Origin of the sequence: Metaplanococcus flavidus (assembly GCF_042675885.1) — a bacterium.
Classification (GTDB): Bacteria; Bacillota; Bacilli; order Bacillales_A; family Planococcaceae; genus Planococcus; species Planococcus flavidus.
Window position 1 is genome coordinate 57,672 of sequence record NZ_JBHTKI010000020.1, and the last position, 88,982, is coordinate 146,653.

92 protein-coding genes and 1 pseudogene (1 of these 93 only partly in view) are annotated in these 88,982 nt (G+C 45.6%); 43 read left to right on the forward strand and 50 right to left on the reverse strand.

The features are described from left to right. Nucleotides 1–270 carry the 5' portion of an ABC transporter permease gene (locus tag ACFQ1X_RS12810; RefSeq protein ID WP_379082847.1) on the reverse strand. Its footprint begins 705 nt before the window's first position, so only the first 270 of its 975 coding nucleotides appear in the window; it begins with the start codon at nucleotides 268–270; its stop codon lies off the left edge, out of view. Next, the gene (locus ACFQ1X_RS12815; RefSeq protein WP_379082850.1) at nucleotides 263–1,588 is read right to left on the reverse strand and encodes a sugar ABC transporter ATP-binding protein; all 1,326 of its coding nucleotides are present in this window, start codon (nucleotides 1,586–1,588) and stop codon (nucleotides 263–265) included. The genes ACFQ1X_RS12810 and ACFQ1X_RS12815 overlap by 8 nt, the downstream gene beginning before the upstream one ends. Between ACFQ1X_RS12815 and ACFQ1X_RS12820 the strand changes: the two are divergent. Next, a pseudogene (locus ACFQ1X_RS12820) lies at nucleotides 1,521–2,327 on the forward strand (sugar phosphate isomerase/epimerase family protein); the annotation flags it as partial. The gene ACFQ1X_RS12815 and the pseudogene ACFQ1X_RS12820 sit on opposite strands and share 68 nt — an antisense overlap. Nucleotides 2,328–2,425: 98 nt before the next feature. Here the strand turns inward: ACFQ1X_RS12820 and ACFQ1X_RS12825 are convergent. The 3 genes from ACFQ1X_RS12825 to ACFQ1X_RS12835 all read right to left on the reverse strand — a co-directional run bounded on the left by ACFQ1X_RS12825 (nucleotide 2,426) and on the right by ACFQ1X_RS12835 (nucleotide 4,199). Further along, on the reverse strand, nucleotides 2,426–3,223 hold the full coding sequence (locus ACFQ1X_RS12825) for an SDR family NAD(P)-dependent oxidoreductase (RefSeq protein WP_144840707.1): 798 nt from the start codon (nucleotides 3,221–3,223) through the stop codon (nucleotides 2,426–2,428). A 196-nt stretch (nucleotides 3,224–3,419) separates the two neighbouring features. Next, nucleotides 3,420–3,911: a hypothetical protein gene (locus ACFQ1X_RS12830; RefSeq protein WP_144840708.1), complete on the reverse strand. Its 492-nt coding sequence runs from the start codon at nucleotides 3,909–3,911 to the stop codon at nucleotides 3,420–3,422. A gap of 99 nt (nucleotides 3,912–4,010) precedes the next feature. Then, a complete protein-coding gene (locus ACFQ1X_RS12835; protein WP_144840709.1) occupies nucleotides 4,011–4,199 on the reverse strand; it encodes a hypothetical protein in 189 nt (62 codons plus the stop codon). A 150-nt stretch (nucleotides 4,200–4,349) separates the two neighbouring features. On the opposite strand from ACFQ1X_RS12835, the gene ACFQ1X_RS12840 reads away from it, so the two are divergent. The 4 genes from ACFQ1X_RS12840 (at nucleotide 4,350) to msrB (ending at nucleotide 7,597) form a co-directional block, all read left to right on the forward strand. Then, nucleotides 4,350–5,087 (forward strand): hypothetical protein, encoded by a 738-nt coding sequence (locus tag ACFQ1X_RS12840; RefSeq protein ID WP_144840710.1) that lies wholly within the window; start codon nucleotides 4,350–4,352, stop codon nucleotides 5,085–5,087. A gap of 89 nt (nucleotides 5,088–5,176) precedes the next feature. Beyond that, nucleotides 5,177–5,689, forward strand: a complete 513-nt coding sequence (locus ACFQ1X_RS12845) for an NUDIX hydrolase (RefSeq protein WP_379082855.1) — start codon at nucleotides 5,177–5,179, stop codon at nucleotides 5,687–5,689. Between the two features lie 205 nt (nucleotides 5,690–5,894). Next, nucleotides 5,895–6,419: a TlpA family protein disulfide reductase gene (locus ACFQ1X_RS12850; RefSeq protein WP_144840712.1), complete on the forward strand. Its 525-nt coding sequence runs from the start codon at nucleotides 5,895–5,897 to the stop codon at nucleotides 6,417–6,419. A gap of 20 nt (nucleotides 6,420–6,439) precedes the next feature. After that, entirely contained in the window at nucleotides 6,440–7,597 is a 1,158-nt protein-coding gene (gene msrB, locus ACFQ1X_RS12855) for a peptide-methionine (R)-S-oxide reductase MsrB (protein ID WP_144840713.1), read from the forward strand. Between the two features lie 77 nt (nucleotides 7,598–7,674). Here the strand turns inward: msrB and ACFQ1X_RS12860 are convergent, their stop codons facing one another. Continuing rightward, entirely contained in the window at nucleotides 7,675–8,178 is a 504-nt protein-coding gene (locus ACFQ1X_RS12860) for a VOC family protein (RefSeq protein WP_144840714.1), read from the reverse strand. 259 nt (nucleotides 8,179–8,437) lie between these two features. On the opposite strand from ACFQ1X_RS12860, the gene ACFQ1X_RS12865 reads away from it, so the two are divergent. Continuing rightward, the gene (locus tag ACFQ1X_RS12865; RefSeq protein ID WP_144840715.1) at nucleotides 8,438–9,448 is read left to right on the forward strand and encodes an STAS domain-containing protein; all 1,011 of its coding nucleotides are present in this window, start codon (nucleotides 8,438–8,440) and stop codon (nucleotides 9,446–9,448) included. Nucleotides 9,449–9,534: 86 nt separating this feature from the next. Here the strand turns inward: ACFQ1X_RS12865 and ACFQ1X_RS12870 are convergent, their stop codons facing one another. Together ACFQ1X_RS12870 and ACFQ1X_RS12875 are read right to left on the reverse strand one after the other, a co-directional pair. Next, on the reverse strand, nucleotides 9,535–9,993 hold the full coding sequence (locus tag ACFQ1X_RS12870; protein WP_144840716.1) for a hypothetical protein: 459 nt from the start codon (nucleotides 9,991–9,993) through the stop codon (nucleotides 9,535–9,537). Between the two features lie 19 nt (nucleotides 9,994–10,012). Further along, nucleotides 10,013–10,570, reverse strand: a complete 558-nt coding sequence (locus ACFQ1X_RS12875; protein WP_144840717.1) for a methyltransferase family protein — start codon at nucleotides 10,568–10,570, stop codon at nucleotides 10,013–10,015. A 209-nt stretch (nucleotides 10,571–10,779) separates the two neighbouring features. Between ACFQ1X_RS12875 and ACFQ1X_RS12880 the strand changes: the two genes are divergently transcribed. Then, a complete protein-coding gene (locus tag ACFQ1X_RS12880; protein WP_144840718.1) occupies nucleotides 10,780–12,603 on the forward strand; it encodes an LTA synthase family protein in 1,824 nt (607 codons plus the stop codon). Between the two features lie 140 nt (nucleotides 12,604–12,743). Here ACFQ1X_RS12880 and ACFQ1X_RS12885 read toward each other — a convergent pair whose 3' ends face one another. Continuing rightward, complete coding sequence (locus ACFQ1X_RS12885; protein WP_144840719.1) at nucleotides 12,744–13,643, reverse strand: 3-hydroxyacyl-CoA dehydrogenase; 900 nt, start codon at nucleotides 13,641–13,643, stop codon at nucleotides 12,744–12,746. A gap of 324 nt (nucleotides 13,644–13,967) precedes the next feature. Between ACFQ1X_RS12885 and ACFQ1X_RS12890 the strand changes: the two genes are divergently transcribed. Beyond that, nucleotides 13,968–14,867 carry an oxidoreductase gene (locus tag ACFQ1X_RS12890; RefSeq protein WP_144840720.1) on the forward strand — a complete coding sequence of 300 codons (900 nt, stop codon included), beginning with the start codon at nucleotides 13,968–13,970 and terminating at the stop codon, nucleotides 14,865–14,867. Between the two features lie 243 nt (nucleotides 14,868–15,110). Further along, complete coding sequence (locus tag ACFQ1X_RS12895; protein ID WP_144840721.1) at nucleotides 15,111–16,589, forward strand: protein adenylyltransferase SelO; 1,479 nt, start codon at nucleotides 15,111–15,113, stop codon at nucleotides 16,587–16,589. 73 nt (nucleotides 16,590–16,662) lie between these two features. Here ACFQ1X_RS12895 and ACFQ1X_RS12900 read toward each other — a convergent pair whose 3' ends face one another. Continuing rightward, on the reverse strand, nucleotides 16,663–17,082 hold the full coding sequence (locus ACFQ1X_RS12900; RefSeq protein ID WP_144840722.1) for a hypothetical protein: 420 nt from the start codon (nucleotides 17,080–17,082) through the stop codon (nucleotides 16,663–16,665). A gap of 222 nt (nucleotides 17,083–17,304) precedes the next feature. Here ACFQ1X_RS12900 and ACFQ1X_RS12905 point away from each other — a divergent pair, with 222 nt between their 5' ends. From ACFQ1X_RS12905 to ACFQ1X_RS12915, 3 genes are all read left to right on the forward strand, one after another. Next, a complete protein-coding gene (locus ACFQ1X_RS12905; protein ID WP_144840723.1) occupies nucleotides 17,305–18,192 on the forward strand; it encodes a fructose bisphosphate aldolase in 888 nt (295 codons plus the stop codon). A 167-nt stretch (nucleotides 18,193–18,359) separates the two neighbouring features. Beyond that, entirely contained in the window at nucleotides 18,360–18,824 is a 465-nt protein-coding gene (locus tag ACFQ1X_RS12910) for a BsuPI-related putative proteinase inhibitor (RefSeq protein ID WP_144840724.1), read from the forward strand. A 159-nt stretch (nucleotides 18,825–18,983) separates the two neighbouring features. Then, nucleotides 18,984–19,889 (forward strand): DMT family transporter, encoded by a 906-nt coding sequence (locus ACFQ1X_RS12915; protein ID WP_144840725.1) that lies wholly within the window; start codon nucleotides 18,984–18,986, stop codon nucleotides 19,887–19,889. Between the two features lie 147 nt (nucleotides 19,890–20,036). Here the strand turns inward: ACFQ1X_RS12915 and ACFQ1X_RS12920 are convergent, their stop codons facing one another. The 4 genes from ACFQ1X_RS12920 to ACFQ1X_RS12935 form a co-directional block, all read right to left on the reverse strand. Then, nucleotides 20,037–20,450 carry an RDD family protein gene (locus ACFQ1X_RS12920; RefSeq protein ID WP_144840726.1) on the reverse strand — a complete coding sequence of 138 codons (414 nt, stop codon included), beginning with the start codon at nucleotides 20,448–20,450 and terminating at the stop codon, nucleotides 20,037–20,039. After that, nucleotides 20,447–21,583, reverse strand: coding sequence for a GGDEF domain-containing protein (locus ACFQ1X_RS12925; RefSeq protein WP_144840727.1), 1,137 nt, complete (start codon nucleotides 21,581–21,583; stop codon nucleotides 20,447–20,449). Before ACFQ1X_RS12925 ends, ACFQ1X_RS12920 begins: the two co-directional genes overlap by 4 nt. A gap of 273 nt (nucleotides 21,584–21,856) precedes the next feature. After that, nucleotides 21,857–22,474, reverse strand: a complete 618-nt coding sequence (locus ACFQ1X_RS12930; RefSeq protein WP_144840728.1) for a type 1 glutamine amidotransferase family protein — start codon at nucleotides 22,472–22,474, stop codon at nucleotides 21,857–21,859. Between the two features lie 158 nt (nucleotides 22,475–22,632). After that, nucleotides 22,633–23,310: a protein kinase family protein gene (locus ACFQ1X_RS12935; RefSeq protein WP_144840729.1), complete on the reverse strand. Its 678-nt coding sequence runs from the start codon at nucleotides 23,308–23,310 to the stop codon at nucleotides 22,633–22,635. Nucleotides 23,311–23,420: 110 nt separating this feature from the next. On the opposite strand from ACFQ1X_RS12935, the gene ACFQ1X_RS12940 reads away from it, so the two are divergent. Next, entirely contained in the window at nucleotides 23,421–23,621 is a 201-nt protein-coding gene (locus tag ACFQ1X_RS12940; RefSeq protein WP_144840730.1) for a hypothetical protein, read from the forward strand. A gap of 10 nt (nucleotides 23,622–23,631) precedes the next feature. Here ACFQ1X_RS12940 and ACFQ1X_RS12945 read toward each other — a convergent pair whose 3' ends face one another. The 4 genes from ACFQ1X_RS12945 to ACFQ1X_RS12960 all read right to left on the reverse strand — a co-directional run bounded on the left by ACFQ1X_RS12945 (nucleotide 23,632) and on the right by ACFQ1X_RS12960 (nucleotide 28,191). Next, nucleotides 23,632–25,614: an FtsX-like permease family protein gene (locus ACFQ1X_RS12945; RefSeq protein ID WP_144840731.1), complete on the reverse strand. Its 1,983-nt coding sequence runs from the start codon at nucleotides 25,612–25,614 to the stop codon at nucleotides 23,632–23,634. After that, nucleotides 25,607–26,374: an ABC transporter ATP-binding protein gene (locus ACFQ1X_RS12950; protein ID WP_144840732.1), complete on the reverse strand. Its 768-nt coding sequence runs from the start codon at nucleotides 26,372–26,374 to the stop codon at nucleotides 25,607–25,609. The genes ACFQ1X_RS12945 and ACFQ1X_RS12950 overlap by 8 nt, the downstream gene beginning before the upstream one ends. A 118-nt stretch (nucleotides 26,375–26,492) precedes the next feature. After that, complete coding sequence (locus tag ACFQ1X_RS12955) at nucleotides 26,493–27,509, reverse strand: sensor histidine kinase (RefSeq protein ID WP_379082869.1); 1,017 nt, start codon at nucleotides 27,507–27,509, stop codon at nucleotides 26,493–26,495. Continuing rightward, nucleotides 27,502–28,191: a response regulator transcription factor gene (locus ACFQ1X_RS12960; protein WP_144840733.1), complete on the reverse strand. Its 690-nt coding sequence runs from the start codon at nucleotides 28,189–28,191 to the stop codon at nucleotides 27,502–27,504. The genes ACFQ1X_RS12955 and ACFQ1X_RS12960 overlap by 8 nt, the downstream gene beginning before the upstream one ends. 295 nt (nucleotides 28,192–28,486) lie before the next feature. Here ACFQ1X_RS12960 and ACFQ1X_RS12965 point away from each other — a divergent pair, with 295 nt between their 5' ends. The 6 genes from ACFQ1X_RS12965 (at nucleotide 28,487) to ACFQ1X_RS12990 (ending at nucleotide 33,113) form a co-directional block, all read left to right on the forward strand. After that, nucleotides 28,487–28,696, forward strand: coding sequence for a TM2 domain-containing protein (locus ACFQ1X_RS12965; protein ID WP_144840734.1), 210 nt, complete (start codon nucleotides 28,487–28,489; stop codon nucleotides 28,694–28,696). Nucleotides 28,697–28,936: 240 nt separating this feature from the next. After that, nucleotides 28,937–29,449: an SRPBCC family protein gene (locus tag ACFQ1X_RS12970; protein ID WP_144840735.1), complete on the forward strand. Its 513-nt coding sequence runs from the start codon at nucleotides 28,937–28,939 to the stop codon at nucleotides 29,447–29,449. Between the two features lie 2 nt (nucleotides 29,450–29,451). After that, entirely contained in the window at nucleotides 29,452–29,889 is a 438-nt protein-coding gene (locus ACFQ1X_RS12975) for a VOC family protein (RefSeq protein ID WP_144840736.1), read from the forward strand. A 184-nt stretch (nucleotides 29,890–30,073) separates the two neighbouring features. Continuing rightward, nucleotides 30,074–30,574, forward strand: coding sequence for a G/U mismatch-specific DNA glycosylase (gene mug, locus ACFQ1X_RS12980; RefSeq protein ID WP_379082924.1), 501 nt, complete (start codon nucleotides 30,074–30,076; stop codon nucleotides 30,572–30,574). 116 nt (nucleotides 30,575–30,690) lie between these two features. After that, nucleotides 30,691–31,173: a DUF2975 domain-containing protein gene (locus ACFQ1X_RS12985; protein WP_144840738.1), complete on the forward strand. Its 483-nt coding sequence runs from the start codon at nucleotides 30,691–30,693 to the stop codon at nucleotides 31,171–31,173. A 395-nt stretch (nucleotides 31,174–31,568) separates the two neighbouring features. Continuing rightward, entirely contained in the window at nucleotides 31,569–33,113 is a 1,545-nt protein-coding gene (locus ACFQ1X_RS12990; protein WP_144840739.1) for a gluzincin family metallopeptidase, read from the forward strand. Between the two features lie 352 nt (nucleotides 33,114–33,465). Here the strand turns inward: ACFQ1X_RS12990 and ACFQ1X_RS12995 are convergent, their stop codons facing one another. Both ACFQ1X_RS12995 and ACFQ1X_RS13000 read right to left on the reverse strand, forming a co-directional pair. Continuing rightward, nucleotides 33,466–34,419 (reverse strand): Abi family protein, encoded by a 954-nt coding sequence (locus ACFQ1X_RS12995; RefSeq protein WP_144840740.1) that lies wholly within the window; start codon nucleotides 34,417–34,419, stop codon nucleotides 33,466–33,468. A gap of 325 nt (nucleotides 34,420–34,744) precedes the next feature. Beyond that, nucleotides 34,745–35,884 (reverse strand): NADH-dependent flavin oxidoreductase, encoded by a 1,140-nt coding sequence (locus ACFQ1X_RS13000; RefSeq protein WP_144840741.1) that lies wholly within the window; start codon nucleotides 35,882–35,884, stop codon nucleotides 34,745–34,747. A gap of 152 nt (nucleotides 35,885–36,036) precedes the next feature. Between ACFQ1X_RS13000 and ACFQ1X_RS13005 the strand changes: the two genes are divergently transcribed. Together ACFQ1X_RS13005 and ACFQ1X_RS13010 are read left to right on the forward strand one after the other, a co-directional pair. Continuing rightward, entirely contained in the window at nucleotides 36,037–37,065 is a 1,029-nt protein-coding gene (locus ACFQ1X_RS13005) for an NADP-dependent oxidoreductase (protein WP_144840742.1), read from the forward strand. Between the two features lie 256 nt (nucleotides 37,066–37,321). Continuing rightward, complete coding sequence (locus ACFQ1X_RS13010) at nucleotides 37,322–37,501, forward strand: hypothetical protein (RefSeq protein WP_144840743.1); 180 nt, start codon at nucleotides 37,322–37,324, stop codon at nucleotides 37,499–37,501. 128 nt (nucleotides 37,502–37,629) lie between these two features. On the opposite strand, the gene ACFQ1X_RS13015 is transcribed toward ACFQ1X_RS13010, so the two are convergent. The 3 genes from ACFQ1X_RS13015 to ACFQ1X_RS13025 are packed head-to-tail and all read right to left on the reverse strand — an operon-like array spanning nucleotide 37,630 to nucleotide 39,647. Further along, nucleotides 37,630–38,181 (reverse strand): DUF1697 domain-containing protein, encoded by a 552-nt coding sequence (locus ACFQ1X_RS13015; protein WP_144840797.1) that lies wholly within the window; start codon nucleotides 38,179–38,181, stop codon nucleotides 37,630–37,632. Between the two features lie 23 nt (nucleotides 38,182–38,204). Continuing rightward, on the reverse strand, nucleotides 38,205–38,993 hold the full coding sequence (locus ACFQ1X_RS13020) for a class I SAM-dependent methyltransferase (RefSeq protein ID WP_144840744.1): 789 nt from the start codon (nucleotides 38,991–38,993) through the stop codon (nucleotides 38,205–38,207). A gap of 57 nt (nucleotides 38,994–39,050) precedes the next feature. After that, complete coding sequence (locus ACFQ1X_RS13025; protein WP_144840745.1) at nucleotides 39,051–39,647, reverse strand: TetR/AcrR family transcriptional regulator; 597 nt, start codon at nucleotides 39,645–39,647, stop codon at nucleotides 39,051–39,053. A 161-nt stretch (nucleotides 39,648–39,808) separates the two neighbouring features. On the opposite strand from ACFQ1X_RS13025, the gene ACFQ1X_RS13030 reads away from it, so the two are divergent. Beyond that, nucleotides 39,809–40,591 (forward strand): SDR family oxidoreductase, encoded by a 783-nt coding sequence (locus ACFQ1X_RS13030; RefSeq protein ID WP_144840746.1) that lies wholly within the window; start codon nucleotides 39,809–39,811, stop codon nucleotides 40,589–40,591. 63 nt (nucleotides 40,592–40,654) lie between these two features. On the opposite strand, the gene ACFQ1X_RS13035 is transcribed toward ACFQ1X_RS13030, so the two are convergent. The 5 genes from ACFQ1X_RS13035 to ACFQ1X_RS13055 form a co-directional block, all read right to left on the reverse strand. Continuing rightward, nucleotides 40,655–40,876, reverse strand: a complete 222-nt coding sequence (locus tag ACFQ1X_RS13035) for a hypothetical protein (RefSeq protein ID WP_144840747.1) — start codon at nucleotides 40,874–40,876, stop codon at nucleotides 40,655–40,657. Between the two features lie 80 nt (nucleotides 40,877–40,956). After that, nucleotides 40,957–41,967, reverse strand: coding sequence for an SPFH domain-containing protein (locus tag ACFQ1X_RS13040; protein ID WP_144840748.1), 1,011 nt, complete (start codon nucleotides 41,965–41,967; stop codon nucleotides 40,957–40,959). A 33-nt stretch (nucleotides 41,968–42,000) separates the two neighbouring features. After that, entirely contained in the window at nucleotides 42,001–42,780 is a 780-nt protein-coding gene (locus ACFQ1X_RS13045) for a TPM domain-containing protein (RefSeq protein ID WP_144840749.1), read from the reverse strand. Then, complete coding sequence (locus ACFQ1X_RS13050; protein ID WP_144840750.1) at nucleotides 42,777–43,805, reverse strand: TFIIB-type zinc ribbon-containing protein; 1,029 nt, start codon at nucleotides 43,803–43,805, stop codon at nucleotides 42,777–42,779. The genes ACFQ1X_RS13045 and ACFQ1X_RS13050 overlap by 4 nt, the downstream gene beginning before the upstream one ends. A gap of 48 nt (nucleotides 43,806–43,853) precedes the next feature. Further along, entirely contained in the window at nucleotides 43,854–44,570 is a 717-nt protein-coding gene (locus ACFQ1X_RS13055; protein WP_144840751.1) for a PspA/IM30 family protein, read from the reverse strand. Nucleotides 44,571–44,994: 424 nt separating this feature from the next. Between ACFQ1X_RS13055 and ACFQ1X_RS13060 the strand changes: the two genes are divergently transcribed. From ACFQ1X_RS13060 to ACFQ1X_RS13070, 3 genes are all read left to right on the forward strand, one after another. Continuing rightward, the gene (locus ACFQ1X_RS13060) at nucleotides 44,995–45,573 is read left to right on the forward strand and encodes a DUF4256 domain-containing protein (RefSeq protein ID WP_144840752.1); all 579 of its coding nucleotides are present in this window, start codon (nucleotides 44,995–44,997) and stop codon (nucleotides 45,571–45,573) included. Between the two features lie 269 nt (nucleotides 45,574–45,842). Further along, nucleotides 45,843–47,015 carry a DUF2157 domain-containing protein gene (locus ACFQ1X_RS13065; RefSeq protein WP_144840753.1) on the forward strand — a complete coding sequence of 391 codons (1,173 nt, stop codon included), beginning with the start codon at nucleotides 45,843–45,845 and terminating at the stop codon, nucleotides 47,013–47,015. Then, the gene (locus ACFQ1X_RS13070; RefSeq protein ID WP_144840754.1) at nucleotides 47,012–47,464 is read left to right on the forward strand and encodes a GDYXXLXY domain-containing protein; all 453 of its coding nucleotides are present in this window, start codon (nucleotides 47,012–47,014) and stop codon (nucleotides 47,462–47,464) included. Before ACFQ1X_RS13065 ends, ACFQ1X_RS13070 begins: the two co-directional genes overlap by 4 nt. A gap of 84 nt (nucleotides 47,465–47,548) precedes the next feature. Here ACFQ1X_RS13070 and ACFQ1X_RS13075 read toward each other — a convergent pair whose 3' ends face one another. The 4 genes from ACFQ1X_RS13075 to ACFQ1X_RS13090 all read right to left on the reverse strand — a co-directional run bounded on the left by ACFQ1X_RS13075 (nucleotide 47,549) and on the right by ACFQ1X_RS13090 (nucleotide 49,199). Beyond that, complete coding sequence (locus ACFQ1X_RS13075; protein ID WP_144840755.1) at nucleotides 47,549–47,920, reverse strand: iron chaperone; 372 nt, start codon at nucleotides 47,918–47,920, stop codon at nucleotides 47,549–47,551. A gap of 166 nt (nucleotides 47,921–48,086) precedes the next feature. After that, the gene (locus ACFQ1X_RS13080) at nucleotides 48,087–48,602 is read right to left on the reverse strand and encodes a hypothetical protein (protein ID WP_144840756.1); all 516 of its coding nucleotides are present in this window, start codon (nucleotides 48,600–48,602) and stop codon (nucleotides 48,087–48,089) included. Nucleotides 48,603–48,630: 28 nt separating this feature from the next. Further along, complete coding sequence (locus ACFQ1X_RS13085) at nucleotides 48,631–48,828, reverse strand: hypothetical protein (RefSeq protein ID WP_144840757.1); 198 nt, start codon at nucleotides 48,826–48,828, stop codon at nucleotides 48,631–48,633. Between the two features lie 212 nt (nucleotides 48,829–49,040). Then, a complete protein-coding gene (locus ACFQ1X_RS13090; protein ID WP_379082884.1) occupies nucleotides 49,041–49,199 on the reverse strand; it encodes a hypothetical protein in 159 nt (52 codons plus the stop codon). A 247-nt stretch (nucleotides 49,200–49,446) separates the two neighbouring features. Here ACFQ1X_RS13090 and ACFQ1X_RS13095 point away from each other — a divergent pair, with 247 nt between their 5' ends. The 4 genes from ACFQ1X_RS13095 (at nucleotide 49,447) to ACFQ1X_RS13110 (ending at nucleotide 52,110) form a co-directional block, all read left to right on the forward strand. Further along, nucleotides 49,447–49,836, forward strand: a complete 390-nt coding sequence (locus tag ACFQ1X_RS13095; RefSeq protein ID WP_144840758.1) for a hypothetical protein — start codon at nucleotides 49,447–49,449, stop codon at nucleotides 49,834–49,836. A 160-nt stretch (nucleotides 49,837–49,996) separates the two neighbouring features. Further along, the gene (locus ACFQ1X_RS13100) at nucleotides 49,997–50,320 is read left to right on the forward strand and encodes a PadR family transcriptional regulator (RefSeq protein ID WP_144840759.1); all 324 of its coding nucleotides are present in this window, start codon (nucleotides 49,997–49,999) and stop codon (nucleotides 50,318–50,320) included. Further along, a complete protein-coding gene (locus ACFQ1X_RS13105; RefSeq protein ID WP_144840760.1) occupies nucleotides 50,313–51,341 on the forward strand; it encodes a DUF4097 family beta strand repeat-containing protein in 1,029 nt (342 codons plus the stop codon). Before ACFQ1X_RS13100 ends, ACFQ1X_RS13105 begins: the two co-directional genes overlap by 8 nt. Nucleotides 51,342–51,894: 553 nt before the next feature. Then, nucleotides 51,895–52,110 (forward strand): hypothetical protein, encoded by a 216-nt coding sequence (locus ACFQ1X_RS13110; RefSeq protein WP_144840761.1) that lies wholly within the window; start codon nucleotides 51,895–51,897, stop codon nucleotides 52,108–52,110. Nucleotides 52,111–52,268: 158 nt separating this feature from the next. Here ACFQ1X_RS13110 and ACFQ1X_RS13115 read toward each other — a convergent pair whose 3' ends face one another. The 4 genes from ACFQ1X_RS13115 to ACFQ1X_RS13130 all read right to left on the reverse strand — a co-directional run bounded on the left by ACFQ1X_RS13115 (nucleotide 52,269) and on the right by ACFQ1X_RS13130 (nucleotide 56,082). Then, entirely contained in the window at nucleotides 52,269–52,829 is a 561-nt protein-coding gene (locus ACFQ1X_RS13115) for a hypothetical protein (RefSeq protein WP_144840762.1), read from the reverse strand. Nucleotides 52,830–53,186: 357 nt separating this feature from the next. After that, nucleotides 53,187–53,873 (reverse strand): FusB/FusC family EF-G-binding protein, encoded by a 687-nt coding sequence (locus tag ACFQ1X_RS13120; RefSeq protein ID WP_144840763.1) that lies wholly within the window; start codon nucleotides 53,871–53,873, stop codon nucleotides 53,187–53,189. A gap of 347 nt (nucleotides 53,874–54,220) precedes the next feature. Then, nucleotides 54,221–55,240, reverse strand: a complete 1,020-nt coding sequence (locus ACFQ1X_RS13125; RefSeq protein WP_144840764.1) for an SDR family oxidoreductase — start codon at nucleotides 55,238–55,240, stop codon at nucleotides 54,221–54,223. Between the two features lie 146 nt (nucleotides 55,241–55,386). Continuing rightward, nucleotides 55,387–56,082: an MgtC/SapB family protein gene (locus ACFQ1X_RS13130; protein WP_379082889.1), complete on the reverse strand. Its 696-nt coding sequence runs from the start codon at nucleotides 56,080–56,082 to the stop codon at nucleotides 55,387–55,389. Between the two features lie 147 nt (nucleotides 56,083–56,229). Between ACFQ1X_RS13130 and ACFQ1X_RS13135 the strand changes: the two genes are divergently transcribed. Continuing rightward, the gene (locus ACFQ1X_RS13135) at nucleotides 56,230–57,171 is read left to right on the forward strand and encodes an ABC transporter permease subunit (RefSeq protein WP_144840766.1); all 942 of its coding nucleotides are present in this window, start codon (nucleotides 56,230–56,232) and stop codon (nucleotides 57,169–57,171) included. After that, a complete protein-coding gene (locus ACFQ1X_RS13140) occupies nucleotides 57,168–58,064 on the forward strand; it encodes an ABC transporter permease subunit (protein WP_144840767.1) in 897 nt (298 codons plus the stop codon). The genes ACFQ1X_RS13135 and ACFQ1X_RS13140 overlap by 4 nt, the downstream gene beginning before the upstream one ends. 56 nt (nucleotides 58,065–58,120) lie before the next feature. Here the strand turns inward: ACFQ1X_RS13140 and ACFQ1X_RS13145 are convergent, their stop codons facing one another. Then, a complete protein-coding gene (locus ACFQ1X_RS13145; protein ID WP_144840768.1) occupies nucleotides 58,121–60,877 on the reverse strand; it encodes a YfhO family protein in 2,757 nt (918 codons plus the stop codon). Between the two features lie 290 nt (nucleotides 60,878–61,167). Between ACFQ1X_RS13145 and ACFQ1X_RS13150 the strand changes: the two genes are divergently transcribed. Continuing rightward, nucleotides 61,168–61,677, forward strand: a complete 510-nt coding sequence (locus ACFQ1X_RS13150; RefSeq protein WP_379082893.1) for a glycine/sarcosine/betaine reductase selenoprotein B family protein — start codon at nucleotides 61,168–61,170, stop codon at nucleotides 61,675–61,677. 342 nt (nucleotides 61,678–62,019) lie between these two features. Here ACFQ1X_RS13150 and ACFQ1X_RS13155 read toward each other — a convergent pair whose 3' ends face one another. Continuing rightward, nucleotides 62,020–62,715, reverse strand: a complete 696-nt coding sequence (locus tag ACFQ1X_RS13155; protein ID WP_144840770.1) for a class I SAM-dependent methyltransferase — start codon at nucleotides 62,713–62,715, stop codon at nucleotides 62,020–62,022. A gap of 186 nt (nucleotides 62,716–62,901) precedes the next feature. On the opposite strand from ACFQ1X_RS13155, the gene ACFQ1X_RS13160 reads away from it, so the two are divergent. Both ACFQ1X_RS13160 and ACFQ1X_RS13165 read left to right on the forward strand, forming a co-directional pair. Continuing rightward, nucleotides 62,902–63,342, forward strand: a complete 441-nt coding sequence (locus tag ACFQ1X_RS13160) for an OsmC family protein (protein ID WP_144840771.1) — start codon at nucleotides 62,902–62,904, stop codon at nucleotides 63,340–63,342. Between the two features lie 28 nt (nucleotides 63,343–63,370). Further along, complete coding sequence (locus ACFQ1X_RS13165; protein ID WP_379082898.1) at nucleotides 63,371–63,922, forward strand: alpha/beta fold hydrolase; 552 nt, start codon at nucleotides 63,371–63,373, stop codon at nucleotides 63,920–63,922. A gap of 110 nt (nucleotides 63,923–64,032) precedes the next feature. On the opposite strand, the gene ACFQ1X_RS13170 is transcribed toward ACFQ1X_RS13165, so the two are convergent. After that, nucleotides 64,033–65,412, reverse strand: coding sequence for an MFS transporter (locus ACFQ1X_RS13170; protein ID WP_379082901.1), 1,380 nt, complete (start codon nucleotides 65,410–65,412; stop codon nucleotides 64,033–64,035). Nucleotides 65,413–65,625: 213 nt separating this feature from the next. Between ACFQ1X_RS13170 and ACFQ1X_RS13175 the strand changes: the two genes are divergently transcribed. The 3 genes from ACFQ1X_RS13175 to aldA all read left to right on the forward strand — a co-directional run bounded on the left by ACFQ1X_RS13175 (nucleotide 65,626) and on the right by aldA (nucleotide 69,217). Then, a complete protein-coding gene (locus tag ACFQ1X_RS13175) occupies nucleotides 65,626–66,624 on the forward strand; it encodes a TRM11 family SAM-dependent methyltransferase (protein WP_144840773.1) in 999 nt (332 codons plus the stop codon). A 107-nt stretch (nucleotides 66,625–66,731) separates the two neighbouring features. Beyond that, nucleotides 66,732–67,604, forward strand: coding sequence for a sulfurtransferase (locus tag ACFQ1X_RS13180; protein ID WP_144840774.1), 873 nt, complete (start codon nucleotides 66,732–66,734; stop codon nucleotides 67,602–67,604). Nucleotides 67,605–67,765: 161 nt separating this feature from the next. After that, nucleotides 67,766–69,217, forward strand: coding sequence for an aldehyde dehydrogenase (gene aldA / locus ACFQ1X_RS13185; RefSeq protein ID WP_144840775.1), 1,452 nt, complete (start codon nucleotides 67,766–67,768; stop codon nucleotides 69,215–69,217). 95 nt (nucleotides 69,218–69,312) lie between these two features. Here aldA and ACFQ1X_RS13190 read toward each other — a convergent pair whose 3' ends face one another. Both ACFQ1X_RS13190 and ACFQ1X_RS13195 read right to left on the reverse strand, forming a co-directional pair. After that, nucleotides 69,313–70,074 carry a hypothetical protein gene (locus ACFQ1X_RS13190; protein WP_144840776.1) on the reverse strand — a complete coding sequence of 254 codons (762 nt, stop codon included), beginning with the start codon at nucleotides 70,072–70,074 and terminating at the stop codon, nucleotides 69,313–69,315. A 4-nt stretch (nucleotides 70,075–70,078) separates the two neighbouring features. Then, complete coding sequence (locus ACFQ1X_RS13195; RefSeq protein ID WP_144840777.1) at nucleotides 70,079–73,843, reverse strand: DEAD/DEAH box helicase; 3,765 nt, start codon at nucleotides 73,841–73,843, stop codon at nucleotides 70,079–70,081. 343 nt (nucleotides 73,844–74,186) lie between these two features. On the opposite strand from ACFQ1X_RS13195, the gene ACFQ1X_RS13200 reads away from it, so the two are divergent. Then, on the forward strand, nucleotides 74,187–75,029 hold the full coding sequence (locus ACFQ1X_RS13200; RefSeq protein ID WP_144840778.1) for an aldo/keto reductase: 843 nt from the start codon (nucleotides 74,187–74,189) through the stop codon (nucleotides 75,027–75,029). A 45-nt stretch (nucleotides 75,030–75,074) separates the two neighbouring features. On the opposite strand, the gene ACFQ1X_RS13205 is transcribed toward ACFQ1X_RS13200, so the two are convergent. After that, nucleotides 75,075–75,404 carry a hypothetical protein gene (locus ACFQ1X_RS13205; protein WP_144840779.1) on the reverse strand — a complete coding sequence of 110 codons (330 nt, stop codon included), beginning with the start codon at nucleotides 75,402–75,404 and terminating at the stop codon, nucleotides 75,075–75,077. 160 nt (nucleotides 75,405–75,564) lie between these two features. Further along, nucleotides 75,565–75,747 carry a hypothetical protein gene (locus ACFQ1X_RS13210; RefSeq protein WP_144840780.1) on the reverse strand — a complete coding sequence of 61 codons (183 nt, stop codon included), beginning with the start codon at nucleotides 75,745–75,747 and terminating at the stop codon, nucleotides 75,565–75,567. Between the two features lie 222 nt (nucleotides 75,748–75,969). Here ACFQ1X_RS13210 and ACFQ1X_RS13215 point away from each other — a divergent pair, with 222 nt between their 5' ends. After that, nucleotides 75,970–77,169: an MFS transporter gene (locus ACFQ1X_RS13215; protein WP_144840781.1), complete on the forward strand. Its 1,200-nt coding sequence runs from the start codon at nucleotides 75,970–75,972 to the stop codon at nucleotides 77,167–77,169. Nucleotides 77,170–77,542: 373 nt separating this feature from the next. On the opposite strand, the gene ACFQ1X_RS13220 is transcribed toward ACFQ1X_RS13215, so the two are convergent. After that, entirely contained in the window at nucleotides 77,543–78,295 is a 753-nt protein-coding gene (locus ACFQ1X_RS13220) for a DUF6920 family protein (RefSeq protein WP_144840782.1), read from the reverse strand. A gap of 175 nt (nucleotides 78,296–78,470) precedes the next feature. On the opposite strand from ACFQ1X_RS13220, the gene ACFQ1X_RS13225 reads away from it, so the two are divergent. The 3 genes from ACFQ1X_RS13225 to ACFQ1X_RS13235 are packed head-to-tail and all read left to right on the forward strand — an operon-like array spanning nucleotide 78,471 to nucleotide 79,848. After that, on the forward strand, nucleotides 78,471–78,830 hold the full coding sequence (locus tag ACFQ1X_RS13225) for a flavodoxin family protein (protein ID WP_144840783.1): 360 nt from the start codon (nucleotides 78,471–78,473) through the stop codon (nucleotides 78,828–78,830). Beyond that, nucleotides 78,814–78,951: a hypothetical protein gene (locus ACFQ1X_RS13230; RefSeq protein ID WP_379082910.1), complete on the forward strand. Its 138-nt coding sequence runs from the start codon at nucleotides 78,814–78,816 to the stop codon at nucleotides 78,949–78,951. The genes ACFQ1X_RS13225 and ACFQ1X_RS13230 overlap by 17 nt, the downstream gene beginning before the upstream one ends. Before the next feature lie 24 nt (nucleotides 78,952–78,975). Further along, entirely contained in the window at nucleotides 78,976–79,848 is an 873-nt protein-coding gene (locus tag ACFQ1X_RS13235; protein ID WP_144840784.1) for a hypothetical protein, read from the forward strand. A 159-nt stretch (nucleotides 79,849–80,007) separates the two neighbouring features. Here ACFQ1X_RS13235 and ACFQ1X_RS13240 read toward each other — a convergent pair whose 3' ends face one another. Then, the gene (locus ACFQ1X_RS13240; protein ID WP_144840785.1) at nucleotides 80,008–80,736 is read right to left on the reverse strand and encodes an SDR family NAD(P)-dependent oxidoreductase; all 729 of its coding nucleotides are present in this window, start codon (nucleotides 80,734–80,736) and stop codon (nucleotides 80,008–80,010) included. Nucleotides 80,737–80,976: 240 nt separating this feature from the next. Here ACFQ1X_RS13240 and ACFQ1X_RS13245 point away from each other — a divergent pair, with 240 nt between their 5' ends. Beyond that, nucleotides 80,977–82,059 carry an AI-2E family transporter gene (locus ACFQ1X_RS13245; protein WP_144840786.1) on the forward strand — a complete coding sequence of 361 codons (1,083 nt, stop codon included), beginning with the start codon at nucleotides 80,977–80,979 and terminating at the stop codon, nucleotides 82,057–82,059. A gap of 145 nt (nucleotides 82,060–82,204) precedes the next feature. On the opposite strand, the gene ACFQ1X_RS13250 is transcribed toward ACFQ1X_RS13245, so the two are convergent. From ACFQ1X_RS13250 to ACFQ1X_RS13270, 5 genes are all read right to left on the reverse strand, one after another. Then, a complete protein-coding gene (locus ACFQ1X_RS13250; protein ID WP_144840787.1) occupies nucleotides 82,205–83,074 on the reverse strand; it encodes a peptidylprolyl isomerase in 870 nt (289 codons plus the stop codon). A gap of 162 nt (nucleotides 83,075–83,236) precedes the next feature. After that, nucleotides 83,237–84,745, reverse strand: a complete 1,509-nt coding sequence (locus tag ACFQ1X_RS13255) for a phytoene desaturase family protein (RefSeq protein WP_144840788.1) — start codon at nucleotides 84,743–84,745, stop codon at nucleotides 83,237–83,239. 231 nt (nucleotides 84,746–84,976) lie between these two features. Continuing rightward, nucleotides 84,977–86,362 carry a Na+/H+ antiporter NhaC gene (gene nhaC / locus ACFQ1X_RS13260; protein ID WP_144840789.1) on the reverse strand — a complete coding sequence of 462 codons (1,386 nt, stop codon included), beginning with the start codon at nucleotides 86,360–86,362 and terminating at the stop codon, nucleotides 84,977–84,979. Nucleotides 86,363–87,208: 846 nt separating this feature from the next. After that, on the reverse strand, nucleotides 87,209–88,024 hold the full coding sequence (locus ACFQ1X_RS13265; protein WP_144840799.1) for an STAS domain-containing protein: 816 nt from the start codon (nucleotides 88,022–88,024) through the stop codon (nucleotides 87,209–87,211). 220 nt (nucleotides 88,025–88,244) lie between these two features. Further along, nucleotides 88,245–88,811: an MEDS domain-containing protein gene (locus ACFQ1X_RS13270; RefSeq protein ID WP_144840800.1), complete on the reverse strand. Its 567-nt coding sequence runs from the start codon at nucleotides 88,809–88,811 to the stop codon at nucleotides 88,245–88,247. Nucleotides 88,812–88,982: the final 171 nt, after the last annotated feature.

An 88,982-nucleotide genomic window follows, 5' to 3' on the forward strand; every position in this document is an offset into this window, starting at 1 on the left:
TGCAAGGGCAAGGACAGAACCGACAGATAAATCGATGCCACCTGATAGCATAACGACCGTCATTCCCATTGCAATGATGCCGATTATTGAAACTTGCATCAGGATATTCAACTGGTTATTCATATCCAAAAAGCGGGGACTTAAAATTGCAGATGCGATGAAAATGATCACAAACGCAATTATCACACTGTATTCAGACCATAGCCATGAGAGGCGTGTTTTTGTGGATGAAGTTTTTTCCTTATATTCTTTTGCATCGATATTAGCCAACTTTTTCCGCCTCCCTTTTCGAGCCAGTTGCATATTGCATGATCTCTTCCTCAGTTGCTTTTTTTCCATCAAAGCGGGCGGTAATTTCGCCATGATACATGACATTGATGGAATGGCAGATTTTGATTACTTCAGGTGCTTCTGAAGAGAGCACGATGACGGCTTTCCCCTCTTCAGACAGCGCTACAATTTCCTGGTAGATTTCCTGTTTGGCTCCAACGTCTATTCCCTGGGTTGGATTATCAAAGATCAGGATTTCCGTATTTGCTTCAAGCCATTTGGCAATCACCACTTTTTGCTGGTTGCCGCCGCTCAATTTATCAATCGTAATCTGTGGATTATGGACTTTAATATTCAGCACTTTTTTATAATGCTTGAATCTGTCCCTTTCCATACTGTCCCGGAGAAAACCCGTGGTTTCGAAATTCCCCATTGAGGCTAAACTCATATTTTGAATAACACTGAGATCTTTGATGATGGCATTTTCCTTGCGATTTTTTGGCACAAAACCGATACCAGCCTTTACAGCTTGTCGGGGATGATCTATTTTTATGGGCCGTCCATCTATCCTGATTTCTCCAGTGTATTTTTTTCGATAGCCAAAAATACTTTCAAAAAGTTCTGTTCGTCCATCACCCGCCAGACCTGTAAAGCCCAGGATTTCTCCTTTTCTCAAAGAAAAACTGATGTTTTTGAATAAGCCTTCACTCGACAGGTTTGTGACTTCCATTATTGCCGGTCCAAATGGATTGTCATGTACATAACGTTCCTGGGAAACGGCTTTGCCGACCATCATTTTTGTAATCGTTTCCGGGCTTTCCTGTTCCATACTGCCCGTTCCGACAACCACCCCATCCCGTAAAACCGTATAACTGTCACATACCGCCTTGATTTCTTTCAGTTTATGCGAAATGTAAATGATTGATACGCCGGAGTTCTTTAAACTTTTCATCAGTTCAAACAAGCGGTTCACTTCATGCTCCGCCAATGAGGTTGTAGGTTCGTCCATAATTATCAGACGGGATTTACGGAGTAATGCCTTTGCAATCTCAATTAATTGTTTATAGGAAGTGTCCAGCTTTCTGACATATTCTTTCGGGTCGACATCCACACCAAGTGTTGCGAGCACGTCATGTGTTTGTCTGCACATTTCTTCGACTTTCAGGAAACCGATTTTATTGCGGAGCTCCGATCCCAGGAACATATTCTCATAGACCGTTAAATCTGCAACGACATTCAGCTCCTGATGGATAAAGCGCTTTAAACAAAAGATCAGTGATTTCGGATTGACCATCAGTGCCTTAAGCTGCCACGCCAATCCGCTTCATCCACAAAAAAAGATTGCCGAAGAGGCGGATGAAATTTTTGATAAAACTCTCCGGCTGGCCTCTGAACTTGGGGTGCCGGTCGTCAATACTTTTTCCGGTTGCCCGGGGGACCATGAAAATGCCCTATATCCCAACTGGCCTGTGGCAGCGTGGCCGAATGACTTTCAGGAAATTCTGAAATGGCAATGGGAAGAAAAATTGATTCCTTATTGGAAGGAAAAAAATCATTTGGCTGAATCGTTGAATGTAAAGATCGGGCTTGAGCTGCACGGCGGTTTTTCTGTACATACGCCTGCCACCTTATTGAAGCTTAGACAAGCTTGCGGCAATGCGATTGGCGCCAATCTGGATCCGAGCCATATGTGGTGGCAGGGAATCGATCCCGTGGAAGCGATAAAAATACTCGGACGCGAAGATGCCATCCACCACTTCCATGCAAAAGATACGATTATTGATCCCGAAAATATGAATCGCAACGGTCTGACAGATATGACGGATTATTCCCAGATGCGCGACCGCGCCTGGTATTTCCGGACGGTCGGCTTTGGCCATGACCAGAAAACATGGGCAGACATTATCAGTACGCTGCGTTTATACGGCTATGATTATGTCGTCAGCATCGAGCACGAAGACGGATTGATGTCTGTTGATGAAGGATTTACAAAAGCCGTGGAAAACTTGAAGCCGGTTATGGTGAAGGAATCGGTCGGCGAAATGTGGTGGACTTAACCTAATAAATGAAAACAAGCTGCAAGCCCCCAAATTATAGGGCTTGCAGCTTGTTTCTATTAATCAAAATTTATTTCCAATGCCTTCAATACCAGCATTTACATCACGCTGCCTCCCGAAATCTTCACCGATTCCCCAACGATATTTCTTGCCGCATCAGTCAGTAGAAATGCGATCGTATTCGCTACTTCTTCCGGTGTCGAAATTCGGCCGGACGGAATAGTGGCCGCAGCTTCCTTCATACCTTCATCAAAAGAAATGCCATTTCGCTCCGCTTTTCTGCGAATGCTGCCCCTTGCCATTTCTGTATCAACATAGCCCGGGCATACCGCGTTGACACGAATGCCGTATTCAATCGCCTCGAGCGCCATCGATTGTGTCCAGCCCACCACCGCAAATTTACTCGCTGCGTAAGCTGTGTTGCCATGTGTCCCACGTAATCCTGACAGGCTCGCCAGGTTAACGATGTCACCTTCCCTCCGCTCCATCATTTTTCGGTAAATTTCCTGAGTCAGAAGAAAAGTGCTTTTATAGTTCAGGTTCATCAGCTTTTCAATAAATTCCTCGTCCAGTTCTTCCACTGTCCGCCCGCCTGCCACACCGGCTGAATTGACGAGGCCATTTATGAAACCATGTGCTTTCTCTGCATTGGTTATAAGCTTCAGCCTGTCTTCGTTGTTTGTCAGATTTGCAGGCTGGACCGAAATATTCTCCTCATCCGTTATTCTTCCCAACTCATCAGCCAGTGCGTTCAGTTTTTCTTCATTCCGCCCGGTAATCGTCACTTTCGCTCCCATGCCGGCCACCACTTTCGCCGTTTCAAAGCCGATGCCTCCCGTAGCACCTGTAATCAGTATGTGCTTATGCGCCAAAGCGTCTGTTGCGAATAAAGCCATTTTCCATTCTCCTCCCGCATATTTTTTATGCTTCTTTTCCCTTCTGAAAATGGACCAAACATGGAGTACGGCCATTTGTGCAAAAGCTCAAAGTAATCTTTCACATAAAAATCAGCAGCAAGATAAAAGGGATGCTCCTATGGAACATCCCCTTTTGTTTTATTGAAAACAGCAAAAAAGCTTAAAATGCTTTAACTTATTCCACCAGATTCCTCAATTCAGGGTTTTTCCTCAATTGTGCTTCTGACAGCACCTCCAACTCCCAATTATTCAAATCGACCACATCCTTCCGTCCATCATGGTGGACGATTGCATAGCCGTCATACGGTGTAGCTTCAATATCATCCACCACCATATTTTTCTTAGTATAATAATCCATGATCTTATTGCGGTTCTCAATCGACACGCTGCTGTCAGACGAGATTCGTAAAGCCTGGCGCCGTGCCATTTCGGGATCCTCGACAGGCCGCTCCGGTTCCCGCTGGTTGAACAGGCCCTGCATCAGTTTGATCACTTCGCCAAAACCGATCAATAACATGCCGAAAATGACTCCCTGCAATAAAATCTCGAATGCCGGACCGCCACCGAATTCATCGATTGCCATCAATGCTCTGAGAGCAAAGGCTGCAATCATTACTCCGCCCAATATTTGCAGCGACATAGCAATTGCATTGTCTTTTTTGGTCATTTCTCTTCCCCCTTCCTATTATTTTATTCGACAGAGTCCAGATCTAAAACTTCCAAATTTAAACAATAAAACCAGCTCCTGTAAGGGCCGGCTAGTGGATCAATTTTTTGTTTTTTTCTTTCTTTCCACTTCAGTGCGATAGACTAAATAAGCAACAGCCAACAAGCCGATGACGCCGAAAGTCATGGAAGCAGCATCATATTGCCCACTAAAAAAACTCCCCACCAGACTTGTAAACACCAATATTAATAATATCCAATGGCTGTACACACCAAGAAATTTCATCAATCGAAAACAACTGCCTTTCAATCGTTCTTCTATTCATCCAGTATATCCAATAAATTCTGGAAAGACCGTATTTTCTTTAAAATTCCTGCTAATATTTTCAGTTAAAAAGGGTATGCAAGATAAAGTGCATCAAAAAAGGGGGAATACCATATGTTCTGGGTGAGTCTGGCAGTCATTGTCGGTTTTGCAATTATCCACGTTTTTACAAACTATATTAAATTTCTCAGCAGGGAACCAAAAAACCGGCTTATGTCGCTGGTTTCCGGCGGATCCATCGCATATGTTTTCATGCATCTGGTGCCGGAGCTGACACATTACCAGGAAGTTGCTGAAAATGCCGATCTGCCACGCTGGATGGAAAATCTTGATTATGTAACCTATCTTGCCACTTTAGGGGGAATTGCATTCTTTTATGGCATCAACCAATTGAGCGAGAAATCTGAAGAACACAATAAAAGGAATAGAAATATGACACGTCCTAGCAAACATATTTTCACCCTCGAAATTTCAGCTTTTGCCATGTACAACATCCTGATCGGCTATCTGCTGGTCGAGCTGAGCGGTGAATCGGTCTTTGACTATATTATCTATTTCATCGTATTCTCATTTCATTTTATCGCCAATAACCGGATCCTTCATCTTACCCACGAAGATCTGTACACAAGAGCAGGCCGCTGGGTTTTAGCTGTTTCAGTTTTTATTGGCTGGCTGATTTATCAAATAACACCGACCAGCGACTTGGTTATTGCATTTTTCTCTGCTTTCCTTACCGGCGGTGTCATACTCAATATCATGAATGATGAATTGCCGGATGAAAAAAACAGCAGCTTTCCCACATTTCTGGCGGGACTGATCTTTATCGCTGTGCTGATGCAATTGATGCTTTGATCCATTTTGTGATTTTTCGAAATAAAAATCCCTTGCAGCTTTCCATTCAGTTTCCATTTTTATATAATCATCTAATGGGAGTGAAGCAGATGGAAATTTGGGATCTTTTTGATGGAAACAGGAATACGCTCGGTAAAACTCACCTTCGAGGCGTCGAATTGACTAAAGGTGAATATCATGTGGTGGTAGAGATATTCACGATTAATGCGGATGGCCGCATTTTATTAACCCAGCGTGATCCGGCAAAAACCTATCCACTTCTTTGGGAAATTACAGGTGGATCAGTCACTGCCAGCGAATCAAGCCTCCAAGGTGCTGCTCGTGAGCTCGAGGAAGAAACAGGACTGGTTGCGGCGCCGGAGCAATTAAAAAAAATCGGTGAAATAAAATACGGGCATTATTTCCGGGACAGCTATATTTGGAAATCACCGGAATTGATTGAAACTTCAACAATGAACCTGCAGCCGGGAGAAGTCTGCGGAGCGAAGCTGGTTACCTTCGAAGAGTTGCAGGAAATGGATGGCTTGGGTTTGACAGTGCCCAGTGTGCTGGAGCGATGCCAGCTGTATCATCAGGACCTGCAACAAATGATCCTTTTATGATATTATCTGCGCTTCCTTCCGGGGGGCGCTTTTTCAATGTTGAACTAACCGTTTCGAATTGCCCATTTACTCTTACACTGAGACAATTCAGTATGTTTCTCCACCTTTTCGCTATATGATATACGTACAGGCAGTAGGTTCTCTGTGTACTGTCAGCCCTAATTGTAAAACGCTTACACTTTCAAGTCGAAAAGGATGATTCCTAATGAAACGATACTTGGCTTTGCCGATTTTTATAACTCTTATACTGGTTCTCGCTGCCTGCTCAGGCGGCCAGACAGCTTCAACTGCCGAACAGTTGAATGATGGCAAAACTGCTCCTGAATTCAGTATGACAGATCTGCAGGGAGAGACTCACGCGCTTTCTGAATATGCCGGAGAAAAAGTCTACATTAAATTTTGGGCGTCGTGGTGTTCCATTTGTCTTTCCGGCATGAACGAATTGAACACACTTGCCGGTGAGGATCCGGAGTTTAACGTGTTGACCATCGTCTCACCGGGTTCGAATGCCGAAAAGAGCACCGAATCTTTCTCTAAATGGTTTGAAGGCGTCGACAACACATCAAATATTCAGGTTTTATTGGATGAAGGCGGCCCTGCCTTCGACGACTACGGTATCATCGGCTATCCGACATCCGTCTTTATCGGTACTGACGGCGTGCTGGTGAAAAGCCAGACCGGCCATATGAGCAATGAACAGATTTATGAAACTTTTGATACTATCCAATAATGGAAGGCGGTCGACTTGAAATGAAGTTCAAATTTCCAATGCTGCTGTTATTTCTACTGCTGCTGTTAGCTGCCTGTTCCTTGCCCGGAGCTTTAGAAAATTCGGATTCTGCATCACCTGCCGGATCTACTACCACCGGGATGACCGATGCACCGGATGCGCCAAACAAGTTCCCGGACAATCCGAATGACGATTTGGTGTTCGACACGGAAAACCTGGAAAGCATCTGGTTTGCCGGTGGTTGTTTCTGGGGAGTCGAAGCCTATATGGACCGCGTTTACGGCGTATATGACGTGACTTCCGGTTATGCGAACGGCAACACTGAAAACCCTGCCTACGAGGACGTTCTTTATAAAAACACAGGACACGCCGAAACGGTGCATGTCCAGTATGATCCGGAGCGCATCGACCTTGAAAGTCTCGTTTCACAATTCTTCATGATCATCGATCCGACTTTGCTGAATCAGCAGGGCAATGACAAAGGAACGATGTACCGTACTGCCGTCTTTTATGAAGATGAAGCAGAACGGGCAATCATCGATGGGATTGTGGCAGCTGAAGCTGAGCGTTACGACAAGCCGATCGTGACAGAAGTCGAACCTTTGGAACATTATTACCTGGCAGAGGAATACCACCAGGATTATCTAGAAAAAAATCCGGATGGCTATTGCCACATCGAATTTGATTCCCTTGAAGACCAGGAGATTCCTGCACTGATCGACCCCGCGGATTATCCGAAACCAAGTGATGAAGAGTTGAAAGCGAAATTGACGGAAGCACAATATAATGTCACACAAAAAGATGACACCGAAACCGCTTATTCCAATGAATACTGGGACAATTACGAACCCGGAATCTATGTGGATGTCGCAACAGGTGAACCGCTGTTTTCTTCTGCTGATAAATACGATTCAAAATGTGGCTGGCCGAGCTTCACGAAGCCTATCGAACCCGGTGTCGTGACCGAACACCTTGATACCACCTTCAATATGATGCGCACTGAAGTCCGCAGCCGCTCCGGTGACAGCCACCTCGGCCATGTTTTCGAAGACGGCCCAAAAGACAGAGGCGGCCTGCGCTATTGCATTAACAGCGCCTCGATCCTGTTCATTCCGGCTGAAGAAATGGAAGCACAGGGATATGATTATCTCAGCAACTTGGTGGAACAGGAAAGTTAATCGGATAGAGACAATGAAAGCGGCACCTTCCCCATCGGAAGATGCCGCTTTTTACTGTTCACCATCAATTCTCTAGTCTATTCCCCGACATAAGCTCTCCTTAATTCGTTGAGGTCCAGCTTTTTCATCTGCAACAGGGAGTTCATCACACGGCTGACTTTTTCCTTGTCGCCGTCCTGCATCATATCATCAAGTTCGATTGGCACCACTTGCCAGGATATACCGAATTTATCTTTCAGCCAGCCGCAAACTTGCGCTGATTCATCCCCGCCTTCGCTCAATTTCTCCCAATAATAATCTACTTCCTCCTGTGAGTCGCAATTAACGATAAAAGAAATGGCTTCGTTGAATTTGAAATCGCCCCCTCCATTCAAAGCGAGATATTGCTGGTCTTCGAGCTGGAATTCAATTGTCATTACAGCTCCTTCTTCCATTCCATGAAACTCCTTGCCGTCGCCGGTATAACGGGTAGTTCGTCCAATACGAGCATCTTTGAATATTGAAAAATAATGATTTACCGCTTCTTCCGCATTTCCGTTGAACCAAAAGTTTGGCGTAATCCTTTGAATCTTCCTTTCCATATTCCTGTGCCTCCTCCGTTTTGTCATGCTGATGAACAACTTGCGACAGTTTCATTCCTACAGTTTATTCGACGCTCAAGATTTAAGTACCTTTATTCAATTAAACAGAGATCTTTTTCATAAGAAGATTTTTCTCATACAGTGTGCATACTTCCAGATCTTTTTGGGAATAAGATACAGTATTAATATATTTGTGTAATATACTTGCTCTTAATGCCGTATAAATGGGAAATATCAGCATATCGGAGGATCAAAAATTATGAAAAAGCAGATTACTGTTGGTGATGTGGAATTAAAATGGGATTTGGAAACCGGTGAAGTATTGTTTGAAGATGGAGACGTTGTGCTGTTTTGGATTTCGGCAATGGAAACGTTTTTTGATTCGATTCGGGAAATTTCAGGTACTGAAGCCACTAAACTCGTTTTGGAGACTACCGGTTTCCGGCAGGGAGTCATAGTCGGGGAAGGGTTTCTCGACAGAAAAAAAATCAACACTTCAAACGTGGTGGAATGGCTGTCCAATACATATGCGCCCGCTGGCTGGGGCAAAGTGAAAATTGTCGAGATGGATGAAGAAGCCAAGAATTTCACCCTCCACATCCAGGATGATTGGGAATACAAAATGAACCTTCGTAAACAAAAGGGCCTGGAAGGAATTTTCGTACCCTCCCATTATGCCGGCGTATTGACGGGCCTCTTTGGCACCAACTTCTGGTACACAGTCATTCAGTATCAAAATGACGAGACTCCTTACAGCATAGTTGAATATTATCCGTCTGATGTTACAGTGCAATCCAATATCCACGAAATGTCCAGAAAGCAGGAAGCGATGCAGATCAAAGAGCTTGAACGCAGGGTGGATGAAAAGACAAAAATGCTGCAAAGCCTTGTGAAAGAGCTTTCTTCTCCAATTATTCCGGTATTGGAAAAAATTGTTGTGGTGCCGATGATCGGCAGTTATGACGAAGACCGCTCGGAAGATTTGATTTACAATACATTGAGCGAATTACCGAAACTCCAGGCTCAATATCTCCTCCTCGACCTAACGGGACTGCATAAACACATTTCTGAACATACGGCCATGCTTATCGACAAACTGGGAGCTGCCGCCCGCCTCCTCGGCATCGAAACCATACTCGTCGGCGTATCGCCGGAGCTTGCGATGGTGATCATCCAATCGAAAAGCAATCTTCGAAAATTCGAATGTCTTCAAAGCCTCCAGCACGGAGTCTATTATGCACTCGGCAAGAGTGGCAGGGAAATCACATAATTATTTTCATACTTGTTTTTTCAAACAAAACAAACACCACCCCAGTAAAACTCGGGGTGGTGTTTGTTCGTTCAGTCATTTGTGCCTCAATCCCAGAAATTGAAAATAATTTGTCCCACCGTATCCGGTTTCCAGTACTTTATCTGTTCAATTTCGCCTTTATTCAAATTACTTTCTGGCAAGTCGTTTGGATCCTCTGGAACAGGTGCCTCCAGAATCTCTGCAGACAGTACTGTAAATTCTTCCGGGACCACATCGGTTCCTGTAGAATAATCAATAAATTTAATTTTTAAATCCTCTACTGCAGTAGCAAAGGCAACAATCGGATAATGTTTATTCATGACCAGGCAAATATTCATGTCCGGCAACCTGAAATCAGCTTTAAAGAAATTTGCAGGGTAAAGCGTATCTGAAAACTCCAGCAGATCTCCTTCAAGATTTCTTGCGATTCCGTAACACAGTTCTTTGTACTTACCAACGTCTATTTCCGGCGGCTTTTGTTCATCAGATTTGTAAAAACCGCTTACCCCAGCAGGAAGTTTCACACAGACCACTCACTTTCCATTAATAGATGAATGGTATGAGCCTCGAACGACGCTTCATCCATTCCCGGTATTCTTCGCCAAATTCCTCTGTCAACATAGCTTCTTCTCCATCCATTCTTTTCGTTAATGCCCATCCTACCAAAACGCCACCGAAAATTGCGGCAACGATGCTTTGGAAAAAAAGGGCCATACCGATGGCAATGAATAATAATCCTGTATACAGCGGATGGCGCAGTTTCCGGTAAGGTCCCGTGCTGACGATTCCATCTCCCTGCTGCACAGTCACATGCCTGGTGAACTGAGCCTTTAAATGAAGAATTCCCCAATATCGGAGAAATACACCTGCCGCAAACAACAAAATCCCCATCATTTTCAGCCAAGGCATTGCTGTTTCAAAAAGACGCATTTCACCAATAATTGCGGCAGCGGTTATGGTACCCGCCAGAGCACCAAAAATCAACAGGAAAGAACGTTTTTCCACCTTATCTTCCTGAGTTGTTCCGCGGTTACGGAACAGGATAAATTCAAAAATCCATAAGATGGCTATTGCTGTAAAAATCCAATCCAATGCTGTCATCCATAACCTCTGCCTTTCCTGTTTATCCACTTAATTTTACAGATAATTTTGACACAAGACAATTTTCAAGCACGTGTGCTCGGGTTTCTCCTCCGTTTTGTGTCCATAATATGAAGTCCAGGCCTGCATGTTTTCGGCAAAGCAAAAAGAGGTATTAAGATATAAATAAGCAGTATTAAGCCCCTGGCTCCATTGGAGGTGCACCACGAATGATATTTCTCGATTATGCCGTTTATTTGGCTATTTCCATGAGTAAGCTGATCCTTTTCAGCGTTTATACTGATACCGATTTTTCGTTCAGTCTTTTCATCTTGAATCTCGCTTCCGTATTGGTGCTCTCAAGCTGGACTTTATTGCTGAAAGCCCGAACCAGACGCTGGATTCTTTTGTCCCTATTGTTTCTCCACAGCACATTGATCGTTTCAGATATCTGGTATTATCGTTATTTCGAAGATCTCCTTAGTATCATACTGATAGCTGATGTTCCTCAGATGAGCAGCGTCGGCGGAGGCTTTCTGACACTCGTTGCATGGAAAGACCTTGTTTTTTTTGCAGACCTTCTATTTTTCTCTTCCGCATTCCTATATTTCAGGAATAAAACCGGAACCCCTCCACGCAGCAGCAGAACAAAATTTGCAGGGACGCTTCTGGGCATCGGCCTAATAATTTTCACTGCTCCGCTTGCCTGGAGTTTCCTTCAGAAGGAAGAATGGCTTGTGGACAATCCGATATCCAATATGAGGGAATATTATGAATTGGGGTTCTGGGGATATCATGGCGCTGACTTGTTAAGGGGGGCATCCAGTCTGGTCAGCCACAATGAACTTTCTTCAAATCAAGTGGATTTGCTGACTGAAACGATACCTGAAATTAAAGCGGCTTCGATACCGGAAGATTTGCCGAATGTCATCGTTGTGCAATTGGAATCCTTCCAATCTTCGGTAATTGATCAGACAATCAATGGCCAGGAATTGACGCCAAACCTGAATAAATTGAAGGATGAAACAATGTACTTCCCTAACTTTTACCATCAAACGCATGAAGGAAGAACTTCTGATGCAGAGTTTGTTACACTGACTTCCCTTCAACCGGTTAAATCCGGGTCGGTTTACACACAATATGAAGAACATGATTTCGACGGTTTGCCTGCCCATTTGCAGGACTATGGCTATGATACTGCAGCGATGCACGCTTTCGAGCGAAGCTTTTGGAACCGTGACAAAATATATCAGAATATCGGCTTTGACAGATTCTACAGCAAAGAGGATTTTTCGGAAAACAAAAAGATCGGATTGGCTTTAAATGATAAAGATTTCCTTTCCCAATCACTTTCTTATACCTCAGAATTGAACAGGCCATTTTTCGCCTTCATGGTTGCCTTGACCAGCCACACCCCTTATGAATTTCCTGAAGAGCATAAGAAATTGGATCTCAGCGGATATGAAGACGATCTGGTCAAAGGTTATTATCACACCATTCACTACGTCGATGAAGCGGTCGGCCAGATGAAAAATGAAATGGAGGAAAATGGTTTGTGGGAGGATTCACTCGTCATTTTCTACGGAGACCATGACAGTGGACTGTCAAAAAGAGGGACTGAATTGGCGAAAGATGCTGGTGCAGACAATATAGTCGCACTCTTTGAATTGGACCATGGCGTTCCACTCTTCATAAAGCCACCAGGTACAAAAGCCGGAGAAATCAACGAAAATGTCGGTGGCCAGATTGATATCGCTTCGACAATTCTGGATATTCTGGACATTGAACCGCCATTTATGCTTGGCGATTCGCTGCTCGATGAGCACGATAATATGAGTGTCTTTCGTGATGGATCGTTTCGATTTGATGATTTTTATTACAAGCCTGATCTTACTGAACCGATAGGCAGTGGAACTTGCTATTCCACTCAGACCTACATGAAAGTCGCTTTCGAAAACTGCGAGGAAAAAATTGACGAAGCTTCGGAACAACTGCGTGTTTCAGATTTAATCATCCATGAAAATGCACTGGAAAAGATCCGGCATGAACAGTGAAGAACTTAAGCGACAGGGTGACGTGAGCCCTTACTATGCGACACCGTTTTAAGCTGAACTGTGTTGCGGAATCTTTTTCAATAAGAAAAGGCAGCGAAGATTTACACTTCGCTGCCTTTTTATCGTGCCGGAATTTTTAATCAGTTTTTCAGGAAATCAGAATCGGCGAAAGCCGGGTTCGGGTATTTATAGAAGCCTTCACCGGATTCACGTCCAATTTTCCCTTTGTCAATATAGTCGTTCTGCAGCATTTCAGCAAGCTTCACGAAATCCTCTCTGCCTGTCGCAGCAGCTTTCGCCTTGACGATGTTATGCGCTGTTCGAATGCCGACGACATCCAGAATCGCGAATGGGCCAAGCGGAGCTCCCGTGGCAATCATCCATGTCTTGTCGACGGTCTGTACATCCGCCACTTCTTTCACAAGCAATAATTCTGCAGCTTCAAGGAATGGCACGAGCAAGGAATTCAGGATATATCCAGGCTGTTCTTTATATAATGGCAGCGCCACCATCCCGATCGCTTTTGCAAAATCGATGACTTCATCGAAAATTCCCATATCCGTCCCCGGATGCTTCATGACCTCGGCTGTATTGTTGACCCAGATAGTATTGGCAAAGTGCAATGCCAGGAATTTTTCCGGACGACCCGTAGCTTCTGCAAACTGGCTAGGCAACAAAGTAGAAGAATTGGTCACGAAAACCGTTTTCGCGGGTGCTGCTTCAGCCAGTTTCTGATAGAACTCCGTCTTGATGGCAACCACTTCGGGAATTGCTTCAATGACGAGATCTGCCTTCGACGCGGCTTCTGCCAGATCCGTATGGAACGACAACCGTTCATAGGCCGCATCCACATCAGCGTCTGTAGCTTTCAAGTCATTCTTATAATTTTCCTTCAGTTTCATCATACGTTCTTTCGATTGACCGATAGCCTCCTCGTTAATATCATAAACGGCGACTTCAAATCCTTTATATGCCGTTTGAAAAGCAATTTGGCTCCCGAGAACTCCGCTCCCGGCGACTGTAATATTTTTATAATCCATAAATGGCAAATCTCCCTTTTCGTTTTATATAATTGTTTTCCCTTTTTAAACTTTGCAAAACATCTCCATAAACTGGAGTTTAAAACGTGAATATTCTTTAAAACACATTATACTCGATTGTTGCTGTAAATTCCTTTCCAGCCGATCGTCATTTTATAAAATTCCTTTTTTTCCATAAAAAAATATTTTACCTTGCCTAAATGGCTGCCTGAAACTACCCTGACGCCTACCAATTGCATTCCCTTTCAAATCCATTAGAATTGATTTGTATACACGTGGATTAGCCTTGTTGATAAATGGAGCTCTGGAAAGGACGTTATACATATGAAACAAGATTTAGCCGGTAACACTGCAATCATCACAGGCGCCAATAGCGGCATCGGATTGGAAGCCGCCAAAGTGCTGGCCGGCAAAGGGATGCTGGTCATTTTGGCTGTGCGCAATACTTCCAAAGGCACCATCGCCCGCAAAGAAATACTCACAATTCATCCAGAGGCAAACATTGAAATCCGTCTGCTCGATGTTGCAGATTTGGCCAGTGTCCGATCATTTGCCTCGGGGGTTCTGCGTGACTTTGGCTCGCTGGATTTACTGGTCAATAATGCCGGTGTCATGATGCCGCCATTTTCCAAAACGACAGACGGATTTGAAATGCAGTTCGGCAGCAATCACCTCGGCCATTTTGCGCTGACTGCTTTGCTTTTGCCGCTGCTCAATAGAACGCCGGACTCACGTGTCGTGACGATCGGCAGCCTTGCGCATAGCCGGGGAGCAATCGATTTTGATAACCTGGACGGCTCCAAAGGCTACAAGGCGAAAAAATTCTACAATCAAAGCAAGCTTGCCAATATGCTTTTCGCACTCGAACTCGACCGCCGACTGAAACGGCATGGCTACCAGACGATCAGCGTTGCCTGCCACCCGGGCGTATCAGCCACGAACATCTTCAAGCTCGGCAACAGGGACGCCCCCCTGCTGCTCCGCAAGCTTGCCAATAGATATTATCTGCAGCCACCAGCCATCGGAGCGTTGGCCACTGTTTACGCCGCACTTGATCCAAAATTGCAAGGCGGTGAATACATCGGCCCCGATGGCCCTGGCCGACGGAAAGGCTACCCGGTTCTTGAGACGCCGAATTCCTCGGCACTTGATGAAGAAGTGGCGAAACGGTTATGGCAGGTATCGGAGGAATTGACTGGCATAAAATTTAATTTTGGAGGATGAGTGGAGTTTGTTGCGATTCAATTTCAACAGTATTTTATTTTCCAAGATTTTCTTTTAATTTATTTTTAGTTGCGCGAAATCGTGGATTAGTTGCGAAGTTTTACTATTTAGTTGCGGTTATCGCACAATTAGTTGCGGTTCCGATGAGTTTAGTTGCGGTCGCCACATTCTGATTGCACTCTCCTCCAATCGGGTACTGAATGAATAGAGAGTCTTAACTATTTTTAAAGAAGAGGTGATCTTATGAAAAACACAAGCAATATTCCGGCAATCGGCTGGAATTTCGATAACAGCTACTTAAAGCTGCCGGAAAAATTCTACACACGCACAATCCCGGAGCCGTCTCGTGCGCCGGAGCTCGTAATCCTTAACGAAGATTTGGCCGAAACGCTTGGACTTGACGTGACGCTATTAAAATCTGAAATTGGCGTCAATATCCTGTCCGGCACGGAAATTCCGGAAGGCGCAGAACCTCTTGCCCAGGCATATGCCGGCCATCAATTCGGGAATTTCACAATGCTCGGAGATGGCCGTGCTGTCTTGCTCGGTGAACAAGTCGCTCCCGGCGGACAGCGCTTTGACATCCAGTTGAAGGGTTCAGGAAAGACAGCTTATTCCAGAGGAGGCGACGGCCGCGCAACAGTCGGGCCGATGCTGCGGGAATATATCATCAGTGAAGCGATGCACGGACTTGGAATTCCGACAAGTCGAAGCCTTGCTGTTGCGTTGACAGGCATTCCGGTTGTCCGCGAAACTTTCCTTCCCGGTGCGGTATTGACTCGAATTGCCTCGAGCCATCTGCGTTTCGGCACATTCCAGTATGCCGCCCAGTGGGGAACATTCGAGGAACTCAAAGCACTTGCGGATTATGCAATCGACCACCATTATCCGAACGCGAAGAATCAGGAGAATCCGTACCTGGCTTTATTAAGAAATGTGATCGCCCGACATGCACAACTCGTTTCGAAATGGCAGCTCACCGGTTTTATCCACGGCGTCATGAACACCGACAATATGACCATCAGCGGGGAGACGATTGATTATGGCCCGTGCGCCTTTCTTGATACGTATGAGCCGGGCCGCGTCTTCAGCTCGATTGACCAGTACGGCCGCTATTCGTTCAGCAATCAGCCGAAAATCACCGGCTGGAATCTCGCCAGATTTGCAGAGACGCTGTTGCCGCTGATTGATAAAGAACAGGAAAAAGCGGTTGAACTCGCACAGGAAGTGCTGGGTGATTTCGGCAATCAATTCCAGGAGGTCTGGACGGCCGGCATGAAAGCAAAACTTGGTTTATTCGGACATGAAGCAGGAGACGAAGAACTGATTGATGATTTACTGAAATTGATGCACGACCATCATGCGGATTATACGAATACGTTCCGCGCACTGACAATGGATAAAATGGAGGATTCACCGCTCAACGGCAAAGAAGGATTCGGGGAATGGCTTACGGCCTGGAGATCGCGACAGGCTGAGCAGACAGAAGACGAAGAAACTGCCCGGCAACTGATGCGCAGCAGCAACCCGGCTATCATCCCCCGCAATCATCTGGTCGAGAAGGCTTTGGAAGCGGCAGTAAGCAGACAGGATTACAGCCTGACAGAAAAATTGGTGAAGGCAGTGAAGAATCCCTATGCCTATGAGGATGCACAACTCGAATTTACTCAAGAACCTCCGGAAGACGAAGAGCGTACGTTTAAAACTTATTGCGGCACCTGATAGCCGAACAGAGAAAAGCCATCGAAGGCGAATCTTCGATGGCTTTCGTTTTGTGCCTGGAATTCCCCGCCCATTAATCTGTCATTTCCCGAAAGTGCAGTTCCTCGTCACCAGACAGCTCAAACTGATAGCTCTCGCCCGGTACGAGTTCCATCGGTTCCGTTTGCCCCGCCGATTCTTCGACGCCGTTGATCATAGCCACCGCTTCAATGGTGACAGGCTCGTCAAAATCAATGTCCTGTTGAAGGATGTCGAATTCAACAGCATCTTCCATTACAATCAGCGATTCATCTGCATTCATGGCGGTCGGGGATGCCTGGACCTTTTCATTCTGATACAGTTTCAATTCGATTGACGTGATTTGGCGGGCTGAATTATTTATCACCTGGATAAAAGTTTCGGACGCCTCTGGTTGTTCCGGTTCAGATTCACCACAAGCCGCCCCTACTAACGCAATCAGAAATATGAGTAAATACAGGTGAATTTTTCGCATGACTGCCTCCTGTGTCCTTTATTGAAAAAACGGAATTCTTTTTCGTGACATTGCTTCCATTCATATACTATACCCTCCTTTCATCATGGCCATACCTGCAGCTTCAGAACGCCTGAGGTCTATCTCATTTTTGATGAAAGTCTGAATTATTGATACAATACAGAATGTAGAGTGTTACGTTTCACTTTTGTTTCTCTCAAACTAATCAAAGGAGCTGGGAAAATGAATCAAGAACAATTTGAACTCGTGAAAAATGGAAAAGGGTTTATTGCAGCGCTCGACCAGAGTGGCGGCAGCACGCCAAAAGCCTTGGCACAATACGGTGTCTCGGAAGATTCTTATTCGAACGAAGATGAAATGTATGATCTGATCCATGAAATGCGCACACGTGTCATGACAGCACCCGCCTTCAATTCCGAGTCGATTCTCGGCGCCATCCTGTTTGAACAGACGATGGACCGGAAAGTCGAAGGGCAATACACTCCGGATTATCTTTGGGAACAAAAAGGCGTCGTGCCATTCCTGAAAGTCGACAAAGGCCTGGCCGATGAAGAAGATGGCGTTCAACTGATGAGGCCGAACCCCGGTTTGGATGAGCTGCTGAAACGCGCAAACGAACGCAACGTTTTTGGCACAAAAATGCGTTCAGTAGTTAATAAAGCCAATGCTGACGGCATTAAAAAAGTAGTCGAACAGCAATTTGAAGTCGCCGATCAAATTTTGGCGGCTGGCCTTGTACCGATCATCGAACCGGAAGTCAATATCCACAGTGAGGATAAAGCTGAATCCGAAGAGATCCTCAAAAAGGAACTTCTGGATCATCTGAATAAATTGAGCGACGACAAAAATGTCATGCTCAAGCTGTCGATTCCAACAGTAGATAATTTTTATAAAGAATTAATTGAACATCCGCGCGTCGTCCGGGTTGTAGCCCTTTCCGGCGGTTATTCCCGCGATGAAGCCAATTTGAAACTGACTGCCAATGAAGGCCTGATCGCCAGCTTCTCGAGAGGCTTGTCCGAAGGCTTGAGCGCCAGCCAGTCGGATGAGGAATTCAATAAGATGATACAGGAATCCGTGAAAACGATTTATCTTGCGTCAATTACTTGAGGATGAAAAAGAGCCTTCCAATGGGGGCTCTTTTTCTTTATACAATTTGTCATCGTGACGAGAAACAATAATCTTTATTATTGGCCCTCCTGTAACTTTTCTGCCGGTCATTCCGTCAAATAGGAAAGAACAGTAAAAAGACTTTATCAGACTGGGGAGGAATCACTATGAAAGCAAACAAAATTTTGAACACATTCTTCGTACTGGCTTTGGCAATGTTTTTGGCAGCATGCGGAACTACGGATTCAGTGAATCCTGATATGGGCAACGGCTCGTCCGATGGAGTCGTAGAAGATGAGGTGACAGCAGTGCTCGAACAAATGGATGATGACTTGTATCGGTACACAGTCAACAATCAGACAGAAGAATCGGTGACTTTCAATTTCACCAGCGGCCAGCGCTTCGATTACACGATTTCCAATGCAGACGGTGAAGAGGTTTATCGCTTGTCCTCAGTAAGCAGTTATATTCAGGCGCTCGGGGAGGAAACACTGGAGCCCGGTGACAAGCTTGAATATGAATTTGAAATCCCGCCATTGGATTTGGAATCCGGCGTCTATACGATCACCGCCTGGTTGACCCCTGAGGAAGGCCCGAAATACGAAGTCGAAATTGAACATACTATAGAATAAAACACGAAACAGCCTTCCAAAGGCTGTTTTTTCTTTTCTTCAATTTCTCCTGGCTGCTGACATTATTTCACTAAAAGAATATAATAGAAGCTGTCTGTTTGTTTCTGCAGATGGAGCAGCTGTTCTGCAAGTGATTGAATGGCTGATGGAGGAGAATTCATGAACGCAAAAGCATTTTCTTTAGCATTATTTTCAGTAGTGATCTGGGGCTCATCTTTCGCGGCAATCCGTGTAGGCCTGCAGGGCGGCTATGATACGGGGCAAAATGTCCTTGTCCGCTTTCTGATCGCATCATTACTATTTATCATTATTGCCCTTTGGCCAGGGGTGAAATTCCAATTGCCGCATAAAGGAGATATCCTGCGCCTGCTGGTGCTTGGATGGATCGGTATCAGTGTTTACCATATATTCGTGACTTTCGGAATGGAAACCATTTCAGCCGGAACTGCCGGCATGCTTGTCGGATCCGGTCCAATCTTCACGGCGTTAATCGCAGCGGTGGTTTTAAAAGAACGCTTGACCCGAATCGGCTGGTTGGGGATGGCTATCGGCTTTATCGGCATCCTGTTTATCGCATACGGTTCGAACGATGGAGCACTGACTTTGACGAATGGGGCACTGCTTGTATTGATTGCCGCATTCGCTTCCGCTGCTTTCTTTGTTTTCCAGAAACCGTTGCTGAAAAAATACTCGGCGATTGAGTTGACCGCTTACTTCACATGGGCAGGCACCTTACCCTTCCTGATCTTTTCACCTGGTCTGGTGACCACCTTGCAGAATGCAACAATGGAAGCGCATCTCGCGACTCTGTACGTCGGCATTTTTCCCGCCGCCATCGCGTATGTGACCTGGGCAACCGCACTGTCACTCGCGAATGCCAGCTCGGTGTCCAGCCTGATTTATCTGGAACCGGCAGTGGCCATTGTAGTTTCCTGGATGTGGCTTCATGAATTGCCGACCGGACTTTCGCTGATCGGCGGTGTCATTGCGATTGCCGGCGTCATGCTAGTCAATGCGCTTGGCAGGAAACAGCGCGTATTGTCCGGCAAGATTGTAGAGGTTTGAATATATCGAATCATCAACTGCGCACTCATTTTCAATGAAATTCTGCTGAACGCACGCAAGTTCGATATAGGATGGAATAAAACAGGCTATCCAGGGATCGACAAACTAAAAAGGAAGCGATTTCGCACAGCGAATCGCTTCCTTTTATCATTTTGGCTTCATAGTTTCTTTTATATATTCCTTAACCACCGTATCTGCATACAAATCGTGCGGTAATTTGGTTCCTTCGTAGAAATCATATTTTTCCCGGTCTTTCAAATACGCCAGCGTGCTGACCGAGTCACGGTGCATAAGCCGTTTCAAGATCTGGTCGGAGCTCAGTGCGCTGCCGTCGGTTGTGTCGATGACGATGCCCGCCACTTTATGTCCGATTGTCTGTCCGCTCATACGCAGCTGCGCATATTCCAGCCCCCAAAATATAAGAGTTGGCGCTAACGCGTCATAAGCCACTTTGTTTTTCAGTTTGTTTCGTACAAGCGGTTCCAGTGCAACGGAGACGCCAATAGAAATGGCTGTGTCAATCACCATTGCTTTCAGGCGTTTCTTCATTAACTTATTCATGATCGGCCTCCTTCAATTAATACCTTTTCATTGGATTCTACCATGATTCCCGGAAAAACGGTTGTCCGGTTGCGTCCCTGCCGTTTTGACTCATACAATGACTGATCGGCTTCTTCAATCATTTCTTCAAGCCCTGTTTCACCAGCTGCATAACTGACTCCGACGGATACTGTCAGAACGCCTTCCGGCTGTTGCTCTTCGCCTTCGAAATGAAAATCCTGGATGTTCTTCCGGATTCGATCCGCCATTTCCGCCGCTTCTTCCGGGTTCAGAGGCGCAACGAAACAACAGATAAATTCCTCACCGCCATAGCGAGCCACAAAATCCTCTTTTTGAATGGAATCCAGTAAAATCTGCGCAACAGAACGCAATACGGCATCACCTTTCTGATGGCCATGTGTATCATTATAAACTTTAAAATAATCGACATCGAGCATGATGATTGCCATCGCCTGCTCCTTATCAACCAGTTTGCCAACACTGTTTTTAAAAAATCTGATATTCGGCAAATGCGTCATCGGATCCCGGTTCGAATAAAACTCCAATTCTTTTCGAAGCAGCCGGCTGCGATTTTCACTGTTAAGGATTAATGCCATTGAGAATACCGCCACTGCTGCAAAAAGGAACAAGGCAACAACAATCAGCAAACTGACCGGCGTCGAAAAAAGCATCCACAACGATTTAACCGCTTCATAAATGACAAATGCAACCATCATTTTCCTGATATTCATTATGCTCGAAAAATGGTCTTTGCGCTTCTGGTCATGGAATAAACACCCGACGATTATTGGAAGAAGTATGGATTGAAGTATCCCGACAACCATCGTCGGACCACCAAGATAAGCACGGAATCCAATCGGCATTATCGCGGACAGCACTCCGTATTGCCAACCACCCACATAAGAAATGAAAAATATCGGGACTTCCCGCAAATCCACCCGCATTCCTTCATACATGAAAGGGTTATACATAATTGAAAGTGTCAAAAAACCGAAAAAAGATGAAATGATGATGCGTTGTTTCAGCGGATTTGTCCAATCCACCGCAACCGCTTCCTTTGTTTTGATAGCCAAATACATCAAAGCTATAATTAATGCCATATTTTCCAAAAAGAAAAAAAGTAAATCCCCCATAGTACAACTCCTAATTATTAGTTCTTGAACAGTTTACCAGTACTGATGGAAATAATACATCGGAATTTTCCTTTTAGATGTGATTTTAAACCTGCTGAAACTACATATTATGTAATTTATTTTCTTACAGAAATTATCTTTGTGCACCTGTTCTTGCTGAAATCAAACTGATTGTGGTGGATGGGGAATAATAAATTCAGGACTGGCAGCTGCCTAGTAAAATTGAAAAGGTCACCGGAATTTGATTCCGGTGACCTTTTCAATAAATGGATTTCAATTCTCGCTTTTGCCCTTCACAAATTCATGGTAACCAAGCTTGAAAAACCTGTACCATTCTTCGATTTCTTCATCAGGTGCAGCGTTTAACGCGTACAAAACTTCCTTGCCGAATTCCAGATACGCCGAACCATTCGCCGTGATCAATTTGCCTTCTCTCACTGCCTGCTGCTCCAGATAGGATTTTTCCCCTGTGTAATTGCCCGCTGCCACTTCTTTTAATTCGTGAAGATGATTGCTTGTATGCGGTGCGTTGTCCAGCATTCCGTTCATCCCCAAAAATACTGTCGCGTCACAGATGGCTCCAATTACAACATCTTTCTCCCTGGCTTTCTCCACCAATTCCATCACTTTTCGGCTTTCGTTTTTTCTCCAGGAATTACCGCCGATTAAGACCAGTCCGGCAAAATCGCCGGGAGCCGTGTCCACTGAATAATCCGGCAATACGGTAAAACCGCCGATTGAAGTCACCGGCTCCCCGTCCACCGAGACAGTTTTAACGCTGAATTTCTTTTCTCCCTGCTCCGGATCTTCGTTCAGTGCAGCTGCGATTGCTGCCGCTTCCCAGTCAGCATATTGATCCAGCACTACAAATAATACTTCCTGCAATTCCATTCTATTTCCTCCATTCATTTTAAACACAATAGATAAACAAACTATTCTTGTTTTGTCCTCTTCATTCCTGCAAATGCATGAAACAAATCGGAAATGCAGAGTGAAAGTTTTATGCAGAACTTTTTTGAGCTGTCATTGATTTGTGCTGGCCACGTTTTTTATTTCCTGTAATTTATCTGATTGGAGACAATTCGCATGAATTCATCAAATGACGACGAATAACGATTCCAGTGATGGTACCATTTCCTGATTGTATCGAGTACCCAGAAAGGCACCGGCTTACCGTCGATGACAGGATAATACTCCTCGTAAGTTTTTTTCAAATGTTCCCACCGGAAATCATTGCCGGGTTTAATATATTCCGAGACATCCAATAACTTGGCCCGCCCATTTTGCAATAAAATATTCTTCAAGTGGATATCGCGCGGATTTAAACCTTTTTGCCGAATATACTCTCTTGCGTCTTCGACATCCCGGATAGCCTGTTTCGGAACAGGGATTCCCTGTAACAGGCAGTCGAACAAAGTCGGGCCTTCTTCATATTTCAAAACGAGAAGGCGGTCCACCAATCCATAACAATATGAAAAATACGGAGAGGCGCCGATGCGGCCATACACTTCTGCTTCCGCAATAAGTTTGTCCCGCTTGCCCTCTGCATAAATTTTAAAAGCATATTCAGGAATTTTCAAAGACTGGAACACAGCTGCATCTGTTCCAACACCTATGCAGCGGAATCCTTCAGCAGTCCCTTCAATTCTTACGGGAGCGTTATCAGAACTGGCTGTTACTGTAATTTTCGCAAGCGCTTTCGCCGCTTCTTGCCATATTTGATCCATATGATTTCTCCTTATATCTGTTAAGTATTTAATCACTGAAAAATTGTACAGATGCTGTTAATCTCATTTTCTTACTTTTTTTATCTAAGTCAATAAGCAAGAGTCCTATCATGACGGAATTGAATGCGAAAATGTTCCCTGGCTTGAGAATAATAACGGTGGCATCAGCTGTCCGATTCCAATTATGGAACTGTTCTGATACAGAAGAGACCATAGAACAGAAAAGCTTTACTTTAAAAGCAAAAAAAGCCAACCAAAGAAAAAGCAATGCTTCTCTTTTGGTTGGCTTTCATTATTATATGCCCCATTGATGGATCCATCTTATTTTACAATACCGTAATAGACACGTGAGGTTACACGGTAAATCATCCAGTAAATCGCTGCAAACGTAATCACCACTGCGATGAAGGTCATCAGCCAGGTCATATCATTCGTTACGCCGAAGATCATCAATAATTTGCGGACAATCGGATAAGCGAAGCTGACATGAATTGTGGCAATTACAATCGGCAGAAGGAACATCCAGACAAGCTGAGATCGTGTCGAATCTTTGATCATCTCTTCATCCAGGCCGACTTTCTGCATGATCTGGAATTTGCCGCGGTCGTCAAAGCCTTCAGAAACTTGCTTGAAATACGTGATCAGCAAGGTTCCGATTGTGAACAGCAATCCGAGGAATATCCCCAGGAAAAGGAAACCGCCGTTGATGCTGTACCATTCTTCCCGCTGGTTTTCCCGGGATTGGTATAGGCTGAAACTGCCTGAATCCCCGTTATATTCACTGTTCAAACGGTTCACTAACGATTCTTTCTGGTCTGCTTCCCCTTCAGCGTCCCAGCCGATTTCGGCATCGATTGTGATATAATCCGACTCAGGAAATTCTTCCATGAAATCATCGCGGATGTCGAGCAGATGCGAAACATCCGGCACTACCATAGCGATAGATTCAGATAAGGCCATGTCTGCACTGAACTCATTTTCGATTTCAGTCAATTTGTAGCTTTTGTTTCCAACCGCCAATTCACCTTTTGTGTACGTATTTGTCGAATGATAGAATAACGCTTCATCGTCTTCCAATGTATAATTTTCCCCGGTCATCCCATTAAAATCTTCAAGCGGAATAGCCATCATTAAAACAGGAAAATCAGCGCCAACCGAACTCTGTTCAAAGACGAAGCGGCCATCTGCAAGATTACCGAACAAGCTTTCAGAACGGTAGCTTTCCATTTCCGCAACGTCCAGTCCGCTCTCTTCAGTTAAGGCAATAACCTCATCCTGCACTTCAAAAAATCGGGTATTCATTTCTTCAATATTATCCATGTCCCCGAACAGGTTCACATTATGCTCATAAGGAAATTGGTTTTCCAGGGTTTCTTCTGATCCCAGATAAATCGTGACCGTCGTGGATACCGCAATGATGACCATCGAAGCCAGGATGCAGATATTCGCCAGCCCGACCGCGTTCTGTTTCATCCGGTAGAGCATGCCCGAAATGGAAATAAAAGCACCGGGACGGTAGTAAATGCGCTTATTATTCTTCAATGCTTTCAAGATGAATATCGATCCTGAAATAAAGAGCAAATAGGTCCCGATAATCACCAGCAGTACAGCCAGGAAGAACTGTTCAATGGCAGCGAGCGGATCGGGAATCGTCAGTGAAATCCAATAGCCCCAGCCCAGAAAAAACAGTGCCAGAATGAAAAGTATAAGTGAACCTTTCGGCTCTTTTTCCCCTTCCTGTTTGCCTTTCAATAATTTGATCGGATTGGCAAACGTAAACTGGCTGACATTATAGAGGTATGTTATTCCAAAGATCAGCACAAACAGAGCTGCCGTTGCCCCCGAACTCAGAAGAGACGTCGAATATGCAATGTCATTCGGCATCCGCAGCATGAAATTCAGCAGCATAAATACAAGACGGCCAAATAAAAGGCCTGCCAGCAAGCCGGCAACGATACTTAACAGGCTGGAGAAAAGAGTTTCAAAAAACAAGATTTTTGCAACATGCTTTTTCTCCAGGCCGAGAATTCCGTAAAGCCCGATTTCCTTTTTCCGTCTTTTGATCAGAAAACTGTTCGTATAAAGAACGAAGATTACCGAGAAGAGGCCAATGACGACGACGCCTATCATGAACAGGTATGGCAGCGTAGCCGAGCGCTCCTGCACGAATTTATTGGTCATGAGCGAAACCATCAGGAAAAACATGGTGATAATCGATGTCGACGACAACAGGTAAGGAATGTACAATTGCTTGTTCGACTTAATGTTGCGCAGTGCCATTGATGAGAAAAAGCGGTTATTCATCCCCCTCACCCCGGCTTGACAGGACTTTCAGCGAATCTGAAATGCGTTCCATGAATTCATCCGCCGATCTTTCACCCCGGTAGATCTCGTGGTAAACCGCTCCGTCCCGTATGAACAAAACTCTTTTGGAAAAGCTTGCGGCTCTCGTACTGTGCGTCACCATTAAAATCGTCTGGTCCGTTTCGTTGATGCCGCGCAGGATTTCCATCAGGTTTTGGGAAGCTTTTGAGTCCAGTGCACCCGTCGGCTCATCCGCCAGAATAATTTTCGGCTGCGTAATCAAAGCCCGTGCCACTGCCACTCGCTGCTTCTGTCCACCCGAAATTTCATATGGGAATTTATCGATGTGGGCTTCGATTCCGAGCTTGCGTACAATCGGCATCAACCGGTTCTCCATTTCCTTTATCGGCGTTTTCGATAGAACAAGCGGCAGCAGGATATTGTCTTTGATTGTGAAATTATCGAGCAAGTTAAAATCCTGGAAGACGAACCCGAGCGTGTTGCGGCGAAATGCTGAAATCTCTTTGTTTTTGATTTTTGAAAGCGGGGTGCCATCCAGGTAGACTTCGCCGGATGTGGCATCGTCCAATGTCGAGATGATATTCAGGAGCGTCGTTTTCCCGGATCCCGACTCGCCCATGATCGACACGAATTCCCCTTCTTCCACGGAGAAATTCACCGCCGCAAGCGCTTCGGTCTGCTGATTCGAAAAACGCGCCGTATATATTTTCTTTAAATTTTTGATTTCCAATAAGGTCATTGCTAACCCCTCCTTGCAATTAATGATACGGCCTTGCGCAAATTACTGCCTGTACCTATCCTTACAAACAGAAAGGCAATCTTACGGTTTCGTAAGATTGCTTCTTTTTTCGTCTATTTCAGTCAAACACAGACAAATGCTCCCTCTCGAGATCAATTTTCACACGGGTTCCTTTTCCGAGCTCCGATTCAATCGAGAGTTTATGGCCAAGGCGCTTGCCGATTTTTCTGCTGAGGAACAGGCCGAGGCCGGTGGATTTTTCGTTCAGCCGGCCGTTAAGCCCGGAATAACCTTTATTGAAAATCTTCGGCAAATCCTCGGAACGAATTCCTGCGCCGGTATCTTCTATGATTAAAGTCTGTTCTTTTTCAGAGTCCATATAAATGGAAATCGTGCCGGCAGAGGTATATTTCAGGCTGTTTGACAAGATTTGTTCGAGTAGCGTCTGCAGCCATTGCCCGTCCGACAGGACTTTCACGTCAAGTGTTTCGTAATCGAGTTTAATCCCTTTGTAAATAAAGAGAATCGAATATTTCTTTACGGCTTTCTTGATGATGCCATCGAGATCGACTTCAGACAAGTCCATATCAGAACTGATTTCTTCGAGCTTCACATAGTTCAACACCATATGGGTGTAGTCTTCCAGGCGCAATATTTCCTGGGAAATCTTTTTGGATTCAGGTGAAGCACTGCTTTGGTTCAATAAACTGATTGCCGAAATCGGTGTTTTGATCTGATGCAGCCAAAGTGTAAAATAATCGATCTGGTCAGCCTGCCGTTCGGCGTGCTCACTTTCCATATTTCTTATGTCCTGCTGCAGCTGTACGATTTTTTCCAAATAGACTCGGTCTGCCGGATCAGTTCCATGCGCGACATCTTCAATTCTGGTCGATTGGCCAGCGCCAACTTGCTGAATTGCCTTATACCGGCTGCTGTAACGGATAAATTGGATGATCAGATAAATTACGAAAAAGAACAGCGTCAATTGAATGCTGTATAGATAGAGGGTGATAGGCAAATTGCCGAGTATGAAAATGCTCGCGAAAACGAGCGCCATGCCGATAAATAAGTACAGCTGCTGACGCACTGAAACGAGGAACAATTTGAAGATTTGTGTTTTAGTTGTCTCAGCCATTTGCAGATTCCTTATTTAAGGCGTAGCCAATCCCTTTTTTCGTCAGGATGAAATCCGGCAACCCGACACCCGTCAGCTTTTTGCGGAGCCTCGCCATATTGACGGCTAAAGTATTGTCATCGATGAATGATTCATCTTCCCACAGCTTGATCATCATGTCTTCCCGCATGACGTATTCGCCTTTTTGAATAAACAATTGCTCCAGGATTTTCAATTCCGTACGGGTAAGATCCACTTCCTGCTCTGCATAATACAGCTTAGATTCGCCCGGCTTTAAGACCGTACGGTTAAAGTTCTGGTAATTATCGGATTCGTTGAAGTCATAGGTCCGTCTCAGCAACGCCTGAATTTTTGCAACCGCAACCGTCAAATCGAACGGCTTGGGGATAAAATCATCTGCGCCCATTTGGATGCCCATGACAATATCCATGTTTTCACTGCGCGAAGAGATGAAGATAATCGGCACCTGTGAAACTTTGCGGATCTCCTGACACCAATAATAACCGTTAAAAGCTGGCAGTGAAATATCCAGCAGCACCAGCTGCGGTTCTAATTCTGTGAAGGTTTCCATCACGCGATTGAAATCCTCCACCACCGCTGCTTCCAGATTCCACTTCTTCAGTTCTGACTGCAGCACTTCTGCAATCGTCAAATCATCTTCCACTATTAAAACCTTAACCATATTGCCACCCCGTTTATATGTATCTGTCCAGTACTTCCGTCTCTTATGCTTCAGTCTATCGGAAATTGGTGATTCAAACCAGTTGGATTCTATTTGACGCCTATAGACTCCAAATAGAAATAAGGCGCCCCAATTCATTACCTGTGAAAAATCATCTTCAAAGCCTGATTCTTCTTTTAAAAACGGAATTCACTTTCAGCCCCCTGAGTAAAAATCGGTTCGGATTATTTTTTAATTACAGCTTAGAATTCGCCAATTCGGGAAAACAATCCTATAAGCAGAAAGGATGATCGAAATGAAAAGTAAACTGGCGGCAGCTTTGCTGGCTATCTTTCTCGGAGACTTTGGCGCCCATAAATTTTATTTGGGCAAACCTGGCCTTGGCCTGATTTATCTGCTGTTTTTCTGGACAGGCATTCCAGCCGTGATCGGAATTATCGAAGGAATATTGTATCTGCTGTCTTCAGAAGAAGATTTCCAGAGAAAACATGGCAAGAGATATTAAGATAAAATCTGTATGAGCATGCGTCCAGTGTCTGTACGCATGCTTTTTTTGTAAAAAAATTATGCCATAGCATCTGAATTGAATCTCCATATATATTAAAGACCGTCCTAAATTTTATTGTCAGAATTGTTGTTTAATTATATTCATAATATCGCTATACTGTAGATGACAAACCGGTCAATCTGAAGAGAGGAGCCTGCTGAAACGATCGGTCATTTGAGCAAGAAGGAGGTCTATCTAATGTCGACAAAGGATGACCGGACCAGAATTGAGGGACGGGAACTGATTATGGAACGCAGTTTTGATGCACCAAAAAAACTGGTTTATGAAGCGCATGTCAGCCCTGATCACATAGCACGCTGGTGGGGACCGACCGGATGGTACACTCATAGTTACGAAATGGAAGTTGAACCGGGAGGCATCTGGCATTATTGCATGCGCTCTTCGGAAGACGGACAGGAATCCTGGGGGAAAGCCGTTTATCAAGATGTCACGCCTTATGAACAACTGATTTATGAAGACGCGTTTGCTGATCAATTTGGCAATGAATTGACCGATATGCCAAAAATGCTGGTGCACCTTAAATTTTCGGAAGACGAAAACCGGTCGACCATTACCTCACGGACCCGGTTTGAGTCTGAAGCACAATTGCAGCGTCTTCTGGATATGCAGGCAGTTGAAGGAATGTCCGAAACTTATGACAGACTCGCCGAATACCTGAGCGACCAACAAAAATTGGAGAAAGAAGGTTAATCATGATTACGAAAATCTTTCCCTATTTGAATTTCGATGGACAAGGCCAGGAAGCCTCCCATTTTTACTCGGATGTGTTGGGCGCGGAATTGGTCGGACTTGTGACTTACGGCGAAGCGAATGCAGAAGACATGGAAGGAATTCCTGATGAAGCGAAAGATATGGTGATGAATTCCCAAATTCTTTTAAAAAACGGAGACTATCTGATGATTTCCGATGTTCCTCCTGGTATGGGAATGTCTTTCCAGCAAGGGAATAATGTCAGCATCACAATCACATTTGATGATCAGGAAGAAGCGAAAACGATTTTTGGCAAGCTGGCTGAAGGCGGAAAAGTTTCCATGGAACTTCAGGAAACTTTTTGGAGTCCGTTATATGGCAGTGTTTCCGACCGCTTTGGCATTGAGTGGCAAATTTCAGTGGACTCGGAAAACGAATAGTAAATAATCGATCCCGTCTTCCTGAATTTTCCCGGCAGACGGGATTCCTCTTAGTTGATGAAGCCGTTTTAAATTTAATTTGCAATAGATTATTTTCATTCTTGTCGTCACCGTCTGTTCCCTCTTCCCATAATCGGATAAGATAATAACATAGAAACTGCACAGAAAGGCTGAACAATTTATGTTGGAACCAATTCCTGACCATTTGGAGAAAAATCTTAAAATCCTGTTTATCGGCTTCAATCCGAGTATCCGCTCCTCTGAAACCGGTTATCATTACGCCAACCCGAATAACCGCTTCTGGAAAATCCTCCATGAAGCCGGATTGACTCCAAGGAAATTCCGTCCTGAAGAAAATAACCGGCTGCTTGAGCTCGGCTTCGGATTGACGAATATTGTTGTCCGCCCGACAAAAGAAGCGGCGGAAATCACAAAGGATGAATATAGACTCGGCGCAGAGAAACTGAAGAAAAAAATTAGGAGATATCAGCCGCAAGCGGTATGCTTCGTCGGTAAAGGCGTTTATCAGCAATACAGCAATAAGCGTGCAGTGCCATGGGGCGAGCAGCCTGAGCCGGTTATTTCAGGAATCGTTGAATTTGTCGCCCCTTCATCGAGTGGACTCGTTCGGATGAAGATGGATGAAATTGTAGAAATCTACCGTGGCTTGCAAAAATATCTTTAATATCAGCTGACATAAATATCGATATTTAAATATTAATTATAGATAATTATTTATTGATGTTCAATAAATAATGGTGTATTATCTCATTAACAATATATTCTAATGAGGTGCTTGCAATGAAACGAAGTTCAACCATTGTTTTAAAAACCGCCATCTTTTTTATTGGTTTGCCGGTACTGGCAGGCTGCCTTTACGGTTTGTCCAGATTCGATTCCAATTCCCCGTATTGGGCACTTCCTGAGCTTGAGAAATTGCAGTATCCATTGCTCATCGGCATGTATATCGGAATGATCCCATTCTTCATCGCACTCTACCAATCGTTGAAGCTATTGAGCTATGTGGACCGCAATGAGGCGTTTTCGGCCCTGTCCGTGAAAGCGATAAAGAACATCAAATTTTGTGCCGTTGCCATCGTTATCGTCTATATTCTCGAGATGCCGTTCCTGTATCTTCTGACATTGGCGGATGACGCGCCCGGCATCATAATCGGAATGTTCGTCATTTTCGTGTCGCTCGTGGTGGCAGTTTTTGCAGCTGTTCTCCAGAAATTATTGCAGGAAGCCATACGAATAAAATCCGACAACGATTTAATCGTTTGACTTGGGTGATCACCGTTGCTGGTGATCTTTTTTTGTTGAATCTTCTGGTTCCAGTCGGCATATTACAAAATATTCCGCAACAAAAAGGCCTCAGCGTCAGCGAAGGCCTTTTTGTTTTATAACTTAAAAATTCATCTTCCAATTCCTTGCGCTGTGACTTGTAGCCTTTCATATAATTGATGCGGCGCTGAATACATATAAAAAAGATATAATCCAAGACCATAAAATGTTAATATATAGAAAACTTTAAGACATTTTATCCAAAAGAATAATATGATGCCACACTATATAAGATAAAGTCAGAGTAAATCCCCGTTAAATCCTTCGGGCAATCTCCTTTTTGTCAGTGGGCATACTTTTCTTCAAAACAGTTGAAATGGAAAGTGGATGACGCCATGAAAGTTCTATTGAAGATTTTAGTTTTAGCGGCTTTATTTTTCGGACTCACCATTGGAAGCTTTTGGCTCATATTCAGCCAGGACATTATACTGGGGATTTTGATTTCCTTGCTTCTGCTCGTGACATGTGTCGGCATACTGGCTTTCAGCCTTTATGGGATTCAAGTCGGCCAGCTTGCTCGCATCGGGCTTAAGACGCGTATGCAAGTCGCCACGCTGCTTATCTTGACTGTTTATCTCAGTTCAGCGCTCGGCCTGTTCGCTGTCGTCAATACTTTCCTTGAATTCAGAAACCTTTCGGAGATCTACACAGTTGGCGAGAAGACCGAAATGCTTATACCCCCCCTTTGGAATAGTGGAACGAAGCCAGATGTTGCCGGAAGCACCGAGAAAAATGGAGTTATTTATTCGTACACTGATTCCACAAAAGATGAGATTGATAAAATCGATGCATTTTTGGAAGCAGAAAAGGGCCGGATCGACGAATTCTTTGGCAATGAAGAAGCCGGTGACCTTACAATCGTATTTCATGACAATTTTGATACCTTGTCAGACGCGTCCGGCTACGAAGAGGCGATGGGTTATTATGAATACCGGAGCCAGGAGATCCACCTTGTTCCGGACGATTACTCCTGGAACCTCATCCTGCTGCACGAATATAGCCATCACCAGAGCCATTTGTATGCACAGGAAAACAGACTATCCGCAAATCGGCTGCCGCTTTGGTTTGAAGAAGGTGTTGCAGATTATCTGGCTGGAGAAACCAGTGGCTGGTACGAGCTGGAGGGTGTTGAAATAATCGACTTTACATCGCTGAACCATGACTACTCGTTCCATAACTCGTATACACAGACGTTCGATCCTTATATCCAAAGCTTTTTGGCTGTGGAATCTCTGGCCGATAAATATGGTGAAGATCAATTGAAGAGATTTTTTTCTGCGGAGCTTCCTGCCGAATTTTATGGGCTTCTGGAAGAAACCACAGGCATGGAGCTTGCTGACTTCCAGGAAACCTTCCTTGACGACATGATCAAAGAAAGTAACGACAAGATTGCACAATTCGATGCCGCCTATGAAGCAATGGATATGGGTCTCTACACAGCAGCTGCCACCATCATTGATCAGCTGAAGCCAAGCGCTTCTAAGGAGGATCTCCGCCATCTTTCCTGGATGCAGACGAATCTTTTCCTCATGCAGGAGCAATTCGAAGAAGCCATTCTGTTCATGGAGAACCGGCTTGAAACCGGTGATCCCGCATATCGCATTGACGACCTGACCAATCTCGCTGAATTATATTTGCTGGTCGATTCTGAGAAATCATTGGAGTTAATACAGGAAGTTGAAATCTTGTTGGATGAAAATCTTAGTATGGATTTTGCTTATTATGACTTGGAAGTATATCTTGAAGCGTACGAACTGGTTAATTCGGATTCACCCCTTGAGGGCTATACGATTCTGCTTGATGAAAACTTACTGTATAATGAGCCGATTATCGAAAGAGTCAAAGAGAAAATAGAGAGCGGCTTTTCGGAAGCCCGTTGAGGAAGGTTTAAAGGCTTCGCGCATGGGCATGCGCGAAGCCTTTTTTAATTTTCTGCAGGCGAAATCGCTTGGCGATCATAAACTTCGTTTTACCGATCATAAAAATCAGTTTGCCGATCATAAAACTTTCAAATTCCAGTAAAGCTGGCCCATCCCCTTTTAATTTTCCTATACCCCTCTCCTTGCCCTCTCTCTTTTCATAAAAATCATTAGAAAGGTTGACGAAACCGAATAAAAAGGAGAATAAAAGGCAGAAAATGAAAAGTTTCCGCATCTGCGAAAGCTCCCTTAAAAAACTGGATTTTTGAGAATCATGGAAGAAAGGGAGTTGTATTTCCTCTGCATACCACTTCTAATTCTCCCTAAACCCGGTTTCCCGCATAACCACTCCATATGCACGGCCCGGCAGTGCAGCCTTCAATTCCTGCATCAGCCGCTCCAGCTCTGCCGCAAACACTTCATATTCTTCTTTCGCCAGCAACAGCCGCAACAAACTCACCATTGAGTAAACCTTTCCTTTGCCCAAACTTCCTGCCGGCAAACGAAGCATCGCATCAACCGCTTTAAGATTTTCCGGATGCGGCAACCGGTAACGATACAACACTTCTTCATGCGCCGATTTGTTGCGGTACGGAAAAGCAATGCGCAATATCGCATCCAGCTCTTGCGGTTCCAATTGCACCGGCTCATATTCTTCACTGAACTCCTCGGCAAAATCTTTGGCAATCCGGGCCCGCAAATCATCGTCAATTACAGAATAGAAATTGGTGATCTGGCCGAGCGACAGAAAATTGACTAGCACCCACAGCGGTACATTGCGGTGCTTATCGAAAAACTCACGGATTGCGGGATACTTAACGCGGTCCCGTTTCTTATGGCTCTTGATCAAATTATAAAGCGTCGAAATGATTCGATCGCGCTCATGATAACGCTCCGCATCGGTGCTGTAATTTCCTGGTTCCAAAAAGCTGTCCATACCGCGGAACTTCTCTGAGAAACGATAGGCCACTTTCGACTTGATATTTTTTTCGAACTTCAGCAATTCATTGAGCATCAGCATGCGCAGTTCACGGTCGAAACGGTACAGCGCGTAAATATGCCCGAACTCGGTACCCGCCTGATACTGTTCCAGCCCATACGGATTCAGCCGCTCATCACGCTCCAAAAACGGCTCTTTATATCCGTCGATCAGTGCATAATAATTCTCACGTGACAGAACCCGCCGCGCCGCTGCCTTGTCCGGCACGAGCAGCCCACGGTTTTGCAGTATCGTAATCTGTTCATCATGGGAAGCAAAAACTTTCATCGGTTTCACCCTCTGCAACTGTTTCTTTCTTTTACTGTAAGCGAATTACGGATTTTAATAAACCCCAATGCATCCGAAGTAATACTTGAAAACCTTAAGAAAAACCCGCAGACATCCAATTTGTCTGCGGGCATAGCCAGTCTTGCCGCTAACTAACGTTTAATCAGTTTCTTCCGGATACTGCGGATGACTTGGTTGGCATCTTCAATTTTCATCATCGATACCAACACAAAATGTAGGCAACTTGCAATAGGCACTTTAGGTGAATAAAAAACGCCCTGACCAGCTTTGGTCGGGGCGTTTTCGGTTTGAGTAAGTCTCAGCTTTAGACCTCAACCTCTTCTTCTTCTTTCGATTCCACCATCTTATATGCACCGATTCGTTCCCACATCAAAGATGGCATATCCATCTTGCCGACCATTTCCTTCGGTATCATTTCATTGATGTCGGCTTCTTTGCCCTGCTTCACTTTTTCGGTCCATTCCGGATCGATCAGCACCTGCCGGCCCATGACAACAATATCAGCGCCTTCTTCAAGTGCCGCAACTGCCTCTTCCGGTTTTTTCACGTTGCCGACAGCGACAAATGCTACTCGACCAGCTATCGCTTCCGATAAGATTTGAACGATGCTGCCTTCGGCTTTGTCTTCATGCGGCAGTTTTTGGAAATCCATCAATGATACGTGCAGGTAATGGATGCCGCCCGCGATTAATTTCTCAGTCAAAATTTTAGTTTCTTCAATTGTATAACCGATTTTGTCCTGTGCGTATTCTTCCGGTGATAACCGGTAGCCGACGATGAATTGCTCATCTGCAAATTCTGCAGCCACCCGTTTCACTTCAGCAAGCACCGCCACCGGGAATTTCAGGCGATTTTCAAGGCTGCCGCCCCATTCATCATCGCGGCGATTCGTGATTTCCGACACGAATTGCTGAATCAGATACGTATTGGCGCCGTGAATTTCCACGCCGTCAAAACCCGCTTCGATTGCACGACGTGTGGTTTCGCCGAAGTCACGGATAATGGCGGTGATTTCGTCCCTTGTCAATGCACGCGGTGTCGGTTTGCCTGCTGGACCTTCAACAGCGCTCGGTGCCACGGTTTCATTCGCTTTGATCAAATCCGGCTGGCACTGGCGTCCGCCGTGCTGAATTTGAAGAATGGCTTTATTGCCCTGTGATTTCATCTCTGTTGCCAATTGTTTCAGCTGTGGCATCACATCATCAGTGAAGCCGATAAATTGGTTCGGGAAAGCGATGCCGTTTTCGGAAACGGCGATACATGCTGAAATATACAGGCTGCCGATATTGGCACGGCGACGATAATAGACCAGTTCCTCGTCCGATACGGTTCCGTCCGGATTTCCTGAATACGTGGTCATCGGCGCCACGCCTAAACGGTCTTTCAGCACCACACCATTGGGCAAAGTGATTTCTTTGAATAAGGATTGATATTTCGGATTCATGTACTGTTCCTCTTTTCTGTTGGGGTTAATTATTTCAAAATAGCATACGCTTCATTCCACTACAAGAATTCGAACTCGCGGGCTGTTATTTTTGATTCCATTCTTTTACAATGGTACGCTTTTTTCGAATATAACTTTGAGGAGGAATTTACATGATACCGAAAACATATAAAGAGATCCATTTGGCGAATCGTCCGGAAGGTACGCCGGCCAACGAAGATTTCGCTTTTGTCGAAAAGGAGATAGCGTCACCCGGAGAAGGCGAAGTGCTTCTGAAAACCTTGTACCTGTCGGTCGATCCCTATATGCGCGGCCGCATGAGAGATGTGAAATCCTACGTTGCACCGTTCGAATTGAATAAAGCGATTTCCGGTGGCGTACTGGCGGAAGTGGTTGAATCGAACTCCGAACTGCTCCAAAAAGGCGACATCGTCAACGGCACGCTGAAATGGGCGGAATACACGATTGCAAAAGCAGACAAAGTACAAAAGGTCGATCCGACGATTGCGCCAATCACAACACGACTCGGCATTCTCGGCTTGACCGGTCTCACCGCCTATTTTGGGTTACTGGATATCGGTAAGCCTCAACCGGGTGAAACCGTCGTCGTTTCCGGTGCAGCTGGAGCAGTTGGTTCCGTCGTCGGACAGATCGCCAAACTGAAAGGGGCGCGCGCAGTCGGCATCGCCGGTTCACAGGAGAAAATCGACTACCTGATCAATGAACTTGGCTTCGATGCCGCCGTGAATTATAAATCAGACAGCTTTAAAGAAGATTTAAAGAATGCGTTGCCGGATGGCGTCGATGTCTATTTTGACAATGTCGGCGGTGAAGTGTCGGACGAGGTGATTTTTCAGTTGAACAATAGTGCACGCGTTGTCCTGTGCGGCACAATTTCTTCCTATAACAAACCAGGTGGCGACATCGGCCCGCGCATCCAGTGGAAATTCATCACGACAAGCTCGATGATGAAAGGCTTCACTCTCGGCGATTACGCTTCTGACTTTAAAACAGGAGCAGCTGATCTTGGCAAATGGCTGCAGGAAGGAAAATTGAAATACGAAGAAACGATTGTCGAAGGCTTCGAAAACACACCGAAAGCATTTTTCGGGTTATTCGAAGGCTCAAATCTCGGCAAACAATTGGTAAAAGTCGCTGACCCTGAGTTCGCGAAACTGTAACTTCAATTTCTTAGGAGCCCCCGCAATAGCGGGGGCTCCTTCCTTTATGCCCCAACTTTCTTCGCAAAAAGATTTAATTTTGTAAGACAATAACTCCTTTATTTTCCATCAAATGATTAAAGAAGAAAGACAAGGCAGGTAAATTCGTTAAGTATTAGGTATGATTTCGATGTTTGGAGAAGTAAAATTGTTTCACATCCTTTCCGCCCGGGTATTTTAACAATGTACAAAAAACCATTGAAAGGATGATTAACCAATGGCTTTTAAAGACAAGTTCAACAAGGTAAAAGATAAAGTGACGAAAAAAGGCGAAACTCATCTTGACGAACATGGCAATGAGTACAAAGAAAAAGGCACAGATTATGTCAATGAAAATAAAGGCGACTGGAAAGACCGCGTGACAGGTTCAGGTGATGAAACAAAAGAAAACAAATAATTGCAGCCCAATGCCATTGAAGCAATAACATTTCGCTGTAAAATAAAAATTAAACCCGCACCCTGTTCGACAGGTTGCGGGTTTTCTGATCTTTGACATGAAGGCAGTCCTTCAAGGTTATGTTTCTTTTATTGTCCGTCTTCCATCTCCCCCATCAAACCGAGCAGCTTCCTCACCGTGTTGACATTGCGGATCGTCACCAGCTTGTATATCGGCGTTCCCACCACTTTCGACATGCCGCTCCTAGTGACTTGGTCTTTATCAACTGACCACAGAATTGCACCCTGAACATATTTCACCCGGTCGATTTCCGCCTTGATCACCAGCCGATCCAGTACAGTGTCGTCGTCCGCTTCCGCCCACAAAAACCATACGTCGCTTTTCATATCGCTGTCATTTGACCAGTTGGAGGGAATGTTTCCGGCAATACGCCGGAAATCATCGAAGCTGTATACGAGGACTTTTATGCTCAGATCGAAATGGCCGGTGATCGCCCGTTCCAAAATGGCAGGCAGTTCTTCTTTTCTTCGGTGGCTGTCCGCAAAAATGATATTCCCGGAATTGATGTATGTTTTGACTAAAGACATTCCTGCCTCTTCAAAAACACCTTTCAACTCTTTCATATCCACTTTATTTTTCCCGCCTACATTGATTCGGCGCAAGAGCGCAATATAAATCAGAACGACCACTCCCCACTGGGTTTTTATTCCGCCACCAGCACTACACTGTCCAAACTTTCGACCTCATCTCCATCAAGGAGTGCATAAAGACTATTCGCCAGCGACTGAATCCGCGGCGGAGTGCTGGTGAATTCAGGACGGACACTTTCTGCGTAATCCACTTCCCATGCACCGTCCTGCAAATAACCGGCATCTACGACGGCTGTTCGCTTCACCCTCCACCCCGCTTCCTCAAGCATTGATTTGAGTTGAAGCGAATCGTATACATGCTGGATATTGCCGGTATTGTCAACAAATTCGCTGTACAGCGCAAGAATTGCTGTGGCCGCAAAATGTTGCCGCTGCCCCATTCGGGTAAAATTGAAATCCCATTCCGCAATGCAAATTCGCTGTGCCATGCCGCGCAACTTTTTCAAATAACTCAATAATTCCTCGGGGTTGCGGAAATACCAGGAGCAGTGGGAAAGAATCGCCACATCAAATTTTTCTTCCTGTAAATCGAGCAGATCAGTCTCAAGTTTAAATGTAACCCGTTTGCCGAGAGGCGAAGCGGCAATTGTTTCAGTAGCTTCCCCGAGTGTAATCGGTGCGCCGTAAGACGGATCTGCGATATCCACCGCCAACACATGTCCGTTTTCACCGACAGCATCCGCCAGTGCGACAGTTGTATCTCCCTGGCCACAGCCCACTTCAAGAATGCGCATGCCTGGTTCCAGTTGAAACGCCTTCACGAGAGACAGCCGGTGCTTCAGCTGCGTACGCTGAATGGTGTCTTCACCGATAATTTTCATACTTTCCAATAAATGATCCATGTTATCCCTCTATTCGTTTTAAAATAAACCCTGGACATCCTGACAGCAATCCTTGTTTCATTCAACTTGAAAACCGACAGCAAACACTTGCAGAATAGAAATCAGTTGAGCTGTAATTTCCCGTGGCGACTCGCAATAGCCGTTTCTTGCCCAGTCAAGGATCAGTCCTGCCGTTCCATGGGCCATGTACAGCTTGAACTTCTTGGAATTGAGGTCACGGCCCCCTTGTGCCATCAGGGTGAATTGCTCATCCAGTAATTCGAAAACTGCCTGCGGCAAATCCTGATACAATCCGGGAATTGTATCTTCCATCAAATACAGATTGAAAAAGGACCGATTGTCGTAGATGAATGAAATCAACTCGAATGAATTTGTATCCAGCGACTTTGTTTCGATGATTTTCCCGGACTCATACCGCTCCATACTTTTTCTTTTGATCTGTTCGAACATTTCCTGTTTCAGTTCATCGGTAAGATGCGGTTTGTCTAAATAATGGAGGTAGAACGTTGCGCGGTTATACTGGGCACGCTGAACGATATCCGTCACTGACACATGGCTGTATCCTTTTTCATTGATCAGCTCGGTGAATGCCTGCTTGAAATGCTGTTTGGTCCTCCAGGCTTGCGGGGAAAGCTTTTCTTTATTTTGCTCCATATTTTTCTCCTCCAAAATCGACACATTCCCAAAAGCTGTCGATTAACTCGACAAAACTGGTTTTTCTACTGATTGAGGCATTTTCTGCCTGGGTATACACTGGAATAGAAGCTTTTATTTCAGTTTAGCATAACCATAGAAGAGGAGAGGAGAGATGATCAATGATTAATTACACAGACAAAGTCGTCATCATTACAGGTGGAGGATCAGGGCTCGGACGTGCAGCTGCATTTTCCATCGCCAAACAGGGCGGCAAGCTCGTTCTTGTCGACATGAACAAAGAGGGTCTGGAAGAAAGCAAAAACGAAATCCTGGCTTCAGTGCCGGATGCCCAAATCGAAACTGTCGAAGCCAATGTAACGAATGAAGAAGAAGTGAAAAACTACATCGACTTCACAGTCGAAAAATTCGGCAAAATTGACGGGTTCTTCAATAACGCGGGCATTGAAGGAAAACAGAACCTGACAGAGGAATACGGCTCCAATGAATTCGAAAAAGTTATCAATGTTAACTTGAACGGCGTTTTCTACGGGATGAAATACGCCCTGAAAGTCATGAAAGAACAAGGATATGGCTCCATCGTCAACACGGCATCAGTCGGCGGCATCCGTGGCGTCGGCAACCAGTCCGGCTACGCAGCAAGCAAGCACGGCGTTGTCGGATTGACCCGCAACTCAGGAGTTGAGTACGGCGAGTTTGGCATCAGCATCAACGCCATTGCACCAGGCGCAATCATGACGCCGATGGTCGAAGGCTCGCTGCGCCAAATCGGCGGCGAAGACTGGGAATCAGTTGGCAAGGAATTTGTCAGCGTCAACCCGATGAAACGCTTCGGTAAACCGGAAGAAGTCGGCAACCTTGTCGCATTCCTGCTGTCGGATGCTGCGAAATTCATCAATGCATCTGTCATTCCAATCGACGGCGGCCAATCGTATAAATATTGAGCACAAAAAAAAGGCGATGCCTCCACCCAAAATGGGTTGGAGGCATCGCCTTTTATAATGTTCCTATTCATTTTCACGGGCATTATTCGGTCGTTCATCAGCTACTTTTTTAGAATACTCTTTTGCCTCTTCCTGTTGATCCCTGCCTTTTTCTTCACCATAGGCAGTGGCTTCGTTATCACCGTCAAAAGCATCTTTCGCTTTGTTGATGGCTTTATCAATCCCGGATTCCCGTGCACCTACCTGCTTTTCGGGTGTTCGACCCGCTGTACCTTTTCTGGCCATTATAAATCCCTCCTGGTAAAAATCATTTACTCACAGTTTACCCGGTGATACGGATTCTACACCTGTTCTCATATCTCAGCTTACGCCAGTTTCTGTCCGCAGTTCGGACAGAATTTGGCGCCGGCGACTTTCTCACCGCAATTCGGACAGAAATTCGGGGCTTTGCCACCACTGGATTGGGGCTGATTGCCTGATCCAGCAGCTGACTTGGAATCTGCAGTTTCCTTCCCAGCCTTCTCCTCGCCGCCACTTGAATCTTTCTGGTCCTCCATCATCTCTTTCGCGATGTTCATGCCCATCATCATGCCGGCCATGTCGGATGCGGTATTCGATCCGGATGATTTGCCCATCGCATCGGCAACGGACATTTGCTGGTATTTCGAAATATCGCCAACCATGCCGTGAGATGCATTTTTATTGATCATCTCCTGGATTTCATTCGGATAATTAAAGCTCATGATCTGGAAGCCGGTGATTTTCATGCCGTCGTCCATGATCTGCATGTCAAGATCATCCTGGATGCCTTTTCCGATGTCGTGGGCGTTGGCCTGAAGATTGAACATATCCTTGCCTTCTTTAGGAATCCATTTCATCAGCAATTGATCCAGCACAGCGGTGATGCGGATTTTCACATCGTCGACGGTATAGCTCGTACGCACTCCGGCAATTTTGTCGATGAGGTTGATGTAGTCATTGACCTTGAATTGGAAAGTCCCATTCGCCCGGATCGGCATGCCGCCGGGAAGCCCCGGAGCAGGGATATTGATCGGATTTTGGGTACCCCAGCGGACGACGAATTCCTTCGTGTTGACGAACAGCACTTCGACCCGCATGCCGCTGTTGAAGCCGAAGCGGAATCCTTTCAATGTCGAAAGGAATGGGACGATTTCGGATGCGATGTCGTATTCACCGTCTTCTTCAAAAATGCCTTCAATTTTGCCGTTATTGAGGAAAATCGCATCCTGTCCGGGGCGAATGATCAGGCGACTGCCTTTTTTGACTTCCTTATTGGCCCATTTGTAAAAAATCATATCATCGCGGAATTCTTCCCATTCCACAACATCTGCAAATTGATTGCCGAAAAACACCATTTTGTTCAGTCCTTCCTTTATATCAATAAACCCTTAAAATCCTCTGCCGCCTCCACTGAAGGAACGGCCACCACCGGTCATGCCGCCGCCTCCGAAACCACCGCCGCTATTATTGTTTTTGGGGATTTTGCGTCTGGTGACGGTTTTATTGCGGAAGCGATCGGAATCTCTCGTAACTCGTGTATGGTCACGGTCGATGTAAGTTGCCGGCGTCGTTGTGTTACGGCCGCCGGAATTATAGAGCATCGATCCGACAACAACACCGCCAAGCAGCAGTGCCGCCGCTATATGAAACCAAGTCTGGAGAAAAATACTCTCGGGATTGACGCCCGGACGATATTCCATATAACGGACAGCGTTAGATGCCATTTCCCGAAATGCATCTCCGTACTCCCCTGCCGCCATATAGGGCGCTGACTGGTCGATTACCAGTTCGGCACGTTCATTGTCGAGGCGGGTTTCCGCCGTTCCAAACCCGGCCACGTAAAATTCGCGGCTGCCCATATCAATCGTCATCACAACTGCGTTCTCCTGACCGCTTGTGTCTGCTATCTCGTCAAAAAAATCACCCATATACGTTTCAATGGGCCGGCCACCCGTGCTGTCTGTCGTCAGCAACAAAAAATCCGCTCCCTGTTCCCGGCTTTTTTCTGCCGCATATGTTTCTAAATCACTGATTTCTCCCTCACTCAGCAACCCCGCCTCGTCGTAGATACGCTGTTCGATTTGGGCAAAAGCTGTGCTTCCAGTCACCAGCAGGAATATGAATATCAATAAAGCTGCAAAGACTGATTTTAAATTGTTTACCCTCACCAAAGAACACCTCCCACCATATAGGAGATGGCTTTTAAGACCGCGAATGTTGAAACAGCGATGCCGGTGAACCAGGCGGCCACCTTGCCGCCGCTGATCGGCGGCTTGCCGACCACTTTGCCGGTCTGTCCGTTCATCGCAAAAGTATGTTCTTTATTTTCAAAATCGTAATAAACCATCCATACCGGAAATAAGGTGTAATACACTTTTTTCTTATTGGCATTAATTTGTTTATTCGTGTAGCTGACTGTGGAATAACCGGTCACCGTGCTGCCGATGTAGGAATCGATATAGGGTACGATTTTCGATTGCACACGGGAAAACAGTTCATCATCATCGTAATCGTACTTCTCGGCCAGGAAGCCGGCAAGATAAGGCATGCGAAAATCCTTTAAATCGCTGTAATCATATGGTTCAAGCTTATCCATCAGCGCATCGTCCATTTTTTCGGAAGCATCCGCCGGTACTTTGAGATAGCTCAAATCGATTTCACGGTAGACATCGTAGAAATCGGTTTCGGTAATCACGGTGTCACCTTGCTGGTAGGTGCGCACACGTGTGCCGATTGCCGCCACCTCGGCATTTCCGTCAATGTCATAGAGCCAAAAAGGCACGTACATACCCGTCATTTTCTTGATGCGGTCGCCGTTCATAAAACCTCGCGGCGTCAACCGTCCATTTTTCGTCCATTTCCGGAAAGCCGCAACTGCTTCCTCTTTGCTGATCGTGAACGGTATGACTTTCGCCGGCGCGAGGTCACCCGTCAACCGATCTGAAAGCAGCACCGGCGCACCGCAAAAACTGCAATGGGTTGCGGTCGTTTCAGCTTCTGTCAATAACACGGCTCCGCAATTTTCACAATGATATTCCCTTGCTTCTTCAGGAGCGAATTTCTGCAGGATATTCTCCTCGGGAAACGTTTCAATATCATCCTGTCGCCCGCAGTTCGGACAGCTTAAGTGACCGGAAGTGGCATCGAACGCCATATCCGATCCACAATTCGGGCATTTATAATGAATGACCAACCCGTCCGCCTCCCTTCAGCGCAAAATTTCTCGTCCTGTTGTCAGACATTATTCGCCTTTATTGACCTGGGATTTCAGCGCTGCCAGTTCTTCATCGACATTGGTACCAGATTGCATCGATTCCAGCTCGTCCTCCACATTCGAATCGCTATCGTATTTTTTCGCCAGATCCTGGACAGAGTCTCTTGAACTTCTGTTCAGCTCGGACATGGCATTCGCTTCATCCAGTTGCTGGTTGATTTTCTGTTCCATTGCATCAAACGCCGAAATCCGTTCACCGGCTCCACCCATCGAAGAATTGAAATCGTTCATGCGGCTCTGCGTTTTCGCGACAGAAGCCTTCCCTTTCAGCTCAGCGCGGCGAGATTCAAGTTCACCGATATCTTCTTCCAGCTTATCGTGCATCTGGCGCATCTGTTGTGTATTGGCCGCTGCCATATCAACCGTAGTATAAAGGCCCTGTTCGCGCTCCGTGAGTTCCGCTTTTCGCTGCAGGAATTTACGGGCATCGTCTTCGTTACCGGATTCAAGTGCCTTGACTGCATATCGCTGCATATCGTCTATTTCTTTTTGCACATCCGCCAGTTCGCGGCGTTCGCGCTTTTCAGCTGCCATGATGGCTGCTGTTTCCGATTTCACTTTTCCGAGATCGCTATTCAAATCACGCAAATATTGATCGATCATTTTCTCCGGATCTTCTGCCTGGTCCAGCATCGCGTGAATATTGCTTGTCATAATATCTCTGAAGCGTTTTAAGATTTCCATCATCATTCTCCTCATCGATTTTATTCCCGCTGGGCGGGGATTCATTAGTAAAGACCAAGTACCCTTTCCCGCCAGGCACTAACCCTGACAATCTTTTCAGCGGATGAATGCGGCAATCTCCTTCTATATAAAGAACTTCTTCATGTCGCAGGAATTTCCTGCATTCGATGAACTGCTCATTTTACGGATTCTATGCTTTACGTCTCAGAAGATATCTTTAATAATCCGAAACACCCTTTGGGAATAAAAAGCAGCAACTCGCCAGCTTCCACTAAAAGGTCGATTACCCACCAGCGATCTCTTTTCTTTCGGATTTCCTTCGCCATCCTACTCACCAGCCTTAGTCATTTTTCAACTTTACGTTTTGTTAATACAAAAGGTTTCTTTATTTCAAATATATGCATAAACTAAGAATAAATCATTTATTGAGGAGGAAAACAAGATGCCGAAAAAGGAAATGTCTTCTGAGCAGAGAGAGGAATTGCTCGGCAAACTGAAAGTGCGTTTCAATAAGAATATGAATCGCCACGAAAGTGTTGAATGGGAGAAAGTCCTGGAAAAACTGGAAGCGAATCCAGCCCAACTATGGTCACTGTTTCAAATGGAAGAAACGGGTGGCGAGCCCGATGTTGTGGTTTTGGAGCCGCATATTGGCCAGGTTGTTTTTTATGATTGTTCGCCTGAAACGCCAAAAGGCCGCCGCAGCCTTTGCTATGACCGGGCAGCCTGGGAAGCGCGAAAAAAATTCAAACCGGATAACACCGTCTTGGACATGGCAGCTGAGATGGGCATCGAAGTCATTTCAGAAGATGAATATCGTGCACTCCACACGTTTGGTGAGTTTGACCGCAAAACATCGACTTGGGTGCTGACACCTGAAAACATCCGCGAACACGGCGGCGCGATTTTCTGCGATTACCGTTATGGACAGGTTTTCACCTACCATAACGGGGCAGATTCCTATTATGCGAGCAGAGGGTTCCGGGGGAATCTGCGGGTCTGATATATAAAGAAATACCGAAGACAGACTGATGGTTCATGCTGTAATTATTCTTTAAAACAAGATTTGCTAAGCCAATTGACTCAAAATCAATTGGTTTTTCGATTGCAAAAAAGATGATTTTCTCCTGTCCCAATCCCTTTCACATCACAAAAACAAGTCCATTTCCTCTGTATCCACAGTATAAGAACTTCCGCCATTTGCCCTATCTAAAATCTATCTATTCAGTCAACAGAGGATTATAATGAAGGTAATATTGAGGAGGTGCCATGATGGATCTGGAACGGAAATTAAATCAATGGCGCAAGGAAGGGGTGCTCGATCAGACGGCTATCGAGCGCATTAAAGCGTTTGAGAAAGGCCAACCCCAAAAGAGAAAAATTCCGTTACTATTGCTCATTGGACTGATTTTCTTCTCGTTGGCGGTGTTCAGCTTTATCGCCGCCAACTGGCAGGCCATACCCGATTTATTGAAAATCGCTTTGGTTGTTGGACTCATGTGGATTTTCTATGTGCTCGCCTATTTTTCCGAAAAGAAATATTTCGGACATCCGGTCATCTTCAGGCTTCTCGGTCTGGCGATGTTCGGCGCAAGCATCCTGGTAACAGCGCAGACTTTCCATTTCACCCTCTCTAATTCAGTGCTTCCCTGGGCTATTTTTATCGCTGCCATTGCACATTATTTCATGTGGCGCCATCTTGCCTATACAATCATTGCTTTCTTCTTTGGTGCCAATACGCTCACGTCATTTCTGCCGTTTACGGGTTGGATCGAGTGGAGCATATTCGTTGCGGTAGCGCTTGCCTGGTTCTATTTCAGCAAAGACAATGCGCCAAAAGTCTTGAGCTGGATCCTGCTGTTCTTCTCTGGCCTGCTGCTGTGGGATCTCGTCACATACGACAGCCCGTTTTGGCCGATTTGGACACTCTTTGTCCTAATTCTCCTGCTGTTTATCGTCCCTGCTGATAAACAGCGTCTGCTGTCGCCGCTTTATCTGATCTTTGGCGCTGTCATGCTCATCGTCTATCTGGCACTTCGCGGTGAGACGGAGCTGTCGCTTGTCGACTTGAACTGGCCGGAGTCAATCGCCCTCGCCGTTGCCGGTCTTGCAGTGCTGGCACTGACTTTCCTGAAATTCAGGAACATTATGTGGATTTCCGTTCTCGGTGCGATGGGCTTTCTGCTGTTTGATGAGACAGCCATTGCACTGGCGATTATCGCGGAACTCAGCGCTTTGGCGTACCTGGTTCTTGCACAGCGGAAAAATAAACCACTGGCTCCCGGTTTCGTCTACTTTGTGATTGTCCAATTTGTTATTTATGTCATCTACGCCTGGCAACGTCTTGATATGTCGCTGTTCTTCCTCATTGGCGCACTTCTATTATTTGCTTTATCGGGTTCCGGCTGGTGGCTGAACCGCAGGAAAGAAGGTGCAGCAACATGAAATGGAAAGCCTGGTTATTGCCGATTTTTTTAACCCTATTCATCGTGGTCCTGGTCGCAGCTTTTTATGCCGCATCCTGGTTCGGGGAACAATACACGTTGCGGGCAGAACCTTTTGATCCGTTCGATCCTTTTTACGGAGAATACGTCATGCTGCAATATCCGGATTTGGATTCGCATAGCAGTTCTTTTGAAGGGCCTATTTATTTCACCTTGAAAGATGGTCCAGATGGTTTTGCCGTTATTGATCGGATTAATGACGAACCGTTCTTCGGCGCAATCAGCGGGTCTTCATTTGGAAACCGGGTCACTGCACCGCAGCTCGAACAATTCTATGTCGAACAGGGGCAGGGACCTGAATTGGAACAAGCCGTTGACCTTCAGGTGACTGTCGATGTTGCCCCATGGGGATTTATTCGTCCCATCAGTCTTGAAGAGCGAGAAGAATAAAATATAGGTGGAAATGTAGACAACCCAAAACAGAACCGCCGGCTTCTCTTCAGAGAGCCGGCGGTTCTGTTTTTACATTTATTCTTATTCACGCCAAAACGTCGTGCAGTCTGCCTTGTCCGAAATATTGAAGTCAATCATTTTTTCAAGCAGATTATAATCCAACTGCTTTTTCCATGGTATGCGGAATAATTCCTTCGTGTGATTGTAACCGGCCTGCTCAATATCGGTTTCAAAACGGGTCATCGCCGCCTGTTCCGGGGCTACTGACATATGTTCCTTCGCGACACTGAAACCGATGATATATGTGCCATGATCTGTGAACATCGGCTGATTCCATTTGATGGCCGGTTCAAGATGCGGGTAAGTTTTTGCTGTCCACGCCAAAACTTCTTCTGTGCGGTCACGCTGGCTCGGATCGTCAATTCCCTGCAGAAATTCCTCGAAAATTTTCATGGTTTCCCTCCTGCTGTCAGATTTTATGCACCTTCAAATCTTTCATTCTTTATACAAGCCTGCCATTCACGATTGAATGATTACAGCCGACGCATCACGTTGCCGGACAATGAAATACGCAGAGTGCGCACTGAGCTTTTCAGCAGTTTAACGAGACTAAAATCATCTACCTGTTTCTTCCCTGTTTAATGGCCTTGAATAATACAGCTGCTCCTGCAAGAAACGCCAGCACTGTAAACAGCACAACCATACCTACCGTGTTATCCGATTCGCTATCAACAGACTCAACTTCCTGTAAAGTGAGTTCTTCTTTGTCAGCAAAATATTCGTCTGCCAAATACGTGTTGTGGATGGTTGGTGAACACAGAGGATGAATCCATTTCTCGCCTTCTTTGTCCAGGAAGAACAGATACGTCGCGTTTTCCCGGCTTTCTCCCCATGTAACATCTTCGGCAACGGCAATCTTTGTTTCGTTTACACCTTTAAAACTTTTTTCGACGTCGATGGTCAGTTTTCTATTCGTATCATTGCTTTCAACTTTTTCCACTGAACCGATCAGGACTGCATCATATTCTTCAAAGGCCGCATCCATCGTGGGAGGTTCAGCGCAGGATAAGGCAAAACTTCGGCTGGGAATCAGGAGGTTAGAACAAATGAATACCAGAACCAGTATTTTTTTCATGAAATGACTCCCCTTTATTCATTGGACGTTACGGCTTTTCCAAAGTTACATCCGCTTGCTCAAGCGGCAGGCTTTCCACGCAAACGGAACATGCTGAAAACAAAAATGCGATAGTCACACTTGCCAGGATAATAATCAAACCGGTGCCGTTGCTTTCCGAGTGTTTCCATCTCTTTAAAAATAACTCAAACAAACCTAGCGTCAGCAAACTAAATAGCCACTCCAAACCAGCGTTCTCCCATATTAATCAGCAAGCCGCAGCAAAACAAAGTAGCAGCGTAAAGCAAGATCCGGTTCATCCCAATTTCCTCTTTTCCAGCAAATTATGTATATATTCGATTCTACTTTTTTTCTGACGTTCTGTATTAAAAGGTAAATAAATATTAATAACCCGCACCCCGGATGTCCGGGATACGGGTGAACTTCGAAACTATTTTATTATTCTTCTTTTTCCTTATTTTCTTTAGCATCTTCATCCATGCCATGGAGTCGCTGTTCGGGAAGATTAATTTCTTCTTTATAGTCCTGCGCTTGCTCTCTCAATTCCATATCGCGCTGATGTGTCTGCAGTTCTTCTTTGTTCTTGTCTCGTGCCAATTCAATCCCTCCTCTTTCATGTTAGTCCTCCTATTCCCGATAAGTTCCGGTTGAAACAGGAGGAAGGTGTTTTCTTTTTTTAAATTTTACAGCCGGCATAAGTTTCGAAATCACAAACCCGTCACTGAATTCATTGCTGAGCCGTGATAAAATTGAAGGCAAAAGCGCAACCGGCATCGGGAGTGAGTTCATCCTTACTTTGCCGCATCCCGATGTGAAATAAACACAATTTTGGAGGGTTTTATTCATGGAAAAAATTTGGAGTCTGCGGTTAATCCGCTTCTCAGCAATCTTCGGTTTTATCGGTACATACATGGGTTCCCAGATGGCGGGTGTCATGGATTATTCCTTGCGGCCGGTCCACGCACATATCTTGCTGGTCGGGTGGCTGTCCGTGTTTGCCTGGGGCATTTTCTATCATGCCTACACCATCAAATACAAGAAACTGGTCACTGCCCATGGCATACTCGCAATGGTCGGCGCTGTCGGCCTGACCAGCGGCATGTGGCTGTATAACCTGAACCCGTTCAATTGGAACGAAACGCTCGTCATGGTATTGTTCATTGTCGGTGGCTCGCTGTTGTTATTGGCGTTCCTGCTGTTTGCGGTGATTACATTCCTGACTGAAAAAGAATAACACAAGAAAATCCTTCCTTTTTAAGGGAGGCTTTTTTGTGTTCTTAAGTTTACATTTAAATAAATCCCTACAATACCTTGCAATGATCAGTACTGAATGATATATTGTTCATTAACTACTACTGTTTATAAAACACTAGTTGGCAAAGGAGGCTTTTCTGGTGAATATTCAATTTAAAAAAGGTGCCCTGAATTTATGTGTCCTCGTTCTTTTGGATAAGCAGGATCGTTATGGTTACGAATTGGTACAGAAAATCTCTGACCGTATCGCCATTTCGGAAGGCGCAGTTTATCCGCTGCTCCGCCGTTTAACCAAAGAAGGCTATTTCTCCACCTATTTGCAGGAGTCGACCGAAGGCCCGCCGCGCAAATACTATTCTCTTACCGATGCCGGCAGAACATATCTTCATGAACAACTGGAGGAATGGAAAAGCTTCACGGACGGGGTCAATAAATTAATCGAAGAGGGTGTGCAAAATGACTGAGAAACAATTTCTGAATGAACTTGAATATGCACTGAATCGGCTGCCTGCTGAAGAACAAAACGACATTCTGCAGGATATCCGTGAATATTTTTCGAATGGCCGCGCTGATGGCAAATCGGACAGCGATATTGCAGCGGAGCTTGGGGAACCGGGTGCCATCGCCAAAGAACTGGTCGATAGCTTTGATTTTAATAAGACAGAAGTTCCAGCTCTAAAGATTGACATGGCTAAAGATAAATTCGATAAAGTGGATATCGCAATTGAAAATGGCATATTGCGCATCCATCCATCAAAGGATGGCCAAATGCATGCTGATATCGTGGACAAAAATTACCGCCAGCATTTTTCGGTTGATATCCTGGACCGCACACTCGTGATCACATTAAAAGAAGAAACCAAAAAATGGGGGATTTTCAGCATTAGAGGCGGTTTTAAATCACCAATAATCACTGTTCAGCTGCCGGACAAGTTATACGAAAAAATCCAGATCCTCTCCGACCATGGAAGTATTACCGGAGAAAATTTGGCCGGTTCCGAATTTCTTGTCGAGACGGATAATGGCAGCATCGAACTGGCGCGTATAAGCGCGGGTGATTTAACCGCAACATCTGATAACGGTGCTATCAAACTGACTTCCATCCAGGCTAAAAAACTGGAAATCGAAACAGATAATGGTCAATTGAACCTGAAAGACATTCACGCCGGCAAAGTGGAAGCCACTTCAGATAATGGCGGCATTACACTGAAAGATGTCGAAGGCAGTGTCTATGCCCAGACCGACAATGGGCGCATCCATCTTTTGGCCGCCCATCTTGAGCAGTCAATAAACCTGGAAACAGACAACGGCTCCATCTTGCTCGAAACAAAGATGCAGCCGGAAAATGCCACCATCGAGGCTGACGTGGATTGGGGCACAGTCTCTATCTTCGGTTCGAAAAAAAGAAGAACTGTTTTCGGAAACGGGCAACATCCAATCGATCTCCAATCGGATAATGGCAGCATCACAGTAAAAATGGTTTGATTGAAGAAGGCTGTCGAGAAACCGACAACTTCTCCAATCATTGCGCTCTAGGCAGAACGGAAATATCCATTTCCCCATATAAAATAGACATAAACTTGTATTCCTTGGTAGAAAGTGATCTGAGATATGAAGCAAAACAGCGAAGACGCCCAGGGGAGCAGGCGAATGCCGACGAAGTGCAAGATCCACTCGGGCGAAGTGGAACGAGACCGAGTTAGCTCAGCGCGAGCCAAGAGTTGGCCGAAGGTGGTTCGGCCGAGTCTTTGCGACGAAGCTAGCGCAGCGATGCAGGAGCACGGGTTTTGGCAAGCAAGCTGTTTTGCGTAATATCGGTTTATATTTTCTCTTTCTCAACAAGCTAAAGAAGGCTTCGCGTCCGCGAAGCCTTCTTTTAATGGATTGGAGTTTTTCGCTCGATGAAAAACATCAAATGTAGATTTGGTTTTTTTACCTGCAAAACACTATAGTGAAATCCAGCATTTCGTGCTATCTTAGAATGAAAGAGTTAGAAAACTCCACCAATAAAAAATCATAACCGAAGAGAGGCAACCTAATGGATAGAAGCCAAATCGTTTTTGGAGTTTCATTCGCCGTTTTATTTTTCTTTTTGTATATTTTCTTTAACATTGTGTGGAATATTCTACATGCGCTCACAGCTCCTATACCGGCTTTCATGTTTTTCCTGCTGGTCTTCTTCATTCTGTTGCCAGTGTCGCTCGTCATTGCCCAAAAATTCACCAGGCATTTCTTTCCGGACACCAGCGTTTAATCACAATCACAAAACCCCTTGGAGCGGATTCGCTACAAGGGGTTTTCAAGTGGTTTTATTTACATGGACATTGACGCGCATATAAGAAGGAAGTTGACGATTATGCCGCTGTCCGATTAGTCTCGTTCTGCAGCTTTGAACTTAGAGGCGTTCGCGGCTCATTCCTCTCCAGTCAAATCCGAATATTTTATTTCCACCAATTCATCAGACGCAATATTTTTAAAGGTTTCTTTGCCGCTCAATTTATAGAGGTGGCGTTTCGAATTCGATACATAATAGACTTTACCGTCTGCAGGGTGGGTCACTTTTTTCAAAAACAATAAATAGTCCCCCGTTTTCATCGGCTTCATCCCTTTTTCGGATGAATACCCATCATCCACCGATTCCTTTAGACCGATAACCTGATTGACTACAATTTCGGAATCTTCATCAAAATCGTTGCCTGTACGATCAATGAAAACTTCATCGATTGCCACTTCATAAAATGCCTGCTTGGTGGTAAGTTCCTCTTTGTTAATTTCCCGGATATCATAATACAGAGGAACATGGGCCCGTACCACCAGATCGGACTCGTCTGTGATCTCTTCAAGGCTTTCGTAGGACTTACTCAAGCCCCATACCCCGCCTTTTGTTTCCGCTTCCCCCAAATATTCATATCCCAGCACGCCAAGCACGATCAGTACAATGATGATAAACGCCGATATTAATTTCCTCTTCATAGCTTCCATCTCCAATAAAAAGCATCCCATTTTTCCATTTGCTTCCGCTATAACTGGTTTTGGCTTCTGTTCAACACTTTCCTTATCTTTGATGGTAAACTGCCAAAATTTTCAAATCAATACCCACACCTATTTCCCAACCTGTTTTTTAAAAAACAAGTTATATAGACCCGTTAAAAATCCCCAAACACCTCTTATTTATCATTAAAATGATATAAAAAAAATAAAAGGAGTCAATTTCCATTTTTACTCCAAGAATTATTCTCACAAAACCCCCAAAATTTTCCCAACCTCTTTTGTTCACGTATTACTGGACAAAAAAGACTTTCCAGATTCCCGGAAAGTCCCTCTCTCACTTCACTTTTGCAGCAGTTCGACAAATCTGTGCAGCCGCTCCAATGTCTCAATATTGTTGTTGCAGACTTCATTGTCCTGACAGATATAATTGCCGCGTTTAACGAAATTGTCCTGTCCTGAACCCTTTGTCTTAGCGGTGAACAGGCCTACCTGGCTGTGACGATTACAGATGGAACAGATTCCATTTTTCGCACTGCGGTTGAAACTGCCATGGATACCTTCGAGCCGGCCATCCCTTTCGACCACCAGATACATGAGCGTCGAACTCTCAATCCAGCCGAGATAGGACAGCTTTTTAAAATCAAGCGAATCGAGCTTCGGCCCTTTCAGCTTTTTAGCTTTCGGAAACAGTTTCTTCAATCCCTGGTCCGTCGTATTCTTAAACGGTACTACATATGCAAAAAGCTGCTCCAGAAAAGCTTCAGCGTCCGCCGTTTCTTTTACAGCCGTCAACGGTGCAAGCACGGATTTCTGTTCTTCATTCAATGAAGGAAACAGTTCGAACACTTTTTCCTGCGAGAGATGCCGCAGCACGCTCAACACTTCCCCGTCGCTGCTTGTCGCCTTGCCATTGACCAGGATTTTGGCCTGGCTTTTGATAAAGTTAAACTGGTCATTTCGGATAAACGCGTCCGGCCGGTCTCCCGTATTCCTCTGTTTATTACTTGTCTCTTTTACATGTATCATTTTGAAACACTCCTTATTGTTTGATTGGATAATTATAAGGACGCCATGTTCGAATGACACATTTACGGGCGATCTCAAGGAGTTGATCTAATAGTTTTTATTCAGTGCAATCGCATCAATTTTTCTGTATGAAGCGACCGGCAAAAAGAATTTATCATCTCAACTTTAAGAGAGAATAATAGCCCCACACAAAGTGTCGCCATTCTGTATCACATGCTTTGCAAGAGGGTTTCGTAACGCTGACAACCGGGTTCTGCTTGTCACCTGATATCACCCCTTTCAAAGGTGCCGTTGACTCTTATATTATACCAATCCACAAGAATTTTGGAGTGTATTGTCTTCCATCTTTATAAACCCTTTTGGGTCCAATCAATGAGCACCGCTTTTTCCTTCTCAGGATCCAGCCCTGCTTTTTGCTCCGTTACATTGCGAGTGGATTCCCAGGCAAATGTATCGCTGATTGTCTCTTCGAGCGGGCGAAATTTTAAGCCGGCGTCCAACGCTTTCCGGATATCCACCGTCAAAAAACCCTTCATATTGAAACTGTCCGGAATCCACAGGGGCATGTCGGTCCAGCCGTTCACTTCGTGGCCGACCAGGAATTTCTCATCAACCCAGATGAGATCAGCTTCATGTCCAACCGTTTCTTTGCATCGATTCAAAAATTCCTGCATTGTCAATTCAGTTTCCGGTCCGGTGGCGTTGTATGTTCCGATTGTTTTCGACTCGACCATCCGAAGAACCCATTCGGCGAGATCGCGTACATCGATAAACTGAACGGACTTGTCCCTGCGTCCGGGCGCCAACACGTCGCCGCCTTTTGCGATGCGGTTTACCCAATAGCTGAAGCGGTCCGTAAAATCGTATGGACCAACAATCAGCCCAGGTCGGACGATTAAACTGCGGTCGGGAAACGCGCGCTCCACTTCCTTTTCACACAAAAATTTCAGTTCCCCGTACTGTGCCTTGATCGCCTCTGCCGTTTCCATGCCCTTCAGTTCGTCCAATCGCTCCGGTGACAATTGTCCGACTGAATGATCCTCATCAATTCCCAGCTCTTCCAGCTCATCGTATACGGATACACTCGAAATGAACGTATAATGCCCAGCCGCATCCATCAGTATTTCAGCTGACTCACGGACTGTCCACGGCAAATAACCGCTCGTGTCAATTACAGCGTCCCAGTTCCGCCCTTTCAGCGAATCTAAATCCCCACCTCTGTCGCCGACCAGTTTTTCCACTTCCGGAAACAACTCTGTATCTGTTTTGCCTCTATTGAATAATGTTACTTCATGGCCGCTCTGGAGTGCCGCTTCGGTTAGAGCACGCCCTAAAAACCGCGTACCTCCAAGGATTAATAGTTTCAAGTTCATTCCCCTTTCTGTGTGCTTAACTTTAATAAATCACTGCATTACAAAATGTTGTTAAATATTTTATTCTGCAAAATGGATGGACAATCCTTGTTCGTCCGATGAAAACCGGCAGATTGATATGTTTCAGTATCAACTTGCAGTTACACGATCACTTTTGCGATTCCCTGCAATTTCTGAAGTTGCTTGACCAAAGCCATCTCACCTGAGACTTCTCCTTCTTCTATTGAAAAAATGTATTTTGATACTCGTTTGTCGCTGTATGTGTCCACGTCTTCAATTTGAAAATCAGTGACCGCCAGATTGTTTTCCTCAAAATAGCCACTGATTTTTGAAAACATGTCCTCACGGTCTTCCGCGATGATGATAATCTTTTTTTGTTTGTGTGTGGAGATGTATTTCTTCTCCACTTTCCCCAGCACATAAAGGGTACCCAATACAATCAGTGTCGCCAGAATGGCTACATAATACATACCGATCCCTAACACCAATCCCAGACCGGCAGCCACCCAAATCGATGCAGCAGTCGCCAGTCCTTTTACTGATCCCCTGTTGACGATGATGGTTCCGGCTCCCAGGAAACCGATGCCACTTATCACATAGGAAGGAATACGGCCAGGATCAAACTGGAGCGGCCCGCTCGTGCTGTTGATGTAGTTATCAAAACCTGTGACTGAGAGAATCATCATCATACACGCTCCTGTGCCTACCAGTAAATGCGTGCGCAGTCCCGCTGGCTGCTTTTTGGTTTCTCTTTCAATGCCGATGATTCCACTTAAAATGGCTGCCATCAGAAGACGCAGCGTGATGACCATATAATCCTCAGGTATAAAGTCCACCTTCATCCCCCCAATTCCATAACATCCTTAGTGTCCATTACCCTAATTCTTTCTACTTCATTCAATTTTACCAATTTCCTAAATCTTCCGAATATGGTATCATTACTATCTGGATATAGAAAAAGGATGTGAATTGGTATTACTCTTTTGAAGCAGTCCCTTCATTACTTATTTATTTGGCTGGTCGCTTTCCTCCTGCTGCTGACCATTGTGCTGCTGCCGATGGATACGATTTTTGAAACGGGACGCGGGGGTTCGTTTGAGGGCGCGCAGTATGATTACCAGTTTGCCAACCATATCGACAATTTCAAGATGTTGGGAACCCATATCATGGAATTCCAGGGGCTTGGCCCCGACCAATACGGCCGGGATTTACTGGGCCACATCATTGAAATGTTCGGCCGTAGCCTGAAAATCATTATTCCCGCATTGATTTTGAGTTTCGTAATCGGTATCGCAAAAGGGGTTATTGACTATCGGGTGCGGCGCAACAAAGGAAAAGTCTTTGGGCAGTTCACTACCTGGGGCATTCTTTCCGTACCGGATCTCGCGCTCATCATCGGCATCCAGCTGGCCATTTTGATAATGATTTCAAATGGCTGGCTGTTCCGAATCGACTTGTTCGGCCATGATACGATCGACAACGTTCTGATGAACATCCTGTTCCTGTCGATTTACCCGACCGCTTATATTGCAAACACGACATTTCAGGCGCTTCAGTCGGAACAGGGCATGGATTATATCCGCACCGCGAAGTCGAAAGGGACTCCGCAATTCATTATTTTATATAAGCATATGCTTAAAAACGGCATGGCCCGCATTTTTTCACATACGAATACGATGATTTTATACATATTGTCCAATTTGTTCATCATTGAAATTTTTACCGAATACCGGGGAGCTGCCTTCTATTTTTACAATTCCCTCGGCAATCCGAGCCAATTTTATGTGGACGGCCTTTTTTCTGCCCGCACTATTGAAGTGATCGGCTATATTTTCTTTTTCACCGTGCTCATCCTTGCCGCAAATCTGGTTACGGCGGCAGCCCGGTCCGTTATGGTTCCTGCCAAAGGCGGTGATTCATCGTGAATAAAACCTTGATTGCCGGCCTGATCATAACGGGCATTACATTGTTTATTATCGCCTTCGGTCCCCATTTGCCGTTGGTCCATGAGTCGTCGGAACCCGTGCTGCCATATCGTGACAGTGACGGAAAATTGATGCCTCCGCCTTATCCGCCATCGGAAGATTTCCTGATTGGCTCCAACCGGAAAGGCCAGGATTTATTCACCATCCTGATGATCGGTGCACGCGAAACTTTTCTGATCATCGCAACGATCGTCTTTCTCCGGATTGCGCTCGCGTTGATGCTCGGTGTGTCGGCTTTTTACAGCCGATCTGCCGATTATGCGATGCGGACCTGGAATGCCTTGTTTTCATTTCTTCCGACCATTTTCATCGTCCTGATCATTTTGGCCATTCCGTTCATCATGTTTGCGGAGCACCGGTCGTTCTGGGTGGTGATCGTGCTTGCTGTCATTGAATCGGGGCGTGTTGCCGCAGTGTTCAATACGTCGATGCACGATTTGAAAAAAAGGACCTTTATGGAAGCGGCCATCGTCAACGGTGGAACACCTTGGAGTATGTTCCGCCGCTATTACTGGCCGGCACTTCGCGGAGATGTGCTGACTGCCACTTCGGCTGAAATAAGCCGCACCATGTTCCTGATTGCCCAGCTTGGTGTCATCGGCGTTTTTATCACGCAGGAATTCATGTCGCAGCTCGACCGCAGCTATCTGGCGATCGACCGCTCCAACTCCTGGCCGACGCTTTTTGAAACATTGCGTCATGATGTCTATTCTGCCCAGTGGATTCCGCTTGCCGCCCTTGGAGCCATCAGTTTCACGATGATCGGTTTCTACTTGCTGGCAGAAGGCTTGCGTGAACGAAAGAATATTCAGATGCGAAAACTGCAGGAATAAAAACAGGAATTGATTGAAAAAAGATGGCCGATTTTTTCTTCGGCCATCTTTTTTATTCACTCCGCTAACTTTCTTCGTTTCCAGAGATACGCCACTCCCCCGACCAGCGATATCACACTGATCAGCAACGATTTCCTGAAATGCGGCGGACGATAAGTCAAGGTGATGTCATTTCTTCCCGGCACTGCCGGCACCGCCATAAAAGCGTAATTCGCTTCCAGCACTTCCACTTGTGTCCCGTTGATTTCCGCTGACCATCCGATTTCATAAGGCACCGGCAGCACGATAAATTCATCATTCGCTTCATTATTGAATTCAGCATCGATGCGGCTGCCGTTCCATTCGAAATGATTGTCGTCAGCAGCTTCTGCTGATGCCTCGCGAAGCACATCATAAGATTCTTCGTAAACCGTTACTCCCTTCAACACGTAAGTTCCCTGCCGTAGACGGATCCGGACAGTGTCTGCTGCCGGAAGTCGCAGCGTTAAATCATCGACGAATGTTTTATAGATGGAAACATTCGATTTTCTCGATGTTTTATAGTCATTGATATGAATCGTAAACCTCTGGTCCTCGGATAAATTGAACAAATGCATCGCTACGTACAAATCGCTTTCCGGTGGAACCGGATTTTCAAATACCAGATCAATGCCACCCGATTCGCCGGTAATGTCCAGCACTTCATCTTCGTATGTCGCATCCACTCCGATAACGTCAAAATCCAATTGTTCAGGGGAAGGCGGCAATTGTGCCTGATTTTCGGGATCCTTCAGGATGACTCCCGTCAACATCGCATGTTCACGGCGAATCATCGGTTCAGCAGCAAGGCTTTCTTCGCTGTAGGCATTTGAAGTCGACCGGAGGAATGGCAGCGGCAGCTGGTTTTCGTAAACGATGAAGTTTTCCGATTCCAGAACCGCTTTAACATTGGCGGGCACATTTTCATCGTCGCGGGCAAGGATAGTGTAATTTGCCACCAGCAGGCTGTGCAAATTGGCGCGTTTGCCGAGCGTAGCGTAGCGGCTGACGCTTTCACGGCCCATATCGACTTCTAAATCAGTCAGATAAAACTGCAGCACCTGGTCATTCAAAATACTGGAATAGGCACTTACTCCGTGAAAATCCTGAACAAGAGCTGTATTGTTCCGGATCCCTTCCATCCAATCGATGCGGTAAAAAGGAAACGCGTCCCTCTCCTTAATTTCCGCCAGGAGCCTGTTGATCTCCGGATCGTCATATTCTTCCCCCGTCATGAACTCTTCTGTAACAAGCTCGGTGTCACCGCCTTTGACAAGAATGACATACTGAAAGCCATTTGCCAGAAACAGCAAGGTGATAACAATAAATGCCGCTGCCTCGCCCTTTTTTGAAGGGTCGGAAACGCCACGGACCAGCAGCATGAAAGTGAACAGCGATGAACCAAGAACACCGAGTAAGAGAGGAAACTGGATAGTAACACCGTCGTTGGCAAGTGCAACGAGAAACTGATAACCTGCTGCCAGAGAGGCCAGCACCATCAATGCGACAACGGCCGCCTGCCCTCTTTTTGAATGTCTTCTGACAGCTAATGCAAACAGCAGAAAAATGAGCAGACATGTGGCCGTGGTTGTGATAATGATGGCCGGCTGCAACTCAAGCCGGGTGTCAGTCAAAGCGAACAGTCCATAAACTGTGAGCGCCAATGCTCCGGCAATTGCAAAGTGTTTTACTTTCAGCATTGTGAGTTTGCTGTACCCTGCTGCTACCGCGCCACCGGCAGTAAAGGACATAAAATATTCCCATCGGTATTGCGGCGCCGAAAAACCGTTAAAAACACTGGCAATCTGAGGACTGTAATGGAGCACGATGCCAAACAGCACAATCGAAGCGAAAAAGCAGAATTGTGGATCCCGGAACAGCGGGACGGCAAAGGCCATTCCGACAAATGCGGCAGGCAGAATGACGTAGCTGCTCGTGAATAAGATATTATCATGAAGTGCCAGCCAGTCGACTTCAAGGACATAGCCGGGTCGATGATTGTTCAAAAATGCATGTACCGCAGGAATAAAAGACACCGCACTGATGCCGGCACCGATCAGTCCGCTCACAACAAAGAGAATGAGCGCCTTGCCCCTTCTGATTTCATTTTCGATAAGCGGCATGAAGAGCCGGAACAGAATGTAGATGCCGGAGACCAGAAAATTGACATAGGCTAAATAGAAATTATCGATCATGGAGATTGCGGCAGCAGCCATGAACCAGCCGGGCCGTCCCTCACGGAAGATCTTTTCGATCCCTAAAATCAGCAGCGGCAGCCATAAATAAGCATCTGCGTAAAATTCCCAGTAAACAGCGTGGCGAAAATACATGCTCGACAATCCATAGACAGCGGCACCGAGAAATGCGGGAAGCCGGTCGAACTTCATGTAGCGGAAAACGAGGTAAGCGATGAAAAGTACTGCCGCAAGCCTTGCGATATTGATGAACACCGCGGCATGCGCCCAGAATAGCGGGTCAGCTTCCGCGATAATGCCGGAGAGTTCGAATATGTAAAAGAATCCGACTGTCAGCACAAAGATGATGGAAGTTGAAAAATAATAGGACAGCCAGCTGTATGTGCCGCTCCCCAAGCCGAAAAGAGGCGAATAGAAAAATTCACCGGATGTATATTGCTCATATAACATGGATTTGAACGGCATCATCTGTGATAACCCATCGTTCGGTCCGAGCATAAAGCGGTCGCTGAACCATTCCACCAGATAGACGCTATGCGCGGCCATGCTGAAAAAAAGGCAAAGAGCAGCAAGTTGAAAGAAAGGAAGAAACTTTTTCATAAGTCACCTTCTTTATTCTTTAGCGGATTCACCGGCAGAAAGAAACGGTTGGCAGAAAGGTGAATTAAATATTGCTACTAATCTATAGTCATCATTTTTATAACCTTTTTAATGAAAATTAACAACTCAGCTTCCGATTGTAGAATGCAATATTCCTCGGACTCCGGTTTGATCAGCATCGATAAATTAAAGCTGTGTGAATGGATTTAGTTTCTCCCTGGATACAGGAACTTTAAAAAGAACAGCGAATTGTATTTATAAGCATAAACGAAATGGAGGATTGCCGATTCATGAAGATGAAGACGAAAATCAAATCGAAACTGTCGCGGGCGTTCTCTGCTAATTTCACTGAAGCATATAAAAAATTCACGATGAATCATATGAAAGAAAACAAAAGCTTTCCTGAAGCTTTCCTGCAAAAACCTTTGCATGAGTGCAAAGTAGCTTTGATCTCGACAGCCGGTGTCCACCTGAAATCAGACCAGCCATTTGATGTCGATAACCCTGCGGGAGACCATACCATACGGATCATCCCATCGGATGTCTCGGAGCAGGAACTGACTGTGACCCATATTTACTTTGACACGAAGTTTGCCAAAACAGACCCGACCATCGTGTTCCCACTGCAACAATTGAAAGATTCAGCGGCTGACGGAAAAATCGGTGTTGTTTCCGACGTGAATATTGGATTGAACGGCGGCATTTTGGACACTGCCCTGGTCGAAAAAGAATCGATCCCGCGAGTTGAAGAACTGTTCCACAACGACGGAATTGATGCGGCTTTACTCGTGCCTGGCTGAGGATCCTGCCACAACGTTCTCGGGCTGTATGCCCGGGCTTTAGAAGCATCCAATATTCAGACAGCTATGATTACTGTGTACCCGGAAATCACTGATAAAGTCGGAGCACCCCGGACGTTGCAGACACCTTTTAAAATGGGACGGCCGTGTGGCGAACCATTCGACTTAGAAACACGAACACGCGTCATCGAACAGTTGGTGCAGCTTTTGGCACTGCCTTCCGGATCAAGGAATACCTATCAGGCCAAGCCATGATAATAACTGCGCCTGAACTGTTGCCAGATGCCAACAGATCAGGTGCTGTTTGTTCGTTAAATAGAAAGAGATGCGCTTGTTTCAGTTTCAAATCTGAGTTGCCACAATCGCAAAATAGTTCCCTTCTATCCCCGTATATTCAACCCGTTCAAAATGCGCCTGAAAACCTGCTTTTGCCAGCATTTCCTCCCATTCGGGCATTGAAAACAAGCCCGATTCCGCCCGGTCATATTCTCTATAGATCCTGCCATTTTCATCGCGCATGATGTAGGCATATTCGGTCTCCGTCACATTGTCATCCGGGTCGCTGTCGTAGGTCCATTCCAAATAACGCATCCCTCGTTTGCCCTGGTCAATGCCGCCGTGGTCCGTTTCGGGCCTGAATGTTTCCTTGAAATGATCTGTCATGATCATTAAAACCCCTTCTTCATTCAAGTGATTTTTCGCATTGCGCATCACTTCAAGCAAATCTGCCTTATCGGTAAAATACATGATTGCATCGTGAATAAACACGAGGTCAAACTGCGCTTCGAGATTCAGATTCTTCATGTCCCCTTGAATATGTTCACAATCAGGATTCAGTGCCCGGCTGACTGCCAGCATATCCGTTGACAGGTCTGTCAAAGTCATTGAAAAATGCTGCTTCAGGTAATAGGCATTGCTGCCGCCTCCGGAACCGAACTCCACGGCCCGTTTGACTTCAGAATGATAGCGTCGGATTATTTCCAGGTAAAGCTTGGCTTCTTCTTCATATTCGGTATGGGAGACATCAATGGCCACCATTCCGCTAATTCCTTATATAATTTCATCGGTTGCTCTCCGCCTTTCAAAGTTAAATGAATGAAATCCCAAAACGTTCAATGTCACTTTTCACCATTGTATAGTAAATTTATCAGAATTTTTAGTTATTTTTAAAACTATTTGCAACACAAGTGTTAAAATGAATAAAAGTCAGGAGGAGAGTAAGCGATGGAAACGGATCAGTTGCTTCTAAGTACAAAATGGCAAGGCGATTTTGTTTTTTCCGCAGTTGGACAAGGAGGACATACGCTTACGATGGATGCCCATCAGGGCGTGGGGAATAATCAGGGGTTGCTGCCGATGCAGGTGCTGCTCGGTTCACTTGCAGGCTGCGTCGGGATGGACGTTGTTATGATCCTGCGTTCGAAAATGAATGAAATTCGATCTCTCGAGATCGTTACTGAAGGCGACAAGCGGCAGCTTCCGCCGAAAGAATTCCTGTCGATTGTGGTTACGTTCTTTGTTGAAGGCGACATCGAAGCGGCAAAAGTGCTGCACGCGATTGAGGTCAGCGGCGAGAAATATTGTCCGGTCGCCCATTCACTAAAAGCGGATGTCCATTACCGGCTGATGCTGAACGGTGAGGAAGTTGGCCTGAACGAACAATAGATAGATGACATTAAAGGAGGCGAATCCAGTGGTAAAGCAAGTTTTATTCATCCATAGCGCAGGCCCTCAAGGGGAACAGCAAGGAAGTTCCAGATTGCTGAAGTATTTGAATGACGAGTTGGGATCGGATTTCCGACTTCTTGCCCCCAAAATGCCGACGCCCGAAGACCCGAAATACCCGGAATGGAAGCAAGTTTTGAAAGAAGAAATCGCTTCCCTGGAAGATGGAGCCATTTTATTGGGCCACTCAATTGGCGGATCAGCTTTACTGAAGTTTCTGTCGGAAGAAGAGCTGGGAAAATCGTTTGCCAAAGTCATTACGATCGCCGCACCGTATTGGGGCATCGATGAAAATTGGCAGTTGAAGGATTTTGAGCTTGCAGAAGATTTTTCCGCCAGAAGTTCACTTCTGCCCGACGCGGTTCTTTTTCATAGCATCGATGATGAAATTGTGCCATTCGAACACCTGGAGAAATATATGGAAAGTCTGCCCGGCGCGACTGTCAGGCAGCTTTCGGGAAAAGACCACATTTTTCAGGATGGGCTCCCGGAAGCGATAGAAGAAATTCGACTAGGTTAATCAAAAACGCCAGCCATCACACATATGATGGCTGGCGTTTTATTTTTTAGAACGGCTTTTTTTCTTATTGGTCACAGAGCTAAATCAAGTCCATTTTCAACTTTCATCGCCTATTGGTTTCGCTCCTGCAGGTCTGCAAGAATTTGCGGATATTTTTCATCGAGCTTATACATCCACATTAAAATGGTCTGCACGATTGCCAGGAACAGCGGAATATGAATATTAAGAGCGAGGATAACAGTCATCGCTGAATCGGCTTGGGTTTCGAGACCACCTGCGTAGCCGCCGAATGCCAGCGACCAGCCAATCAAAGCTCCACCGAGCCCCGCCCCCATTTTCATGCCGAAACTCGCTGCACTGTTAACGAGGCCAGCAGTTCGAATCCCGTGTTTCCACTCTCCGTATTCAACTGTATCGTTGATCATCGCATAAAGGAACATTATGATCGGCAGTAATCCGAATCCTTGAATCACCGTTCCGGCAGAAAATACAACAAGGCTGTAAGGGTCGATCATTTTGACAAGCGGCCCGAAAATCCCAAGGATCGATACGAATAAAGCGATATTGCGCTTGCCAAATCTTTTCACCAGTTTTGCCATGAAAAAGAACCCGATGATGGTCGGCAGAAATAACAGGAATCCGATCAGCGAGAAGATTGTCGCGTTGCCGAAGACATACGTTGTATAGTACAAACCTGCTCCAGCCAGAAGTGCGTTAAGTGTATAAGCGGTTACACAATAGCCCGTGATGATCAGCCAATATTTATTCGTGAATAATGCTTTCAACGTTATTTTCAAAGGGATATCTGTTTTGGGATTATCCAAAGACACAACTTCAGCGCGCTCTGTCGTTGCACGAAAAGCAAAAAAGCTTGTCAGGATGATGACCAGGCCACAGAAACCGGCCACCATCGTCCACCCTTGCGTTCCGCCAATGGCACTGGCCACGGGTTCTGCTAAAATGGTAATCAGCAATGTGCTGAGCATCGTGAAAATTCCTGTGTAAATATTCAGCATAGAGCGCTTATTCGGTTCCTGGGACATCAAGCCCAGCAGTGTCTTATAAGGAATGGATACAGAGGTATAAAGCAAAATGAGCAATATGTAAGTGATGGATGCGTAAATGATTTTCCCGGTGGATCCGATATCCGGCACGGCAAACAAAAATACCACCGATATTCCGAACGGTATGCCCATCCAAAGAATCCATGGCCGGGCTTTGCCATGCTTCGACTTCGTGCGATCCACCAAAGTTCCCATTCCCAAATCCGTTACTCCGTCAAGAAGACGCGCAACCAGCATCAATGTCCCGACGACACCTGCTGAAATGCCGGCAACGTCCGTGTAATAGAATGTGAGAAAGGTCCCCACCAATGTCCAGACCAGAATGACTCCGAAAAATCCCATGCCGTAACTCAGCATTTCCTTGTGGCCAGGCACTTCGCCCTCCACACTTTCAGCGATAATTTTCTGCCTCTCTTCTACTATCAAGTAGTTTCCCCCTCAAAGAAAATCTAGTGGCTATACAACATACCAACCAGTTGGTATCAGGAATATTGTACCCATTAATTTCAGACAATTCAATCTATTTTTAATTGCACACTTCCTCTTATTGCAAATTTTCTTGGCACCTGATTTACTGTTGCTTTTGGTATACTACCTATATGCAACTTGGACAACACAAGAACTAAAGGACGGGATGAATTGAAACGATTAAAGCCGACAGGTGAATATATATATACATTCGCATATACAGAAGATGAAAAAGAATTATGCCAAATGGAAATGCGTGCTTTCTTCAGTAAAGATACGAACGACAAAATCATCAGGAGCGATGTCGGCTTTGAGCCGAGCAGAAGCCCTTTCGTCAAGGAACGGATTGAAGTGTTATTTGAAGCCGCGGAACTTGCCGGTATTTTGGAACAGTCGGCTGATGTGAACATGGAAACGGACACATTCAAAGTGATTTTCCTGAAAATCAACGGATTGGCTTTGGCCGATAAAGTGGATTTTGATGAGAAGCGCGAAATTGAACGGCAAATCGGCGCGGCCATCACAGGAGAAGCCGATGTCCATAATCCGGATGTCACTTTCGGGTTGATCCCATTCGGCGACCGCTGGTATTTCGGCAAATACCGGCAAAGTGAATCTGTCTGGTTCCGGCATCAGCAAAAACCCCGGGAGTATTCCACAGCACTCAGTACGAAAGTCGCCCGCGCCATCGCCAATATCGCAGTTCCGGATCCTGTCGGTATAAAGGCAATTGATCCATGTTGTGGCATTGGAACGGTTCTGGTCGAGGCCTTATCGATGGGAATCGACATTGTCGGGCGTGACATCAACCCCTTGGTCGTTGACGGTTCGCGGGAAAACATCGCCCATTTCGGATTGACTGGAAAGGTTGATTTGGGACCGATTGCCGATATCGAACAGCAATACGACGTCGCCATTATCGACATGCCCTATAACCTTTATACGCACGCAACGCCTGCAGAACAACTCGAAATCCTGAAACACGCACAGCCTTTCACCGAGAAGCTGCTCGTTGTAACAATCGAATCCATCGACCATATGATAGAAGAAGCCGGATTCACCATCATCGACCGCTGCATCGCGAAAAAGGCTTTATTCCTGCGGGAGATTCTGGTTTGTGAACGTACTGATAATCCGTCCAACTCTGTGAAACAATTACAACAAGCGTAAACATAACGCCTTCACACCGGGGGACGCTGCAAATTCACACATAATTTTTGACGTATTCATCCATCAAGGCGCAGAGTGGAATCAATGATGCGAAGGAGGAAATTCAAATGAATGAGATTCCATTAATCGTTACAACCGACTGGCTCGCTGAACGCCTTGACGATCCAAAACTGCGGCTTATAGATGCCACAGTATTCATGAAATTTCCGGAAGGCGGCGGACCGCCGAATGTCGAATCCGGCAGAACTTCCTATGAACAGGGGCATATCCCCGGTGCGGTCTATGCTGATCTTCTTGGCGATTTATCAGACACCGACTCCAATTTGCCATTCATGGTCCCTTCACGCGAAGCATTCGTGAAAAAAATGACCGAACTTGGAATCGGCGATGACACCTACACCGTCATTTACGATCAAAACGCATTGGTCGGCGAAACGGTCGCCGCTTCTTACTGGGCTTCCCGCCTTGCGTGGCAACTGCGCTATGAAGGATTTGATCGTGTTTCGATCCTCGAAGGCGGCTTGCAAAAATGGCAGGCGGAAGGGCGCGAATTGACAACCGGGTCAAGCTCTTATCCTACGGCAAGCTTTAGCGGTCAGCGCCGGACGGAGATGCTTGCGACAAAAGAAGATGTCAGAAAAGCGATGGATGACGAGCAGACGGTTATTATCGACAGTCTGTCACCTGAAGAATACGCTGTCGGCCATATTCCGGGCAGTACCAACGTCTTTTTCGGTGCACATGCGGATGAGAAGTCAAAAGCGCTTTTTGCTGCCGATAAATTGCGGGCTTCTTTTGAAAGCACCGGCGCACTCGATCCCGACAAAAAAGTCATCACTTATTGTGGCGGGGGAATCGCCGCAACATGGAACGCATTGCTGTTGAATACTCTCGGCCAATCCAACGTCACCGTCTATGACGGTTCAATGAATGAATGGACAAGCGATCCCAGCTGTCCCATTGTAAAAAGTGAAACTTGAAGCAGATTACAAAATCTCCCGGACAAAAGCGTCCGGGAGATTTTTTATATAAAAACCCCATGAATCCAATGCTGCAAGCGATTTTCTTATTTTGAGCTGCCCGTTTAATACTTGGGTCAAGGGGAAAAGAAACAAGAAGCCTAATATTAGGAGGAATTTTTTTGCAGAAACATCAATTGTATGTGAACGGCAATTATATAGATTCCACTGGAGATGAATGGATCGACATCATCAATCCTGCCACTGAAGAAGTTATTTCTCAAATACCAAAAGGGAATAAGGAGGACGTTGATAAAGCGGTAGAATCAGCTTTTCAGGCGCAACAGGCATGGGAGCTGACCCCCAATATCGAACGCGGAAAAATCGTTCGGAAGCTGGGCGATGAAATTTCCAAAAAACGGGACACGTTCATCGATTTATTGCAGGAAGAACAAGGGAAAGATTATGAACTTGCAAGCGGCGAAGTTGATCTTGCCATCGATTATTTCCATTATATGTCCGAATGGGCACGAAGAATCGAAGGCGAAATCCTGCCAAGCGACCGTCCAAATGAAAATATCTTCATTTATAAAAAACCGATCGGCGTTGTCGCTGGTATTATTCCATGGAATTTCCCCGTTTTCATTTTAGCCCGAAAAGTCGCTACAGCTTTAGTGACCGGCTGCACTATTGTTATTAAGCCCAGCCAGCAGACCCCGAATACAGCCATGGAATTCACGAAAATCATAGATGCCATGGACGAAATTCCTGGCGGTGTTTATAACGTCGTAACTGGAACCGGTTCTGAAATCGGCAATGCACTGGCGTCTCACAAAAAAGTCCAATTGATCACGATGACCGGGAGCGTGCCGGCTGGAACGAAAGTGATGGAAGCTGCAGCGCAAAATATCACCAAAGTCAATCTGGAGTTAGGCGGCAAAGCACCTGCAATCGTGACCCAAAATGCCGACCTTGATCTTGCAGCTGAAGCCATCACGACTTCCCGGCTCGCGAATGGCGGACAGGCATGCACAAACGCCGAGCGTCTCTATGTACATGAGAGTGTAGCGGAAGCATTGACCGAAAAGCTGATTCAGGCTTTTGAATCAAAAAAATTGGGCAATCCGCGTAAAGACAAAAACGTGGAAATGGGTCCGTTGATCAGCCAGGACCGGCTTGAAACGGTCGAGAATATGGTCAAACAAGCAGTTGAAGAAGGTGCCTCAGTCGCTACAGGCGGCGAGCGACCAGATATCGAATCCGGATTTTTCTACAAACCGACGATTCTGACCAATGTGTCACACGACTCAGAAATTATTCGCGAAGAAATTTTCGGCCCTGTCCTGCCTATCACCACATTTAAAACATTGGATGAAGCGATCGAAAAAGCAAATGATACCATATTCGGATTATCATCTTCCGTATATACCGATGACCTGAACGAAGCGATGCGGGCCGTAAACGAAATGAAATTCGGAGAAACTTACGTCAACCGTGAAAATTTCGAAGCTGTTCAAGGCTACCATGCAGGCATGCGCCAATCCGGACTCGGCGGAGCCGATGGCAAGCATGGCATGGAAGACTTCCTGGCTACACAAGTGGTTTACATGCAGTATAAAAATGATAAACAGTAATTACTATCAGAAAAAGGTGTGGAAACGGCAAACGTTTCCACACCCTTTTTCATTTAAATTCCGCTTGTCCGGAATACCGGCAGAGCATTATAAAATTAGACCTTTTCGGCAGCTTCAACTTCCGCTTCCATAGCTTCCCGCCAGTCCACAAGTTCACGCTCTTCAATTTGCTTCTCCAGCGTTTCATCCCATTCCCGTGTTCCAGTATTCCAGACGCGGGCATAGAAAATATCCTGCTTCCGGTCGAAAAGCTGGAATTCGATGCAAGCCACATAATCGGTATCCAGTTCTTCAAAGTCGGCAATGCCAGAGATAAGAATTTGGAAACCCTCTTCTGTCGAGTTCATTTCTTTAGCCAGCAGTTCAAGCATCCGCTCTCTTTCCCCGCTCTTTTCCACCGCATAGCGATAAACCGTTAGCCGTTCATCAGCAGGTGGATGTTCGTTCTCCGCCAACCGATAATCGCCATGAGCCGGGCTATAGAAAATCTGCGTCTGTCCACCGTCCAGCGCTTCTTCGAAAATGCCTTTCTCAAGGTAGTCAAAACCTTTCGGTGTCAGCACATACCCCTTCTTACCGAGCAGAGTTAAGCCCGTCCGTTGCATCTTATCGATCAAATCGCTGACAAACAGCTCTTCCACCGACAGCATATCGGCCAAGGTGGCGGCGCGGCGTATTTCCGATTGCTGAAACGCGAACAGCAGCATCTTCATCAGAATATCCATCTTCAACCGCTTGACCCGGTCATAAGTCACGTCCAGGCGAATGATCGGCAAGCGCCAAACCCGGCTCTTTCGAATCATCACATCCGGATTCTGCGCAATACTCGCTGCAAGTTCTTTTGTCAGACCTTCCATCCGCTCACCCCTTCTGCAAGACTTTCAAGCCGTTTTTCTTCTTCACTGTCTCCAGCACGTGACGGTACATCCGTTTGGTTTCCTCTTTTTTCGCCCTTTTCGTAAACATGTCCGAACTGCCGATCATCACGAGCATTTGCTTCGCGCGCGACAAGGCAACGTTCAGCCGACGGTAATCTTTGGCAAAGCCGATATCACCGTGATTGTTTTGATTATTGCGCACCATACTGAGCAGGATGATTTCCATCTCACTGCCCTGGAAGCGGTCAACGGTGCCCGTGCGAATCGTCAAATGCGGCAATCGCAGTTCCTGGTCGATCATGCGCTGCAGGCGCTTCACTTGTTCACCATAAAACGAGATGACGCCGACCGTTTTCAGTTCATTGGCATCGATTCTTCCAGCGTCTTTCGCTTCCGAAACCGCGCCGTTCAGTTCTGTCAGCAAACGGCTGATTTCCTGCAGTTCTGCGGAATTGTACAAACTCTTTCCGCCGCTCATCCGTTCCTCGAAATACGCCGGTTCATTCGGCAGATCAAGCCACATCAAGTGGTTGCTGCGTTTTATGCCAGGTGATTCCAGGAAGTGGTCACGATCACGGTCCGAATCTTCCAGCCCGCACTGCAATTGGTCGTTGTCGAATTTATAGAACGGCGAAATCGTCTCCATGATGTCTTCATGCATCCGGTATTGAATCGCCAGCATCGTCTTGTTCGACTCCGGCAAATTTTTATATAACCGCTCAAACAGCGACTCTTCCAGCAGCTTCTCGAGTTCCCTCTTTTCCTCAAAACCGCTGTTTTCCCTGATCATTTCCTCAAGCGTTTCTTCCAAAGTATCGTTGCCAAGCAGCGGCGGCAATTGGTGATGATCCCCGACAAGAATGATTTTTTTGCCCTTCAGCATCGGCAGCAGGAGTTCCGGCGGTGTCGCTTTCGAAACTTCATCGATGATCACCACATCAAATTCCGGGTAATTATCAATAAAATCCTTGCGTGCCGAAGCGACGCATGTCGTGCCGATCACATTGGCGTGCTTGATATACAATTTACGGATCTCGTCCAAGTCATGGTCATTGGCATCTGCCAATAACTCCAGCCATTTCTTCTGAATGGTTTGCATCAGCGGCAAGTTTTTCTGTTCCTGCTTCAGCGATTCCATATCGAATGAAAGACTGGCAATCCTTTTCGCAGTTCTTTCGTATTCGGCTTCCGGATCGGAAGACAGGATCAGTTGGAGCGCTTCCTGCTCTCTTTCATTGATTGCAATGCGTTCCAGTGTCTGCTCGAGTACTGCATTGATTTCAGCGATTCTTTTCTGGACGTGACCGAGCGCAGCGCTTTCCTGCAGCTGTTCTCTTTGCAGCTTTTCCAAACGCTGGCCGAGCTGTTCAAAAGAAGCCTTGTCGCGATTAAGCGCCTGAAGTACAGTCTTTTGTTCACGAATCGCCGATTCAATATCAGCAGGAATATCAATTGTGACCGACAATTGTTCTGCACGCTGTGCAAGAGAATTGAGTTCCTGTTGTACGCCGTCCAGCTTTTCTGACCATTTCCTGTCCAAAGCAGTGGACTGCTGTTGCTGTTTCAGCAGTTCCCCGCCGATCGCTCTTTTCAATTCCTGAAACGACCGCTTGGAATTATCGATGTAGACATCGGCCGGTTTCAGCTCCGCGCCTCTTCGCCACAGCTCGTTCTGCCGCTTATACAAACCGGTTAATACTTTTCCAAGGGCCGCAGAATCGATGCTCGGTGAACTCTTCAGGAATGCACGCAGCTTGTCCAAAAACTCTTCAATATCCGCCAGCGTGAATGCTTCCCCACTGGCCACAGCTTTGTCGCGCACCTTATCGAGGGCAATTCCTGCAGGCGCCAGCAATTTCTCCACGTAGCCGATTGCCGCTGTTAAGCTGTCGTTCAACTTTTCCAGCTGTTTCCGCTCCTTCATCTTGTCACGGATCAAATCCAATTTTCCCATGGAATAAGTGATGGCCGTTGTTTCCTCAATCTCCTGCTGCGCCATCAGTTCCAGCAGCCCATCCACTTTTTTGATGCTTTCAATCACTTCCAGGGCGCCAACTTTATCGCCAATCAAACCACGTACTTTTTCAAGCTCTTCCGTAATGACAGCCATTTTCCGTTTCTTGTCTGCCATTTCTGCTTCCAGCTGTTGATGATGGAGCGCTTGTCCCAGCTGCTCGATCACCGCTCCGACACGCTCCAGTTCCTGCTCATACCAGTCCAGATTTTTTTCGCTTTCAACGAGCTCCTGATCTTCGGCAATTGATGTTGCAAGCGCGACAAGTTTTTGTTCGCTTTCCGCCTTCTCCTGCAGAGACTGTTCCCTTTGCAGATCAAACGCTTCAAGCTTATGCCGTTCTTTATTCAACAGGTTCTCAATATCCTTTTGTTTCTCGGCCGCGTCTTTTTTATCCGCTACCGCTTGCTTCAGGCTCTCAACAACCGGCTGCAATTCCGCATAAGCCCGTTCGGTCGCTTCAAGATTTTCTGCCAGTTCCACTTCGCGCTTTTTGCGCATTTCGTATTGTTCCGTTATTTCATTTAACGTACTGTCTTTCCAATATTGCCCTACATTTTCTTCGATGAATTTCTTGCCTTCTTCTTCAATGCTTTCGGTGCGTCCAACACGCAGAATGCGAATATCTTTGTTGGTCAACAAACGACCAAGCGCATTGTCGACAGCGAGATTCGACTGGGAAGCGACCAGCGTCCGCAATCCTTTTTTCGCGTTCTGAAGACAAATTTCTGAAATGACGGTCGTCTTGCCAGTTCCCGGCGGCCCTTGGATCACATACAGATCTTCCGCTGCAATTGCACCCGACACAGCCTGTTGCTGAAACTCGTTCAGCCGGTTTTGATAAGTCAGCTTCTCCAGTGCTTTCAATGGTGCCACGGTCGGTTTCTCTTCGAATAAAAGACGGTCGAGCTGCGGATTCACCGCCAGCCCTTTCTCCAGATTCGTGAAGCCTTGTCGCAGTCTGCGAATCTGGCTTAACGCTGCGAAATTGCTGAAGACAACTTCTTTTTTGGCAAGGCTGTGCCCTTTTTCCCTCATCTGCTTAATGATGTAATTGTTCAATTCGATTTCGACGTTTCTTTTCGAAGCCTTCAGTACCGTGCCGACGTCTCCGTCAATTCCGGTAAGGCGCACACTTAAATTGCGCAACGACTTCCACTCCTTGTCGTTCATCTGGCATCCCGTCAATGTGATGCGGCTGAAGTCGTGGCTGAACGCAAGATTCGAATAGACCGATTTGATATCGGGAATATCCATGCCCTGCTCCTGAATCTTCAAATAGCCTTCCCAGCTGGAGATCCGTTTTTTCACATACTCCGAACGCTCTTTCGCAGGCGTCATCCGGTTGATCAAATTGATGAATGCAACCGGCACCGGATCGCGCGAATCCGTGAACACAACCGACTCTTCCCGCTGCCAATTCGTCCCGATCGACTGATACGCTTTTCGGAGTGTCACATTCGCCACCAGCAATTGATGGTTCCGGAACACGCAGTGCAGAACGATTATTCCATCCACATTGTCCGCCACCCGCTTCGCTTGCTCCGGTCCCAAAAACAGCGCCACCGAAAGAGAGCCATCCGTGCCGGACGGATAGCGCTCCATAAACAAGTTAAAAGGCTTGGCCCCATTAAAAAACGAGCGTTCGCTGATGCCGAACCCTCTCATTTTTTCTGAAGCGGTTTTGGTTATTCTGATTGATGTTTTATATGTATTTGTCTGTGCTTGAACCATTCCATCACCTGTTCTGAAATCTGGAAAATCATTTCTGTGACTCTTTAATAGTCATGTCCGATTTATCACCATATCTTTTAATTATAACATCTATTGAGGTATGCTATCACACGAAAATAAATAGCAGAAACAATAAATCCTAAAAATTCTCCGGCTTCATTTCTGCGAAAGATTTGGAAGAATCGACGATAAACTGGTTTCAGTCACAGAATAATCCACTTCCGGAAGCTTTATCCTCAGCTCTTTGGGGTATGGAAATACATTCGCAGTTTTTAAACGGAGACACCGATTTCCTGCCGCGAAGAACAATCAAATTTTTAAAAAACAGGAGGCTCTTCATTATATGGAAAAAAGTTTACAGGATGTAGTTAAATTGCAGAGCGGGGCAGAAATGCCCTGGTTCGGACTGGGCGTTTTCAGAGTCAAAGAAGGACCTGAACTGGTCAATGCAGTAAAAACCGCTATTAAAAATGGCTACCGCAGTATCGATACTGCAGCTATCTATCAAAATGAAAAAGCCACCGGCCAGGGCATCCGCGAAGGAATCGAGGCAGCCGGCATTTCAAGAAAAGATTTATTCATCACATCAAAAGTCTGGAATGCCGATCAGGGATATGACTCCACCATTGAGGCTTATGAAGCGAGCCTTGAACGCCTGGGGTTGGATTATTTGGATTTGTATTTAATCCACTGGCCGGTGGCAGACAAATATAAAGACACATGGAAAGCCATGGAAAAGCTCTACAACGATGGCCGGGTCAAATCAATCGGAATCAGCAATTTTCATGTTCACCACATGAAAGATTTACTGTCGGAGGCAACAGTGAAACCGATGGTCAATCAAATTGAATACCATCCATATCTCACCCAACAAGAAGTTCAAGCGTTCTGTGTGGAACAAGGCATCCAAATGGAAGCCTGGTCTCCTTTAATGGCCGGTGAATTATTGGACCAGCCTTTATTGAAGGAAATCGGAGAGAAATACGGCAAATCGGTTGCACAGATCATTCTTCGTTGGGATTTGCAAAACGGAGTTGTGACGATTCCGAAATCGACGAACGAACAGCGCATCGTTGAGAACGCTTCGATTTTTGATTTCGAGTTATCGATTGAAGATATGGACCGGATTTCCGCATTGAACCAGAACAAACGAGTCGGTTCAGACCCGGATAATTTTGATTTTTAAACAAACAGGCGCTTTCCTTGTGTAAAGGAAGCGCCTGTTTCTTTTCTAATTTTCCTCAAGCTTTTGCCCGAGTTCCTCTTCTGACACCCGTTCAATCGGGTAATAGGTTTCCAGCCGTTCCAACTGGACCAGTGCATCTTTATAAAAATCCATATCTGTAAATTCATCTTCATAGTAAATGGAATTGTCCGAGGTTTCCAGTAAAAGCCGGATTTTCTCTATGGCTTTACCGCCACTGGCATCTTCATCCCCAAATACCGTACCGCCTTCAGTTGTTTCTTGCTGCTGAAGATATACGGTTCCATCCAACCCTTTTCTTTTCCCTTCGTCTGCATGCTCTACCACTTCCGACAAGGCGACAGCTGTAAGCCTCATTGTACTCACTCCTTCCACGAGTATAATTATCTTATGTATAGATGTTATTTACTCCATGGAGCAGAGCTAAACATCTTCAGGCGTTTGCTCAGTAAGCCATTTCAAAATTGAATCGGCTTATTTTTACGAAAACAAAAAGCACTGCAATGTGCAGCGCCCTTTACTTCTTCGTTTTCTCTTTTATCTTATTCGCAACGTCATCTTTCATGACTATCGCTTTTTCTTTATATGTCGTCGCTTTTTCTTTATAATCATCTTTATTTTCTTCCCAGTGCGTTTTGCCTTTTTCAATAGACTTGTCTTTCAAGGCGTTCAGTTTGTCCATAAATGCCATTTCAATCATCCTTCCGTTCTCATCACCACAAACATGGTCTGCGAACTGCGTTAAGCATAACCTTTTTTTAACTGAATGTCTAAAAAATGAGTCAAGCAACTTTCGTAAAACTTCATCCTATTATTGAAGCTTTTAATTTCTTGTGTTCGGGGGGCTGGTCCGATATAGTTATTCTCTGAAGAAAAATAGCGGGCCACCCGCGCCTTAATCTATTGGACAAGGAGACACCAAGTGAATTTAAATAAACCAAAACTCTGGACGAAGGAATTTATCCTCATTTCCACCGTCAATTTTTTCTTAACTTTAGTCTTTTTCCTATTAATCGTCACCATCGCCGTTTATGCAGTGGCGGAATTCGGTGCCTCCACAAGCGAAGCCGGTCTGGCGACGGGCATAGCCATTATCGGGACAATGACCGGTCGGATAATCATCGGACGGCTGATCGAAAAGATCGGGCGCAGAAGAACATTGATCATCGGCCTGATTTTATTTGTATTAACAACGCTGTTGTATTTTGTGAACCTTAATCTGACGTTTCTGATGATCAACCGTTTTCTTCACGGCATGACGCTCGGGATGGCAAGCACTGCGGCGGGAACTATTGTGGCGCAAATTATTCCCATGACCCGAAAAGGTGAAGGGATCGGCTATTTCAGTATGAGCTCCACGTTAGCAACGGCAATCGGACCGTTTATCGGCCTGTATATGAGCCAGCGCACCAGCTTTGAAATGATTTTTGCGCTTTGTGTCTTTTTCGGATTGATCAGTCTGGCGTTTGCGCTTTTCGTAAAAGTGCCGCCTGTGGATTATTTCGTTAAAAGCGACAAAGCAGGAGGATTCAAAATATCCGATTTCCTGGAACCAAGAGCTCTGCCCATTGCGGTTATCACTTTTACTGCAGCTCTATGCTTTTCCAGCATTCTTTCTTTCATTAATTTTTATGCCATAGAAATCGATCTGGTTGAGACCGCCAGTTTCTTTTTTGTTGTATATGCTATAGCCGTCCTGCTTTCGCGTCCATTTACCGGCCGCTTAATGGATAGTAAGGGAGCGAATTTTGTCATGTACCCTGCATTTGTGCTGCTGGCCGCAGGGCTTTTGCTTCTGAGTACGGCAACCAGCAGCTTCGCATTTTTAACTGCAGCCGTCCTGATCGGTTTCGGTTTTGGCAACCTGCAGTCGACCACGCAGGCCATCGCCGTCAAGCTGACGCCACCCCACCGGATGGGGCTCGCGACTTCGACGTTCTTTATCTTTCTGGATGCCGGACTCGGTTTCGGACCTTATATTCTTGGTTTCATCATTCCGTTGACCGGCTTTAGCACGCTGTATGTCATACTCGGATTTACGGCACTTGCCGCATCCATTCTGTACTATGTGCTGCACGGTAAAAAAGAGCGCGCAGAAAGTACGGCCGCTTCGATTTCATAACATGAAAAAAGGCATCCTTTTAACGAAGGATGCCTCTTTTTAGCTTGTTGAGAAAGAGAAAATGTAAATCGATATTACGCAAAATAGCTTGCTTGCCTGGGGGCTCGCGCTGAGCTAACTCGGTCTCGTTCCACTTCGCCCGAGTGGATCTCAGCACTTCGCTTGGTCCCCTGGGCGTCTGCGCTGTTTTGCTTCATATCTCAGATCACTTTCTACCAAGGAATACACGTTTATGTCTATTTTATGTGGGAAAGTGGACACTTCCGTTCTGCCTAGAGGGCAATGATTGGAGAAGTTGTCTGTTTCTCGACAGCCTGAAAAATGCATCCTTTTAACGAAGGGTGCCTTTTTTCATGCTTTAAAATTCTGCATTTCAAATGGTATTAAACCGGATATCGCTTGCTCTGAAACGGTACCACGTAAACGGCCCATGTTCGAGCAGCCAGCTGATTTCGAGCTCCACAGGGATTTTCAATCCGTCCAAGCGCTGATGTTCTTTGATGGTGCCTGTGCATAACACGAGACGCGAATCCTCATCGCTTTCTTTGTAGCGCCAGGCCTCCACTTTCAGCAATTCGTATTGCTCATCAAAATAGAAAGTAGCGGAGCCTTGCAATCCTGCATACTTCAACGTAGCGATTGCCGTATAGGCATCTTCTTCCTCCCAGGAAATATACGGACCTACTGCCGCCGTTGGATACCACGCCAGCTCCATAAGGTAGCGCTGCAGTGATGACTGATTGGTCTTTTCATTTTCCATCGTTTTCGAAATCGGCATGATGCCGCCGAGCTTGATGCGCATGCTGCCCAAGCCGCGCTCGAAACTGTCTTTACCGGTTACATAGATGCCAGGGGCAAGTTTCATCTTCACATCCCAACGGAACGCGGGCGGATCGGTGTGGCTGATTTGTTCCGATTCGGATGCGGTCCACTCTTTCTGCTCCGGTTTCAATTTAATCGTTCCTGTTTGATTCAGACGGATGTTGCGGATAGGTGCATGACCGACAGCCCCAATCGCATGGAGCCAATTTTTTATCACTGGCGGCAGTGACTCCATCATCTCTGGGGTGATTCCATTTTGTACATTGTGGCTGAACTGTGCTCCAAAATCCGTATTTTTCTCCATCATTGACCCACCTTTCAGATGTAATAGCTGTTTCCAAAATTTACATTGACATGAATAAAGGATATTAGGGTTGCGCATGGAAGTAATTAAGTAAATGAAAGACAGCCGTCAGACTCTCACTTTCACCCGTCACGGGCGCTCGCCGGAATACCAGCGTGAAATGGAGGTAAAAGTCATGAATATTGGAATTATCGTTCATTCTCAGACCGGCCACACTATGCTTGTCGGTGAAAGAATCCGCGAAAAATTGGAAAGCATCGGCCACGAGGTTTCGTTGATTAGAATGAAAAATCTTGATAACACGGACCCTGAGCACCATCCCAAAAACATTAAGTTGGATCACATTCCCGAAGCGAGCGGTTATGATGCACTGATTTTTGGCGCATGGGTTCAGGCATTTAACCTCTGCTCCGGATTTCATCTCTATCTTAAACAAATACCCGTTTTCGATACAAAAAATGTCTCTTGCTTTTTGACAGAGCATTTTCCGTACAGATGGATGGGGGGGCACTTTTGCTTTGTCCCAAATGATTAAAATGCTCAAAGCCAAAGGAGCCGAAGTGAAAACATCCGGCGTTATCAACTGGTCAAGCAAAAAAAGAGAACAGCAGATCGATGACCTGGTTGATCGGTTCAGCAGCCAATACGATTTCTGAACTCTGCTGTAGGAGGTTAACTGGATGAAAGTAATGGATATCTTGCTGGGCAGCGATCCCGCTGTCAGACGGCAAACCCAACTTTATCTTTTGGGCGAGGAAAATCCCTACTCAGATGACGGCTGGGTAGGGGAATTTCTTTCCTGTTACAATACAGAAACGCATACTTGGGGAAATGGAATATACGGACCCAAATGGATTTCAACATTTTACACGATGCGCGATTTGCAATCACTCGAAATCATGTGGAATCCCGAAGAATTTGTGGAAGATGATGTTTGTGTCGTGGCAATGTTTGTGAGTTTATTGACATATGGCCAACATCCTTCCCAAGTAATTGACGAAATGATTCAGTATTTACTCAAATGGCAGATGCCGGATGGCGGATGGAATTGCTCAGCCGTTTATGGGACCAGCAGAAAAAGTTCCATTCACACCACGCTGTCCGTCCTGGAAGCCTATGCAGATTACGAAAAGCACGGCTATCGCAACCTGCTCCCGGCGATCAAAGAACAGATCCCTGCAGGTCAGGCTTATTTATTGCGCCGCAACCTCATGCACCGGGAATCGACAAACGAAATCATCCTGCCCTATATCGTCCAGTTCCACTTCCCGACAAGATGGAAATACGATGTCCTGCGCGCACTGGTTTATTTTGCTTCCATCAAACATCCATATGAACCTGCATTGGAGGAAGGTTTGGAATTACTCAAGAAAAAATTTGAAAAAGGCTATTTGACAAAGGGTCCGACCCACTCGGGACGCCTTCATTTCAAAATGGAAAAAAATAGGTTCGGTGCAATGAATACGTTGCGAGGGCTGATGGTGTTGAAGGAATATGATCAGGGTTTTTACGAAGACTTATTGCATAGGGAAATCCAAGTTCCCCACGCATAGCTTTAGAATTATTCTTTATTGACTTAAAAAAGACACTCAGATACGCGTTAAAATTTTATGTCTTTCTAAGTTCGTTAGATAGAACCGAAAAAAAGCCTTATCCATAATCTCTCGCGAGAAAAGGACAAGGCTCTTCAAATTGTAAACATGGTCAAGAATTTATTGAACCGAGTATGCACCATCAACAGGCAGTATTGCCCCCGTTATAAACGATGCGGCTGGAGAAGCCAGGAATGCAACAGTTTGTGCAACTTCAACAGGTTCCCCGAGACGTTTGAATGGTGTGCGGTCAACGATTGGCTGGATGAAGTCATCTTCCAAACCTGACACCAGTGGTGTATTGATCCAGCCTGGGGCTACAGCATTCACACGGATGCCGTCTTTGGCATAAGCAATCGCCAGTGATTTTGTAATCTGATCAACTCCCCCTTTGGAAGCGCTGTAAGCTGGAGCAAAGTCAGACCCGAAAATTGCCAGCATCGAGGAAACGTTAACGATAGTTCCGATCTCAGACTTCGCCAGCAACGGTTGAGCGAGCGTGCTGAAATGGAATACCGCGTTCATATTAATATCAATCACTTTTTTAAAAGTATTTTGTGCAAATTGTTCTGGCAAGTTAACTCCCGCGCCATTGAATAAGATATCCAGTGATTCAAGGGATTTCATGAATTTTTCGACAGCCGGTTCGTCAGTGACGTCAATTTCAACGGGCACAATGTCCAGGCCATCGGGAATATTTAATGCTTCTGAATTCAACCCTGCTGCATATACCTTCGCTCCAAGTTTCGCTAAATAAACAGCTGTTGCTTCTCCAATACCTGAGGTTCCACCTGTTACCACAGCTGTACGTCCTTCAAATAAGTTTTCTGCAAATGTTTGAGTAGTCATTTTATTCCTCCATGTCTAATATTGTTTGAAGAAGTTAATTGCTTCCTCGATACCCACTGTACGGGATTTGACTGAATAAACCTTGTAAACTGCTCAGCGAAGTTTGAATTAACAGCAATGCGGGCTGCATATACACAAGAAGTTCAGTTGTTCCTTTTTTGTTTAATGACACCTTTCATAGGCTATAAGGGTATAAAGGATTATTCTGTAAAACACCCCTGAAAGCAAGGAGGTCTGAGCATGCCCAAAACTCGATGGTTTCTATTTTTATACAGCGTCGTCCTCTTGCTGATCATTATATATCTCGCGGCACGGATGCCGTTTCTGCTTTACCCGTTCCGTGTCATCTTCTCGACTATCGCTCCCACGATTATTGTGGGCGGGATCCTGTATTACATATTCCGCCCGCTAGTGCGCTTGCTGGAAAAACGAATGGGGCGTGTGTCGGCTATTCTCTCCATATTCTTTATATTCACAGTCGTTATTTTCCTTCTTGGCAGTTGGCTGGGCCCGATATTGGTGAATCAGATAATGGCGCTCATCAATAATTTCCCGACCATTGTCAACCGGGTTCAGAACTGGATCAATATGACGCTGGAAAGCGACTGGTGGTTTTATATTGAAGAGCAGGACATTATGCCCGGACTTCAGCCCTCAACATTCATGGACAGTTTTTCAACAAGATTTGAAGGGTTTGGCTCAACTATTCTTAGCTTTCTTGCCAGCTTCTTTGGCATAGTGACCAAACTGGTCATTGTCCCGTTCGTCCTGTTTTTCCTTTTAAAAGATGGAGAGCGGCTCCCTGATCGTTTAGTAAAGTTCCTTCCGAAGGATTCGCGTGATGAAGGTCGCAGAATTCTGCAGGACATGGATGAAAACCTGAGTGCCTATATTCAGGGGCAGGCAATTGTCAGCCTGTTCGTGGGTGCTCTCAGTCTGGTCGCTTATATGCTGCTGGGCTTGGAATACGCGGTTATCCTGGCGCTTGTGTCGATGTTCACCAACCTGATTCCGTTTCTCGGGCCTTTCATCGGAGCCATTCCTGTATTGATTGTGGCATTTTTCCAGGATCCGCTTCTGGCGCTGTGGACTGCAATCGCCATCATCATTATCCAGCAAATCGAGAGCAACCTCATCTCGCCTAACGTTATGGGCCATAAACTTGAAGTGCATCCAGTCACGATTATTTTCCTTCTATATATTGGCGGCAGTTTTGCCGGCATTATCGGCATGATTCTTGTTATTCCTGTCTATGCTGTCGGAAAGGCAATCGTACAGAATTTATACCGGTTGATCCGACTGAAGTATCCGGCACTGCGCTAATACTTGGCGGTCTAATAGAAAAACATGGGAAAACCGCGATTTGGACCTAGATCCGAATCGCGGTTTTTGTTTATCTTATATCTTCTTCAATACGAACCATTTGCCCGGACATCTTTTTATCCCTGGCCAAACTGTGGCTTCAACCTCAGCTTGCGTTTAATTTATTTTCGACAGTGTACGAAGCTTGTTTTTCAGCAATCCATGTTGCATATTGCGCATTTAAGGCTTCTTCGAATAAAGTCTCTTTGATTTGTTCTTTGCTGTCTTCAAGTGTTGCTTCAGAAGCTTCGGTTTTGTCAGTTACTTTAATGATGTGGAAACCGAATTCCGTTTCGACCGGATCACTGATATCGTCCGGGTTCATTGCAAAGGCGGCTTCTTCAAACTCTGCGGCCATTTCACCTGTTCCGAAGCTGCCAAGTTCTCCGCCATTTTCGGCAGATGCCGTATCAAGCGAATATTCTGCGGCAAGTTCCGCAAAGTCACTCCCGTCGGCTAATTTCTTCGCGACTTCATCCGCCTTCTCTTTTGTTTCAGTTAAAATGTGGCTGGCTTCCACTGTGGCACTTTGGCCGAGCGATTCCTTATTTTCCGTGAAATACGTTTCAATGGCTTCTTCAGTTATTTCGACATCCGGACCGATCAACTTTTCGATTCTCAGGAAAGTCTCCATCTCGGTTTCCAGATCCTCCATTGTCAAAGCGCTGCCTTCGATTGCCGCCGCCAGTCCTTCAGCACCACCGTAAGCCTCTTCGTATTCAGCCAGTTCCGCGTCCAGTTCCTCTTGTGTTATCTCAATATCCGCTTTATCAGCTTCCTGGCGGATGATTTCATTGGAAATCATGATATCCAAAGCTTCTGGTCCGCTTGTCTTCACCATCTGTTCATAAAGTGCATCCTTTTCGATTGCCTTGCCGTCGACTGTCGCAACGACTTCCCCTTTGTTGAATCCTACTAACAGAAAAATTGCCGATGCGGCGATAACTCCAATTGCAATATACATGGCCTGTTTCACATTCATCCCTCTTTCTTTTTATCGATAGCACCACTTTATCAGGCAGTTATGAACAAACTATGACCGATACATTAATAAAAATATTTCTTTTCTAACGTAGACAAAAAAAAGAGGAGAAGCGCTGTAAATGCTTCTCCTCTTTTGCAGTTTCCAGTGAAAGTCCTATTTTTTGCTCAGCGCTTTGTCACGCTTTACAATCTTGTCGCTCACCTGCTGGCCACTTAACGTCACCATCGGCATGCCGCCGCCCGGGTTGACGGTGCCGCCGACGAAGTACAGGTTATCGTAGAGTTCACTTTGTTTCTTATGCTTGAAGCCACCATTGCGCTTCTTATCGGAAACGGTGCCGTAGATGGCTCCACGGTCAGAGCCGTACGTGCGTTCAATATCGTGCGGCGTCCAGACATCTCTTGTCACGATATTTTCCCGCAATCCGTGCAAGCCCATGCGTTCAAGCTTATCAAGGACGCGTTCTTCAAACTGCCGATATTGTTCCGGGGTAAACGGCTCCTCCTGGATGTAAGGGATATGCGGCAGGATCTTGATATTTTCGTGTCCAGGAGGCGCCTGCGTTGGATCGGTTTTATTGACGTTCACCAGGTAAATTGTAGGATCGTCCGGCAGTTCATGTTTTTCAAATACTTTATCCATCTGTTCATGCAGATTTTCCGAGAAGAAGAAATTGTGGTGATTCAGGAACGGATACGTTTTCTTCACGCCGAGATGCAGTACGAGACCGGAACTCGATGGTTCGTATTTATTCACCAGCTTCGTGACAAATTTGTCGTCCGCATCCACCATTTTTTTATAGAACGGAATGACTTCCATATTCGAGACATAATAATCGGCAGTTCTGAGCGTTCCATCTTCGAGTTCAATCGCCGAAATTTTCTTGTCTTTATTCGTGTGCGCCCGAACAACACCAACACCCGTATGGATTTGTACGCCTTCTTCTCTGGCCAGTTTCGTGAGTCCTTCAGCCAGTTTATGGGTGCCGCCTACTACATACCAGCACCCTTGGGCATGCTGCATGTAAATCATCATATTGAGAACGGCCGGCGCGCTGTACGGTGAAGAACCGACGTATTTGACGTAATAGGACAGCATATCGCGAAGATGCGGATTGCTGATGCGTTTGGAAATGGCGCTGTACATCGTCGACGTCAAATCGAAGCCGATCAATGTGGCTAGAATACCGTTCTGGGCAACCGCCTCTTTCGGCGATTCAAAGCCTTCTTTCAAATAACTGTGCTCCGTCGTTTTATAAATCCGCTGGGCATATTTCAATAGAGTATAATACTCTTTCATGTCTTTCTTTGAAAGCGCTGGATTTGCGCGCTCCATCAAATGAAGGTCACGATACAAGTCCAGCACCGTGCCGTCAGGAAAGAACGATCGCCATTCCAATTCCAGCCGCTTGATCGGCACATAATCTTCCATCCGTTTGCCGCTTCCCTTGAATAATTTATCGAAAATATGCGGCATCGTTAAAATCGACGGACCCAGGTCGAAACCGAAACCGTCCTGCTCCAGCCGATTCACTTTTCCGCCGATATGGTCATTTTTTTCATACAAAGAAACCGCATAGCCTTTTTGCGCCAGAGATATGGCCGCCGACAAACCACCCAGGCCACCCCCGATTACGATTACCGATTTATTCAAATTCCCCATATATGGACCGCCTTTCATCCCATTATTAAAATCCCGATAGCTTTTGAAACATTCCTGCTGAGCATTCTTCAGCACATAACCGTACTTCTTCTTATTCCCTGCTGGGCATTTTTAAAAACTTTACATATAGTTTTTGTATAATAATTATAACCTTTTTTAATGAAAGACGTGAGCACTTTCCTTCCATAGAAAAAAGAAGAAACTTTTGAGTAAAGTTTCTTCCCTTAATTGTTATGCCTGTTTATTGTACGTCAACGTTTTGCCCGTCACGCCGAACAGGATCGTCAGGATTGGTGACAATAAGCAAAAGATGGCAAACGGCAAGTATTCCAATGTGGATACGCCCAAAACCGTCGTGATGAAAATTCCGCAAACGCTCCAGGGCACAAGCGGATTGACCACAGTTCCGGCATCTTCCATGACCCGGCTCAAGTTTTTGCCAGCCAGTCCGACTCTTTCATAAGGACCCTGAAAAGCCTGACCCGTCAACAGAATAGATAAATATTGTTCCCCGATCAGGATATTTATGCCAATGGCCGTCATCGCAGAAGCCGCGATCACAGAGGATACTTTTTTCAACAGGCTTTCAATCTTCTGGAGTAAACATTGTACGATCCCCAAAGTGAATAACAGCCCGCCCATGCTGAGGGCGAGCAGTACCAACGCAATCGTAAAGAACATACTTTCCATGCCGCCTCTTGAGAGGAGCACATCGATTTCTTCGACTCCGGTGGACGAAACGTAGCCGCCGAACAGGATTCCAAGCATTTGAGCAACTTCAAGGCTCTGATGGAACAATGAAATGATGATTGCCGCAATTGAACTCGCTGCCAATGTCAGCAAAGCAGGAATTTTCCCGATCGTCAAAATCACCAGAACGATTAATGGAATGATTGAATACCAGTGAATTAATCCCGACGCCAGCAACCCTTCTTTAAAAAGGGCGATATCCGCCGTGTTGTCCAGTGTAATCGTTGGGGACATAAATGCGAAAAAAATCAATGTCAAAACGAATGCCGGAATCGTCGTCCAGCCCATATTGCGGATGTGTTCGAACAAATCGACGCCAACGATTGTGGACGAAAGATTGGTCGTATCCGACAGCGGTGACATTTTATCTCCGAAAAATGCACCGGAAACAATGGCACCCGCCGTTACAGCCAGGGACAGATCAAGCGCGCCACCAATTCCGATGAAAGCAACACCGACTGTCGCCACTGTCGTCAAAGAACTGCCAATGGACAGGCCGATGATCGATGTGACGACAAAAACAATTGCAAAGAAAAAGAGCGGAGTTACCAGATTGAACCCTCCATAGATTAAAGTCGGAATGGTTCCGCTGATCATCCAGCTGCTGATCAGGATGCCAATGAAGAAAAACAGGAAAACCGCACTCATTCCCGCTCCCGCGCCTTTTACCAAGCCTTGTTCCAGCTCCTTATACGATATCTTTTTCGCCAAGCCATAACAGATCAGCAGCAAAATCGACAACAGGATTGGCACGTGCGGAGGGGCTTCGAACAGAATGATACTGGAACTGATGGTTGCGACCACAATGGTGACTAGGGCAACCGCTTCTGTAAAACTTGGTGATAATACTGCCTTGATATGAAACATTTCCAATTCCCCCTGCTTTTTCTATATATGATGAACTAACTTATTGTTGTCGATATTCCGCAAAACAGCTTGCTTTCCGGGGCCCCGCGTCGGGCTAACTCACCCCCCGTGCTCCTGTCTCTGTCCCTGCATCGCTGCGCTAGCTTCGAGACATAAAAGTGCGTTGCATCGCTTGGCTAACGCACGAGTGGATCTCGACACTTCGCTTGGTCCCCCAGGAAAGGTTTGGCCGAACATCATTCGGCCAAACCTTTGCGACGAAGCGCATTAGCGCTGCAGGAGCAGTACGGTTTTCTGCGTTGTTTTGCTCCATATCTCTAGAAAGTTCTCTCAGCGATGGCGCGTTCCAGGAGCAGGCGAATGCCGACGGAGCAAAAGACGAGTGCTCTTCTCGGCTTATTGCGTGAGCCAAGGTGTGCCATACGAAGATGGCACCTCCTTTGCGACGAGCTTGCGCAGGAGCATAATCTTTGCCCTTGTCCAGAGCGCCGAAGCGGCATATAAATACTAGATTTTTAATTCAAAATGGACAAATCGATAATAAAACGAAAAAAAGAAAGCCTGTCATCCCTGATTAAAGGGACGAAGACTTTCTCCGCGTTACCACCCAATTTGACATCCTGCAACGAGCAGGAACATCCACTTCATTCATCGCTGAAATTACAGATGGCGTAATTCACCTGAATTGCTGCCTGGATTTGCACTCCCCATCCAGTCTCTGTTTGCTGCCCGCAATTAGCCTACTCAATCATCTTTCAACGTTCGTATAGTTGCTTTCAATTTTCATAATCTTAGCACGTTCTCCATACAAGTCAAGAACCTTATTAAATTTTAGTCAGCTTCCTCTTAATGCTCGTTGACCTCCAGGAACTCCTTTACAGTCCCATAAGTCTGCATCTCGTTCATCTTTATTCCCAAGCTGACAGCGGTATGAGCAATCAAGGGCCGAATCCCCGTCAATACAGGCTTTATCCCAAGAAGCTGGAGAATATCCCGAATTTGAAAGATCTGCTGTGCGACGTTCGTATCGAAATTCTGGATGCCTGAAAAGTCGATTACAAGTTGTTCAATGTCCAGATCCACTACCTTGGGAATGACTTCCGTGGAAAGATATACTGCTCTCGAATCGGTAAATTCGCCAATGAGCGGCATGACGGCGATTCCACTTTTGATGGGCACTATCGGTGCAGCCAGCTCCATAATCTCCTGTTCATTCGCAGCCAGTATTTTTTGATTTTCCAGGTTGAAATTTGTAGTTGTTTTTCGGATAGCATCATCAAAAATGTAGATTATATGGTGATATAGCCAGGAGATTTGAGATGCGCTGCTGGTTTTCAACATTCCCCGTTCCAAAAGTTCACGATGAAGCGACAACCGAAAAGTACTGATAATTTCAACCGTATTTTTCAGCAGGGTTCCATCATTATAAAAAAATTGATCAACGTCGTAATCCAGTTCCAACTCCTGCGTTTCCTGCCGGGTAAGCAGCAAGCCCATAGAGACCTTTTCTAAAAGAAGCTCCAACAAATCGTAGTGGTGAGCCAATTGCTCTTCCGTCAATTCCAAATTTAATTGCTCAGTTGCCTGCCGCAACAGGTTTTCTGTCAGTGATTTATTTTCTTCCCTAATAAATGCAGCTATTTCATGTAAGATATTTTCCATCTCCCTCTCCTCGCAATCAGAATCATATTACATTGTACAAAAGTTATATAACCCATCTTTTTTTACTATTCCCCGAGATCACTTCTATAAAACCAGTCTAAAAAAACAGCACTTTCAGTTAAAAAGTAAGTAATATAAACACTTCTAAGCATACCAGCACAATAAAAAGAGCACTCCGCCAAGTGCAGCGAAGTGCCCTTTCAAAATCTATATCTTGCTGTCACCATGAAACCGGGATTACATTAATCCGGTCATCCTCCATTAAGTAATTATGCCTGGCGCGCAATTGGGTTTGCAGCTGCTCTGAAACCCGGGGGGAATCATAGGCACAAACAGCGATGAACTTATTTTCAGTTACGAATTTATTCGCATTGTTATCATAAGTGAGGATCTTTTCTTCAAAATCTCCCTGGTTTCCCCATTCAATATGGCCCCATGTCCGGAAAGAACGGCCTTCGAGTGAAGCAGCCTTCAGCGTATTTTTAAAATATTGAATAATCGATTCAGGCAGAAAATCTCCTTGTCTCCAATAGAATTCAAAATTATTGGCGAATCGGACCGTTTTCAGTTCCTCTTCTGTCACAAGCTGTTCCAATTGTTGACAGATAAGCGGTGTCAGTCGAGGGTTTTCAATCATCAATACATAATCTTCATTTCGGATCCCATCCAATATGAAAACTAGAGCGTTCTTGATATAGGCCTCTTTTTCTTCACTCAGGTAAAAAATATGAGCGCCGTCGTTGTGACGCAATTTTGCTGTAAACTCGGGAATTTTTATTTCCAACATTTTCCCTCCTGTCTTCGTATGTTGCACATCCCAACATTCTACCAATTTTTTTTCATTAAATAAATGATTTGAGTAAATTTCATAATTCCGAGACCTTGCGGCTCTAGGTGTGTAACGGCATGAAAATAGAGCACCTCCCCAAATCCTGTATAATGGTAGTCACCACAACAA

Excerpts from the sequence above, each read along its gene's own strand:
- ACFQ1X_RS12905 (WP_144840723.1), top strand. The coding sequence starts at position 17,305 with ATGAATCAAGAACAATTTGAACTCGTGAAAAATGGAAAAGGGTTTATT.
- ACFQ1X_RS13190 (WP_144840776.1), bottom strand. The coding sequence starts at position 70,074 with ATGGAAGGTCTGACAAAAGAACTTGCAGCGAGTATTGCGCAGAATCCG.
- ACFQ1X_RS13145 (WP_144840768.1), bottom strand. The coding sequence starts at position 60,877 with ATGAAAAAGTTTCTTCCTTTCTTTCAACTTGCTGCTCTTTGCCTTTTT.
- ACFQ1X_RS13000 (WP_144840741.1), bottom strand. The coding sequence starts at position 35,884 with ATGAATCCGAAATATCAATCCTTATTCAAAGAAATCACTTTGCCCAAT.
- ACFQ1X_RS12920 (WP_144840726.1), bottom strand. The coding sequence starts at position 20,450 with ATGAATAAGTTAATGAAGAAACGCCTGAAAGCAATGGTGATTGACACA.
- ACFQ1X_RS13110 (WP_144840761.1), top strand. The coding sequence starts at position 51,895 with ATGGATAGAAGCCAAATCGTTTTTGGAGTTTCATTCGCCGTTTTATTT.
- ACFQ1X_RS13075 (WP_144840755.1), bottom strand. The coding sequence starts at position 47,920 with ATGAAAATTTTCGAGGAATTTCTGCAGGGAATTGACGATCCGAGCCAG.
- ACFQ1X_RS12965 (WP_144840734.1), top strand. The coding sequence starts at position 28,487 with ATGAAAAGTAAACTGGCGGCAGCTTTGCTGGCTATCTTTCTCGGAGAC.
- ACFQ1X_RS12850 (WP_144840712.1), top strand. The coding sequence starts at position 5,895 with ATGAAACGATACTTGGCTTTGCCGATTTTTATAACTCTTATACTGGTT.
- ACFQ1X_RS12955 (WP_379082869.1), bottom strand. The coding sequence starts at position 27,509 with ATGGCTGAGACAACTAAAACACAAATCTTCAAATTGTTCCTCGTTTCA.
- ACFQ1X_RS12915 (WP_144840725.1), top strand. The coding sequence starts at position 18,984 with ATGAACGCAAAAGCATTTTCTTTAGCATTATTTTCAGTAGTGATCTGG.
- ACFQ1X_RS13065 (WP_144840753.1), top strand. The coding sequence starts at position 45,843 with ATGGATCTGGAACGGAAATTAAATCAATGGCGCAAGGAAGGGGTGCTC.
- ACFQ1X_RS13150 (WP_379082893.1), top strand. The coding sequence starts at position 61,168 with ATGAAGATGAAGACGAAAATCAAATCGAAACTGTCGCGGGCGTTCTCT.
- ACFQ1X_RS12970 (WP_144840735.1), top strand. The coding sequence starts at position 28,937 with ATGTCGACAAAGGATGACCGGACCAGAATTGAGGGACGGGAACTGATT.
- ACFQ1X_RS13160 (WP_144840771.1), top strand. The coding sequence starts at position 62,902 with ATGGAAACGGATCAGTTGCTTCTAAGTACAAAATGGCAAGGCGATTTT.
- ACFQ1X_RS13070 (WP_144840754.1), top strand. The coding sequence starts at position 47,012 with ATGAAATGGAAAGCCTGGTTATTGCCGATTTTTTTAACCCTATTCATC.
- ACFQ1X_RS13115 (WP_144840762.1), bottom strand. The coding sequence starts at position 52,829 with ATGAAGAGGAAATTAATATCGGCGTTTATCATCATTGTACTGATCGTG.
- ACFQ1X_RS12825 (WP_144840707.1), bottom strand. The coding sequence starts at position 3,223 with ATGGCTTTATTCGCAACAGACGCTTTGGCGCATAAGCACATACTGATT.
- ACFQ1X_RS13235 (WP_144840784.1), top strand. The coding sequence starts at position 78,976 with ATGAAAGTAATGGATATCTTGCTGGGCAGCGATCCCGCTGTCAGACGG.
- ACFQ1X_RS13240 (WP_144840785.1), bottom strand. The coding sequence starts at position 80,736 with ATGACTACTCAAACATTTGCAGAAAACTTATTTGAAGGACGTACAGCT.
- ACFQ1X_RS12995 (WP_144840740.1), bottom strand. The coding sequence starts at position 34,419 with ATGAAAGTTTTTGCTTCCCATGATGAACAGATTACGATACTGCAAAAC.
- ACFQ1X_RS13120 (WP_144840763.1), bottom strand. The coding sequence starts at position 53,873 with ATGATACATGTAAAAGAGACAAGTAATAAACAGAGGAATACGGGAGAC.
- ACFQ1X_RS13180 (WP_144840774.1), top strand. The coding sequence starts at position 66,732 with ATGAATGAGATTCCATTAATCGTTACAACCGACTGGCTCGCTGAACGC.
- ACFQ1X_RS12930 (WP_144840728.1), bottom strand. The coding sequence starts at position 22,474 with ATGGAATTGCAGGAAGTATTATTTGTAGTGCTGGATCAATATGCTGAC.
- ACFQ1X_RS12845 (WP_379082855.1), top strand. The coding sequence starts at position 5,177 with ATGGAAATTTGGGATCTTTTTGATGGAAACAGGAATACGCTCGGTAAA.
- ACFQ1X_RS13155 (WP_144840770.1), bottom strand. The coding sequence starts at position 62,715 with ATGGTGGCCATTGATGTCTCCCATACCGAATATGAAGAAGAAGCCAAG.
- ACFQ1X_RS12830 (WP_144840708.1), bottom strand. The coding sequence starts at position 3,911 with ATGACCAAAAAAGACAATGCAATTGCTATGTCGCTGCAAATATTGGGC.
- ACFQ1X_RS13025 (WP_144840745.1), bottom strand. The coding sequence starts at position 39,647 with ATGGAGCAAAATAAAGAAAAGCTTTCCCCGCAAGCCTGGAGGACCAAA.
- ACFQ1X_RS13080 (WP_144840756.1), bottom strand. The coding sequence starts at position 48,602 with ATGAAAAAAATACTGGTTCTGGTATTCATTTGTTCTAACCTCCTGATT.
- ACFQ1X_RS13105 (WP_144840760.1), top strand. The coding sequence starts at position 50,313 with ATGACTGAGAAACAATTTCTGAATGAACTTGAATATGCACTGAATCGG.
- ACFQ1X_RS12985 (WP_144840738.1), top strand. The coding sequence starts at position 30,691 with ATGAAACGAAGTTCAACCATTGTTTTAAAAACCGCCATCTTTTTTATT.
- ACFQ1X_RS12935 (WP_144840729.1), bottom strand. The coding sequence starts at position 23,310 with ATGGATCAAATATGGCAAGAAGCGGCGAAAGCGCTTGCGAAAATTACA.
- ACFQ1X_RS13225 (WP_144840783.1), top strand. The coding sequence starts at position 78,471 with ATGAATATTGGAATTATCGTTCATTCTCAGACCGGCCACACTATGCTT.
- ACFQ1X_RS13255 (WP_144840788.1), bottom strand. The coding sequence starts at position 84,745 with ATGGGGAATTTGAATAAATCGGTAATCGTAATCGGGGGTGGCCTGGGT.
- ACFQ1X_RS13220 (WP_144840782.1), bottom strand. The coding sequence starts at position 78,295 with ATGGAGAAAAATACGGATTTTGGAGCACAGTTCAGCCACAATGTACAA.
- ACFQ1X_RS13200 (WP_144840778.1), top strand. The coding sequence starts at position 74,187 with ATGGAAAAAAGTTTACAGGATGTAGTTAAATTGCAGAGCGGGGCAGAA.
- ACFQ1X_RS13035 (WP_144840747.1), bottom strand. The coding sequence starts at position 40,876 with ATGGCCAGAAAAGGTACAGCGGGTCGAACACCCGAAAAGCAGGTAGGT.
- ACFQ1X_RS13265 (WP_144840799.1), bottom strand. The coding sequence starts at position 88,024 with ATGGAAAATATCTTACATGAAATAGCTGCATTTATTAGGGAAGAAAAT.
- ACFQ1X_RS13270 (WP_144840800.1), bottom strand. The coding sequence starts at position 88,811 with ATGTTGGAAATAAAAATTCCCGAGTTTACAGCAAAATTGCGTCACAAC.
- ACFQ1X_RS12895 (WP_144840721.1), top strand. The coding sequence starts at position 15,111 with ATGAAAAACACAAGCAATATTCCGGCAATCGGCTGGAATTTCGATAAC.
- ACFQ1X_RS13195 (WP_144840777.1), bottom strand. The coding sequence starts at position 73,843 with ATGGTTCAAGCACAGACAAATACATATAAAACATCAATCAGAATAACC.
- ACFQ1X_RS12960 (WP_144840733.1), bottom strand. The coding sequence starts at position 28,191 with ATGGTTAAGGTTTTAATAGTGGAAGATGATTTGACGATTGCAGAAGTG.
- ACFQ1X_RS12885 (WP_144840719.1), bottom strand. The coding sequence starts at position 13,643 with ATGGATTATAAAAATATTACAGTCGCCGGGAGCGGAGTTCTCGGGAGC.
- ACFQ1X_RS12910 (WP_144840724.1), top strand. The coding sequence starts at position 18,360 with ATGAAAGCAAACAAAATTTTGAACACATTCTTCGTACTGGCTTTGGCA.
- ACFQ1X_RS13040 (WP_144840748.1), bottom strand. The coding sequence starts at position 41,967 with ATGGTGTTTTTCGGCAATCAATTTGCAGATGTTGTGGAATGGGAAGAA.
- ACFQ1X_RS12880 (WP_144840718.1), top strand. The coding sequence starts at position 10,780 with ATGATATTTCTCGATTATGCCGTTTATTTGGCTATTTCCATGAGTAAG.
- ACFQ1X_RS13030 (WP_144840746.1), top strand. The coding sequence starts at position 39,809 with ATGATTAATTACACAGACAAAGTCGTCATCATTACAGGTGGAGGATCA.
- ACFQ1X_RS13245 (WP_144840786.1), top strand. The coding sequence starts at position 80,977 with ATGCCCAAAACTCGATGGTTTCTATTTTTATACAGCGTCGTCCTCTTG.
- ACFQ1X_RS12840 (WP_144840710.1), top strand. The coding sequence starts at position 4,350 with ATGTTCTGGGTGAGTCTGGCAGTCATTGTCGGTTTTGCAATTATCCAC.
- ACFQ1X_RS12975 (WP_144840736.1), top strand. The coding sequence starts at position 29,452 with ATGATTACGAAAATCTTTCCCTATTTGAATTTCGATGGACAAGGCCAG.
- ACFQ1X_RS13010 (WP_144840743.1), top strand. The coding sequence starts at position 37,322 with ATGGCTTTTAAAGACAAGTTCAACAAGGTAAAAGATAAAGTGACGAAA.
- ACFQ1X_RS12990 (WP_144840739.1), top strand. The coding sequence starts at position 31,569 with ATGAAAGTTCTATTGAAGATTTTAGTTTTAGCGGCTTTATTTTTCGGA.
- ACFQ1X_RS12925 (WP_144840727.1), bottom strand. The coding sequence starts at position 21,583 with ATGGGGGATTTACTTTTTTTCTTTTTGGAAAATATGGCATTAATTATA.
- ACFQ1X_RS12940 (WP_144840730.1), top strand. The coding sequence starts at position 23,421 with ATGACGGAATTGAATGCGAAAATGTTCCCTGGCTTGAGAATAATAACG.
- ACFQ1X_RS13205 (WP_144840779.1), bottom strand. The coding sequence starts at position 75,404 with ATGAGGCTTACAGCTGTCGCCTTGTCGGAAGTGGTAGAGCATGCAGAC.
- ACFQ1X_RS13210 (WP_144840780.1), bottom strand. The coding sequence starts at position 75,747 with ATGATTGAAATGGCATTTATGGACAAACTGAACGCCTTGAAAGACAAG.
- msrB (WP_144840713.1), top strand. The coding sequence starts at position 6,440 with ATGAAGTTCAAATTTCCAATGCTGCTGTTATTTCTACTGCTGCTGTTA.
- ACFQ1X_RS12860 (WP_144840714.1), bottom strand. The coding sequence starts at position 8,178 with ATGGAAAGGAAGATTCAAAGGATTACGCCAAACTTTTGGTTCAACGGA.
- ACFQ1X_RS12890 (WP_144840720.1), top strand. The coding sequence starts at position 13,968 with ATGAAACAAGATTTAGCCGGTAACACTGCAATCATCACAGGCGCCAAT.
- ACFQ1X_RS12900 (WP_144840722.1), bottom strand. The coding sequence starts at position 17,082 with ATGCGAAAAATTCACCTGTATTTACTCATATTTCTGATTGCGTTAGTA.
- ACFQ1X_RS12950 (WP_144840732.1), bottom strand. The coding sequence starts at position 26,374 with ATGACCTTATTGGAAATCAAAAATTTAAAGAAAATATATACGGCGCGT.
- ACFQ1X_RS13095 (WP_144840758.1), top strand. The coding sequence starts at position 49,447 with ATGGAAAAAATTTGGAGTCTGCGGTTAATCCGCTTCTCAGCAATCTTC.
- nhaC (WP_144840789.1), bottom strand. The coding sequence starts at position 86,362 with ATGTTTCATATCAAGGCAGTATTATCACCAAGTTTTACAGAAGCGGTT.
- ACFQ1X_RS13055 (WP_144840751.1), bottom strand. The coding sequence starts at position 44,570 with ATGGAAATCTTAAAACGCTTCAGAGATATTATGACAAGCAATATTCAC.
- ACFQ1X_RS12865 (WP_144840715.1), top strand. The coding sequence starts at position 8,438 with ATGAAAAAGCAGATTACTGTTGGTGATGTGGAATTAAAATGGGATTTG.
- ACFQ1X_RS13020 (WP_144840744.1), bottom strand. The coding sequence starts at position 38,993 with ATGGATCATTTATTGGAAAGTATGAAAATTATCGGTGAAGACACCATT.
- ACFQ1X_RS13005 (WP_144840742.1), top strand. The coding sequence starts at position 36,037 with ATGATACCGAAAACATATAAAGAGATCCATTTGGCGAATCGTCCGGAA.
- ACFQ1X_RS12875 (WP_144840717.1), bottom strand. The coding sequence starts at position 10,570 with ATGACAGCATTGGATTGGATTTTTACAGCAATAGCCATCTTATGGATT.
- ACFQ1X_RS12945 (WP_144840731.1), bottom strand. The coding sequence starts at position 25,614 with ATGAATAACCGCTTTTTCTCATCAATGGCACTGCGCAACATTAAGTCG.